A 91030-nucleotide genomic window follows, 5' to 3' on the forward strand; every position below is an offset into this window, starting at 1 on the left:
CCACTTGGCGGTCGAACGACGCGCCGACGGTGGCGAACGCCTCCTCCCAGGCGAGGACGTGCATGTCGTTGGTGTCGACCAGCGTACCGTCGATATCGAAGAGAATGGCTTTGATCTGCATAATGTTACCCCGGAACTGATCTCGTGCATACGCGCGTCAGAGCACTCACGTGCCGGCAAAACCGCCGTATTCCAGTGATACGCGCACTGTGCGATGGGGGCCAAACGGATCATCGTTCGGTTCGGCACCGTCGACGTGTGAGATTACGGTGTGATCGTCGATCAATCGACGCATATTCAGCGATTGGGGCATAGCCCGACGCAAGAACCCTAAGATCATGATCGCGGATTAGAGGTGACAACTCCATCCGATACAGTGTGTTTTTGCCTGAAACAGGGCGGCGCTCTTTGGAGATAGATTAACAGGCATCAATACAAAATATAAGCGCTCCGAGACCCTGCTTCCGTAGGAACGATGTTGTTCCCCGGATCGCTATGCTTCCACAAACGACGAAAGTTTAGGCTTAAGCAATTGTGCGGTATGATCGCGGCGAGAGGCTACACAGTGTCATCCGGCCGTGCCCGGTCCGTGACTTTCGCCCCCATCTGGTCCGGTCCGATAGAACGGATGGGTTGGGTATCTCGCCACATTTTTCAAAAGGACATACCGATGAGTGACAAGGTTCAGACCCCCGTACCCGGCAATCCCGCGAGCAAGGGCGCCCCGGACGGCGTATCGGACTCGCCGCGCGGCAACGGTGGCACCGAGATCCACGGTCGCAGCGAGGGAGGCGAAAGTGGCGGTGGCGCCTATCCCAACCCGCATGCCGGCAAGACCGAGACGAACACAGGCTTTATGGCGCACGGTGGCCAGACCAACATTGCCTATCACGGCGGTGGGCAGGCGGGCGAAGACAGTGGAAATGCCGGTAACGGCGTTGCAGGCTCGGGCGGCGGTGACGGCGCGACTATCGCTGCGGACCCGAATGCGGACCGCGTACCCCACAAAATCGCAGCCGAAGGTAGCAGGATCAACGTTGTCGAGACGTCAGGCATCGCCGAAGCCGAGGCTAGTGGGAAGGTCGGTACCGATGCCGATTACGAGGAGGAGCAGAAGCAGCCCGGGGCCGGCTGAGGTTGGCCAATCGCGCACTCCTTGATCAAGTTTTCAACCAAACGCCGCGCAGCCCGCTCGGTGAACCATAAGGACGTTCTCATGTCTGCACCCGAAGATCTCCAGGAAATCTACACCGACGAGCTGAAAGACCTGTGGTCCGCAAACGATCAGATGAAAAAGGTCTTGAAGAAGATCACGACGAAGGCGAGCGACGCGTCGCTGAAGGAGATGCTAACCAAGTCGCAGGCGGATATCGAGAAGCATACCGACATGCTCAAGGACCTGATCGCATCGAACGACGAGAAAGTCTCGAAGGAGCATTGCAAGGGCATGGAGGGCCTCGTCGCCGAAGCAACCAAGCATGTCCTCGAAGAGGGTCCTGAGAAGGGTCCGCTGCTCGATGTCATGATCATTGCGCAATATCAGCGGATGACGCATTACGGCATCGCTGGTTTCGGTACGGCCGCTGCCTATGCTAAGGCGCTTGGCCTCAAGGATGATACCAAGGCGCTGACCGCAGCCACCAAGGACATCTATGGTGGCGACGAATATATGACGAAGCTTGCCGAGACGACTGTAAATATTGACGCCGAAGACGAGTGATCGTGATTGCCCGCTGGCACATCGTCGGCGGGCAATGAATTCCGATCGCGTCTCGCGCCGTCAGCTTACTGAGATCTTACCTTATCGGCGAGTTCCGCCCGCATCGCGAAATGCGTTGATCTCTCATGCTCGTAAGCCTCTTCGAACCACTATGCGCGCCTTCCTGTGACGAAGTCTCGTTCCCTTCTGGATAGACCGTCATGACATCTGCATTGCCCGATCCCTACATCCTCATTCTCACCGGCTTTGGCCTGCTTACTGCGCTGGTTGTCTGGTTACCGCTGGCGCTTCGTAAGCTACCGCTGTCGTTGCCGATCGTCTGTATCGCGCTCGGCGCTGTGCTTTTTTCGTTACCTCAGGTGATGCTGAGGCCGCTGCCGCTTCTCTACCCGGAGATTACCGAACGCTTCACCGAGTTCGTCGTGATCATCGCGCTGATGGGGGCCGGCCTGAAGATCGACCGTGTGTTCGGATGGCGGGACTGGGCGGTTACCTGGCGGCTGTTGGCGATCACGATGCCGCTGGGCATTCTGGCCATCACGGCGGTGACGGCATGGGGAATGGGACTGCCATGGGCGATCACTTTGCTGCTTGCTGCCAGCCTGGCCCCCACGGATCCTGTCCTGGCAGCCGACATTCAGGTTGGGCCGCCCAAGAGCGAGGACGAAGACGAGGTACGGTTTGGACTGACGTCTGAAGCCGGCCTCAATGATGGCTTCGCATTTCCGTTCGTTCATCTTGCCATCATGCTGGCAGCCACGACCGCAGCCGGGAGCAGCAAGCCTTGGCTGGGTGAGTGGCTAACTTACCGGGTGTTATGGGAAATCGGTGCAGGGGTTGGTGCCGGCTGGCTGATCGGCCGCGCCTTTGGTTGGCTGACCTTTCACGTCCCCGCGCAAACCAAGCTTGCGCAGACCGGTGACGGCCTAATCGCGCTGGCTGCGACTTGCATCTCCTACGGCTTTACCGAGATCATCCACTGCTACGGCTTCCTTGCCGTGTTCGTGACCGCTTTGACGTTTCGAGGGACGCACCGAACGCACGACTTCCATCACGACATGCATGATGTCACCGAGCAGATCGAACGGCTCGCTATGATGGTCTTGCTCCTGCTGTTTGGCGGTGCGCTGGTCAGCGGGCTTCTAGCTTCGGTCTCGTTGACGGATGGGCTGATCGCCCTGGTGATCCTGCTGATCATCCGCCCGATTACTGGCCTGATCGGCTTGGCCGGCCACCGGGCTGACCGTTCGGAAAAGCTGACGCTGGCCTTCTTCGGCATCCGCGGCGTCGGATCGATCTATTACCTGGCCTATGGTCTCAACCACATCCACGTCGATGCGGCCGAACGTCTTTGGGGCCTTCTCGGACTGGTCGTGCTGTTTTCAATCGTCCTGCACGGCCTCACCGTGACGCCAATCATGCGTTTGCTCGACCAGCAACACGGGCGAGATCCAGACAAGGATGCGCCCCCCGCCGTGGGAGCTTGAGGCAACTCTTTATCAAGGTTCGTATCAAAATTGGCGTCTGGCGTGAAAACGACGTTCGCATTCGAGACGGAAGACACGCGTAAAGGGACGAGGCATGACCGAGACGAACAAGAGGGACGCGAGGGGGCACGACGCTCAAAGTCCTTGGGCGATCCCCGCAAAAGGCTGGAAGGACATTGCTCTGCGAGCCTGGAAGGAGGCCGGTCAGGATAATATCAGCTTGGTCGCCTCCGGCGTGGCTTTCTGCGGCGTACTCGCCATGGTGCCTATGCTGGGCGCCGTCGTGCTGAGCTATGGGCTCGTCGCCACGCCCGCTACGGTGATGAAGAACGTCCAGTCACTGACGTCAGTTATGCCGACGGATGCTGCCAAGCTGATCGGCGAGCAGTTGGCCAACGTCGTCACGACATCGGACGGCAAGAAGGGGTTCGGGCTGCTGCTCGCGCTCGGCATCGCCTTGTACGGCGCAATGAAAGGCGCAACCGCGCTCATCACCTCGCTGAACATCGCCTATGACGAAGAGGAAACGCGCGGCTTCGTCCGGCTAAACCTCATCGCGTTAGCCATCACCGCCGGGGCGGTGCTTATCGCCATCGTCGCTATCATCGCGATAGCCGCAATGGGCAGTCTGGATACACTGTTCCCCTCCGCCCCTGCCATCGTTCTCATGGCAGGGAAGATCGTTTCCTACATGGTCATGGCGGGTATGGGAGCTGCAGCAGCGGCAACGCTCTACCGCTACGCGCCCAATCGCGATGAGGCGAAATGGACGTGGTTGACGCCTGGATCGGTGCTGACGACGGTGTTGTGGCTGGTCGTTACCCTTGGCTTCGGGTTCTACGTGGCAAACTTCGGCAGCTACGACGCGACCTACGGCTCGTTGGGAGCCGCGATCGTATTGCTGACCTGGCTTTACTTATCCGCCTACATTCTACTGCTCGGTGCCGAGTTCAATTGCGAACTGGAGAGACAGACCACGCAAGACACGACCAGGGGGCCGACCAAATCACTCGGTGATCGCGGAGCGTACGCAGCCGACACGGTAGCTTCCGGACCGGAGATAGCGCCGCAGGCAGGACCAGGACCGCAGTCCTCAAATGGTGACAAGGATGTATCCCGAGCCGCACCGTATACGCCGTCACCTTTGCGTGAGTACGCTGCCGGCCGCATGGTCGTGCGTGCAGCACGCGTAACCGGCCTGGGTAAAGCCGGCATGGTACCTTCCATCATCGTCACCGGCGGGCTTGTTCTCCTCCGACGCCGTGACAAGGCGCTTATGGGGGCAGGGCTGCTTGCTATCGGGGGAGGGCTTAGTTGGCTATCCGGCCGACCCGTTGGCTCTCGTACGCCCGAACTCCCTGACTAACATTGCGCAGATAGCGCATCCCTACCGATCCAGGGTCCTAGCTCGATCGAAGGTGACCGGACCTATAGGTCCCCGCATCTGTTGGTACCCGTCACAACAAGGAAGCCGACATGAATCTCAATGACCTGCTGCCTGATGGTGGCATCGATGCACTCGCCGCCCAGCTAGGTATACCGCGTGACCAAGCCCAGCGCGGCGCAGAAGCGCTGCTGCCGTCGGTTCTGGGCGGCATGGGAAATAACACGACGCAGTTAGACGCCCATGTGAACACGCTTGGCGGCGTAGACCTTGCTTCGAACGTGTTGGGCAATGAGCCGACGCAGATCGATCGCGGTAATCAGATCCTCGGCGGTATCTTCGGGTCGAAGGACGGCAGTCGTGAGGTCGCCGACAACGCGGCGCAGAGCAGCGGCCTGGCGCCCGAGCTTCTGAAGCAGATGCTGCCGATCCTGGTCATGCTGGTGGCTGGCCATCTGACCGAGCGCTCAGGCGGGCAGCAAGGTGGCCTTGGCGGGATCCTTGGATCCATACTTGGCAGCCTGGGTGGCGCTGGAGCCGCAGGTGCTGCGCCCGGGGGCGGTCTTGGCGGCGGACTGGGGGGCATTCTTGGTTCGGTTTTTGGCGAACGGCGATAGAAAGGTCCGGTCTTAGTACTGCCCTGCTCGATCAAAATGAAGGACTTGAGGTCCACTAACATCCCGTCGCCACGGGTCTACGGCACGGCGATACCATCGACGGCATGACTAGGGAGCGCATGTGATGCGGAGACGAGGAAACCAGCAAGCTGGTCCTGTGGCAATTGTCATCTTCGTGCTGATCGTGGCGTTCGTCGTCACGATATGCTGGCTTGCCGCGCAAAGCTTTCAGAAGGAGCCGAATGGACCGCCGCGTGGTAGTCAGACGCTGCCAGCACAAGCGGCGCAGGGGGACCGTAACTGCGACGCCCCCGAACGCTTCTCCTGTCCGATAACGATGACGACGGCTAAGCTGGCGGTCTGAGGCCGGGGAGGACGGCGTAGGGTACCCCCCCCCCCGGATCGGCTGGTTTAGTTGCGCAGGCTGTCTGGAACGATACCGCCGTTATCGGCAAGCTTCTGCATCACTGCCTTATGAAGGGCGATGTTTTGCTCGGCCGAGCCGTCGGCTGCTGCATGGACATTCAGCTCGGCAGCAAGTTCCTTGCGAGCGGTCAGACTGGAATCCAGGTCCAGCAGCTTCAGAAGATCGACGATCGAGCTCTGATAGTTGCCGCCGCCATCCTTCATCGATGCCATCTCGCTGAGGACCGCACCGACATCGACGGACTGCTGAGCCGCTGCGGGGGCGGGCTGGGCGGTAGCGGTCGGGGCGGCCTGTGGCGCAGCTTGAGGCGCAACGGCAGGAGCCTGAGACGGCGCAGCGGCTGGCGCGGCTTTATGATGGAAAACCTTGTTCATGATCGTGCTGAAGATGCTCATAGCCGTGTCCCGATAAGGCCGGCAGCTGTGCCGGCAGACGGCTAGAACGAACTCGCTTCATGATCGGTCCGGAGTTCGTTGCTCGTGCGGAACGGTCCTCAGAAGGCACGCGTTGAGCAGGTAGCGGCAATATGCGAGCAGACGGAGAGTATGATGAACTTCAAGACCCTGGCACTGGTATCGGCAGCGGCCCTGTCATTGGCCGCATGCGGCAAGAAGGCCGACGATACGACGGCCGTCGATAACAGCGCCTACGCCAATACGTCCGTCACGGACGTGAACGCAGCCGGTGCCAACGACGCCATGGCAGCCCCCGCCTCAGGTGGGCAGGCCTTCGTCAACATGGCGGCTGCGAATGACTCGTTCGAGATCGAGACCTCGAAGCTGGCTGTAACCAACGGCGCGTCTGCTGCGGTGAAGAAGTTCGCTGGCCAAATGATCACCGCCCATGAGGGTTCGACTGCGAAGCTGAAGGCACTGACGGCAACGCTGTCACCAGCTTTGACGCCCAACCCGGCGCTGAGTGCTGAGCAGCAGCAGAAGCTTGCCAATCTGAAAACCAAGCAGGGCGCTGATTTCGACACCGCGTACGCAGCTGCCCAAGTCGCCGGGCATCAGCAAACGCTCGATACGCTCAGGGGATATGCTGCAACCGGCGACGTGACGCAGTTGAAGACGTTTGCGTCGGGATTGGCACCTACGGTTGCAGCACATCTGAACATGGCGAAATCGCTCAAGTCGTGAAATCTGGCCTTAGGCAATAATCTTTTTGATCCGAGAGGCGCACCGTTGCGTGCACCTCTCGGTTTGCGATCGGACAGTTTCAGTCGAACCAGAACACCACGTGATCTCGAGCTTGGTGGGTTTCAGTTTCCGAAATGTCGGTTGAAGGCTTTGTATGAACCTTTCTCAGACCGAGGCATACCGTAACGCTGCTGCCCAAGAACGTTCGGAAGCCCAGCGGTCCACCCTTCCCCTTGTTCGACAGCGTCATCTGCGATCGGCAGAGGCGTGGGATGCGATGGCCAGTCAGGGCGAAATGACTGAGCGTCTGGCGCAGGCGAATGCCGATAACCGGGTCAAACAACCCTATCAGCGACTGTCGTCGGCTGAGAGTACGTAGGCGAAGTTTGTCGTCTCGTCACGGGCGCAGCTCCCGCACGCGCAACGTCAAAATGTATAAGGAACAACCTCACAATCTGCGGCATGATTAGTAGTGCCGAGTCGCCCTATCGTCGTGTTACAGAATATTATGATACCTGAAATACTGGAGAGGAAATAAAGTCAGTATTCTATGCCATACTTGACTAATTGCTGTCAAAACCAACCATGTTCCATGCTGACGGTCTGTCGTGCAAATACAGGCGTGCTTTAATTCAGGCGCCCTCTAGGTTGTACTTAAAGTGGCCGAGCCCGAATGACGTCTGCGAGCGCAGAATGTGGGATCCGGTTGCTCACGGTCTGCGAGCAGGCGAGTAGGCCGTTGGGGCAGTAGCGGTCGTCGTCCCAGCCGGGATGGTCGAGGATCGGGTAGAGACATGTCCCCTCGACCGGCACGCCGAGCGATTGTGCGATCTTCACCTCGCGCAGGATCATGCGGAGCCACGCGGGGCGGGCGCTGCCCTCGATCCCGGTCTCGGCGATGAAGATCGGGCGGCCGTAGCGGGCGTAGGCGTCGGCGAGGATCGCGTGGAGGGGGCGGCTGAGTGGGTGGTCGTAGGCTAGTGGGGGACCGCCGTGGATCCATTGGTTGTTGTGGTAGAAATTGACGCCGACGATATCGAGCAATGCCGGGCGACCGCCGATCTGCGGCCACGCCTTGCCGGCGATCATGTCCCAGGCCTGGTATTGCGCGAGGCGGTGACCTTCGGCGGCGGGGGCGTCGTTGGGGCGGGCGGGGTCGGTGATGACGTTGATGACCGGGTCGGCGTGGACGAACCTTGCGGCGGGATCGATCGCGAGGATCGCCTCCATCGCGGCGATCGAGGCGCGGGCGAGTTGGACTTTGAGTTCGTAGCCGCGGTTGTGTGCGAACGGGTTGAGATAGGCTGCATCGCCGCCGCCCCAGGCGAAGAATGAGATCTCGTTGACCGGGGCATAGAAGCGGGTTTCGCCGGGCCCCGCGGCGCCGATATGACGCGCCGCGGCGGCCGCGAAGGCGGCGAAGCGGGTGACGAACGCGGGTGTCCAGATGTCGATGTCGTCGGGCAAGCCATAATGGAGCAGGTCCCAGATAACTTCGGTGCCTAACGCCTTGGCGGCGTCTAGCTGGCGGTCGAGGCTGGACCAGTCGTAGCGGCCGGGTTCGCGTTCGATCAGATGCCAGCGCAGGCCGTCGCGGACCGTCAGGATACCGAGCTTGGCGAGTTCGCTGTAATCATGCGCGGCGAGGATGTCGTGGTGGCTGGCGGCGATGACGTCGACGCGCTTGCGGTCGTGCGCGCGGCGGTGCGTGGAGGATTCGAAGCCGCCTTGCAGGAAGCTCCGGAATAGTCCGGTCGGGCGAGGTAGGGGCGGTCGGTCGGTAAGGACTTCGGCAAACAGGCTTTCCCAGCGGGGGACGACGGCGGCGACTGCGTAGTCGGAGTCGACTTTGGCGCGGAGGGCGGTGCCGAGGCGGGTCCGGAGTGTCGGGTCTTCGAGCAGTTTTGTGATCGCCGCGGCAACTGAGGGCGGGTCTTCGTGGGGGACGAACAGGCCGCTGACCCCATCGACGATCTGTTGTTCGGAACCGTTGTCGCGCGTTGCAATGACCGGAAGGCGTGCGGCGCCGGCTTCGGCGATGACGTGCGGCATGCCTTCGCCGCGCGAGAGCCAGACGAATATGTCGAGCGCGGCGAGCAAGTCGGGTACGTCGTCGCGGTCGCCGAGGAAGGCGAGGGCAGTGTCCAAACCGAGGGCGTGCGCGCGGTTGCGGAGTGCTGGGGCATATTCGGGAATGAAGGCGTCTGGTCCGCCGATGACAACGAAGCGGGCGCGGGGGTGGCTGGCGTGGACGAGCGCGGCGGCATCAATGAAGTCCTCGACGCGCTTTTTCGGGTCGAGCCGGCCTAGCCACCCAACCAGCGGTACGTCGTCGGCGATCCCTAGCGTCGCACGGACCGGCGCGCGGCGGGCGGGGTCGAAGGCGCGCGTGTCGACCATCGACGGGATTTCGACCGCGTGGTGTTCGCGGCCGGGCATGCGGCTTGCGGCGGCGTCGCGGATCGAGGCACAGACGCCGACGTAGCGCGCGGTGAAATGCTTGGGGCCGGCGAGTGCTTCGGAGACGAGGCCGCCATGTTCGATCAACGGCGGGCGGAGGTGCATGCGTTCGAGCGCGGGGTAGATGTCCGCGACATTCTGGCACGAGACGACCACGTCATACGCGGGCAGCTTGCTCGCGAGGTAGGCGACGGTCTCGTCGAAGCCGAGCGCGTAGGGCGTGCGGTCGACGGGGACGCCGATCGCTTCCAGTTGCGCGTGCGTCTGCTCGGACATGCCGTCCTTCCGGAAGCAGGCGACGACCTCGATCCGGTAGCGGGTGGGATCGAGCGCCTGGGCAAGCAGCCGCACTTCCGTCTCCTCGCCGCCGACGACGAGCCAGGCGAATACGAACAGGATGCGGATCGGTCGGGCGTCGGCGGTAAGTGCGGTGCTCAATCGCCGACCTTGAAAACGATCTGGAGGAATTCGGGCCGCTCGCCGACCAGCTTTGCGATGAACTTGGGGGCGTCGTCATAGGGCACGACGTGTGTGATGAGCTGCGCGCGGATCTCGGGGCCGCGGGCGAGAAGGAGCTTCACCGTCTCGTTGGCGAGGCGGCGGCGGTCCCATTGAAAGCCGAGCCCTCGGGGGACGCGGTTGATCTGGGCGCAGCGGAGGTTGAGGCCGTTGTGGTGGAATTCCTCGCCGAGCCGGAGCCGGTCCGCGCCGCCCTGGTAGAAAGCGAGGTCGATCACCGTGCCCTGCGGCCTTAGCGCGCGCATCGCGGCGTGGAGACTGGCGGCGTCGGCGCGGGTTTGAAACACGACGTCCGCACCGCGATCGTCGCCGCCGTGCAGCCAGCGTGCCTTGGCGTACGCCCAGGCCTGGTCCTCGGTCATCGCGGTGATGCCGAGACATTCGGCGCGCAGGCGGCGGAAGGGGGAGGGGTCGGCGATCACGACTTCGCTGGCGCCGGCGGCCTGTGCGAACAGGGCGGTGAGCATGCCGACGATGCCCGCACCGATCACCAGCGCGGGGCGGCCGCGGATGCCGTCGCCGAGGTTGACGACATTGGGGCCGAGCAGTTCAGCATCGGCGTGAAGGATGCCGTTGGCGGCGATCGGCCCCATCTGGCCGATATAGATGCCGAGGATCGGATCGAGCTCGAGCGGGAGCTTGGTCAGCAGGTCGTTGAACGGGTCAGCGGTGTGGCCGGTCTTGTGGCCGAAGACGGTGCCGACGACGTCGCCGTTCGCGAAATCGTCGACCCGGCTGTCGCTGACGCGCGCGCATTCCATGTAGCCGAGGAACGGCACGGGATAGTGCGCGCTCGGTTCGCCGGGGACGAACACGCCGCGCCCTGCGTCCCAGCGCGAGTGGAGATACGGGTTGCTGTTCTTGACGAAGGTGAGTTCGGTGCCGGCGGAGAAGCCGGTGTAGAGCAGGTCGAGGCGGACTTGGCCGTCACCCGGAGGCGCTTCGTCATAACCGAAGAAATAGGCCTGGCCGGGGCGTTCGACGCCGAGCGAGCGGACGTGGCGCCACTCAGACATGCGCCACCTCGCGCTCGCAGACGTCGATCGCGCGACCTTCGACGGCGGAGCGTTCGATCGCCAGCGCGAGGCGGAGTGTTTCGAGCGCGGCGGGGTAGGGGCAGCGGATACGGTTCTCGCTCCCACGGACCGCGTCGATGAAGTCGCGATCCTCCAGCACGACCGGGTCGCTGCCGGTGCCGCGGACCGGGCGACCGCGGCCGATGTCGATCATCACGTCTCGGTCGGTCAGTTCGATCGCCAAACCTTCGCCGAACAGGTGCAGGCCGACGCGGTGGTTCCAGTTGAGCAAGCAGGTCGAGGCGAAGTTGGCGATCGCGCCGCTCGCGAAGGTGAGCATCGCGGTGCTGGTTGTCGCGACGTCGAGGCCGGGGAAGGCGGCGCGGTCGATATGGCCCGACTGGCCGTAGACGCGGACGACGTCGCCAACGAGATAGCGCGCGAGATCGACCAAGTGCGTCGTCTGTTCGAGCATCTGGCCGCCCGATGCGTCCTTCTTCCACCACCAGCGCGGCGGCGGGGTTGAGTCGAGCCAATAGCCGGACAGGAGGCGCGCCGGCGTCGCGGAGAGCAGCGCCTTCACCTCGTCAACGGTGTCGAGATAGCGCCAGTGATAGCCGACCGCAGTGACGAGACCAAGCCGATCCACCGACGCCGCGACGTCCTCCGCGGTGCCGAGATCGAGCGCGACGGGCTTTTCGACGAAGAACGGCAGCTTGTGGTCGATCGCGAGGCGTTCGGGTTCGCCGTGCGCGAACGGCGGCACGCAGATGTAGAGCGCGTCGAGGTCTACCGCGGCCAGCATCGCGGAGGCATCGTCGAACGCGCGCGCGCCGAAGCGGGCGGCGGCCTCAGTCGCGCGGGCCATGTCAACGTCGGCCACCGCGACGATCGCGACGTCGTCGAACTGCTCGAAGACGCCGAAATGGCGATTGGCGATGCCGCCTGCGCCGATGAACCCGATCCGTGTCCGCTCCACGCCGTCTCCCTTTGTGTGTTTGGTCTGGTCTTGCACGGCGTCGTAGACCGCGCGCGTATCGGCGATCATGCGATCGGCCGAGAATAGGTCTTGCTGACGTTCGATCGACGCGCTGGCCAGCGCCTCGAGGCTATCGCGATCGGCTAGCAGGGTGATGACCGCATCGGCGAAACTCGCCGGGTCCGCGGCGGTCAGACGACCGGTGACGCCGTCCTCGATCGCTTCGGCATTGCCGGGTGCGACGGTGGCAACGACGGGAAGCCCGGCGGCCATTGCTTCGAGCGCGACCAGCGGCAGGCCCTCGAACGCGGAAGGCAGAACGAGCAGGTCGGAAAGCGTCATAAGGTCGGCGACGTCACTGCGGGTGCCGAGCATGCGGACCGTGCCGGCTAGGCCCTTGGCGGCGATGGCGCGCGCGGTCTGGGTGAGGAGGGGACCTTCGCCGGCGAGCAGTACGATCACATCCGGGTGCGCGGCGCGGATCGCCGGCAGCGCGTCAAGCAGGAGCGCGTGACCCTTTTGCTCGGCAAGGCGCGCGACCATCAGCAATACCGGCGCGTCACCGACACCCCATTCGCCGCGCAGCGCCGCTCTCGACCGTGACGGCCGGTGCGGGCCGACGCCGTTGTGGATCGTCTCGACCAGCGCAGGATCGACGCCGGCCGCGCGGTAGCTGTCGCCGACCGCATCGGAAACGCAGATCAGTCGTGCGAGCGCGGTCGAGGTCTTACGGTGCTCGTCGCACTGCGCCGCGTCGGTCAGCAGATAGGGAAGATGCTCGGTGCGGACGACGGGCACGCCCGCGGCCTGCGCGGCACGGACCGCGGCATGGCCTTCCCAACCGATCCCGGCATGGACGTGGACGATATCCGGTGCCGACCGCTGCATCCAGCGCGTCAACGCGGCGTCGTCGTCGAGCATCTTGACCGCAAAGCCCCTGGCGGCGGCGCGTTCGAGCAACCCGGTGGCAGGACGCCCTGCAAAGACGATCTCGTCGCCGGCAAGGCCTTCCGCGAGCATCATCATGTGCGCGCCGACGCCGGACGGGGCCAGGCTGTCGGTCAGCATGCAGATACGGGTCATTCTGCTGCCGATGATATAGGGGCCTGCGATGTGATCGATTGCGCAGCCATCTTGGCGGCCATGCGGCGATAGGTGGCGAGCGCTTGTCCCACGACCTGGTCCATATTGTAGTAGCGATAGGTCGCGAGCCGGCCGACGAAAGTAACGCCTTCCTCCGCATCGGCGAGCGCTTCGTAGCGTTTGAACAGCGCCTGATTTTCGGGGCGGGGGATCGGGTAATAGGGGTCACCCTCCGCGCTCGGGAACTCGTAGCTGATGCTGGTCTTCGCGTGGAGCTGGCCGGTCAGGTGTTTGTATTCGGTGATGCGGGTCTGGGGCACGGTCTCGTCGGGATAGTTGACGACCGCGACCGGCTGGAACTGGGCGACGTCGTGCGTCTCATGACGAAACTGGAGGCTGCGATAGGGCAGCTTGCCGAAACGGAAATCGAAATATTCGTCGATCGGGCCGGTGAAGACGATGTGGTCGACGTCGATGCGGTCGATCACGTCGCGGTATTCCACGCCGAGATCGAGCGTGATGCCGGGGTGGTCGAGCATCGCCTCGAACATCCGGGTGTAGCCGTTCGCCGGCATCGCCTGGAACTTATCGGTGAAATAGCGGTCGTCGGTCGAGGTGCGGGTCGGCACGCGGGCGGTGACGGCGCGGTCGAGTTCGGACGGATCGAGGCCCCATTGCTTGCGCGTATAGCCGCGGAAGAACGTCTCGTAGAGATCGCGGCCGACCGCGGCGACGACAACGTCTTCCGAGGTGCGTATGTCCTCGACCGACTCCGCTCGGCTGGCGAGGAAGGCCGCGGCTTCCGCGTCGTCCTCGAGCGACAGGCCGTAGAGTGCGTTGAGCGTGGTGCGGTTGATCGGCATCGGCACGAGCTTTTCGTCGACGCTGGCGAGGACGCGGTGTTCGTAGGGGCGCCACTCGGTGAAGCGTGACAGATAGTCGAACACGTCGGCGGAATTGGTGTGGAAGATGTGAGGGCCGTAGCGGTGGATCAGCACGCCCGCCGCGTCATGCTCGTCATACGCGTTGCCGCCGATGTGCGGGCGGCGGTCGACGACGAGGACGCGCTGGCCGCTGTCGCTCGCGAGCCGTTCCGCAAGGACCGCGCCGGCGAACCCCGCGCCGACGATCAACGTGTCGTAGCGTTCGCGTTCCCGGGCGGGGCGGAAAGTGCGTTTCGCGGTGAGGATGCGGTCGATCTCGGTTGCCATGGCGGTTTGGGTCCGGTCCCAAGATTGTGTGGCGAGCAGGCTGTCGGCTTCGTCGCGCCATGCGCCTTCGCGGGGGAGGGCGAGGGCGGCCTCGCAGGCGACGACGAACGCGGTTGCGTCGGAGGCGATCGCCACGGCGGCCGCATCTCCGTAGTGGCGGATCACGTCGACGATCGGCGTGGAGACGACGGGCAAGCCGCCGGCGAGATATTCGGGGGTCTTGGTCGGGCTGATGAAGCGGGTCGCGGCGTTGATCGCGAACGGCATCAGCGCGACGTCCCAGCCAGAGAGATAGGCGGGGAGCTCGTCGTACCCACGTCCGCCGAGCCAGTGGATATTGGCGCGGCGGGGCAGGTGCGCGGGGTCGATCTTCACGACCGGACCGATCATCACGAACGACCAGTCAGGACGTGCAGCGGCGACGGCGTCGATCAGTGAGAGGTCGATGCGTTCGTCGATGACGCCGAAGAAACCGAGCTTGGGGCCGGGGATGTGGCGCTGGTCTTCGGGTTCTACGTTGCCGGTACGCGCTTGGGCAAAATGTGCAACGTCGACCGCCGACGGGAAGGCGTGGACGTCGCCGTGGCGGTCGCGCTTGGCTTCGTACAGGCTGTAGCCGCCGGTGAAGACGAGATCGGCACGCGCGAGCAACCGCGCTTCGCGGTCGAGCAAAGCGGGGTCGGCGAAGCGGAACGCAGACAGTTCGTCCATGCAGTCGTAGACGACCGCAGCGGCGTCCATATGCTCTGCGAACGGGAGCATCATCGGCGTGTAGAACCAGAGCACCGGCTTGGCGCGAATGCTCGTGGCCACCAGCATGTCGAGCAGTTGCCGCAACCCCGCTTCGACCTGCTCGGCATTCCACCAATGCGGCAGGCGCGGACGTAGCGCGATCACGTTATCGGCAAGGAAAGGGTGGTATTCGAGGAACGGCAACGGATGGTCGCACGGGATATACTCTTCCCAAAAGAACACCGCCCGGGTTTGCGCGAATCGCCTCATTAGATGCTGTGGGCGCTGGGTGACGAAATCCCAGCGGAGGTGCGAGAAGCAAATCAGCGGGGCGGCATTTATGTCATCGGACTTTAAGAGGCTGGGGGTAGGTCCGATGCCGTGCACGCTCTTCCAATCCGCGGAACCGCGGTCATCCGCGTTGTCGCCCAAATCTAAAACCATGTTCCGACCAAGTCATCATGGCTCGTCGGGTTTTTGTTATTGCTTTGCATCATGTATTTGCTCGATAATTCGCGCCAGTCGTTTCACACTATGCGTCCATGTCCAACGTTCCAGAGCAGCCTCACGGGGCCGAAAATCATCGGCGGTTTCGCGCATTTTAAGGATCGCTTCGGCAAAGCCGTTCGCGGAAGCGGTCATGCCGGTCTCAGGTAGGATGAACTGCAGTCCGCAGCGCAGATCGGCATTGGCGAGCACGGGTAGCCCCGCGAGCATGTATTCGGTGAGGATAGCCGGCGCGCCGTCGTCGATGCCGCACACGACGCCGAACCTGGCGCGGTTCATCAGGTGATTGACCTCCTCGATCGGAACACCCGGTGGGCCGACGAACTCGATCGATAGGTTCTGGTCTCTGGCGCGCTGACGTAGCGCGTCGGCATCCTCCCCATAGCCAAACACGCAAAGCGCGCGCACGTCGCGCGGCAGGTTCGCGAGCGCGTCGAACAAGATATCGTGGCGTTTATACGGTTGCGCCGCGGCGACGTAGATCAGGTCGACATCCTTGGCCGTGCCGAGCGGGCGGAACTGGTGAGTCGCAGCGAATTCGGGACCGATTGGCAGGATCGCGGTACGCATGCCCGGGTGGCGGGCCTCGACTTCGTCCGACTGCCACTGCGCGCCGGTGATGACGAGATCGAAATGTCGGCTCACCTCGGCTGGCACGCGCAACGAGGGTGCGTCGATCGAGTTGTAGAGGATGATGCTGTTCGCACACAGCGCGAGCAACTCGGCCGCGACGCCCAGGCCCAGCACGACGAGGATGTGCGGCGCGCCGAACGCCTCGACGAACGCGATCATCTGCGACGAGGCAAAGGGAGCGTGCTCGTCGTCAATGCGGAATGCGCGACGCGTCATAACCGCGTTGTCCCTGCTGAACGGCGGCTCATCCGCGCCGCGCCAATGATGCCAGATTTCAGCCTGATCGACGATACCGGCGGCCACTAGCGCGAGCGGTAGCCGCTCCAGATAGCCGCCAGTCACGTCCGCGGCGACGAGGTCGCCGATCCAGGGCTGGCTCGCCGAACCGACCGCGTGCACAGGCAGCACGGCAGGTGACGGGCAGTCGTGCCCGGGATGCGGGCCATCTACCCAGTCGCTGATGACGACGACCGATCGCCGAGCCGTCAACGGTGCCGCCATCTGTGACTTCTCCCTCATCGGTATCTCTAACCGCCGGTTGCCCGATCCGCAGATGAGGCGATGCCAGGTCCCATTGGCGCCAGACATGCATCGAATGCCGCAAGACCGTCCGGCGATCCGCCAATCAGTCTTTGGCGCTGCCAGGCTTGGCCATCTTGCGATGCTGTTCGGCGAGCACAGAACCGGGGATGACGTTGGCAAGCACGCCCTGAACCTTCGTTTTCCACCCCGAGAAGATCGACGCCTTGCCGCCCATCAGCGCATCCCAGCCATCCTTGGCCACGTCGGCGGGATCACTCTTGTTGGGGTCGGTGCCGACGTCGGTGTCGTTCATGTCAGCGCGGTCGAAGAATTCGGTGTCCACCGGGCCCGGCATAAGCGTCGTCAGTGTGACGCCGTCCGCGTCCTTAATCTCGTTGCGCAGCGCTTCGGTAAAGCTGTCGATGAATGCCTTGGAGCCGTTGTAGACCGCCTGGAATGCACCGGGGATGTAGCCTGCGACCGACCCAGTCACGAGTACCTTGCCATCGTTGCGCGCGACCATCGCGGGCAGCACCTTCTGGACTAGGTAGAGCGTGCCGGTGATGTTGGTATCCACCACGTTGCGCCAGTCCTCGAGCTTCTGGTCAAGGAAGCCGTGGCCAAGACCATGGCCCGCGTTGGCGCACAGCACGTCGACCTTGCGTCCGTTGGTCGCGTTCAGCAGCGCATCGACGCCCTCGATCGTCGACAGGTCCGCCTCGGCCGCGGTCACGTCAGTGCCGAACTGCTTGAAGTCAGCGGCGGCGGATTGGATCAGCGCTTCGTTGGCAACGACGAGGATGTCGTAGCCATCCTTGGCGGCAAGCGTGGCAAGTTCGAAGCCGATGCCCGTCGAGGCGCCGGTGATGATTGCGAATTTATCGGCCATGTCGTCAAATCCTCTCAATTGAAGCCGGGCTTGAGCACGACCTTGGTTACTTCGTTCTGGTTGTTCTTGAACATGTCGTAGCCCTTGGGGGCGTCTTCCAAGTCCATGCGGTGCGAGATCAGGAAGGTGGTGTCGATCTTGCCCTCCATGATCGCGTTGAGCAGCGCGGGCATGTAATGCTGAACGTGCGTCTGGCCGGTCTTGAGCGTCAGCCCCTTCTCCATCAGTGCACCGAGCGGGAACTTGTCGATGAACCCCCCATAGACCGCCGGCATCGATACGCGCCCGCCCTTGCGACATGCGATGATCGCCTGGCGGATCGAATGCGCACGATCGGTACCGAGGAAGGTCGACGCCTTGATCTGGTCGAGTACGTTGTCGACGAAGAAGCCGTGTGCCTCCAGCCCGACGCTGTCGATCACCGCATCGGGACCGATCCCGCCGGTCATCACCATCAGAGCCTCGTAGACCGCGCTTTCCTCGTAATTTATCGTCTCGGCGCCAAACTTCTTCGCCAGTTCGAGGCGGTGCGGGAAGTGGTCGATCGCGATGACCCGTTCGGCGCCCATCAGGAACGCCGACTGGACCGCGAACAGCCCAACCGGGCCGCAGCCCCACACCGCGACGGTGTCGCCAGGCTCGATCTGCGCATTCTCCGCAGCCATCCAGCCGGTTGGTAGGATATCGGAGAGGAACAGGACCTTCTCGTCGTCGACGCCGTCGGGGATCACGATCGGGCCGACGTCGCTGAACGGTACGCGGACGTATTCCGCCTGGCCGCCCGCATAGCCCCCAGTCATGTGGCTGTAGCCGAAAAGGCCGGCCATCGGGTGGCCGTAGAGTTCCTGCGCGACGTCCTGATTGTCGGCGGGGAGGCCGTTGTCGCACGCCGAATACTGATGCTTGCCGCAGTGATAGCAGCTGCCGCACGCGATTGTGAACGGGACGACGACCTTCTGGCCCTTCTTCAGCGTCGACTTCGCGCCGACCTCGACGACCTCGCCCATGAACTCGTGGCCGAGGATGTCGCCCGCCTGCATCGTCGGGATATAGCCGTCATACAAATGCAGGTCGGAGCCGCAGATCGCGGTCGCGGTGACCTTGATGATGCAGTCGCGGGGATTGACGATCTCGGGGTCGTCGACGGTATCGACGCGGACGTCGTGCTTACCGTGCCATGCCAGAGCGCGCATCAGGCGAGTTCCTCTTCATGCTGCTTGCGGTTCATCGCCGCGGTTGCGATCTCGCCGGTTTCCATCAATTGCTTGAAGCGACGCAGGTCGCGCCGCGCCTGGATCGCAGGTTCGCGCTGGAACATCTTGGCGATCAGCTTGCCGACGATGCCCGCGGGCGGATCATAGGCGATCGTCGCGGTGACGACCGTGCCGCGCGCGCCAGCATCGCGAAACTCGACCTGCCCGCTGTTCGCCACGTCCGCGCCGGGCTCGGACGCCCAAGCGATAAGACGGTCGGATGCCTCTTCGATGACTACCGCGTCCCATTCGACCGTCTTGCCGGCGGGTGCCTTCACGACCCAGTGCGACCGCTTGTTATCCAGAATGTCGATCCGTTCGACATTTTCCATGAACGTCGGCAGGTTCGTGAAGTCGCGAAAATACGCGAACACTTCGCTGACTGGCCGGTTAATCGTGACGGCACGCGCGACGAGTGAGCCACCCTTGCCGTCGGGGATGCCCGACTCTGCAAAGGCATCGCGCTTTTTCCACGTCGATGGCGGCGCATCGTCACCGTGAGGCTTGGTATCATGCATGTCGGATCTCCTGTCAGTTGCGAGCACGCCGCGTCTGCGTTGCGACGCTGGCCGGTGTGCAGGTGCAGTCGCTGGTAATTGCACGGTGATCACATTGCGGAAAGTTCGCTGATGTGGCCCTGAACCACCGGCGCAACCGAACCTGCGACCGCCCTGAGCGGCGCCGCTGTTCCGGACTGCGCGTAGCTCTGGTGAAGCGTCAGCGCGCGCTGATGCGCGGCTTTCTGCTGTTCAACGTACAGTCGGTCGCGCGCGGTCCCGTTGGCTGCGCGCAGGGCGGCGACGTTCTTCGTACCCATAGCGTCGAGCTTTGGCGGCGCAGGATGCAGGCCTGCGCGCATCGCCGCAGCTTTTACGTCCGCGGTCGACTTGGTATGGTCGGTGACCATCATCGTTGCGAACGAACGCAGCTTGGCGTTTTTGGTCGAGATGAGCACCAGACGGCTGGACTGGATTTCATATTGATCGCCGCCCCCCGCCTTAATTACGTAGGTCGGGGCAGCCATCGGCGCCTGTGCAATAGCTGCGACGGCTGGCAGTGCGACCATGGCTGCAAGCGTAAGAAGCTTGGTCATGACATTCTCCCGAGAACACTGCGGTACGTACGACCCATAGCTGCAAACCAAACAGGCACGAGCGGGCAATGTTCCAGCCGCCTGGACTATCTCAATCTGGATCAATTCATTGGAGCACTCGACACTATGCCGTGCGAATATCGTGATCTGGTAATGCGGGCAGGGTTGGGGTATCGGATCTGAAGTCCGACCAAATTGCCGTGCTGCTCTGCTTCGCCTTGTCGTCCCAGAGTAGACGTGAGCAACGGGGGTCGTTGATCGGCAGAAACGATCTGCCCATTGCGAGAATTTCGCCAGAAGTCAGACGTACGGACCAACTGCTGCTATTCACTTCGAGCGTGCTAAGCCTGTCAGTTTTCACTAAGAGTGATCCATGCGTATTCGACGGGATAGTAATCTACGATCCTATTCGCAGCTCACACTTAGACAACCTTGACGAAGGCGTCGCGGTGGTCGCGTAGGAAGCTCGCGAAATCCTTTGGCGCTTAGCTCGTCAGGCGCTCGTCCGGCCTAGCACATGCGTTGTGTCAATGAGGGTATACCCTGTTTGAACACACTACATTGAACAGTCTTTCCGTTCAATCAGGGTCATTTGCATAGAGATTGAACACTCCGTTCAAGCAGTCTAGAACCTGACTGAACAGATGGAGCCCCAATGCCACTTTTTGGTTACGCGCGCGTATCGACCTTTGAGCAGGATCTTGCGATACAGGAAACCGCGCTGCGCGCCGCTGGCTGCCAGACCATCCGGTCGGAGAAAAAATCGGGGAGCGAGCGCATCGCACGGACCGAACTACAAGTCCTGCTCGACTTCCTTCGCAAAGGCGACACTTTGGTGGTGACCCGTATTGACCGGCTTGCACGGTCTATGAAAGATCTGCAGGATATTGTGCACGAGCTAAAGGGCAGGGGGATCGCTCTCAAGGCGACCGAGCAACCGATCGATACAAGCACGGCAGCGGGAAAAGCATTTCTCGATATGCTTGGCGTATTTGCAGAGTTCGAGACGAACCTCCGACGCGAACGGCAACTTGAAGGGATCGAGGCAGCGAAAGGACGGGGCGTCTACAAAGGCGGCAAGCCGCGTATTGATTCCGACGCGGTACGTAAGCTGATCGCCGACGGTATAAAGCCCGCACATATCGCTCGCCAACTCGGCATCTCCCGAGGCACCGTCTACAAGTTCGTCCCCAAGATCGATGCGGCAGTAGCCTCCGAAACGTAGGACCGCGTTTCCGTCTTTCTGGTGGATAGAAGCCTGTCCGCTATCGCGGCGAAGCCCTGGTCTAGGCGGACGTCCATTCATACGGCGGGGGGGGGGGGGCTAGAACACCTAGCCGTGGTGGTAACCGCCATGGCCGCTTTTAAGTGAGACGTTGGCATTGCCGTTCCGTTCATGTCGTGAGGAGGTCGAGTAGACGGTTGCTATACCTCCGCAACGCGAGCGCGAGCGCGATCCTCCTCCCGATCGCTATATCTATACGGCCTGAATCTTGCGGCGACTCTCACACCATCGTAGGGCCACAGCCATGTCTATCACAGCGACCTCAAAGCGGATTTGGTCCCTCTGCCACGTGCTTCGTGACGACGGCGTCGTATACCATAAGTACCTGTCCGAATTGACATATCTGCTGTTTTTGAAGGTGGCTGCTGAGACCGGCCGAGAGGATCTCCTCCCAGACGGTTGCCGCTGGAATGACCTCCTTGGCCGGTCCGGTCCTGGAATGCTGGGCTACTATCGCAAAATGCTGACGAGCTTGGGCGAGGATGCGCCAAATAAAGCGGTCCAAGAAATTTTCAGGTTTCCTACCACGGTTTTCAATCACGAAGAGAACCTTCGAAAGGTCGTGAAAGGTATAAACTTAATCGATTGGCACGAAGCCAAGATGGATGGGCTCGGCGCCATCTATGAAAGCCTGCTACAGCGTAGCGCGGCGGAAGCTAGGTCCGGCGCTGGCCAGTATTTCACACCAAGAGCGCTCGTTGACGCTATCGTAACAGTGATGCAGCCGACTGTCGGGGAGGTTGTTCAAGACCCGGCGGCGGGGACTGCTGGATTTCTGATATCTGCCCATGAGTTCATTTTACGGACTCACGGAATCTCAAGCTATAATGAGTCGAAGCCAAAGTTTCAAGCAGTTGAAATAGAGGGAGACACTTACCGGCTTTGTCTTATGAACATGTTTCTTCACGGAATGGATAGCGAAGTAATCCACGGCGACGCACTTACGAGTGACGTTGCTGGCCTAGCCCCAGCCAACCTTATCATTGCGAATCCACCTTTTGGAAGCAGTGCGGGTGGAGCGCGCGCCCGCCGCGAGGACCTCCCTTATCAAACATCGAACAAACAGCTACTTTTTCTGCAGCACATTGTACTCGCTTTAACGCCTGGGGGGCGCGCAGCTGTCATCGTGCCAGATAATGTCCTTTTTGAAGACAATGTGGGCCGAGAGGTCCGCACTTGGCTGATGAATGTTTGCCGCTTGCATACGATCCTCCGTTTGCCGACAGGTATTTTCTATGCGCAAGGCGTTCAAACCAATGTACTGTTTTTTACCAGAGCAGAAGATGGAGAGGTAAACGCCACTAAGGACGTGTGGGTTTACGATCTACGCTCGCGGATGCCACCCTTTGGCAGAAATCGCGCGATGACACTTGAAGACTTTCGGGATTTTATAACGGCGTTCGGAACAAGTGCATTTGGAGACGATAAACGTAATGATGAAGGGGAAGATGGCAGATTCCGCGTCTTTAACCGTAACGACATCTCTGAACGTAGCGATAACCTAGACATCAGCTGGGTGCGCGAGGACGAGAAGGGGCTTGACCTAGTTCTGCAAGACCCTGAGGCGATCGCCAGCGCAATCATTGATCATTTACGCGCCGCCCTTCTAGACGTAGAAGCGGTCGTTGAGGAACTTACTGAACGCGACGAGATACAGGCGTGATTATCAGTTTCATCATATATCGATACTGTGGCAATTTTTTAGAATCTAGCCTCTGTATCTCAGAAGATTTGGGCGACCGGAGTGCATATAACTGTCACGGGTATTCAACTCTGACACCGGGTAGTCATTTCGGAACACCGGCATGACGGATCTTCCAAGAGGTTGGGAGCCGACGAAAATTGGCGACGTTTGTAAGTTAATAAACGGGCGCGCTTTCAAACCTGCAGAGTGGGGGACGTCGGGCCTTCCAATTGTCCGTATTCAAAACCTAAACCGTTCATCATCGTCATATAACTTTTTTGCCGGTGAGGTCCGGGACCAGTTCGTAATTGAGGATGGTGAATTGCTGTTCGCTTGGTCTGGTACGCCTGGGACCTCGTTTGGCGCTCACATTTGGAACGGCGGCAGAGCTGTTCTCAATCAGCACATATTTAAGGTCGTATTCAATCGGGATTTGATCGATGTAACTTTTTTAAAGTACGCAATCAATCAGACCTTGGACGAGCAGATCGGCAACGCACGCGGCGGCGTTGGATTGCGGCACATAACAAAAGGAAAGTTTGAGAATACCGCGATTGCCCTTCCGCCTCTGTTGGAACAACGTAGGATCGTCGCAAGAATTACGGGTCTATCGGATCGGGCGGACCAAGCGCGGGAGAATCTGGAACTCGCCTTCGGCCTGATTACCGAATATAAGAACCGCCTTCTTGCGCTTGGGGTCGAAGGAGGTTTCACGCCGGGCCGCGGAAACATTGCCTGGAGTTCCACCACGATTGCGGACGTCGCCGAAGTGGTTTTTGACGGTCCGTTTGGCTCTAACCTTAAGTCCAACGACTACACTGACGAGGGTGTTAGGGTAGTTCGCCTAGAGAATATCGGAAGATTAAGGTTCATACGAGAGAAGAAAACATACATATCTGAAGAGAAGTTTACCTCTCTTCGGCGAAAGATATTACGTCCTAATGACGTTCTTGTGTCCTCATTTGTATCTGAGGATGTTCGCGTTTGCCTAATGCCGAGCGACCTTGACGGTCCTGCGATAAACAAGGCCGACTGTTTCTGCATAAGAGTTGATCAAACGGTGTGCCTGCCCAGGTATTTAATGTATCTATTGGCCAGCCCCACCTCTCTTCGGGCTATAAAGACCCTCGTACACGGGGCGACGCGACCGCGTATGTCGCTAACCAACCTCAAGCAATTCAGGCTTTCCCTCCCGTCGATCGAGGAACAAGCCGATATTGTCCGGCGCATTGAAAGCGCCCTCGCTAGGTTAGATCGCGTAGGCTTGGAACACACCGAAGCTTTTCGCCTCATCCCGAGGCTGAAAGCGAAAATACTCGAGAAGGCGTTCCGAGGTGAACTCGTTACACACGATCTTACCGACGAGCCTGCAACGTCCCTGCTCGAGAACATAGGGAAGGGGCGTATGGAGTCTGCCCGCAGCCAACGTGAATTGGGCGGCCCAGTCCTACTAAAGGAACAGAAGGCGATGCGTAAGAAACTCGAGGACGTCTTGGTCGAAGTGGGAAACTGGATTTCTGCGCAAGACGCATTCCAGCGTTGCGGCGTCGCCAATGGCTCTTCGACCGAAGAATTTGAGCACATCTACGCCGATTTACGAACGCTCGATCAAGAAGGTAGACTTGAGGTAAAACCCGTCTCGGATGAAGAGGGACGGAAGCTCTACGATCAAATTCGTTTAAAGGTAGCGTAAGTCATGCGACTTGACCGCATTACAATCGGGACCGCTAAGGATAGCGCGACCCACTCTTTCAAGAATTTGAAGAACGTTACAGTCGACTTTGACCAAGACCACTGGATTACGGTGCTAATTGGTTGGAATGGGACCGGTAAGTCTAACGTTATCGAAGCACTCGCAATCATATTCAGAGATCTAATACAAGGTGTGCGCCGGCCAAAGTTCGCTTATAATTTGAGCTACCGGATGGGTGTTGGACCGGACACGTTGCATATCAACATCGACGCGGATCCAGATAGAAAACGTGACGCAATTTCGATACACCTTGCAACCGAGGCTGAGGCCAGAGGCGATGGAACACTAGATTCACTGATAGATGGCGGGCCCGCCTTTTCAGCGCTTCGTGGAAAACGCCTAACCCTGAAGACGTTTTTTGAGGATAGTACAAAATACCTGCCCCACTATGTATTTGCATACTACTCGGGTGAAAGTGACCGCTTGTATGAGGTCTTCAAGCCATACCTGGAGGTGTATGATCGGCAGCTTCGCCAAGGTAAGGATCCCGGCCTAAAGCGCTTATTCTATGCGCTTCCCGTGCATAGCCAATTCGTTTTGCTGGCTTTTTTGATCCAGCAGTCAGAGGAAGTGCGGGATTTCTTAGGTCAACATCTTGGGATTGATCCAGATGAGGGTATCGAGTCCGTTCTTTTCGTTCTCCGACAGCCTCCATGGCAGTCTCTCGAAGGTGACCCTCGTTTCTGGAACGCCAAGGGCGTTGTAGCTGACTTCCTGGATCGACTTCAACGTATTGCGTTGGCTCCGGTCGAAACTACTAGGCGTGTTGATTTGTCTCTTTGGAGCAAAGAAACATTAACGTTCAAATACCTATACGTAAAAGATATCGCTTCCTTGAGAGACTTGGTGGGCGACCAGAGACCCGCTGAATTTTTTCGCGATATGGAGAGCACGCACGTCTCGCAGCTCATTGAGGAAGTACGAATTCGAGTTAGACTGAAGAAGAATGATGGTACTGTTACTTTCAGGGAGCTTAGTGAGGGTGAGCAGCAACTCCTTACGGTACTTGGTCTACTTAGATTCACCGCTGAGAAGGAAAGTCTGTTCCTACTTGATGAGCCTGATACGCATTTGAATCCCCGGTGGGCGGTCGATTATTTAAGCTATCTGCGGAATTTTGCCGGTCAAAATGATACAAATCGTGATGATAGCCACATATTAATCACTACTCATAATCCACTCGCGATTGCAGAACTCGTCAAGGAGCAGGTTCAGATACTCCACCGAACGCCACAGTCGGCTATCGTGTCTGAGAATCCTGTACTCGATCCAAAGGGTATGGGATTCGCCAATATCGTGACCAGCGATATGTTCGGACTTGGAACTAGTTTAGATAACAAGACAAATGATTCTTTGATAGAACTTCATAAACTGAGCGTCAAATCTACCCTTACCGACTCTGAGCGTAGCCAGATAAAAAACCTCCGTGAATCGCTCGAGAACCTCGATTTTAACTTTGCGACGAGAGATAGACTAGAACAAGAATTCTTGAGGGCGAGATTTGATCTCGCAGCACCTGAAGGGATTGATGGTGCTATAGTTACGCCTGAGAATAAGGTTAAAGCTATCCAAGCGCTGGTGACTGGGTTACTCTCGGAGGGTTCTGAGGGCGGCGTATGAAATTCATCACGGTTGCTCTTCCCCCTAATCTACCCAAAAGATGGACAAAGATCTATCAAGGCCGTGTAAGCGCGTTGTCTGGGAAGGTTACCTATAAGCTTCGCTCTAATTACTTAAGAAGAAATGCAAGCTGGAACTTGCTTAAGCCATGGCTTAGCAATTTGAGTCATGGCAAGTGTTGGTATTGTGAAGCGAAAAGCCCACGGTCTCCATTTGATGTCGATCATTTCCGACCTAAGCTCGCGGTAACTATCGATGGAAAGTCGCTCGGTCCGGAATTTGGTTATTACTGGCTGTCATATGAGTGGTGGAACTTCCGCTTGTCATGTCAGCGATGCAATCGACCGGAAAGGATTGATCAACAGACCCTTCGTGGCAAATGGAACGAGTTTCCAATCCAGTTTGAGGATTCACGGTCCGCTCCGGTAGATATGGCCGTTGAGCATGAAGCTCCTCGCTTCTTGGATCCCATGGTGGAAGCGGACTGTCAGTTGCTGGCCTATGGCATTGACGGCGAGGTTAAGCCCTCAGGTGATATTGGGACATGGGAATATCAGAGGGCAAAGTATACAATTGATCAGTTGGGTCTGAATGATTGGAATGTTCCTGAGGATAGAAGGAAGGAGTGGCAAGGTCTCGCCATTATCGTTAGCCTTTTCGGAGACCATCCCCCTAACCACATTAAAGATCATGTGAACCGCTACCTTCAGGATGATCAGGAATACTCTTGTTTTTTCAGATCCGCTATTGGCACTCATAGGGATAAACAGTGGATTGAAGCAATACTCTAGCACCTTTGGTGCAGGGAAGGGCATCCGGTACGCGCCAAGTTATAGTGTCTGCATACGCAGCAGCGTCCCCTCGTCGTCCAGCCCTTCCGGCCAATGTGTTCCTGAATAGCCCATTGCATTTGATCCGTTTCGACTTAGCTGACGGTCGAATGCACGAATGTTTGCCTGTAGGACATAGCAAGAACATCAAAGGACGAGAACGTCGCTAGACATAGTGCTAGCGATGATGTTGGTGGACGGCACCGATGCCAATCCGCCCCGAACATGTCTTCCTGTACCCGATCGATTGGCCCCAGCTATCGCATCTGGTCCGCTTCGTGCGCGCAGGCGGACGCTGCGAACATTGCGGGCGCCCACACGGGCAACGGGTCTTCCATATGGGCGACGGACGCTGGTGGGACAAAGGCCGGTTGTATTGGCGTAATGGCGACGGCAGACGTGTTCGCCGACCGACCGAGAACATCCTCGATTCAGGCAAATGGACACCGGTGGTGCTGGCCTGCGCGCATCTCAATCATGACCCCAGTGACAGCGCGCTTCACCAGCTGGCAGCGCTCTGCCAGCGCTGCCACATGATTTACGATGGCCCTGAACATCGTCGTCGACGTTGGATGAACGCACATTACCGGCGTGCGCTCGGCGATCTGTTCTACGGCCCATATCCGATGCGGGGGGCGGACTGGATCACCCCGACACCCATCAGCATGCTCGATGACAGCCGATCACTATACGCGAACGTCCGGTAGCTCGGAGCACCGGAAACGCTGTGCCGACTGCGTCCGGGCAAAAAAAGGGGCCGCCAAAAGCGACCCGGGAAGTTTTTAGGAGAGGATGCCTGAAAGGCGTCACCTTGGTATCCGGCAGGCCGAGCAATGGCGAATGCAAAACTGGCTAATCCGGATTGCATTTCATGCACTTGGCGGGATGTCGGAGCCAAACTCATCCCTTGGCTAGCTCGGCGATAAGGCACGGCTGACGAAGGTTCGATAGCGCGAGGAAACGGTCTGGATCCCGCACACTTGATCGCATGCCCGACGACAGTCGTTCGCATACGCGCAGGTCCGATAGGCCGCCTCCGCGACACATAGCCAAACGCGCTTCGCAGCGTTCGTAGCCGGAACCTTATCCACATGAGTCTCGAGTCTGACGCTTGACCAAACGTTCTTGGTAACGGAACATAAAGGGAACAGGTAGAGTCTAGACATCATGATCACCGCCTTCGAGTCCCTGCCGACAACCATCGCCCACCTGCGGACAATCGCAACGCCGGTGGTGGATCACCGCATCATGCCGTTCGGTATCCCTGCGCTCGACGATCGCCTCGCAAGCAGGGGCCTTCGCGCCGGAGCACTGCACGAGGTCGCCGCACAAAGCTGTTCGATGGTCGACGATGCCGCAGCAACGCTGTTCCTCGCAGGCATTGCCGCGCGAGAAGCGGCGCATGCAGGCGGACCGGTGCTATGGGTGAGCTGTCGCAACGATCTCTATGCGCCGGGCTTGGAGCAGGCGGGGCTATCATCTGCCGACTTGATTCACGCACAACCCCGTGACGATGCAGCCTTGCTGGCCGTCGTCGAAGACGCGGTGCGCGACGGAACGCCGTCGGCGGTGATCGCCGAGGTTAGCCGGATGTCGATGGTGGCGACCCGGCGCCTGCAACTGGTCGCGGCCGACGCCGACATTCCCGTTCTCATCCTGCGACGCAGACGTAATCGCGACCAGGATCCGCTCGCCGAGCCGTCTGCGGCCTGGACGCGCTGGCGGATCGCCAGTGCGTCGTCCGAGCGCCTGGGCGTCGCCGGCGTCGGCCGATCGCGGTGGCAGGTCGAGGTCGCACGGCAGCGTGGTGGCGAAGCATTTTCGATGATTTTGGAGGGCTGCGATGAGACGGGTTGTCTCGCTGTTCCTGCCGCACTTGGCCATCGAGCGGCTGAGACGGCTGGACCGGCACGCTACGCGGCCGCCTGAGCGGCCAGCCCTTCAGCTTCCCGTCGACGACGATCCCGGTGCGTGTTCGGTACCGCGGGGCGGCGGGTGGCGGCCGGGTGCGCGGTGGGCTCGTGCCGACATGCCAATCAGGCAGGATGTGGAAGGTGAGATCGCAGCGCTGCCCGCGCATGCGAAACCACCCATGCGTGAACTTGGCCGACGATCGGAGGCGGCGAACCATCCGTTTCATGGGTTTGCGCAAGCCGACAGTCACGACAGGGTCGCGGCGACCGTTGCCGCGTTTCATAGGGCGCCGCTCGCGCTGGTGGGCAAGGTCGGCCGGCGCGAAGAGGTGGTTGCCGCCTGCGATGGCGCTGCCGCGTTAGGGATCACGATCGGGATGGCCGCGACCCATGCGCGTGCGCTGGTGTCCGATCTCGACATCCGACCGTCCGAGATGGAAGCGGATGCCGCGATGCTGGATCAGCTCGCGCTACGCGCGGTGCGCCGCTGGTCGCCGATCGCCGCAGCCACACCGCCCGATGGACTGTGGCTCGACCTGACCGGCTGCGCCCATCTCCATGGCGGGGAAGAACGGTTCTGCCGGCGTCTGCGCGCGTTTTGCCAGCGTGCCGGGTTCACCGCCCGCGTGGCGGTTGCAGACACACCGGGCGCGGCACACGCTATTGCCCGGTTCGGGCCTGCCGACATCGCGATCGTGCCCACAGGGCGGACGGTCGACGCGCTCAGCGGCCTACCGGTCGCGGCCTTGCGCCTAGCAGGCACCGCGCTCGTTGCCGCCCGCAAGTTCGGCTTCGAACGCGTCGCCGATCTTCTGCCTGTCGCACGTGGGCCTTTGGCACGCCGGCTCGGGCTGGCGGCGATCACGCGGCTCGATCAGGCCCTCGGCGCGGTCGCCGAACCGATCACGCCGCGGACCGACGAGGTCATGCCGGTCGTCGAGCGCCGGCTGCTCGAACCGATCGTCACCGCAGACGCGATCGCTCAGGTTATGGAGGATCTACTGGGCGATATGGCCGAGCTGCTGCGCGCGAAAGGGCTCGGCGTCCGGTCGCTGCGGCTCGGCGGGCTACGCGTCGATGGCACCGAGCAGGTCGTGGCCGTCGGCACCTCACGCCCGACGCGCGAGGTGTCGCACCTGTTGCGGCTCATGAAGCTCAGGATCGAACTGATCGATCCGGGCTTGGGGCTGGAGCAATTCTATCTGGCAGCGCCGCACACCGAGCCGCTCGACGCGGTCGATCTCGGCGCGGTTCTCGCCGGTGAGGTTCTCGTGCGCGATCCGGCCCGTCTCGTCGACGTCGTGGCCGGCCGCATCGGTGCTGACGCCGTGTTCCGGATCGCGCCAGTCGAAAGCCACGTGCCCGAGCGCGCCGTTATGCGTGCCGACCCGGTGGTAGCGCCCGCGGGTTGGCCGAAATGGCGACGGCCGACGCGTCTGCTGGCCAGACCCGAACCGCTGTGGGGCGTCATCGCGCTGATGCCCGATCAGCCGCCTCGGCGGTTCGAGTGGCGCGGTCGGCCGCACAAGGTGGTCGCCGGCGACGGCCCCGAGCGGATCCACGGTGAGTGGTGGCGCCGTGACGCGGAAGTCTGGGCGGTGCGCGACTATTACCGGGTCGAGGACGAGACAGGTGGTCGTTACTGGGTGTTCCGGCGTGGCGACGGGTTCGTCGAGGACACCGGCGATCTGAGCTGGTGGATGCACGGCGTGTTCGCATGACCGACTATGTCGAGCTTCAGGTCCTCACCCACTTTTCGCTGCTCCGCGGCGCGTCGAGCCCCGAGGAACTGTTCGCGGCTGCGGCGCTGGTCGGCTATCCCTCGATCGGGGTAAGCGACATCGGCACCGTCGCGGGCGTGGTGCGGGCATGGGAAGCGCAGAAGGCGACGGGCGTTCGCTCGATCGCCGGCACGCGCGTCAATATGTCCTGCGGCCGGCAGTTGCTGCTGTACCCGACCAACCGCCCCGCCTGGTCGCGCCTGACGCGGCTGCTGACTGTCGGCAAGAAGCGGGCGGGGAAGGGCGGGTGTCTTCTTCACTGGCATGACCTCGAACCCTGGTCGGAGGGCATGATCGCCATCCTGCTGCCGCAGGAGGCGGACGAGGAGAACCTGGCGGCGCTCGCCGACCTGAAGACGGTCTATGGCCGTCGCGGGTACATGGCGCTGTTCCAGCGGCGCCGGCCGGACGATGCCGTGCGGATCGACGCGCTGGCGCGGCAGGCGGGCGGCGCTGGCGTTCGCGCGGTGGTGACGGGCGATGTCCTCTATCACGCGCCCGAAGCACGGCTGCTGCAGGACGTGGTGACGGCCGTGCGCGAGAAATGCACCGTCGACGAGCTCGGCTACCGGCGCGAGGTCAATGCCGACCGTGCGCTCAAATCCCCCGACGAGATGGTCCGGCGGTTCAAGGCGTATCCCGATGCGCTGCGCGCCAGCGTCGACATCGCCCGCCTATGCACCTTCGATCTGGGCGAACTGGCCTATCAATACCCGCACGAGCGGCTGATCGACGGGCTGACCGCGCAGGAGGCGCTGCAGAAGCTCGCAGAAGATGCCGTCGACGCCATGTTTGGCGGCGCGGTGCCGGCTGCCTATACCGAGCAGATCGCGCACGAGATGCGGCTGATCGGCGAGCTTGGCTATGCGCCGTACTTCCTGACCGTATACGCGATCGTCCGCGAAGCCCGTCGGCGCGGCATCCTGTGCCAGGGCCGCGGCTCGGCCGCCAATTCCTGCGTCTGCTTCGTACTGGGCGTTACGTCTATCGACCCGATCAAGCATGAGCTGCTGTTCGAGCGCTTCGTCAGCGGTGAGCGCCGCGAGCCGCCCGATATCGACGTCGACTTCGAGCATGAGCGTCGCGAAGAGATCATCCAGTGGATCTATGAAACCTATGGCCGCAACCACTCGGCATTGACTGCGGTCGTCACTCGCTACCGGGCGCGCGGCGCGGTGCGCGACGTCGGCAAGGCGCTTGGCCTGCCCGAGGACCTGACCTCGTCATTGGCCGGCCAGGTATGGGGCTGGTCGGCCGAAGGCGTCGGCGAAAAGCAGGTCAACGAATTGAACCTCGACATCGGCGATCGTCGCCTGCGCCTCACGCTCGAGCTAGCCCGCAAGCTCATCGGCGTGCCGCGCCATATGTCTCAGCATCCAGGCGGCTTCGTTCTCACCCATGACCGTCTCGACGATCTCGTCCCGATCGAACCCGCCGCGATGGAAGACCGCCAGATCATCGAGTGGGACAAGGATGACATCGATGCGCTGAAGTTCATGAAGGTCGACGTGCTGGGTCTCGGCATGCTCGGCTGCATGAATCGCGCCTTCAACATGCTCGAGGTGGACAAGGGGCTTCGGGTCGGTTTGGCCGATCTGCAGGACGATGATCCCGACGTCTATGCGATGATCTCGAAGGCCGACACGCTCGGCACCTTCCAGATCGAAAGCCGCGCGCAGATGAGCATGCTGCCGCGCATGAAACCGCGGCGCTTCTATGATCTCGTGATCCAGGTCGCGATCGTACGACCGGGACCGATCCAGGGCGACATGGTTCACCCGTATCTGCGTAGGCGTGAAGGGCTGGAGAAGCCGGAATACCCGCGGCCCGAATTGCGCGCCGTGCTGGAAAAGACGCTCGGCGTGCCGCTGTTCCAGGAGCAGGCGATGAAGGTCGCGATCGTCGGCGCGGGGTTCACGCCGGCCGAAGCCGACCAGCTCCGCCGTGCCATGGCGACGTTCAAGTTCACAGGGGGCGTGTCGCACTTCAGCGAAAAGCTCATCGGGGGCATGGTCGAGCGCGGCTACCCGCGTGAGTTCGCCGAACGCACCTTCCGTCAGCTCGAGGGCTTCGGGTCTTACGGCTTTCCCGAGAGCCACGCGGCCTCATTCGCCAAGATTTCCTACGCATCGTCGTGGATGAAGCATCATCACCCGGACGTGTTCTGCGCGAGCCTGATGAACGCGCAGCCGATGGGGTTCTATGCACCCGCCCAGATCGTTCGCGACGCGCGCGAGCATGGCGTCGTGGTTCGCCCCCCTTGCGTCAATGCCAGCCGCTGGGACTGCACGCTGGAGCCGTATGGCGGGCGGTACCTCGCCGTACGGCTGGGGCTGCGGCAAATCCGCGGGCTGTCCAACGCGGACGGCGCCAAGATCGTCGGCGCGCGCGAGCTGACCGCGTTCGAGAGCGTGGAAGACGTATGGCGGCGATCAGGTGTGCAGCGCGCCGCGATCGAGAGGTTAGCGGACGGCGACGCCTTTCATAGCTTCGGCGCCGATCGTCGGCAGGGCTTGTGGAAGGTGAGGGGGCTCGGCGAAGCGCCGCTGCCGCTGTTCGCCGCGGCCGACCGCGCGGACCAGGCCGTCAGCGCGGAAGGGATTGAGCCGGATGTCGAACTGCGTCCATTGACCGACGGTCGTGAGGTGATCGAGGACTACCGCGCGCTGCAGTTATCGCTGCGCGCGCATCCGCTGACCTTCGTCCGCGATGAGCTGGCCAGGCGTGGCGTTACCAAATGCGCGGACCTGGCCACCATCCGCGATGGACGCCATGTCGAGGTCGCGGGCATCATTCTCGTTCGCCAGAAGCCGGGTTCTGCCAAAGGCGTTCTGTTCATCACGATCGAAGACGAGACCGGCATCGCCAACGGCATCCTATGGCCCGATCGGTTCGAGCGGCAGCGCCGCACCGTCATGTCCGCGTCGATGATCGGCATGAAGGGCAGGGTGCAGAAGGAGGGCGAGGTTATCCACGTCATCTGCGACCGGATCATCGACCACGGCGATCTACTGCACCGGGTCGGCGAGATGTCGTTCCCGCACCGGACCGGTCGCGGCGATGGCGCGAAACATGCCGGCTCCCCCGACCGCGGTGACAAGGGCTGGAGCCCGAACCCGCGTAACTCTTACTGGCCGCCCCATGCGGACGGGATGGATCCGGAAGCCGTCATGAAGTTCAAATCTCACGACTTCCACTGATGGCCAAGCTCGTCCGTCATCAACGCGTTGTCATCGCGCTATCGGTGCATATCTTGCGGGGCGGCGTTGCGCGTTGCTCGGATGCTCGCGTCGATGTCGTCGAGATCCGGTTGGCGCTGCGCTGCCTGCTGCCGCACTGCCCGGAACGCTGGCCACTAGAACTCTACTGGGATGCCGCAGCCCAAGAGAACGAGATCGGCAGGGCACAGGGCGTGACCGCGGCGTTCAACGGGATTGTCCGGCAACTGAGGCGCGCTGGCTGTTATGAAGAGGTAACCGAACCGTGAGTATGCGACTACCGCGCGCAGCCATTGCCCGCGTTCCCGACGGCACGCGGATCGTCAGCGTCGAGCGTATGTCGCGGGCTTTTACCAAATACCATCTGCATGACGGACGCGCACTGCACCGGTTCAAGATGGAAGAGCCGCATGCGACCCCGCATGATCACCCCTGGAGCTTCGACACCGAGATCCTCGATGACGGCTATATCAAAAAGGTGCTCAATTGGGACCCAAACGGAGCGTGGCATAGCAAGCTCGTCCACCGCATCCCCAGTGGGCGCGCTCGGCGTATCAGAGTTTAAGGAGCTCGCTGAGCGCATCTGGCCCATTCGGTAACCTGCCATCGCCGCTGAGTACGGCGGTTCATTTTATGTAGGGAGGAAAGTCTGCCTTCTGCTTCTGGCCTTGCGTGTTCTAAGGATGCTTGGATGCTTGCCAGAACACCGTCGCGTCGGGCAGTCTCTCGCCCGACTGACGGCTTGGCGCTGTCCTGGCTCCCGGAGGGTTCACGTGAACGTTGATGATATTGATTTCGGGGCGGAAGATGCACGCAACCTACGTCTAAGAACAGATTTGCAAAAAAGTATCTTCCTTTCGAGCTACGTTCTTCCATCTAAGTTTAAACTAAAAGACTTTTTAGATGGATATAAGTATTTCGTCTTCGGGCCTAAAGGGGCGGGTAAGACCGCTTTGCTTCAGTATGTACGCATTAAAGCCGAATCTGAAATAGGAGCTATTTCAGAGTTTTTCTACTTTCAGAGTTCATTCTCAAAGGATGAGCTGAAAGCTTTCATCGAGCACAAAGCTAAAGATACAGGTCAGGTTGTCGACGATACGAAACTGAATGACCCCGATGAATCCGTAGTTTTTTGGAGACTCTTTTTACTTTCTCAAGCGGCCATGCTTATCAAAAAGGCAAATGTCTCAGAAGGACCGGCTGTTGAGTTTTTCAAACTCATTGAATCAGCAAAGCTAATTTCACAGGCAAAGAATGTCGGAAAGCGATATCCAAGCCTTCAAAAGTTTTCATTGACTCTTTCAAAGGACCCCAAGGTGCAGCTTGACGGCACCTTCGAGGAAGCCACAGTTAATGATTTGTCGACCTATTTACAGATGTCAGAAGACAAGCTGAAAGAGGTTTATTTAGAAGAGAGCCCGTTATTCATTTTTGTAGACGAGATGGAGGTCTATTTAAAGGGAGATGAAACCGACGCTTTACGCCTTTCGGCAATTGCTTCACTCGTGAGATCTGTCCGGGATTTTAACGAGCGTTTCTACGACAACCATATAAGGGCTATCGCGGCTATACGCGACGTCGTGGTTGACGCCGTTTCTTCTGTGCAAGGAGAAATCTACCGGATCATTCGCGACAACGGCGTTCAATTGGATTGGCCAGGCTCTGTAATTTCAGGACTCCATCCCTTGGAAAGGATGATCTTGGGTCGCATCGCAGTACAGGATCCCGAGATCGAAGTTTTGAATGCGCAAAATACTGACGACGTTCTCTATACTGCCATGAGTACGTACTTCCCCGGACCTAACTCATTGCGAAATGCTTTGAATCTGACATGGTATCGACCACGCGACGTCGCACTTTTATTTGAAGAAGCCTCAGCAATAGACAGAGGAAAATCGCAGTTTTCCGCTAAAACCTTATCAAACGGTGTCATCAAGGCGCTAGGTAGAAGGCTTTGGCAAGATGCAATTTCGGGATTGGCTGTAAAGTATAATAAAGCCGAGCTGGATGGTATTGACCGCATTCTTAGGGGTGGAAGTGAGGTATATACTCGCGCTGAGCTAATTAGTAGAATGGATGAATTAAGCCACATGTATGATGACGTTGCCATTTTAAGCGATAATAAGTGGATCGGAGTTATTGAGGACCTATACAAAGTAGGAGCATTGTACTCAATATCGGCCAAAAAGGGTTACAAAAACTTCTGCTTTAGAGGTGACGCCCTGCCTAGTTTAACTCATGACTTCAGAATCGGGGTGCATCAGGTTTTGCTCAAGGAACTTGCGGTCATATGAGTTAATTAGAGAGGGTCGCGGCGACGATCAAAGTGCCGAGTTCGGCGCGCGACCAGACCCACTCTAGGCCGTGAAGGTCGGTGCCGGGTTAACGCGCAGCCGCAGGCGAGTGACGGGCCGCACAATCGCGGCAATGTCGGATGCAAAGATTTGATCTGTGGTCAGCTGGCACGCGGTCGCCTTGTAGCGACGATAGAGCGCGATAGTGCGAAGCGCCAGCAATGCGCAGCGGGTTGGAACGTCATCTGCGACCGGACCATCGACCATGGCGATCTGCTGCACCGGGTCGGCGAGATGTCCTTCCCGCACCGGACCGGCCGCGGCGACGGTGCCAAGCATGCCGGCTCCCCCGATCGTGGCGACAAGGGTTGGAGCACTGCCCCTCGCAACTCTTACTGGCCGCCCCATGCGGACGGCATGGATCCGGAAGCTGTCATGAAGTTCAAATCTCACGACTTTCATTGATGGCCAAGCTCGTCCGTCATCAACGCGTTGTCATCGCGCTGTCGGTGCATATCTTGCGGGGCGGCGTTGCGCGCTGCTCGGATGCTCGTGTCGACGTCGTCGAGGTCCGGTTGGCGCTGCGCTGCCTGCTGCCGCACTGCCCGGAACGCTGGCCGCTCGAACTCTACTGGGATGCAGCAGCCCAAGAGAACGAGATCGGCAGGGCACAGGGTGTGACCGCGGCGTTCAACGGGATCGTCCGCCAGCTGCGGCGCGCCGGCTGTTATGAAGAGGTGCCCGAACCGTGAGTATGCGACTACCGCGAGCAGCAACTGCCCGCGTCCCCGACGGTACGCGGATCGTCAGCGTCGAGCGGATGTCGCGGGCCTTCACCAAATATCATTTGGATGACGGACGCGCACTGCACCGGTTCAGGATGGAAGAGCCACACGCGACGCCGCATGACCACCCCTGGAGTTTTGACACCGAGATCCTCGATGGCGGGTATGTCGAAGAGGTGTTCTATGTGGATCTAGGTGGCGGTTGGCACAGCGAACTGGTTCATCGCATCCCGGGCGAAACCTACCATGTCGATGCCGCGCACATTCACCGCATCGTCGAACTGCCGACGGGCGAATGCTGGACGCTCGTTCGTGCAGGTCCCCACACGCGGGAAACCCGGTTCTGGCGGTTCGGAGATGCGGTTCAGTCCCGGGCCTGGCATGAGCGACGGTGGATGCGCTTCGGATAAGGCGTTACGGCGAGAGCCAGTCCACTGCGACGTTCAAGACGGCGTTGGCCGGGGAAGGGCATCGAGCGCTGCGGATACCTGCAGGCGCAGATCGTCATCCCGGGTAATTTCCAGCATCGCGCTGAGGCTGCTGCGCGCGCCGGCTACATCGCCTGCGACCAGCTGAAGTCTGGCTCGCTCCCACCAACCATGGGCGTGCGTGGGCGCCACGATCGTCATGCGGTCGTACAGGACCAGCGCGCGCGCGGGATCCCCGGCCTGTTCGGCACGGGTCGCCTGGTTGAGCAGCAGGCGGACGAGCGCCGATCGGTTCGACAGGGGAAGCATCCCGTCGGAAAACCGGGCCTGGCCCGTCATCTGCTCCAACAAGGCTTCCACCTGTGCAGGGGCGACGATGCGACCATCGTTGAAGGGATCGATGATCAGCGCATCCGACGCGTCGCCAAGGCGCACCAGGACGTGACCGGGGGTATTGAGCGGCATTGCCGACCATCCGAGACGTCGTGCCATCGCCACATAGAGGATCGACAGACTGATCGGCAGACCGAGCCGGCGATCGACGACCGCGATCAGGTCCGCATTCTGCGGATCGTCATAGTGTACGCGGTCGCCGGAGAACCCGAACTCTTCAACCATCACGCTGCTCAGGGCTTGGGCCTGCGCGACGCTGCTCACTGCGTCGCCGTCAGCGGCGCGTAAGGCTATTTCTATATCCGTGAGCTCGTCGATATATTCATCGAGGTCGACGCCGGGGTGATCGAGCGCTGCGAGTTCGAGGGCGGCCAGATCGAGTTCGATTTCCCCGTCTTCCATGAGCCCGAGATGCAGAATGCTATTGGTCATGAGCCGTTAGATGGGAGGCTGCTTCGATCGTTTCTATGGCGACGCCAGGATACGGCGCGCCTGATCCATAACCGGTTTACGATACGGCAGCCCCGTTACGCGGCACAGCCGGTTCCGCCCCGTCTCTTGCCAGAAGGGAACCGGCGCCCCGGTAGCGATCAGGCTTTACCGCGCCCACCGTTGAGCTTGCCCGCGGCAGCATCGAGCTTCTCACGATCGTTGCCGACGTCGGCGATCAGGTCGCGCGCTTGCTGCGCGGTCAACCCGTGCTTCTCGGCGAAATACTCGACCTCATACGTCTCACTACCCGAGACACGGCTGCGATCACGCCCGTCGGTTTTGCTTTTGTCATCGGCCATTGTGGTTCTCCATCCAGTTGGACATGAACGCACCGCCCCGTGACCGTGTCCGTCCCAACGGCATGATGCCGATTAAGGTGTGCCACGTGGCACACCTTCCTAAATTGCTCCCATTCGAGCGGCTCACGAGCATGGCGTTCCTCCATACTCTCGCCGGCGACAGTAATCCGTTCAAAGCCAGCCGTGCGCGGGGGCTACGCTGGCGATCGGGGACTGCTGAGCCGCGATAGGTAGTCCTGCGGGGCGCGCTCTATCCCGGGACGTTGCAACCCACCGCATTGCCGGTTGGCTCATGCTCGGGCATCGTAGCGCGATGGGTGAGCCAAACAGTTTCGAACAGGCGGCACAGATCGTCGAGGCGTTCTCCGAAAGTGAGACCGACGAACGCATTCTCGAACTGCTGACGCAGATCGCGGCCGCGATCCGCGATCACGCAATAGACAACTAGGGCAGCGACCATGTGCAATCGCGCCCGCATGCTCGGTGAACCCGAAACCCATTGGGAGTCTGCTGCGAAGATCTTCAGCGAGCGACCGCGCGACAACCGGTTCGATCCGCGCGAGCTTCGCCCCAAGAGCCGAAATTATGTGGTGCGGGAACAGGACGGCGAGCGTGCTTGGGATGTGATGTCGTGGGACGTGCTGGGCGGAAAGGCTCCATGGCCGATGACCAACGTCCGTAACCTGGCCCTTCCACAGTGGCGCAAACTCGCGGAAAAGCCGGAAAACCGATGCCTCGTGCCGTTGACCGAATTCTGCGAATTCACGCCCGACAAGCATGACCTGGGTGACGGCAAACCGCCGCTCAAAGGCGAAATGTGGTTTAGTGTGGTCGATCAGCCCGTGTTCGCAGTCGCCGGGTTTTGGAAACATACTGCGGAAGGGAACGGGTTTACGATGGTCACGTGCGATCCCAACACGCTGGTGGCGCCGATCCACCCGAAAGCCATGATCACGATCCTTGATCCTGCCGACATCGATACCTGGCTGCGCGGAACCTACGACGATATCGTTGGTCTGCAGAAACCCTATGACCCTGCCAAGATGACCGTCCGGGGGCCTGTCTTCCCGACCCGCAGCAAGGAACGGTAGCAGTCGTCTTTCCTCGTCCTTCGAAGGCAACCGTGCCGAACGATCCATTGTGCTCGCTACGCGTTGTTCGACCGTAACAGGGAGCCAAGACGATGACGCAGGATGACGAACGCTGGATGCGCGAAGCGATCGCGATCGCCCGGTCGAAGGGATCCGATCCCTCGACCTCGCCGCTTGGGTGCGTGATCGTCCTCGATGGCAAGGTTATCGCGGGCGAGCGCAACCAGACGAAGGAATTGCCGGATGCGACCGCGCATGCCGAGATGATGGCGATCCGACGGGCGTGTGAAAGCACCGGGGAATTGGAACTGCGCGGTGCGACGCTATACTCCACGCTGCAGCCCTGCGGCATGTGCACGATGGCATCGGTCTGGTCGAAGGTCGGCCGCGTCGTTTACGGGGCGGGCCGTGATGATGTCCATGAGATGTATTTCGAAGCGCAGCACGTGGACACGCTCGCGTTCATCGGCGACGCCTACCGCGACGATATCGTCATTGAGGGAGGGTGCCTTCGCGACGACTGCGCCAAGCTCTATTATGGTCCGGACGCAGAGCTGCCAGTCGACGAGCAGGCAAATCTATAGCCAACTGCGGCTCCGCTAAACCGAACGAAACTTACCCTGGAGTCGGCGCGTTGCGGCGGTGCCGGAGCAGTTTGCTTCGCGGCTATCCGCTCAGCGAGGACACTATCATGGGCCTGTTTTCCAAAGACATCGTGACGTTCGACGACCTGTTCCTGCATCAGCTGCAGGACGTTTATTACGCGGAAAACCAGATCACCAAGGCGTTGCCGAAGATGGTCGACAAGGCAACCGCGCCAGCCCTGAAGCAGGGTTTCGAAACCCATCTGCGTGAGACGGAAGGGCAGATCACGCGCCTCGAGAGCATCTTCGACCTGCTCGGCGAGAAGGCAAAGGCAGTGACCTGCCCGGCGATCGACGGCATCATCAAGGAAGCCAACGAAGTCGCCGGCGAGATCGAGGACAAGGCGGTGCTCGACGCCGCGCTGATCGCGTCGGCACAGGCGGTCGAGCATTACGAGATCACGCGGTATGGTACGTTGATCGCCTGGGCGAACCAGCTCGGCCGCGCTGATATCGCGGCGATCCTGAAAGAGACGCTCGACGAGGAATATGCGACCGACGACAAGCTGACGGCGATGGCAACGTCGAGCGTGAACGCCAAGGCGGAAGCGGTCACCGCCTAAGCGTTACGATGTCGGGGGGCCGATGCCCCCCGACCTTTTCAGCTTTTCATGAAAGGCACATTCGATGGCCGATGATATCGCGTTCACGCTTCCCGAAGCCTTGCGTGCGCAAAAGCACATGCGCGATGCGCTGGGCCTGGGCGAGGAGCGGTTCCCGGTGCCCGCCTTCATCAACATGGTAAGCGACGAGATCGAGCAGTTGCGCGACGCCGGCAGGACCGATGGCGAAATCGCCGCGCTCGTCGAAGAATCGAGCGGTCATGCGCTCACCGAAGCGGATATCACGCGCTACTACACGCCAGCCGAAGACCGGCACTCCAACGAGCATTAATACCGCCTCTACCAGGTCAGCGGTTGCGCTCCTTGTCGGGGGCAGGGGGCACAGGTTTGCTATCCTGAGCGCGACTACCGACGCCCACGTCGAGCGTCGAACCGGTTCTGATACTGTCCGCGATACGCTGGCGCGCGGCTTCCCCTTGTGCGGTAACGCTGCGCGCGCTGTCGCCGCGGTCCCGCGCTAACCGCATTGCCGCATCGACGATCGTCTGTGCGGGTGCGAGGCGCGGATCGGCAAGATTCTTCTCAGGCGCGTTCTTCAAGAACAAAGCGGCCAGTCGCTCTTGTCCGGGGGAATGGCCCTGCGGCAGGATCGGTCGTTCGAGCGAGCGTACCGCGCGCTGCAGTTGCGAGGGCTGCTGAGCGTTGATCTGGACGCCTAGCGCAGCGCCGATCTCGCGGACACGCTCGAGCGGCGTCTGCTTGGGACCAATGACTGCATCGACCTGCCGTATCCCGAGATAGGTCAAAAGGTGCGACTGATACACGGGGCCTTTGGGATGCCGGACATAGGCGAGCTCCGTGCGCGCATGCGCTATCGCTGCCGATGGCGCCTCTTCCCTGACAAGCGCATGCAGGCGATCGGCTGCCTGCTGGCGCGCGACGGGCAGGTAGCGTTCCAACTCTTCGCGCGCCTTGCTGAGGGTAACGCGGTAGCGCTGCTCGGTGGGGGGCGCGCGCGTCGGCAGCATGGCGATACCGGCTGGCCCGATCCGCGCTTCGGGCGCTAGGTCACGGCGGATTGCGGCAGCGGCGAGAACCGCGGCCATTGCGCGGTGATCCCCTGTCAGGAAGCCGTGGCGCGACGCCTCCATCCATGCCGCCTTGTCGATCGAGGCGATCCGGATCGGGTGCCCCGCATCCCGCGCGATCTGTGCTGCGTGGTGCCGCATCGTCCGGCCGTTACCCTCTCGAAAAGGGTGGACGGCGTTGATCTCGTTGATGTGATTGCCCAGCCGGTCGAAAAACGTATCGCGGGTCAGTCCGCGAAAGTCAGTCTTCGCTGCCATGTCACGAAAGACGGCGTCGAGGCTGCTGGCGATATAGGGCGCGTGCGCAAAGCGTGCGCCACCCTTTGCGGTATCGACGCTGCGATCCTGGCCCGCCCAGTCGTAGACATCTTGGAACAGATGCTTGTGAAGCGCCCGATAGCCATCGGGTGTTGCCGGAAAGGTAAGACGTGCCACCTCGATCCCCCGCACCGCGGTGAAGCGCTGTTCGGCCTTTTTCAAAGCTGCGTCGTCGGTGATCCCCAGCGTGTTCCGGAGAATATCGGTGCCAGGATAGGTGTAGGGATCGTTCGCCAAAGGATCAGGCGGCGAGCTGATTTGCCCCCGGCTGGTAAAGGCCGTGGATCAGCGTTACCATCATCGCGGGTGACACGCCTTCGTCGAGCATCATCGCAAACATCGCGTCGTCCTCGGCGTCGAGGGCCATGTCCTCGATCGCAAGGTTCGCGCGCGATTCCGCAAAATCCTCGCGCCATAGCGCGACCTGCTCCGGCGTGCCGGGCTCGAAGTCCATCGAACGGATGCGCGCGCGCAGTGTATCGAGATCGATAGTAGCCATCATGTCATCCTTTCCTTGTGCGATCCTACGCTCTTGCGCGCGAATTCTCAACAAAATCGCTGTGCCATACATGCCGCTAACGAAAGCCCACCCCGCACATTCTCGGCGCGGGGCAGACGACACAGATCCTTCAATATTCGCTCGCCAGCATGATCGTCAGCACCCGCTTCGTAACCTGTGGATCCCACGGTGCCTCGCTGCCGAACATGAGGTCCATGTCGTAGCAATCGACCTTCCAGAACACGGTCTCTATTATGGTGCGCGCATCGCTCGGGCGGTCTTGGGTCCATACGCCTGAGGCAAGGCGATAGACCGCACCGAAATCGTGCTCGCCGTAAGGATCATTGTCGCCGTCGAATTTCGAGAACCGCACGATCACTGTTAGCGCGGCTAGGCGATCGGTTTCGGCAAGTGACTGAAATCCTGTGGTGATGTTGGCGATCAAAGCCAGTCCGGGGTGGTTTCGCGCTGCGTCGTTGAGGCGACGAATGGTGTCGAGATGTTCGAAAGTCTGCATGACTGTCTCCTGTCGGGCATGGGCCGCAAGGCCACTCGGCCTCACGGCCCTGCCTTCGTGGCGAACAGCCGGGGGCGAGGGGGCAGCGGGAATCGTCGGGGGTGGTGCGGGCGCAGGCAGGCGCAGCCGAACGAGCCACGGCCCGGACGATTGCCGTTGCGGGGAGAGGGGGCGGCGCGCCCCTTTCCCCGACATTCGCCGGGGATGTCATCGGCACCGCCGATGCCTGCTGGCGGGCGTCTACGCCCGCCACACGCGAGGATCGTGACCCGGATGGGCCGAGACACCGGCACGGTGGCTTGGTCGGCGCGCTTGCGCCGATAGAGCCGTGCCCGGCAGGGTCGCGCCCGACCGCCTACCGGCATGGATCGTCGTTTAAGGACTGGATTCCATGAGAGAGACGGGAATGCCGGTTACATTCCCGCCGACCAATTACGCCAGACGATAAGCCGCATAGCCGGAGCGTGATCGAGATCTACCCGTCGCAGGATCCCTTATACGCGCGTTGATCGCGCGCGCCTGGCCGTCGATCTTTGCGACGACGCTGGTGATCTAGAGGCGGTAGCCAAGCCATACGCCATGGCCCGTCGGGCATTCGCACGGATTGCATCGCGATAGGCAGGGTAAGGTCAGCGCCAGATCGCTTCTGTATCCCAGCCGGGCAGAAAACCGCCCTGGGCAGATGTTGCGAATGGCATGACGGGGAAGGTGAGCCAGTGCGCTTTCATCCGGTCGCTCCAACTGGTGCCCATATGAATTTGTTTGACGAGATAACTGGTTACAGCCGCTGCGCCATAGACGCGACTGCGACGTACGACCTCGGATCCGATATGAACCATTTGCGGTGCCTCGAACGACTTGGGCACCCGCGGCTGACTGACGATACCGGTATTCCACAGACGGGCATGATGGGCACTGATGTTGCGCACGAACGCGAGCGTCTTGATCCAGCTCACCAGCGTATCGGGCAGCAGGCCGTAACGTTTGGCAATGGCAAACCGATCGTTGGGGTGCGCCATTTCGAGCAGCCAGGACAGTGTTCCGAAATCCCAGGCTTCCACCGCCATCCAGATCGGCACAGGCGAGCTGTAGGTGCGGCGGAACGCGTTCACCCAGTCGTCCTTGACCCGGTCGACCGCCTCGTCGGCTTTAGAAAGCCAAATCTGGTGGCGGGTGGTTCCCTTGAAGGCTGCGTTCGCGCGGTTGGCGTCGAGAAAGGCGGACGATCGATGCGCCCACGGATCGCGCTTGCCGAGCGCATGCGCAAGATCGACGCGTAGCGCGACTTCGATCCGTTCGATCGCATCGAGGAAGAGGAGGCGAAGCCGCTTGTCGAAGAGGTAGAGATCGACGGCGTGACGAAACTCGGCGTTTGGCCGGAACAGGTCGCTGCGGATCGTGCGCGTTGCGTCGCCAGTGTCGGGGACGAACTGCTGAAAGGGCTGCCAGTAGGGCGTCAGTCGGCCATAGCCGATGCGCTGGAGATGCTCGGTCGCCTTGGCCGTATCACTGACGCCCAGACCGCGCTGCATAAGGAGAGCTAGCTGGTCTGCAAAGCTGAGATGAGGTTTGGTGTAGGGCGGAAGCATTCGGCCCTGATATGAAGAAGGCCGCCCCTTGATGCCAGCGGCAACAGCGGGGACGGCCATGTTGCAATCGATATATGCGCCTACGCATGAGGATTCAATGAAAAGCTGAAAAGGCCTGAACCTTGAGTTTCTGCCTCTTGGCCGCGATCCGGTGCAGGCGGATCCCGGCGCCGAAGGCGACGGCGCCGGTCACGTGAGAGACAGGCGTGCGGCCCGCCCGAAATGGACGGCAAATCCCATCAGAAGTGCGGTACCGGCTCTCGGTCTTGGGTCGACCGAAAGCCGGCAGGCGATTACGCGGCGTCGTCCAAGGCCTGCCCATTCTCGGCACCCATCCGGCTCAACAGCCAATCGGCTGCGGCCTGGGCTTGGGTGGCAGCGGTAAAGATGCAGCGCTTGTCGTTGCGAAGGGCCGATAACCAGCTTGCCAGATAAGCGGCATGGTCCTCACGGTCGTGAAGCTTGATACCGATCGCGCCGCTTACAAAGGCTGCCCCCAGTTCGGCTACCAGTTCCTCGCGGGCATAATCCTCGCGCTTTTTGAATATCAAAGTGGGACGGGCGAGCCGGTCGATATGGCCCGTTGCGTGGCAAAACTCGTGCGCCAGGGTCGAGTAATAATCGTCGCTGGTGTTGAAGTCGGTATAGTCCGGCATGACGACGTGATCGCTGCTCGGCTGATAATAGGGTTGCGAACCGTGATGCTTGAGCGTGACGGGGACGCGACCAAAGAGCGTGTCCAATTCGGCGTCCCGTTCGTCGGGATTGGTGGCGGTGATGATGGCCGCAGGCGCTGGATATTTCGTCTCGATGCCGTCGATCTGCTCGGCGTTGAAGACCGTGTAGCGCTTGAGGAACGCGACCTGCTTTTTACCGTCCTCGCCCTGCTCTCGCCCCTGATCGGCCTTCTCATCGCGAACCTCGATCTTGTTGGCATAGACCACGATTGAACCCTTCTCGCCCTTGCGGACGCAACCGCCGAGCGCGAGCGCTTGTTTAAAGGTCAGCCAATGCGGGGAGGCATAACCCTTCGTCATCGCTGCAACCCAAAGAGACAGGACGTTGATGCCGCGATAGGGAACGCCCGTCGAGCGCAGCGGGATATTCGGCGTGGGGGCACCGTTCCACGATTTAGACCAAGGCCGGGTACCAGCCTCGATCATGGTGATCATCTGATCGGTGATTTCCTGATAGATGTCGGCGCGGTTGTCAGTGATCCGTCCCATGGTATTTTTCCTTTCCTTTGAGGCAGTAAGCCGGTCGCAACAGCAACTGGCTCTGCCTTTCCGGCGAGGAACGGGATGGAGAGGGAGGGCGAGAATCTGACCACTGGCGCGGGCGAGCCGCCTTAGTGCGGCCGACGTCTACAAGGCGTCGGGTGCCGCGCTTGGCGGATTACTCGGGTGGTCTGATTGTCGTTCGGGAACGAAAGGGCAGCCGCCCTTGGTGTTCCCCCGGCGTCGATCGGCCTCCGGGGGAGGGCATCGGCGCCAACAGGTCCATGTCGCGCTCAGGGCGCGGCTGCAGGTGTGCCACGTGGCACACCCTCGATCCGTGTGTTCGCACACCGTAAGAACAAGGTCTGCCCGTGGGCAAAGTCATTCTCAGCCTAGTCGATCGTCACCCGCATGGGCGGAAAACCCCTGGGGGTTCCGCGGAGCGGCGCGTCAGCGGTGCGACGTAGAGCGCGTGCCGAAGGCAGGCCCGCTATTTCTTAATCGTCTCGACCGCACATCCATCTGGCACGCTCGCCCGCTCGATCGCGAGCTGCCGCATTCCTTCGTAATCGACGCCCCACAGACCAGCACGCTTGGCTGCGGCTTGTCTCATCAGGTCGACATAGGCACCGCCGGAAAATATTCGGTAGTCCACCGCATAGCCTTGCGCGACCATCGATGCTCCGACGCTGGCTTTGTTCGCGGGGAAACGGCACGACAGGTTTAATCGGCCATAGCTCTTTGGATCGGTCCGGCACTGGTTCTCATGCCGCAGCGCATAATCGAACATCGAGGCCGAGCAGTCCAACCCTCCGTCCCGCGCCGACAAACGCTGCAACGCATCGGCTGCAATTGCCCTGAGCTGTGGACGGTCATCATCCGGCGCATCGATACCGACAATCCGGACCCGCCCATTGGTAAACTCGACCGTATCGCCATCGACGATCCGCGGTGCAGGAGAGGTCAGACGGGTCCTGGTCGCTTCGGCAAGCTGCTCTTTGTTGTGTGATATCGAGTAGACCGCGACGATAACGAACGTCACGCCCATCATCCATTTCTGATGCCGGGGTACGCCGGGAAACAGCTTCATATCGCGCGTATCTCGCGCAGGAGGTCGTTCCAGTCGCCGGCATGGGGTGGCGGTTTGATAATGAGCTGGCGGCCATGAGCCGTCAGATGCGGGGTAGCCCGCTCGATAGCCCGTGCCGCCTCGCCACCATGCTGGCTGTAGATAACAACGGTATGGACGCTCTCGGGGATGGCAACAGCCTGATACCGTTCGATGCCCAGGACCGGCCATACGAATAGTCCGGCACCGAGCATGTTCATCACGCTCGCGGCATCCTCGACGCCTTCTGCGAGACGTAACACGCCGTCTGTCGGAACGCCGCCCCATCGGACCGCTCCGCTACCGGGGTTGCCGAGCATCCATTTGGGCTCTGACATCTCGGCTTTGCCTCGACCATCGGGACGCAGAAAGGTGCGGTGAATGGCAACGACGCCAGCGTCTTCCTCGATCGGCACGATCAGCGCGGGTGCGAACGCCTTCGCCGCGCCCGAACCGAACTGACAACGCGGATCGAAGCGAGCGTTGATACCGTCGGGTACGATCGCGCGGGAGCGCAAATAGCGATCGGCGAGCGAGCCGACATAGGGCTGGGCGTGCCGCCACACTGCGACCGCGACCTTGTTGTGGTCTGCCTTGCTCTCCTGACGCTGTCCCGGATTGTGGTCAGCGGGTGCAAGGATCTTACCCGAGCGCAGCGCCGTCATGATCGCGTCGGCGGTGCATCCAGCGAAGCAATGGAAGAGGACAGCTCGCTCGCCAACGCGAACCGAGAGGCTTGCGGTGCCGTCGGCATGAGCCGGGCAACGGCACATGGCGAAGTCGCCCTGCCATTTTCCGCCGAGCTGGCGGACGATACGGTCCGCTTGGTGCTCGACTGCCGGTGTGCGACGGTGGTCCATCTCTGGATACTCCCCTTCAGGCGGCTGTAAAGCTATCGCAGGGTGGGACCCGGTACCAGCGAAAACATAGTAAATCACTGTAACGGAAACGTAATGGAACTAGGGCTAATATTGGAGCGCGAACTGACCACGCTGCGCCCACCTGGTGGTACGATCACCGACGTTCATGTCTGCCAGCACGATACCGGTAAGTGGCATATCAATGTTCGCGTGAGTTGGCGTGGCACAACGCTGCATCATATCGGGCTTTACGACAAAAAGCGTATCCGCCTGTATAAGAAGGCTTCTTCCGCTATTCGTCATATCGTTATTGGATATGGCTATGAGGGCACGATTGCTGTCCACCCATGCGCTGGCGTGCGCGACGAAGCGTCCTTCTGACGGGCTAAAACGATAGATCCATAATGAACCTTTGTCGTTTTCGGTCTAGCGCATGAAGGTATTGTCATTTAGCTTTGCTCTATCGAGTGGAGTGAAAACATGGCAAATCGCTTATGTTCACCTCGAACCGCAGACGGTTGTCATGCGGTTCTAATCCCACCATTGGCGGTCGACGCGGCCAATGCGATCTGCACGAGCGCGGTGCGGTAATGTCGCTTCCCGCCGCTGTCGTTATGGGTCTCGCGGCGCAATGTGCGCCAAGTGTGGCACCTGCAACGATCGCGGCGATTGTCCGTACGGAAAGCCAGGGCAACGAACTGGCGATCAACGTTAACGGGCTTGGTCCCAAGGTCGCACAGCCGGCGAGCGTTGCGCAGGCGATCGACATTGCGCGCTTCTACGTCGCGAAAGGCTACTCGGTCGATCTCGGCCTCGGCCAGATCAACTCGCGCAACATGAAAGCGCTCGGGTTGACCTGGGACACGGTGTTCGAGCCCTGTACCAACATCGCTGCGGCCGGGGCAGTAATCTCCGGCAATTATCGGAGCGTCAGCGCGGGGCTGCATCCCCAGCGCGCACTTCGTATTGCACTTTCCATGTACAACACCGGGTCGCAGTCGCGTGGCTTTTCCAACGGCTATGTCGGCCGGGTCGTCGGCAATGCCGGCTTCTCCGACAGTATCCAGCCCATGTCGGTCCGGATCGCTGCGCCAACGCTACCCGATACCGACGGCCCTGCGAGCGCGTCAGCGCAGCTCGCGGCGCTGGTGACTGAAAACACGTCCGCTGAGGGGCAGTCCAAGGCTGCGCCACCCCCACCGCCGCCATCGTGGGACGTGTTCGCGACGGCAGCATACGCGCGGGCTAGCGCGGGAGGAGAAGACCGATGAACCTCGTATCGCTCGGCGGGCCGGCACTTGCCCTTCGCTCGCATGTCACCGCCCGCTTCGCAGCGATGACGCCGCGACAGCGCAAGGCACGCCACTTCCTGACGCTGTGCGGCCTGGTGGCGCTAGCGTCGCTAATCTCGGCAGAGCCTGCGTTCGCGCAAAGCAACCTCGAAGGGTTCGGCACGAAGGTGCTGGGCCTGCTGAGCAACGGTTTGCTGCGTACGATCGCGATCATCGCGCTCATCGCGGCCGGGCTCGGGTGGCTGACAGGTCGCGTCAACACGGGCGCGCTCGTCACCGTCGTCATCGGCATCGCGATCATCTTCTCGGCACCGTGGATCGTGGACCAGATCGCCGGCTGACATTGCCGGGGGCGGGCCGCACTGCGCGGTCCGCCTTCGAGTGTATCGAGTGGAGTAGTAGGCGTGGAAGAGGACCGGGAGTTGATGGCACGCAATCCGCTGTTCCTGGCGGTGACGCGGCCTGCGCTGTTCGCCGGCGTGCCGATCGAGGCGGCGGTGGTCGTGCTGCTCGCCTCGGTCATCACGCTGATCGGAACGTCCAATCCCGTCTATGGCGCGGTCGTCGCCGCGGTGATGTTCGGCCTGTCGCGCCTCATCGTGCGCCACGACGTCAACGCCTTCCGGCTGATCTTCCTGTGGGGCCGCACCAAGGCGGCCAACCGCAACCGCGTGTTCTGGGGCGGGTCGAGCTACACCCCGCTCCCCCTCAAGGGCATCAAGCGCAAGGGGTTCGGCCGCAATGGCTAAGGCAAACCGCCTTTCCGATCAGGTGCCGATGAAAATCGCGCTGAAGGAAGTGCTGCCGACCAAGTTCCTGCCATACGCACGCCACGTGACCGACGAGGTGGTGGCACTCGATTCCGGGGCGATCATGCTGACGTTCGAGCTGCAGGGCCGTGCCTTTGAGACGGCCGACGTGCGCGACCTGAACGACTGGCACGCGAAGCTCAACGTGATGCTGCGCAACCTCCACGACGATCGCCTGTCGATCTGGACGCATCTCGTTCGGTCGAGGGTCGAGCAATATCCGGGCGGCAACTTCCGTTCGCGCTTCGCCCGCGACCTCGATGCCGCCTACTTCGCGCGGATGAACAAGGAGCGGATGTTCATCAACCGCTTCTTCGTGACGCTGGTGCTGCGCCCGTCGATCCACGGCGCGGACAAGCTCGTCCAGCTCTTCAAGAACAAGACGAGGGCGAACACAGAAGCGGACTCGATCGACGCCGACCTGCTGGAGGCACTGGAGGACAAGGCCCGCGATTTCGAGCGGCTGATGGATCGCTGCTCGCCGCGTCGACTGGCGATCTACGGTCACAACGGCCTCAAGTTTTCCGAGACGATGGAAGTGGCGGAGATGGTGATGACGGGCCGGCATCGCCGCGTTCCCGTCATCCGCGGCCACCTGGGGAGCGCGCTGTACCGCCAGCGGGTGATCTTCGGTGGTGAGACGGTCGAGGTCCGTGACGCCGATCGCAGCGCCTTCGGGGGCATATTTGGCATCCGCGAGTATCCGGCGTTCACAACCCCGCGCCAGTTCGAGTCCTTGCTGGCGGTCGATTTCAGCTTCGTGCTGACGCAATCCTTCACCTTCCTCGGTCGCGCCGCGGCGTCCGAGCGGTTTCGGCTGCGTCAGAAGCAGATGGAGAATGCTGAGGATCGGGCCGTCAGCCAGATGCTCGATCTCGTCGACGCAGCGGACGATCTCATGTCCAACCGCTTTGTCCTGGGCGACCACCATTTCACGCTCGCGGTCTATGCGGAGTCGCTCAAAGGCCTGCGCGATAATATGTCGATCGCGCGCGCCGCGCTTGCCGATACCGGTATGGTCGCGGCCCGCGAGGGGGCAGCGTTGGAGGCCGCCTATTGGAGCCAGCTCGTCGGCAATTTCGCGTGGCGCGCGCGACCGGCGCCGATCACGTCGCTCAACTTTGCGGCCTTCTCGCCCTTCCACACCTATCCGGCCGGGCTCGCGACCGGGAATCATTGGGGCGATGCGATCGCGCTGATGAAGACGAGCGCGCGCAGCCCCTATTTCTTCAGCTTCCACAAGCGGGACATCGGACACACGCTGATCGTCGGCCCGACCGGAGGCGGCAAGACGGTCATCGTCAACTTCCTGATGGCGCAGGCCGAGAAGACCGGGGCGCGACAAATCTTCATCGACAAGGATCGCGGCGCGCAGATCTTCGTGCTGGCGTCGGGCGGCACGTACCTGACGCTCGCAAACGGTGTCCCGACGGGCTTTGCGCCCCTCAAGGCGCTGGAGAACACCGCGGAAGATCGATCCTGGCTCGCGCTGTTCGTGCGGCAGCTCGTCAGGGCGGAAGGTCGCCCGATCACGGTCCAGGACGAGCGCCTGATCGACGAAGGGATCGCGTCCGTCATGCGGCTTCCCCGCGAGGATCGATCGTTCGACGCGCTCCGCACGATGCTCGGCATGGCGGATGCCGGCGGAGTCGGAGCGCGGCTCGAGAAATGGACGACGCGCGGTTCGATGGGCTGGGTCTTCGACAACCCGTCGGACGAGCTGACGCTGGATGCGCGGTTCATCGGCTTCGACATGACGGACTTCCTCGACAATGCCGAGGTCCGGGCGCCGCTCATGCTCTACCTGTTCCACAGGATCGACAAGCTGCTGACCGGCGAGCGCACGATCATCGCGATCGACGAGTTCTGGAAGGCACTCCAGGACGAGGCATTCCGCGGCTTCGCGCAGGACGGTCTCAAGACATTCCGCAAGCGCAACGCGATGATGGTGTTCGCCACGCAATCGCCTGCGGATGCGCTCAAGAGCGATATCGCGCATTCGATCCTCGAACAGGTCGCGACGCAGGTCATGCTGCCGAACCCAAAGGGATCGCGGCGCGATTACGTCGAGGGCTTCTCCCTGACCGACGCCGAATATCAGCTCATCCGCGAGGAGCTGTCGCCGGAGTCCCGCAAGTTCCTGGTGAAGCAGGGTCATGACAGCGTCGTGGTCGAATTGAACCTGACCGGCCTCGATGACGAGCTGGCGGTATTGTCCGGCCGTGCCGAGACGACACCGATCGCCGTCGAGACCGCCGCGGAGTTCGGCCCCGATCCGGCGGCCTGGCTACCGATCTTCCACCAACGTCGACGCCCAAGCTGAAGGATGAGAAGGAACATGCGTAGCGCGAGAATGACCGCCCGCCTGTTAGTCGGGATCGCCCTGTTGAGCACGAGTGCCGCGCACGCGCAGCTCGGCGGGATCGTGTTCGATCCACGGGCTTTCGCTCAACAGTTGCAGCAGCTCGATCAGGCGCGGCAGCAGGTTCTAGCCGCCAAGACGCAGGTCGATCAGGGCCTACAACAGATCGCGCAGGCGAAGCAGCTTTATCAGAGCGTCAACGATGCGACCAACATCAGCAGCATTGCCAATAAACTAAAAACGGACGCGCTGCGGACCAGCAACGTATCGTCCCCGAACCTCGACGGCTTCACGAGCGGGAACCTCGATGTCGTGGGCGGCCTGCGCGGCAAGGCTAACGATGTCTATAAAGACCTAATGGGTCGCGTCCCGGCAGATGCGAGCGATGCGAGCCGATCGGCCGCGGAGCAGGGTGCACGCGAGGCGGCCGTGACGACCGGTCTGGCCGGTAACGTCGGCGATTCCGTCACCAATAGGCGGCAGGGTCTGGAGGAACTGCGTAGCCGCTTGGCGACCGCCACCACGGCATCCGAGCGGGCCGATATGTCGGCTAGGCTCCAGCTCGAGCAGGCCCAGATGATGAACGATCAGATGGCGTTGCAGGCGGTGGATATCCAGCGCCGGGCGAAAGCCGAGGCGGATTACCAACGGTATATCGCCATGCAGAAGTCGGATCGCGCGAGCTACAGGGCTGGGATGGGCCTGAACTAATGCCCCGCCCGTATCCGATCACGGCCGGAATTATCGCCGGGTTTGCCCTCCTTGCAGGTTGCTCGAAGTCGGAGCAGCAGCAGACTGGGAATGGACTGCGCTCTGACATGCAGCTTCACGACACGGCGTACTACGTCGCCAACGAGGCCGCACGGGTCGAGATGCAGGGTGTCTGCGACAAGTGGAAGGCTTCGCAGCGCTCGCCGTTCAGCTGGCCGTCGGTCGTAGTCGAGACATGCAACAACGTCGCCAGCGCCAACGAAGCAATCCGTCGCACAAAGGATCGCGACGATTTCAAGAAAGGCATGGGCATTTGATCTCCTGTCGGTGATCGACCCTTGGGGTAGGTGGAATGGCAAATCTATTCGCGACGATGTTCACCTACCTGAACAATGCTCTAGCTGCGATTATTGCAGCGTATGCGGGTGTCGTAAGCTGGATTTCAGGACCGCTTCGTGTTGGTGTGACAATTTACATCATTCTGTTGGGTATCGCGATACTCAGGGGTGCTGTCGAATATCCATTCCGAGAGTTCGTCTATCGTGGAATGAAACTCGCCGTTCTCGTATTTGCGGTCACAACTCTCTACGGTGCCTCGACCGGCTTGTTCACGATGGACGGGCTACCGCGTGATATCTCAACCGCGGTCGGCGGTCCCAACGTCAATGGGCTTGGCGATTTCTTCGACCAGATCGTCAAGGGTGCTGCGCAGACGATCGACAAGATTACCGAGATTCAGGACGCGCGTACTGCGGCTGCCGGCAAAAACCTGATTGGCATGCCGAACAACATCATCGAGATTTTCTTCACCGGCATTTACTGCCTGGTACTGATGGTGATGGCGCTTCTATCAGCGGCATTAGGATTTACGATCTGCGCGTTTGCGCTGTTTTCTCTGGCACTCCTCGCGGTAGTCGGCCCGCTCTTCGTCGCGGCGCTACTTTTCGACTCGACCCGCTCATTCTTCTTTTCCTGGCTCGGGTCGGTCATCAACTACCTTCTGCTGGTGGCGTTCGCGTTGCTGCTGACGATCTTTATCCGAAATACGGGTGAGGACTTCATGAGCCAAGCATTCGCCGGAGATACCAACATCCCCGTCATCGCGATCCGCGCGATTGCCTTCTACGTCTTGGGGTTCTTCTTCTTTCTTCAAATCCCCGGCCTTGCTGCGGGCCTAGGTGGCGGCGGTGCTTCACTCGCGACTCAATTCGCCAATGCAGCAACCGGCAACTTCGCCCCTAGCGCTGGTCGAGCGCTTTCGAGCGCGCCGGGACGATTAGCCGGCCTGCCGATCGCACGAGCGCGAGATGCCCGCCAAATGCGCTTGATGGGGGGCGCTAGCGGCAGCGGATCTCGCGGCGGGTCGCTCACCCGGACCAATTACTAGGAGCATCGGCATGAAGTTCGCACCCTTCCTGGCCATCGTTGCCATCGCCGCGATGACCCCGACCCTTCCAGTGGCTGCAGCGAAGGAGAACAAGCTCCCGCGTTGCACCGGCAAGCATCTGCGACCGGCAAACCTCTATGGAACGGTCCTCCCGACCATTCCTGATAGGGGGCTGACCCCTGCGGCGTCTGCGAGCAGGGGGGATGTGCCACGTGGCACACCTGACCCGCAGGGAGCGGCACCAGCCTCCCCGGCACCCTCACCCACCACCAATCTCTTCCCGCCCGCCAGCGCGACGCCGAGCCTACAAGGGCCGACGTCCAGCAACGAGCGGGTGCCGGCGATCGGAGCGTCGCCGAGCGCAAGCGCGGCCCTCCCGACCTCTTATGCGAGCTGCTGACAATGGCGATCGGCGTCAAAGACAACGACGAAGACCTCAAAAGCTATTTCGCGGAAGCGGAAGGCTGGGATCGTGACAGGTTCGTCACCGCTGCGCGCTCGCGGCGCGTCGCCTGGATCGTCGCGTCCGTGGCGATCGCGTTTGCGGCGATATGCGCTGCCGCGGTGTTGGCGCTCACGCCGTTGAAGACGGTCGTACCCTACGTCGTCACCGTCGATCGATCGACGGGTGCTACCGACGTCGCTCAAGAGCTGCGCGGCGATAAGTCGATTACCTATGACGAGGCGATCCGGAAATACTTCCTGGCCGATTACGTCCGAGCGCGGGAGGGGTGGATTCCGCAGGCACGCGAAGAGTTCTTCCGCAAGGTGCTGGCGCTCTCAACGCGAGAGGAACAGGCGCGTTGGACGGCTTTCTACAAGAAGGACAACCCGGACTCTCCGCAAAATCAGCTCACCGCGAACGACGCGGTTTTTGTCGCGATCCGATCGGTCGCCTTCATATCACCGAACGTCGCGCAGGTTCGCTTCGTGAAGCGCCTCGAACGCGATCAACAGGTGATCGAGACGCCGGCCATCGCGACCATCACTTTCGATGTGCTGTCCAAGCCGGAAACGGAATCTGGACGCTACGCCAACCCGCTCGGTTTCCAAGTGAAGTCCTACCGAGCCGATGCGGAGGTGCCGACACGATGAAGAGCATCCTGCTTATGGCCGCATCGCTGGGAGCGCTCGTGCCCGCGTCGGCATTTGCCGAGCAGACGCCGCGCCAGCTCGGACCGGATCAGCGCATCCGCGAGGTCAACTATACCGACGGTAATGTCATCAAAATCCGCAGCGGCTTTCGTACCGCGACGCAGATCGAGTTCGCCCCTGGCGAGGTCATTAAATTCGTCGCGATGGGCGACACGCTGTCATGGGAGGTCGCACCGGCAGACAATTCGCTGTTCGTGAAGCCCCGCGAACGGGCCGGGGTGACGAACCTCATCGTCGTGACGGAGTTTCAGGGCACGAAGCGCAACTACACCTTCGAGCTGACAGCCGTCGCCGGTGCGCGTGCGACGGGGACGTTCTTCAAGGTCCGGCTACGCTATCCCGAGTATGAGGCGCAGCAAGCGGTTCTTGCCACGCAACAAGCGCAGCTCGCGGCTGCGCTGGCGGCGCAGAACGGCGCGGTCAAGGTGGCGCTCGACCTCGGTGTTCTCGAAGGCAAGCGCAACCTGAATTATAAAGTCGAGGGCTCCTCCGACATTCAACCTTCGGAGATCAGCGACAACGGTCAGTTCACCGTTTTGCGCTTCCCGAACCAGCGCGAAATCCCCGCGATCTTCACCGTAAATCCCGACGGAAGCGAGGCGACGGCCGCGTTCGATGTGCGTGATGAGTTCGTGGTCGTCCACGGCATCTACAAGCAAATGCGCCTCCGCAGGGGCAAGGTCGTCCTCTGCATCTACAACGAAAGCCCGAGCTTCTACGGCCGTGATCCCAAGACGGACACCGCATCCGAAGTCGTCGAGCGCACGACGGAGAAGTGACGTGAGCGATAAACGATTCGACGTCGACGCGACGCCCGAAGCAGGCGAGATCGACCGCTCCCCCGCTGCCGACCGCCCGAACCGAATCCCATCACTCAATGCGGCTCAATGGGACAACAAGAAGGTGCTAGTCGGCGCGGCGCTTGCTGGCGGAATCGTCTTCGCGGCCCTGACAGTCGTCACCGGAACCGGGAGTAACAAGGCACTGGAGGTGAAGAAGGCGCCTCCTGCGGTCGAGGCGCCTTACGATCCCAAGTCGGTGATCGCACCGACGCTCGCCACGGCACCTCGCGACCCGAACGCCCCGGTGCAGCTCACCGGAACGCAGGTTCCAGCGATCGGTCCCGACGGGCAGCCGATCACTCCGTATCCATCGACCGGAACGTCAGACCAGCAAACCCGCGCGCAGTCTGAAGCCGAGCGGCGCGCGAATGAGGCCCGCCAACTCAGCGACAATGCCCGACGATCGACGCTGATCGCCTACAACGGCAACCAGAGCGGTCCGAATGGCGGTCGCACGCTCGGCGACAACACCGGGGACAGCGGCGACGCGGCACCGCAGGGCGGTAGCGCCACGTCGGCCACCCGGACCAACCTCGATACGCTCAAGCAAACGTCGGTGATCGGCACCGCCACGGCCCGCATGATCGGCAACCGCAACTATCTCGTCACCGCGGGCGCGATTATCCCCTGCGTCCTGCAAACGGCGATGGACAGCACCGTGCCGGGCTACACCACCTGCATCATCCCTCGGGATATCTACTCGGACAACGGTCGCGTCGTGCTTCTCGAGAAAGGCACGCGCGTTTTCGGCGAGTACCAGGATGGTTTGCAACGCGGCCAGGGTCGGCTCTTCGCGATGTGGACACGCGCGGTCACGCCGCGCGGTGTCGCGATCGATATAGGTTCCCCAGCGTCCGACTCCCTCGGCCGCGCAGGCGTCACCGGCAAAATCGATCGGTTCTTCTGGCAGCGGTTCGGGGCCGCCCTTCTGTTCAGCGTCCTCGATACGGGTGGACAGATCGCCGGCCAGGCCGTCAGCCCGGCCGGGTCGACCGTCTTCCGCACCCCCGGCGACACCACCTCGTCGGTCCTACAGGACACGCAGACGATCCGCCCCGTCGTGCGGGTCAACCAAGGATCCGAGCTGGCGATCACCGTCGCCAAGGATTTCGATTTTTCCCAGGTTTACGGGCTGGGTCTGAAGTGACCGCACCGGGCTTCCGCAACACGGCGATCCTCGATCATGCCGTGCGCCCGCTTCGCCGCTATCTCGACGAAGACGACGTGACGGAAGTTGTCATCAACGAACCTTCGATCATCGGCGTAGAGCGGCATGGCGGGTGGACCTGGGAAAATGAGCCCGACCTTACCCTCGAAGCTCTCAACGGGCTGGCCCGCGCTGCGGCCGCGTTCACGTCGCAGGACGTGACGCGCGAGACGCCGATCTGCTCGACAGTCTTCCCGACCGGCGAACGGGTCCAACTCGTCCTTCCCCCCGTAGTCCCCGACGGCACCGTATCGATCACGGTGCGCAAACCGTCGACGAAGACGATGACGATGGCGGATTTCGAGGCGAGCGGCCTATTCGCGGAAACCAAGATCGCCACCAAAAGGGTCAGTCCGATCGAGGAACGGCTACTGGGCCTGCTTAACACCGGTAAGCACGTCGAGTTCTTCGACCTAGCCGTGCGAAGCCGGCTCAACATCCTGATCTCGGGCGCGACAGGCTCGGGGAAGACGACGTTTTCCAAGGGGCTCATCAAGCTCATTCCAGAGAATGAGCGGCTGCTGACGATCGAGGACACGCGCGAGCTTGTCGTGCCGCACAGGAACGTCGTCCACATGATCTATAGCAAGGATGGCACCGGCACCGCCAAGGTGACGGCCAAAGAGCTGCTGGAAAGCGCACTGCGCATGAGGCCCGATCGCATCTTGCTTCAGGAGCTGCGCGACGGAACCGCCTTTTTCTACCTTCGCAACGTAAACAGCGGTCATCCGGGCTCGATAACCACCATACACGCGGACTCGGCCGAGTTAGCGTTCGAGCAACTGACGCTGCTGGTGAAAGAGAGCGAAGGCGGTGCGGACCTGGCCCGCGACGACATCCGCTCGCTCCTAAAAATCCTCGTCGACGTCGTGGTCCAGATGAAGAAGGTCGACGGCAAGTTCCGGATGACGGAGATCTACTACGATCCGGCAGGGCGTCATGCAGCCTAACCGGCGCGCACTCTTCGCCTTCGGCATTCCGGTTGCTCTCGTCGTCGCGTTCCTGATCGCCTCTGTCATCGCCTGGATATATCTCGGGCTTCCCAGCGCCAAGTTCGACCCGCTCAAGATGCCGGCGTTCTTCTGGTACTACCGGCACGACCCAGTCGTGCTGAAGGCTTTCGGCGCCGGTATGGGGATCGGGCTCTTCCTGGCGGCGATCACGATCTGGTGGTTCACCAAACTCAAACCGCCCCTGCATGGCGCGGCGCGTTTCGCTCGGGAGAGCGAGATCCGTCGCGCCGGCTTCCGTGCTGCGAACGGCATCGTCTTGGGTAAGAAAGGCGGAAAATTCCTCACGTTCGGGGGGAGCGAACATTGCATCGTCGAGGCCCCTACCCGTTCCGGCAAGGGCGTCGGCATCGTCATTCCCAACCTGCTGTCATGGCAGGAATCCGTCGTCATCCTCGACGTGAAGCGCGAAAATTGGGACGCAACGGCCGGCTTTCGCGAGAAGCACGGCCAAGCCGTCTACCTGTTCAACCCGACCGAACCGGACGGCCGAACCGCCCGCTACAATCCGCTCGGCTACATCGACCGCATTGATCCCGACGAGGTAATCATCGAGCTGCAGAAGATCGCGACGATGCTGTTCGTCGCGCCCGAACGCGGCGAGCCGTTCTGGACGGACTCGGCACGGACCGCCTTCGTCGGGGTGGGCGCCTATCTCGCGGTTTCCGATCGGCCGTTCACCATCGGCTCGATCTACCGCTTGATGACGACGGGCGACACGCGCGGGTTCTTCCGCAGCGTTCTCGAGGAGCGGCACGATTTGTCGCAAGGCTGCCGCAACGCCCTCGCCGACTTCACGTCCGGCGCCGACAATACGTTCGCAGGCATCGTGCAGACCGTCACCTCCAAGCTGAGCCTATGGCTCAATCCACGGGTCGACGCGGCGACCGAGACGAGCGATTTCGATCTACGCGAGCTGCGCACCACCCCCATGTCGGTCTATCTCGGTGTATCGCCCGACGAGTTGGACCGTGTTGCGCCGCTCTACAATCTGCTGTTTCAACAGTTGATCGACCTCAACGTACGCGAGCTGCCAAGTACGCAGACGCCGCTACAGGTTCTCGTCATCCTCGACGAGTTTGCACGCATCGGCCGCGCGCAGACGATCGCCAGTGCCTTCTCCTACGTTGCTGGCTACGGCATCCGCCTTTTGCCGGTGATCCAGTCCAGGTCTCAGCTCCGCGCGGTTTATGGCGAGCATGTCGCCAACGAGATCGTCGCCAATTGCGGGGTAGAAGTCGCCTTCACGCCCAAGGAGCTACGGGTCGCGAACGAGCTATCCGAGCGGATCGGATATGTCGGTCAAGAATCCGTCACGAAGTCGCTGACCATCCACGGCATCCTCGCCAACCGCTCCAAGTCCATGTCCGATCAGCGCCGCGCCCTCCTGCTGCCGCAAGAGCTGATGCAATTCCCCGATACCGAACTGCTTCTGCTGAGGGGCGGCATCCCTCCCATTCACGGCGACAAAATTCGATATTTCGGAGATGCCCTATTCCGTAGCCGGCTCGCGCAGGCCCCGGTGGTGGCTCCGATCCCGCAGCGGATCGATGACGCTGAGGAGCTGCCGGCTTGCGTTGAGCCGACGTTCGACCAGCTCACTGACCCCGATCCGATGTCATTCGCGATGGATAGCGTCGTAATCCAAGATTTCCCCGACATGCTCATTGACGTCTCGACCGAGCAACGGGGCGACGAACTTGTAGGTATGATCGAACAGGAGCGGTGACATGGATCAAAAGACCGACACTGCCGGCGTTGAGGCCGATCGGCGTCGTCGAACGATGGAAGTGCCGTCCGATCTGGAATCGAGGTTCCTGCGGGTCGGCGACAAGCTCTATCGGAGCCCACACGACAAAGAGCCGATGGCGACGATCACCCCCGATCGCATAAAGGCCAAGGATAAGGAGTCGCTGCCCGATCTGATCCGTCTCGCCAAAGAGAATGGGTGGACATCGCTTCGGATCGACGGCGACGAAGAATTTAAGCGGGCAGCGTATCTCGCGGCTACGGCGCAGGGGCTCAAGATCGACGGGTATCAGCCGGACGCCAAGACGAAGGCTGCAGCCGAACGTGAACAGGCTCGCCAACCTGGCGCGGTGCCCACAAAGGCGCAGACCGCTCGCACTGCGAACCAGGTTCGCGACGCTAAGGAGCAGCCCGAACCCGGACGTGATCTAGCCGAACGATTTCGCCGACAGACGGATGTGCAAAATGCCAAAGACCCCGAGCTGCGTAAGGCGCAAAGCCACGTCGCACTGGCGATGGTCGTGGCGGCCGATCGCTTCCCGGGTGAGCACACCAAGCAACGTGAGTTCGTCGCAGAGCGCAAGGAGGAAGTCGCTGCACGGATCGATCGGGGCGAACGGGTCGCCGGCGTCGAGGTCAAGCAGAAGCAGGATCAACAGGTCCGCGATATGAACCAGGAAGTGATCTACGAGAAGTCGCGCTCGATCGGGGGCCGGTGATAGCGGGTGTGCCACGTGGCACACATTCCCGTTTACCCGGCTCTAAATGGCAGTTTTAAAAAAGCGAAACCAGAAACAGGTCTTTCGAAAGCGGAACCTGCGGGCGAACGCCAGTGCGATCGGAAGGGGCAGCCTCCGGCTACAGGTTCATTTTGGGGAAGGCAGGAGTAACCGCTTGCGACCAGATGTCGCCGTCCGCCGGCTCTGGCGGCAACGTCTCGCTTTGACAGGAGCGGTCGTCCGCGTTGCGAAGCTGTCGGTCGGGCACCGGCGCTATATCGGTCTTTTTTTATCGTGCCTAGCGCGGCATGTACCCGAAGCCTCAAATTTACGACTGCCGTTACCCACTTTTCGGATTGATGTGCGTTGGTGATTCTGTCGAAATGAAAAACAGGGTGAGCATGGAGCACGAGGGCACTCTCAACCCTGATCAATCTCACGAGCAACGTGGCGTGCTGCTGCAGTTAAGCGACCGGCTCCGCGCGCTGCAAAGCCCAGAAGAAATTATCGCAACCGTTTCCGAGACACTGGGCCGCGCGCTCCGCGCCGGCCAGGTGGGTTACGCCGAAGTTGATCACAGTGGCGAATATGTGCGGATCGAGCGGGAATGGAACGACGGTTCGATCCCGAGCAACGCGCGCGATCACCGTCTGGATGAGTTCGGTCCAGAGTTCATTTCTGACCTGAGAAGAGGCGATACGATCGTCATCGACGACGTTCGCGGAGATCCCCGAACCTCCTCGTCCGAGGCACTCGCGACATTTGAGAAGGCGTCGATCCGGGGTTTTCTCAATGTGCCTCTCGTGAAGGAAGGCCGGCTCTCGGCCGTTCTGGCAGTCCACTGCCGCACGCCGGTGAAATGGACGCTCGAGGACGTCAGGTTCGCGGAGGATGTGGCCGAGCGCACTTGGACGGAACTGTTTCGCGTTCGCGCCGAACTGGCGCTCCGGGACAGCGAAGCGAAGTATCGGGAATTGTATCTCGCGGCGGAGCGCAAGGCGGCTGAGCTCGAAGCGGTCCTCGAAAGCATGTCGGACGGCGTGTATATCGGATCGTCCGAAGGGATCACTCTCGCCAACCAGGTCGCGCTGGATCAACTCGGCTTCTCAAGCAGGGAGGAGTTAAACCGCAATGTCGCCGTCCTGGCGGAGGAAGTCGAGACGCGGGACGCCGAGACCGGTATTGTTATCCCGGCGGATGAGCAGGCGTTCACCCGTGCGTTCCATGGGCAGAAGGTCGTGCAGGACGTCGCTGTCAGGCATCGGCTCACTGGCGAGCAGCGCATCGTCCGTTGCTCAGCGGCGCCGGTAGTCATTGACGGTGAGGTCATCGCCGCCGTCGCCGTCAACACCGATGTTACCGACGCTCGGCACACCGAGCAGGCGCTGCGCGATCTGAATGCGACCCTGGAGCACCGGGTGGCGGAGCGGAACCGCCTGTTCGAGATGACGCACGACCTCTTCGGCGTGGCGACCTTCGAGGGGTATCTGCAGACGATTAATCCTGCGTGGGCCTCCGTGCTCGGTCGATCGCATGAGGAACTGATTAGCCGCCCATTCGCCGATATCATCCATTCTGACGATCTTCCCACCACGGCAGACGTTATTGAGCGCCTCATGAGGGGCGAGCCCGTTCATCAGTTTCTGGTTCGCCTGCTCAAGGCGGACGGCGCCCCAATATCGTTCGCCTGGTCTGCGGTGCCCGACACCGTTCCCGAAAGCGGTATTTTCTATACGGTCGGACGCGACGTCACCGAGGAGCAGCAGATTGAGGAGATGCTGCGGCAAAGTCAGAAGATGGAGGCCGTCGGCCAGCTGACCGGTGGCCTGGCGCACGACTTCAACAACCTGTTGACTGGAATGATGGGCAATCTGGAACTACTCCAGATGCGTGTCTCGCGCGGACGCACGGACGACCTCGAACGCTTCGTCTCGGCAGCACAAGGTGCGGGCCGACGGGCAGCTTCCCTGACCCAGCGGCTGCTCGCATTCTCCCGCCGCCAGACCCTCGATCCAAGACCAACGGATGTCTCCCGTCTGATAGGGGATATGAAGGAACTGCTGCGGCGTACCGTCGGACCTGAGACATCTATCGAGGTCGTCGAAGCGCCTGATTTGTGGCCCGCGCTGATTGACGGAACGCAGTTGGAAAGCGCGCTCCTGAACCTGTGCATCAACGCGCGAGACGCGATGCCGGAAGGAGGGCGCATTACCATTGAGGCGGCCAACAAGCGCGTGGATGATCGTGCTGCGCTTCAATACGACATTGACCCGGGTGAATATCTTCAGGTCTGCGTGACCGACGCGGGAACCGGGATGGATGCGCAGGTGATCGCGCGCGCCTTCGAGCCCTTCTACACCACCAAGCCGATCGGGCAGGGCACGGGGCTTGGCCTCTCAATGGTTTATGGCTTCGCACGTCAGTCAGGCGGGCAGGTGCGGATTGACTCCGAAGTGGGGCTTGGCACGACGATCTGCATCTATCTGCCGCGATGCGATGGCGACGCCGATGTGGTGGCTGGAGGTGACGAGGCTTCCACGCCGATCGCGGGCGGAAGCGAGACCATCCTCGTCGTCGACGACGAAGCGACGATCCGCCATCTAATCGATGAAGTTCTGGACGAGCGGGGCTACACGGTCATCGGAGTCGGCGACGGCGCTGCAGGTATTAAGGTTCTGCAATCAGGTGCGCGGATCGACCTTCTCATCACCGACGTCGGCCTGCCCAACGGAATGAACGGTCGGCAGGTCGCGGATGCGGCAAGAGTGATGCGCCCCGGTCTCAAAGTCCTCTTCATCACCGGCTACGCTGAGAATGTGGCGGTCGGTAACGGCCACCTGGAGCCCGGGATGGAATTGCTGACCAAACCTTTTACGATTGAAGCACTGTCCCTGAAGGTCGCCGAGATCCTCAGGGCGCGGCCAGCAAAGATGTAATCGGTTTCTCGGTAACGATCGCGCGGTACTAGTGATGATGCGCAGCGTCACGCGATCTGCTTGTGCCGCGTCCTAAGCGACTCCACCCACGCGCCGAGCTCCCGCACGTGTTTAAGCAGATCATCCGGCGGCGGCATTGCGGCATTGCGGCCGCGGGCCGGATCATGCGCGTCGGTAATGTCGCAGCAGACTTTGAAACCCCGTTCCCACGTCGTGACATCGGCGGTCTCCAAGCTGACGACCTTTTTGAGGTCCTTCGCATTGATATAGTCTCGGTGCCGCTGCACGACGTTGCAGAACGCGACGTCTTCGAGCGCGCGCTCCCATGTCGATCGCAGGTGATTGTAGAACTTAGCCGCGGCCTCGTCATAGGCCGCCTCATCCTGCGCCTCGAAAAACTGTTTCGCGGCCCGCGCGTCTTTCTCCAGCTTGTCCAAACGTTGGGCGATCTTTTGTCCCGCCCACGGCAATCCGTCGCTGACGATACCGGCACCGCTTCCCGACACACTGAGCGATACATCGACTTGGGCTACCCCGGCTCTGGCCGCCAGGACCTGGAGGTCGTTGAGGAACACCATGTCGTGGGTGAAGACGATGATCTGGCGGGTTGCGGCTTCCTCGACTAGCCGCTCAGCGACCTTCTGCCGCCAACGATGATCTAGCGACGACACTGGATCGTCGAACACCAGCGTCGATGCAAAAGATGCGGTTGCGAGCTCGGTCAAAAACATAGCCAGGGCGACGCAGGTCTGTTCGCCTTCGCTAAGCACATTATGCACCTTCGCCTTCGGGTTAGCGAACAGGCGCACCTGATATTGGGGCGAACCGAATCTGCCGCCCGAGCGTGTGATGTCGACGCGAACCCTCCCAGCCGCGAGCTTTTGAATTTCCTGCTGAAAGCGGTCTCGGACGCGCGGCGTGATCACCTCATCCGCAATGGAATTGCCCAATTTGGTGATAGCGGCGGTATTCGTCTCGCCGATGCACAGCGCGATCCTGGCGAGGTCGACAAGCCGGCGGACTTCGGCTTCCGCTTTCGGGAGAAGCACATCGAGCGCGGCGCGATCGCGCAGTTCGAGACGCTCGGCTTCCAAGACCGCGCGCCCGGCCGCGTCGGCAGCCGCGGCAAGCTCGTTGGCGTAACGCTCAGCTGCGCGCGCCAGAGTCTTGAGGTCCCCGACCGGTGAACGCGGGAGCGAGGGCAGCGCGCTCGCTAGTCCGCTGCTTGCTGCGCGCAGCACCAATGCACGGCGCAGTCTTGCCGTTGCGAGGCTTCTGAGCACGGCGCGTGCCGCTGTCGGAGCGGTCACGTTCAGCTGCCGTAGCTGCGGAAACGCGGCGATACGGACGCGCCGTTCTGCAAGTCCGTTGATCAGCTGCCGCGCGGTCGCCTCTGCGGCCTGGGCGCGACGCTCCGTTTCATCCGTCACGAACGCTTCAAAGCCTGACAGGCGCCGCACCGATGCAGCATCGAGCGGCTGCTGACATAAGACGCACGGCTCGCCTTCGGCGACCGGCGGAAACGCCTGCTCGGGCAATGCATCCTGCGTCGCGTACGCCCGCGCCGCGTCCCACAGCGCTCGCCAGGTTTCGCAGCCGACTCCCGGCAGGACCGCCTCGTTGAACGCCGTCTTAGCGGCGAGGTCGGCCGCCGCGCGAGCGGTCTCGGCATTGTCTGCCGCGGTCGATACCGCCGACAGCGTTTCATCGGAAACCGTGTTGAGCAAAGACTCGAGCGCGGCGGCGACGCGGTCGAGCGAAGTAGACCACGCGCGTTGCTCGGCCGAGGCTTTTTGCGGATCGCGCGCAAGGTCTTCGGTCAGGCGTCGAAGCCGCTCGCGCTCTCCTTCCGTGAGCTCGGCTAGTTGACGCAGTTCGGCGAGATCGGTGCTGGCGGTTAGCGCGTTGAGCACCTTGCCGACAGCGCAGTTGGCCGCATAGGTCGGCTGAGAAAACAGCCCATCGCGTGCGGCATTGAGCCGGGTCTGTTCGGCGGTGAGCGCGTCTTTGACGCCGGTGCACGCTGCAGCCAAATCATCCGGAATATCCAATCCGAAGGGTCGAAACGCGACTTCATTCTGCTCGCGAACATGGACCGCACCGGACTCGCGATCGAAGACGCTGATCGCCGAGAGGATATGGTTGGGCGTGTCGCTGTCGTTCCATGCGACCGGCGGACAATCGCGGCCCTCATCGGCATAGGCGATGGTCGCCGCAGCGCCTCTGGTCGATGTTGTGTCGAGCTCGTTCGGGAGCACCGCGGTGCTGAAGCGCGCGCGGCACGATCGTTTCAGAATGCGCGCATAACCGGATTTGCCCGTCCCGTTGTCGCCATACACGACGGTCATTCCGGTGCGCGCGAACGTCAGCTTCTGCCCCGCGGCCAGCCGATTGGCGTTGGTGACATCGGCGATCGACAGGAGCGTGATCTTCCCGCCTGCGGTCGTACGGACGTAGCGGTCGTCCGCGGTCAACGCGATTGGGTCCAGCTCAATCCCTGTCGTGCCCTGGCCCTTGAGGCACAGCAAGGTTAGCTCGGCGATATCGTCCTTTTCCAACGGACCCTTGGCCACTACGCGGCGCAGCGCGTCCTGCAGCCAGGACGGTCGAGAAGGCGCCCATTCCAAGATCATCTCATAGGCTGTTTTCGGTGCAGCACTCATCGTCACAATCCCTCCCGGACGTAATGATGAATTGCCGCCGAGCGATGTCCAGCGGCTTTCTCTCAAGCGGTGACGCGGTCGGGCCTGTTTTCCGTTCGGGGACTCGATCGGCTGCATCCGGAATGATTGTTGTGCGTCTCCTCATATCCGGAGCTTCGCCGATGATCCGATTGGTGCTGAAAAGAAGTCAGACTGATAGCCGCCCACCTCTCTCTCGTTCTAAAATGCTGGTTCAGCAAACGTCGAGCATCGGCTTCTGATAAGAGCTGCCCCTCCATATGCCACAGGCGAACGGCAGAAATGTCCCCACTTGTTGTCATTCAAGAGCGATGACACTTCCCAAAACACTATCCGAGTCGGGCAATTCTGTGCCTAGCGCCGCCTGGGTGGTGGTGGTGTGCCACGTGGCACATCCCGATCCGGTTGCGGCTCGTTTCGCGGACGATCCCGTGCGTCTCGGACCCGATTCTCGGCATCGCGAAGCATCATGTCCGGCACCGTCTCAATCCGCGCGCGCTCCTGGATGAACTTCCTCACATGGCCGGCGAGCTGTCGGTCTTCGTGGTTGCCAGTGCGATCGAGGCGGTCGGCCGCAGCCTCGTAGCGACGTTTGGTGTCCTGCCAGCGTGCCCGCGTCTTGATCGCTAGCGCTGGCTGCTGGGCCTTGCCGAGCGCGATTTGCATTGCCTCGCGCGCTTGCCGCAGATCGGCATCGGTAGGTTGGCGGGACGCACCGTTGCGTATGCGGGCGCGCAACTGCGTCAGCGCCATGCTGGTGCCCGCCCTCCCCTGTCCGCGTGTATAGCGCGGCGTCGCCTCTGCCTCGACACCGCGGCTGCGCAGCGCTTCGGCGAACGCCTCGCGAAATCGAAACAGATCCTCGCGCCTAGGATCGAAGCGCTTCCGGTCCATTCCTTCGGCTTGAACCGTCAGATGGACGTGCGGCCTGGGTGTGTCGGTGTGAAGAGCGAGGACATAGTCGTGATTGTCACCAATCAAGCGGTCGGCCGCTTCCCTGACGGACTCCCTTACCTTGTCAGGGTTGGTGCCTGCCGGCATCGAGAACACCATCGCAACGGCCGAAACCGATGTCCCCTGCCGCCAATAGAGCGGGTCGGACCATTCGTCCGCGATCTGATGCGCATCATCCTTCGACGTGATCCGCTCGCCGTCCCGTGTCTCGATCGCGATGTCGCCGTGGCGACCGATATAATCGAGATGGGCGGCCAAGTGCTTCGCGCCCTTCTTCCGCCCTGTCACCTTGACCAGCACCTCCGGCGTGCGGTGAACGACCCGCGCGAGAGTGTCCCGAACGGCTGAGGCTGTCGGTGCGACATTGTGTCGGGGCGCGAATGCCCCTGTGCCGTTGACGATGCTCTTGGCGTAACGCGCGTTCGGATCGCCCACGATGCGCGGCTTGAACCGCGGTTTCATCGCCTCCCACAGCTCATCCTCGCGCTCGCCGAAGGGCATTAGTCGGCGACCTCCCAATAGGCGGAGTCGCCACGAAGCGCGCCTCCGAGCGCGTCGACCTGTTCGGTGATCTCTTCGCGCATGTCTGCGATACGACGCAACTCCCGCTCGATCTGCAATCCGCTATCCGCCATTAGCGAGGCGTTGCCGGCCTTCATCGCCTGGTTGAGGTTTCGGCCGATGCGTTGAAGCTGCATGCGGATCGGCGCGAGAGCATCGCGCAAGCCGTCATCGACGTTGCCCTTCAATCCGAGATGGCGTCGCGCCAGTGCTTTGATCCAACGCGAACGGTCGACACCGCGATCGGCCGCTCGCCGATCGAGCAGCGCCAACTCAGCATCGGTGAAGCTGAGCGTCACACGGTTACCGGCGCCGTTAGCGCGTGGCGCGATCCGAGGCGCGTCGATCACCTGCTTCAATGACTGCTGAAGCACGGTTCGGAGAAGCGCGCTGCGCCCTCCCCTTCCCTCTGCAACGGCATCGAACGCGGCCAACAGGTCCCGATCAATGCGCGCCGTCAGCATCGCGGTCGGCTTGGTTGGGGATGCAGATTGCGAGGCTGCGGTCATGCTCCGAAGGAGTAATGTAATACAGCAAACACCACAACACCTATCCTGCCATTAAACCTCCCCAACCATAATCCTTCTCGCAAGTGTGCCACGTGGCACACTTAATTAGTCTTGAATGAAGCGATTTCGCGGAAGGAAAGAAGGTGTGCGAATGCGCGCGAAGATCACCATCGGCGCTCTCCGTTCAACGGCCGGCGATCAGCGCCAGCTGACGATCCGGGGCGTGTCTTCGCCGTCGAAGTGGAGCAGCGCTTCCACGACGATCGCACGCTGACCCTCCACCTCGATTGTCGGCCGCTCGATCTTCTGCTTGCCACCCTTCGCCTTTGAAGACCGGGGGGCAGGGGCACTGGTGCTAGAAACCAGCGCCGACGGGACCGGTGTCGCGTCCTGAGCGCGCTCGGCAAGCTCGTCCCTGATCTCGTCGGTTGATGGGGCGGGAGGATCGACCAGGGTCTCGTCGCTGGCTTTCTCGGGTTCGCCATCCGCGCCCGGTTGCACGACAGGCGGGGGGGCAGGAGAATCGGTCGGCGCGCTGGTCTTCTTCGCTCCCACGTCGCGTGCCAGCCGTTCGCACGCCAATACCGTCATATCCTCGGTCGCCGTATTCGCGATAAACTTCCGGGTCGCTGCATCGTCCACCTTGGCTGCCTGGGTAAGGGCAACGGCGCTCCGCATCGAGATATCGGCAAGTAGCGCAGAGATGTAGTCGGGAGCACTTGCGAGGCCATGATACCGGGTCAGGAGCGTGCGGTTCCGGCCTGTCTGCCGCGCTAGATCTGTGAGCGTGCGGCCGGACGCAACCTCCTTGGCGACGAAGGCCACCACGTCGGCTGTCGACAGGTTTTCGCGCTGATCGTTCTCGATGAATTGGTCGATGCGGACCTGCGCGGGATCATCCGCCTTGGCGACGATCGCGCGAACCTTGATCCCGAGTTGCTTGCACGCGCGCCAGCGACGTTCGCCGAACTGGATGCGATAGCGCCCTTCCTCATCCTTCGGAGCGACCGTCACCGGTTGAAGCTGTCCTCGTGCTTCGATCGTCCCGGCCATATCGTTAATCGTTGCCGGATCGATGTCGCGCCGGACGTTCTCGGGATCGGGATAGAGCTGATCCGGATCGAGGAGCAGAACGCGATCCGCGTCTGCGACCTCGGCCTTGTCACTGAAGACGTCGAAGTTGTCGAAGTCCATTATCCGTTGCTCCCGATCCGGGTCATGGCTTCCTCGAGAAAGGCGCGCATCGCCGGCAGCGATCCTCGCACGTCCTTGTTCAAGCGCCATACCGGCACGCGCTCTTGAAGCGCCTGGCTGTAGTGTGCGCGATCGGGGAGGTAGCTGGTGAACAGGTTTTTCCCGACCTTCTCCCGGATCGCCGCGAGCATTTCCATTTGCGCGCGATCGTTGGCCTTCACGCGGTTGGCGACCAGGCCGGCGACATGGATCGGTTTTGTTCGGCCTCGCTGGTTTACCGTGGCGATCGAGTCCGACACCTGCTTGGTCGACGCCGGACCGAACGGCCCCAGTTCGACGGGAATTATCAGCGAGTCCGCTACCATCAGCGCCGCGAAATTGATCCAGGACCAGGAAGGAGGCGTGTCGATGACGCAGAAATCGAACGCAGGACCAAGCTGCGGGAAGTTGGCCCGGATATTTCCAAGCGCCTTCGTGTAATCCGCGTCATATTCGCCGCCCATACGGTTCGAGTAGATCGACAGGCGAGGCGCGGAAGCGGGCAGCGAGTAGCGGGGCTCGAATAGAGGCTTGCACGTGCCAAGGCTCTCGAACTCTGCCAGCGCCGCGGTCGCGTTGCACTGGCGATCGAGATCGAGAAACAGAACGCGATGGCCAGCGTCGGCTAGAATCCATGCCAAATGGCAGGCGATCGTGGTCTTGCCCGCGCCGCCCTTTTCTACGTTGATGGCGATAGTCTTCACGTCCTACCAGCCACGATCCGACGAGATGTTCCAATGGTCGTAGCCGCGGTAGTTGGAATCGGAGCGCGTATTGCGCCCCGCCTCCTCGTCAGCCGTGTCGCCGCTCCAGACGCGCGGGTTCTCGCTGCGGCCCATGCCCGACAGCAACCCCCAGCCGAGGAATACGAGAAACCCGATCGTTAGTAGGTGGTCCAACATGGCCTCAGCCTCCGTCGCCTTGATGAAAGGCCGATCCTGTAATAAGTGGTATCTAAATCCTCGTCAATATGAGATACCAACAATTCCATGACGACGAATGACTCTAGCAAGCTCGGCTCGGTCGGTCGCCCGCGAATTAACGCAGAGCAGACGATGGCCCGATTTCCGCCGGGGACATTGGCCCGGATCAAGGCATTGCTGCGCCCGGGAGAAACGGTTGCCGATTTCATGCGCGAGTCCGTCGAGATGGAAATGCGGAGGCGGGAAGGGCCGCCGGTAGGCGGCCCCGACCGTACCTAGTCGCGGTCCTCCGAACCCTTGGCGAGGATCGCGAAGCCGTCGGCGATCAGCTCGACCGTATAGCGCTTGCCATCGGCCACGTCGTAGGAGTTCTGCCGAACCCGGCCGGTGATATGAACGAGATCACCCTTCTGCGATTTGGCGGCGCGCTCGATTAGCTTGCCGAACACCGTCACCTCGTTCCAGTGCGTGTCCGTCACCCACTCGTCGTTCTCCTGCCGGTTGTAGTTGGCGGCGACGCTGACCTTCGTCACCTTGTCATGCTCGGTGATCTTGCCAACCCGCCCGATGATCCGAAACTCCGCGATGTTCTGCATGGTCCTGTCCTCCGATCGATCAGGCTAATTCCTGATGGGAATTGAAGGGAGTGCGGGCGCCGCGATCAAGCGAAAAAACGGAGGGTCTGCGCAGCGAAAACCGTTGGCGAAGCCGGTTATTCGCTTGATCGTAGAAGGCGGCGAGCGCCCATTTTCCCATCACCCAGGAATAGCCGGGCGAGGGGCTCGACCTGGGCCATCGCGATCGGTGTGGGGTTTGGCTAGTGCTAGGATCTCGGTATGTGGCGACGATGGGCGCAGCTCGGTTCGGCCCGCGGGGAAACCGAGTGTCGACAACGTGGAAAGGGAATGATGCCGGTGATTACCACGCCGCCCTTGCTAGGAACTAGGTGCTACGGCCGCGATCATGCCCGAAAAACGGCTCGACCAAGCACCAGCTCAACCATCTGGGCGCAACAGAAGACGCATGCTCCGCTCGGGAGCACCGCGCCGTAGGCGCGTCCATCGGTTCGGCCTGGGGAAAGTGGTTCTTTGGAGTGTCCTGCTTGGGTTCAGCGCGTCTTTGCCGTCAGGCATTAGAGCGTTGGCCGCCTAGGCCAACTCCATTTGAATATAGAATAGATGAATCTAGGAGCGGTTGACCATTTTTTTGAGACTCTCGTTCCTCAATGCCGATTGCGAGACGCATCATGATGCTGCGGAGGTCGGCGTCGTCAATGTCCTCTGCCACAACCTGACGGGGCGAGCGCCATAGACGCATCGCCTCGATCTCTTCGATACGATCAGCATCCCGCTGCACCACATCGTCGGGCAGGGGAGAGGGGCGAAAGCATCGCGGAAGGAAGCCGACCAGACGGTTCGGGAACCGCATCCGATAGACGTTGGACGTCTGCTCAAAGCGCGCTTTCGGGCGATCGCGGGTTGGTTCGACCGGGACGCATCGCCGCTGCTTGTCGAGCAACCCCATTCTAGCAAGGATCGACAGGCCGCGCCCGACGCTCGCACGCGACAATCCGGCGTGCGTCTCGATCCACTCCCATGTCGGGAAGACCTTGCCGCCGCAGGTGCGAGCGAGCTGCGTTAGCTGCTCGAACACCCGCACTGCTGCAGGCGTAATCAGCGTAACGAGGCGTTCGGCCTCAGTGAGCTGGCGCCCCTCGGTACGGGCAAGGCGCCTGATGGCGTTCTTGCGTTTCAGCAGCTCCACGGCGTTGCGATACAGCCGGTCCGTCTCGCCCTTGGCGTAGCTGTAGAAAAAGTCGTCCTCGAACGTGCCAGCCTTACGGCTGTGAGGATGCACGTGCGCGCGCGTCGGGTTCGGTGCCCCCGATCGCGACCTGGCGCGCTCGTTTGTCGCTCGTTCGAGCGCCATGAAGCTCGCGCGCGCAATCGTAATAGCTCCCATCGTCCGTCCCCTCTTCGGAGGCCGGGACCAGGCAAAACAAGAGCGTGGCGCGAAGCGCGCTCCCTTGAACCGAGGCTCGAGAACGGATATGAGAAGGGTGCGTATTGTCCCCAATGGGGTCCCGATCGATGCCGCCAAGCATCGCTCATCACGTTCCAGGGTGCCCGGCCTTCGTGCCGGGCATTCGTTTATGTGGTCACAGCCGATCCCTTTGATGCCCGTCGAATAATGCCGACAACGCAACGGGATTTTGGCGCAAGCTGCGCTTGAACGAAATAGAAACAGTTCGTGCTTTCGCGGACTTATGCCAACAAAAGTTCGTGCTTTCACGGACCTAGGCTAGTCCTTTTCGTGCTTTCGCGGACCGGAGTTCGTGCTTTCGCGGACGCTGCTTCGTGTTTTCTCGGACCGTTGCCGTCTCGAGATCGAATCAGTTGAACGCCATTCGTTACGCGGAAAGTAGGCTCGCCTTCGGTGTGATAGTCACAGTCGTCGAAGCTGTTGTTCGGCGTTTACCAGCTGCTGTCTCAACCGATGCTCCGTCATCCATGACGATGTGATAATCGGGCACGGCGTCCGCATCCGATATTCCCTTCATCACATGCCGGAAGTGCTTCAGCGAGTTTTGGTAGCCGAGCTGCAGCCGCAAGTCGTCGAGGCCGACTTGGACCGATCCGTCTTTGCAGGTCGATCGAGCGACTTCGTAGAGTCGACGCTCGACCGGGCCGAGCTGGAAATAAAGCGGTGAGTAGTCCAGCACACGCCGATCGCGCAGGATCGCGCGATATAACCAATCGCACAGCCGTACCTTCACGCCCTTCAACCGCTTATCGCCACTTTTGGTCTTCGTATAATGAAGCTGCGCCTCCGACAGCCATGAGAAAAAGCCCGACTGCCCCTCTCCACCAGCCTCAATGTTTGTCTTGATCTGCGTGCCCTGCAGCCGCTCCAGAGCATCGGACAACCGCGTATAGGATCGCGCCGATCCACTTACCCCAGTGACGCGAAAAAGATCGTGGGCGGTAAAGTAGAAGTCCTGGGCCACTGCCTCACCGGCGTCGAGCTTTGCGACGAGCAAGCTGGCGATATAGAGTAAGACTTCCTTGTCGTAGATCGTGGCAACGCCGCGCGGACCAGGACCGATCTCGATCGATACCGTGTCGGTCTTGTAGATTAGCGACCGCTTCCACGCCGTCTTGGTCAGCGCGAAGAACGGGTAAGCCATCAAAGACTGCTCGCCGCGGACCTCGGTCAGCAGCGGGCTATCAAGCACGAACAGGTTGCCTTGTGAAGATGCTCCCTCCGTCATGCCGCAACCTGTAGGGGCACCGCAAAAGACGGGGTCCGCGAAAGCACGAACGCTCGATCGCCCGGGTCCGCGAAAACACGAATGGCAGCGTCGTTTTCCTCGTGAACAGGGCCGTTGCCGACCCGATCGCCATCAATTTTCGTGTTTTCGCGGACCAACCTGTGCGCGGTATCGCCGGCGTCGCCTCGTCTCGCAAACGATCGTTTTTGATGCGCCATCATGTGAGAACCGTAGCAGTTGACGCCAGCGTCTCAAAACACTTTCGCGATTGGCCCTCGACATGATAGACGTCAGACATGAGTTTTGAGAATGCTTCATGCTGATCGGCTATGCCCGAGTGTCGACCCCGGAACAGGATCTGACCCCGCAGCTCGAAGCGTTGCGTAGTGCGGGTTGCGAACGAACCTTCTCGGATAAGGCCAGCGGAGCAAAAGCCGACCGCGCAGGGTTAGCCGACGCGCTTTCCCATGCGCGAACCGGCGACATTCTCGTAGTATGGAAGCTCGACCGGCTCGGCCGTACCATGAAAGGACTGATCGACCTCTCGTCCGATCTAGCGACGAGGGGAATCGGGCTGAAATCGATTACAGACGGGATCGATACCGCAGGCACAGCAGGGAAACTCGTTTTCCATATCATGGCAGCGATGGCCGAGATGGAGCGTGACTTGGTTCGTGAGCGCACGACGGCTGCGTTGATCGTCGCCCGACGTGAGGGCAGGGTAGGTGGCCGGAAGACAGTAATGACACCCAAACGCCTCGAGGCCGCGCGGAAGCTTTTATCGTCTGGAATGACTGCCCGCGAAATAGCCCCAACCATCGGCGTCTCGATCGCGACGCTATACCGCCATTTGCCAGCACCAGAACAAGAGGCAATTAGCGCGGGAGAGAATGTCGCTTAGAAGCATGCAGCTGATCTACATGCACGATAAATGGCTGGCTCCCCGTTTCCTAGGAAGCCAGCCTCTATATTATTCCGCTGCTGCTTCTTCGGTCTTGCGCTTGCGCGGAGCCGAAGCGGGCTTGGCGTCTGCCTTGGCTACATTCGTCTGGCCAGGCTTGCGACCGAGCCCAATGCTCTTGGCCATCGTGCGACGTGCTTCCGAATAGGTAGGAGCGACCATGGGGTAATCAGCCTTCAGGCCATAACGCTCGCGATACTCCACTGGCGTCATGCCGTTAGTCGCGAGGTGACGGCGCAGCGTCTTGTACGGCTTACCATCGATCATGCTGATGATGTGATCGGGGCTGGCAAGCGACTTACGAGCAGTGACTGCCGGGGTGTACTCTTGAGCAGATGCTTCGGGCTCAGCAGCCGTCGAGTTTCCGCCGACCAGCACCGAAACAGTTTCGTACATCTTGTTCAGGAAGGCTGGAACGTCGTCAGCGTTGGTACGCGTGTTGGGATTGGCCAACCAAGCGATTGTCAATTCCGTGGCGAGTTCGACGGGGTTCAGGTCGAGGGTAGTGTCGGACATAGAAGTCTCCATTTCTGGAGGCGCATCTAGGTACTTGATTGGTCGCTGGCAATCTCTGGTCGCGCTAGACCATCCATTAGAGCTCAATACATAAAAATGAAACCGAGAATACGCGTTCTTAATTACCGTCCAAGACGTTGGCAAATTTGCTCCTTCGCTGACGCCGACGCCAGCGACCGTTTGAATCTTGCCGGGTGTGCTCCAAACTTCTGATCGAATATGATTGATCAAGCTCTCATGCGGGGAGCGATCACCGCTCTAACCGTATCCGTCGCTGGGCCTAAGCACCGGCAAGGCCGCGCAGGAAACGCAAAACACCCGTTTGTCCCACAGTCGTATTTGCGACCGGGTTTTCCACACATCTCACCGCTGAACGGCAATAATTGGTGGTTAGGCGACAGGCAGCTTTCGGGACCGCGGCCGTTGAAAGCTGCCTTCGAGCCAGTGTCACAACCGTTCGGTTGTGACACCGCCATAGATAGCGCTCCGTCAGGCATGACCCTCTTATACCGATCGATCGTGTACCGCTCGCCGTAGCACGCGCGACATGGCCTCTACCGAATAGGGTTTCTGCAGAAGGTCGAACCCTTGATGCCCATTTTCGGCAAGGACATGGCTATATCCGCTGGTAAGCACGACTGGTAGGCCAGGATAGCGACGACGGACCTCCTCGCCGAGTTCGATACCCGTCATCCCCGGCATGATTACATCGGTGAACACTACATCGAACTTGAGCTCGTCTTGAGCGAGCAGATCGAGCGCGGCATTGGCGTCCGCCGCCCAAGTGGTCCGATACCCAAGGTCCTGGAGCATGGCCGTGGCAAACTCACCGACATCGGAATTGTCTTCGACTACGAGAACGTTGGCGTTCGGGGCGTGTGCGGGTTGTTTGGCATCCGCCGGCTCACTCGGTTTGACGCCCTTCGCGGACACCAGCTTGAGATAGATCGTGAATGTCGTTCCGGTGCCTGCTTCGCTTTCCACCAGCACGTCGCCGCCGGATTGCTTGGCGAAGCCGAACACCTGGCTCAGACCCAGACCGGTGCCTTTGCCGACGTCTTTGGTTGTGAAGAATGGCTCGAATATGCGCGACAGGTTTTCTGGGGTTATCCCGCCCCCGGTGTCGGTGACGCTGACCGCCACATAGGAGCCCGGCCGTTCGGCATGATGGCGCATCGCTGGAATAGAGGAAGCGGGCTGGACGCGAAGCGTCAGTCGCCCTTCGCCGTTCATGGCATCGCGTGCATTTACCGCCAAGTTCAGGATGGCGGTATCGAACTGCGCCACATCGGCCTCTGCGTGGAACGCTTCCGGGGGCTGTTCGACCTCCAGGGCGACGCGACTGCCGAGCAGTGAGCGCACCATCTCAGCAACGCCGGCGACCTTATCGCCAACGTCAAACACTTCTGGCCTGAGCGGTTGACGACGCGCGAAGGCGAGGAGCTGCCCTGTCAGCTTGGCCCCACGATCGGCAGTGTCGGAAATCGCGTCAATGTAGCGCCGGCGTTTCTCGTCCGTAATGTCCGCGCGGCGGAGAAAGTCCGCGGCGGAACGAATTACCGTAAGCAGGTTGTTGAAGTCGTGCGCGACACCGCCTGTGAGTTGCCCGACCGCATCCATCTTCTGCGCTTGACTCAACGCTTCATTGGCAACCTTTTCGCCCGTAATATCGCGGGCCACGGCATGGATAAGGCCGTGCTCGGGAACAGCGGACCAGGACAGCCAGCGATAACCCCCATCCCGGTGACGATAGCGGTTTTCGAACCGTAGAGTTGTCATGCCGTCTGTCAGCCGGTTTGTTTCCGATCCGGTCGCGGGCTGATCATCGGGATGCACGAAGTCGAGATATGGCCGACCGATCAGCTCGTCACGTTCCCAGCCCAACAAGGTGGTCCAAGCCGGGTTGACCGACACGATTGTCGCGTCGAATTGCGCAACTAGCATCAGGTCGGTGGTTAGCCGCCACATGCGGTCACGCTCAGCAGTGCTGTCCGCGACCCGCTGTTCCAATGTCGTGTTAAGTTCGCGAAGTCGGTCTTCCGTCGCTTTACGCAGGGTGATGTCGATAGCGGTGCCGATTGCCCGAATGCAGCGTCCCTTGTCGTCGAAGATGCCGCGGCCCTTGGCAGCGACCCAGCGGATAATGCCGTCTTCCTTGCCGACCGTCCGATATTCCACGTCGTAGGTAGCGCGACGCTCCGGATCGAGGGCGCTAGCAAAAGCTTCCCCAGTCACGTCGCGATCGTCAGGGTGTAGCCCAGCGTAAAAGTCATCCATGCTGCACGGGATATCCGGCGAGATGCCGAACATCGCCTTGGTACGTGGCGGCCAGTTGAGCACGTTGGTGGTGAGGTCTAGGTCCCAGGTGCCGATCTCGGCCGCGTCCACCGAAAGCTTGAGCGTGACTTCGTTGAGGGCGAGCCGTTGTTCGGCTAGGGCGCGCTCTGAGCTAAGCACGGCGTTCGCCGCCTGTAATCCGGCGAGCTGGTCGCGTTCCATTGTGACGTCGAGCTGGCTGGCGAAGAAATAGGTGAGCTTGCCCGCTTCGTCGCGGACAGGTGCCAGCAGCAATCGATTCCAAAAAGGAACACCGTCGCGACGATGATTGCGAATGTCGATCTCGATCGACCGTTCCTCGCGAATGGCATCGCGGATCGCTTGTACATCCTCGGGTCCAGTTTCTGGACCCTGTAGAAAACGGCAGTTTTGTCCTACAATCTCGTCGCGCGCATAGCCCGTCAAGCGACAGAACGAGTCGTTGACGAAAACGATCGGGTTATCGGGCAACCGAGGGTTGGTGACCACCATCGGCATTCGCGTTGCCCGCACGGCAGAGGCGAAGGGATCGTGCGAAGGCCGGTTTCCGATGAACTCCGCCTCGATGCGGTCCGCGTCTTCACCAGTGCCTGAGCCGGGGTGATCATGTTCATTCAAAACGTGCATTCACATCCTCGCCCGCACCTTTTCCCTATGTTTAGCGCTAGCTGAGCATTTTACGAGTGCTGAGCGGCAGGTGCGTTCAACGGCGGTTGGCTGCCGTGCCACAGCTTCGGCGTCAAAACCGACAGTTTTGACACCGCAAAGGTTCACTGGCGCCGTGACACCTTCCGGATGGCGCGTGACAGCGTGTCAATCGAGTAGGGCTTATGCACCAGTTCGAATCCGTGCGTGCCACTCTGCGCCAAAACCTCGCTATATCCGCTGGTCAACACGACCGGCAGCTTCGGATAAAGACGGGTAATCTCCTGACCCAGTTCGATGCCGGACATGCCCGGCATCATCACGTCGGAGAAGACAACGTCAAACCTGCCTGCGTCGGCCGCCAGTTCAGCGAGCGCCTTGGAGGCGTCCATCGCCCAAACCGTATGATAGCCCAACTCTGCCAGCGCCTCGGTAGCGAACATGCCGACCTCGGCATTGTCCTCCACCACCAGCACGCAGGCGCCTTCGCCGAACGGCAGGGAATTATCGCCCTCCTCGGCCACTCCGCCCTCCAGCCCCTCAACCCGGGGCAGGTACATGGTGAAGGTCGCGCCTTCGCCTTCCGAGCTCGTGACGATGACGCCCCCGCCAGACTGCTTCGTGAAGCCGAAAACCTGGCTGAGGCCGAGGCCCGTGCCTTCGCCCACGCCTTTGGTGGTGAAGAACGGTTCGAAGATCCGTTCTATGTTATCGGCTGAAATGCCGGGACCGCTGTCGGTCAACGAAACCGTTACGAACTCGCCCGGCGTGGCCGGATGGGACCGTATGGCGGGCATGCCGGAGGCTGCCGCCACCACGATGGACAGCTCGCCCGCGCCGTTCATGGCGTCGCGTGCATTCACCGCCATGTTGACGATCGCGGTGTCGAACTGGCTGCGGTCCGCGTCGATGTAGCAAGGCTCCGTCGGCAGCCGATGGGATACCTTAATGCGTGCGCCCGTCAGCGTCCGCACCATGTCGCTGACCGTCCGCACGCTTTCCGAGACATCGAAGACTTCGGGTTTGAGCGACTGGCGGCGCGCGAATGCGAGCAGCTGGTTGGTCAGTTTGGTCGCGCGTTCGGCGGTGTCGGAGATCGCGTCGATATAGCGCTGCCGGCGTTCGTCGGAGAGACCGGGCCGGCGCAATAGGTCGATGGAACCCCGGATGACGGTCAGCAGATTGTTGAAGTCGTGCGCCACCCCACCGGTGAGTTGCCCGATCGCCTCCACCTTCTGCGATTGGCGCAACGCGTCCTCGGCCTGGCCAAGGTCGGCGGTTCGCTCCGCGACGCGCTGCTCCAGCGTCTCGGCGAGCGCGCGCAGATCGGCGACAGCACGGTCGCGCTCCGCTGCGATGCTCCGCCGTTCCTCGACGTCGATCAGGACGCCGGGAAAGCTCAGCGGCGTTCCGTCGGGTGCATGGTCAACCCGACCGTTCGCCTCGATCCAATAATATCGACCGTCAGCACGACGGACCCGGTATTGATGCGCATAGGACCCACTGCGGGCGATTACCGTGTTGATCGCCTCCGTCAGCCCTGCCTGATCGTCGGGATGTACCGTTGCTGTAATCTGCGCGAGCGGGATGCCGGATCGACCGAGCGCCGGATCAAGGCCGAAGGCACGCGCGAATGCCTCGTCTACGGTGAACTGATCGCTTGGCAGGTCCCAGTGCCAGGTGCCGATGATGGCGCCGGCCTCCAGCGCGAGTTTCACCCGCTCGACGTTCTGACGCGCGACGGATTCACTGACACGCAGGCGTTCCTCCGCTTCTCGGCGTGCGGTCACGTCGTTGAAAATAATTGCGATCTGTCGATCTGCGGGATCGCCAACCCTTACTGCCCGTACGTCGAACCAGCGTTGGAATGCTTCGGCATAATTCTCGAAATTGGTCGGTTCGCCGGTCTTGGCGACATGCCCGTACGTGTCGAACCAGAACTGCTCCAGATCGGGCGCGAACTCGGTAACCCACTTGCCCCGCAGGTTGACCCCCGACTGGCGCTCAAAAGCCGGATTGGCCTCGACGAACCGATAATCGACAGGGTTGTCGTTTTCGTCGAACTTCACCTCGACGATGGCGAAAGCTGCTTCGACCGTGTCGAAAATCGTCTGGAAGCGCTGCTGCGCCTGCTGGAGCGCTTCGCCGGCAAGATGTTCCTCGGTACGATCACGCAGAACCTTGACGTAGCCGGTATGGCGGCCCGCCGGATCGCGGAGCAGCGACAACTCGCCACTGGCCCAGAATAGCTCGCCCTCTTTGCGTACATGCCAACGCTCATCTTTGGCACGCCCTTCCTCGCGGGCGCCTGACATCTCCTGTGCCGGCACCTCGGTCGCGCGATCTTTATCGGTAAAGAACAGGGAAACGCTTCGGCCGATTACCTCGTCTTCCGACCAGCCCAGAATCCGTTCTGCGCCGTAGCTCCATTCGATGATCCGGCCGTCCAGATCGCAGGCGACGATGGCGAAGTCTTGTGCACTATCGACGATCGCGCGCTGCCGCGCCTCGGCGGCGATCAGTCGTCCCGTTGCGACGCGCTGCTCGAACTGCACCATGACCTGTCGCGCCATGACGCGGATCGCCTGCTTCTGCACATCGGTGAGATCACGGGGGCGATGATCGAGCACGCAGAGCGTGCCGATCGGAAAGCCATCAGGCGACTTCAACAGCGCGCCGGCATAGAAGCGCAGATGCGGCTCACCCGTGACTAGAGGATTGCAATCGAAGCGTGGGTCCTTCGTCGCGTCCGGAACGAGCAGGAATTCATTCTCGAGAATCGCCTGCCCACAGAATGATGTGTCCAACGGCGTCTCACGAACGCCGAGGCCGACCTCCGCCTTGAAGAACTGCCTACCGTCACCGATCAGGTTCACGACTGCGATGGGCGTGTCGCAGATCGCCGCGACCAGCTCGACGATCTCATCGAACGCCGCCTCACGCGGCGTGTCCATCAGACCATATTGAGCGAGCGCAGCCAGCCGCTGCTTCGCGTACGTGGGCAGATCAGTCATCTTATTCCATAGGCTCAGCGGTTTATTGAGCTGTAGCATCGTCGTTGGTAAGCTCAAACGGCTGGCAATTCTTAGGTGTCAAACCGGTCGGTTTTGACGCTGCAGCTGGACCCGAGCTTTTCTGCGGGTCGCAGGGTATCAGAACTCCGGTTAAAAATGTCCGCTTTAAAGAGCGGCCACTTTTTCTGGCTATGACGAATCTTGGGCGGGAGCGGCATGGCAGCTTCTGAGCGCCGCGCCCCGTCGGAAACTCACGATTGTCGCCGATCGGCGTTAGCGACGGCGTTTTGCGACGATCGAGATGATACCGTCCGAAATCACCCGTTTGTCGCTCATCGGATAAAGCGACAGGGTTTCCCGACACCTCGGCTGCGAACCCACGCCTTTCGGGACAAAGGCGGCGTTCCCCACGCGCTCCGTAAGTGATCGCTTTAAACGAGAACGGACGTTCCGGGTTGCTGCGGACGATAGCGTTTCCTGGAGACGAACACACCGCCGCGACGTTGATCAGCGACCTCCTTTTCCCGGGCCGTGACATGAATGCGCGCGTTCGGGAAATCCTCGATCCCGCCAGCATGATCGAAGTCGAGATGCGTCACGCCGACGTGACGGACGTCCGCCGGTGCAAAGCCCAAGCGGCGTATCTGCGCGACCGCGATCTCTTCCGTCCGAAGCTGCGGTCGGTTGAGCGCCAGAAATAAGTCGGACAGCCTTTCTCTGGGTCGGGTGATGTCCTGGCTGCCATACCCAGTATCAATCAGGACAAGTCCGTCGTTCGTCTCGATGAGCAGGCAGTGGCACACGAGATGCGCTGACAGACCGCGGCTGTACCCGTCGAACAGCCGCCCACCCACCGGGCAGCAAGTGCCACAATTTAAATGGTGTATCCTCATTATATGTCTGCCCTCGTAGTCAGAGTCGTGTCAATTGATCAGGTCGGAACGTCGGTCCCTTGTATGGGCAAGGGGGGATCCAACTGATCTTCCTACAATACCCCGATTTAACGGCGTCCAACGATGCGCAACGATCATCGTTTTCAACGAATTGACCTCGATCAATGCGTTTATGAACTCCACTTAGATGGTGGAGAGCGAGTATCAAAAATAGATTGGTTAATCGAAGTTAAGTAGTCCTGTTTCCATGGATCATCGTGGATTAAAGTGCGTTCTGCCTTTGTTGTTCAATCACGATTTAGAACACATCGGAGTCGAACATGTATTATCATGACAAGAGACTACAGTACCCGGTCCAGGTGACGAAACCCGATCCTGCTTTTGCTCGAATGTTGCAGCAGGCGATTGGTGGCGTTGAAGGCGAGATACGCGTATGCATGCAGTATTTCTTCCAGGCTTGGGGCAACCGCGCGCCGACAACGAAATATCGTGACATGCTGCTGCACACGGCGACCGAAGAGATCGGCCACATCGAAATGCTGGCGACCGCAGTCGCGCTGAACCTCGACAAGGCGCCGACGCACCTCCAGGAAGAGGGCGTCAAAGACAGCATCGTCGGCGCTGTCATGGGCGGTGAAAACCCTCGTCAGAGCATCGAAGGAATCATCCACAAGAACCTGTTGTCAGGCGGCATGGCAGCGATGCCGATGGATTCCGACGGCGTGCCGTTCAACATGAGCCACATCTACGCGAGCGGGAACGTCGCGGCCGATATGTACTGCAACGTTGCCGCAGAAAGCACCGGTCGCGTTCTCGCGGTACGGCTCTTCAACGCGACCCATGACGAGGGCATGAAGAAGATGCTCCATTACATGATCGCGCGCGACACGATGCACCAGCAGCAGTGGCTGGCCGTCATCGAGGAACTGGGGGCAGAAGCCATGAACCTGCCGATCCCCAACAGCTTCCCGCAAGACATGGAAGATCAGCAGAACAACTATAACTTCTACGCGACCTCGGTCGACGGGACGTTTCCGGAAGGTCGCTGGACGTCGGGTCCCTCGATGGACGGCAAGGGCGAGTTTACCGTCTTCCGCAACGAACCGCTCGGTGAAGAACCGGTGATGGGGCCGGCCCGCCCCAATAGCGGCGCCCAGAACCAGCAGATCGGCTGAGAACGCGTTGCGGGGCGTGCATCTGCGCGCCCCGCTTCGATCGTGTCCCATTGAGCAGTATCGGAGAAGCCACTTGGCACTTGAAAGCATCGTGAACGCCGCGAAATCTGCCGTTCGTGACGTCGTCTCACCGCAGTCGAGTGACCCGGTCTCCGATCGTAACGACGTTCTGCAGGATCTGCACCTAGCCGAGAAGGCATGGGCGACCGATGGTGTTCGCTCAGGCACCTGGTTTGTCCGTGACGGCGAGCATGTAGCTTTTACGCCCACCGCGCGGAATGGGGCCACGTTGACCATCGGCGGTCAGACGACGAACTTCATCCCCGCAGATCGCTTCACCGATTACCTTGTCAACATGCGATCGGCCATCGAAGCAGGCGAATTCGATCGCGAGATCGCAGGTGCACTTCACGGTTCGGCCAATGTTGGAGGAACTGCCGAAGTCGCCATTCCCGCCGCGAGAGAAGGTAGTCCGGAAGACGTGCGCCAAGCACAACAGGATGCAGCATTCGCTCGCGAGGGTCGTAACCCCGACGGATCGTTAGCTGCCGTCGTCAGAGACGGTTCGTAAAAGCTACTGTGAACTGGCCTTATCGACGCAAATTTCAGAAGAAACTATCAGGAGAGAACCAATGAATATCAAACACATCGGTATGTTGCTCGCAGCGACGGTCGGCACAGCATCGTTTGCACAGACGCCGCCACCGCCACCGCCGCCCGAGGCGAAAACAGCTGCGATGCCCTATGTCGTGGCTGCCGGAATGAGCGATCTGTACGAGATCAACTCAAGTCAGGTCGCGCTGCAAAAGTCGCAGACGCCTGCGATCCGCAAGTTTGCGACCATGTTGATCAAGCACCATCAAAAGACAACAGCCGCCACCATGAAGGCGGCGGCCAAGGCGGGTTTGACGCCAACGCCGCCCGTGCTCGATGCCGGCGCGACGGCATCGATCAATGAATTGCAGACCGCATCTGCAGCGGATTTCGACCGCCTCTACATCGGTCAGCAGATTCCGGCGCATCAGGCCGCACTGGACCTTCACCAAAGCTATTCGAGCGGCGGGGATCAGGCGCCCCTGCGCATGTCGGCCAAGGCTGCGGTACCGATTGTGAAACAGCATCTCGATGCTGCAATGAAAATGCAGGCGGGTAAGCCGATGAAGAACATGTCGGGTATGTAAAACGGCGGAGCGCCGTTATCGGCGCTCCGTTTCCGGCGATGTCCCTACATATCGAAATTCGTATGTTTCTCTGGAGTGAGACAATGTCAGCAGACCCCTTACCGCCCCCGGAAACCGACGATAATCCGGCGCTTCGCGGAAACGATGACGGTACCGTCGGGCATTACTCGGGCGAAGAGTATGACAGCTATAAGAAGGATCAGCCGCGCAACGTCGAGGTCGGCGTAAGTCGGGACAATCGGGAAGCGAATGTTAAGATGCCGAACAAGGCGCCGGGCGAAGACATTCCGCCTGACGCCGGCCGACGCGCCTATATCGATGAGAAGACCGGCGAAGTGCATGGTAGCGGTTCCGGGGCGGGCGGAGGAAACGCCACTGAGGACTATGATGCCGACACGCCTGGCGGAGGCGGCGGGGTCCGCCAGACTCAGCAGTCTAAGTAACTCGCCGTAGGTTCTTTTTAATGAGGTACGACAAAGGGCTTGGACAGCACATATGCAGGTGAGCAAGTTGTTTGATCGGAATTCGTTCAGTACTCAATGTCTAGGAAAGCTTATGCTTAAACTAATGCTTCTCGCAGCGGTAGCTCTCACTAGTCCCGCTATCGCAGCGCGTCGCGATGCTCCTGACGTACAGTTGCAGAAAATGCTTGTCGGGCTCGTTGCGGGTAAACCCGTCAACTGCATCAGCCTGTCGGGCTCGAACTCATCTGAAATCATAGACGGCAAAGCCATCGTTTACCGGGTTGGGAGCCGGCTCTACGTCAACGAACCGCGATCCGGGGCGCAGTCGCTGCATCGCGATGACATACTCGTCACGCGTACCATTGGGTCGCAGCTCTGCAGCATCGACACGGTTCGGCTGATTGATCGTAGCTCGCGATTTCCGCGCGGCTTTGTCTCACTCGGTCAGTTCGTGCCGTACAGCAAAATCAAAGCCCGCTAAGACGGCAGCCTATTGGGGAAGAAGCCGAGGGAACTCGGCGGGAACCTCTCGTGCAAGGAAGCCGATTGGTCCACTTGTAGTTGCGACGCGTCGTCCACTTTGTCCGTGCAGCCAGACACCCCAACCGGCTGCAATGATCGGTGAAGCGCCGCGGGACAGCAAGCCCCCGATCGCACCGGCCAGGACATCTCCCGATCCGCCTGTCGCAAGTCCGGTGCCTCCACCACCATAATGCAGTGTCGTTCCATCGGGTGCCGCGATGACAGTATCGCTGCCTTTGAGGACCACAACAGCCCCATACTGGACAGCGATATCGCGCGCGACTTTTTCTGGTGACTTCGCGATCGTGTCTTCTTCCAGGCCCGTCAGCATGGCCATCTCGCCGTGATGCGGTGTGAAAACCATGCGACCGTTGAACGCCGCAAGCGCTTCGCGCACATTCCGTGCGGATCCGATAGCCAAGGCGTCGACGACCAGGGTTACCTCGTCGCAGGGCTGCGTCAGGATGAGTCGCATGAGAGCCTCGGCAGCGGCGGTGGACCCTATACCTGGTCCAATGACCAGCGTATCGCACCCTTTCAACGACTTTTCGAGTAACGGGCCCGCGGCTCCCGCGATCTCTCCATCGGCGTCTTGCGGCAGCGCGAGAACACCCGCTTCTGGTACGACCAGGCCGAGTCCGATCGCTGCCGATGCGATCGTCGCCATCTGAAGCTTGCCCGCGCCAACTCGAAGTGCCGCTTCTCCCGTGAGCCGAAGCGCGCCGGGTACCATAGCCGAACCGCCGATCGCCAACACACGACCCCGGCTGTTCTTAGTCGTTCCACTGCCATGAACGGGAGGCGGGTTGGCAGCGATCCAGTTGCTATCGAGGGGAATGGTATCGGTCATCCTCGTACTCCCGTGGTACGGTCCGGCTCGGCGGTGACGGGAGCGGACCCTTCGTGGTCGACTACATCGTTGTAGCGAACGAGCTTGAGTGCTCCACTCTGCGTTCCTTCGGGATCGAACCGATACTCGGTGACCGAGCAGTTCGCGACATCGCCTTGGTGATCGATTGCCAGGATCTCCTCCTCGGTCAGGTTCTCGATGACATAGCGCAGGCACAGGACGACGACCTGATGCGCGACGATCATCACGCGGCGTCCGGCATAGTGCAATGCGATCGTGTCCATCAGCGACCGCAGGCGGAAGATAACGTCGCACCAGCTCTCCCCGCCTGGCGGCCGATGATAGAATTTGCCGAGAATGCGCCTGAACTCAGCTTGGTCCGGGTATACCGAGGCGACACCACTGGTGGTCAGCCCGTCCAGGATGCCGAACTCCTTTTCGCGGAGGCGTTCGTCGATACCGACCGGATCGTCGCCGGTCGCGCCGCCCTGCGCTCGAAAAAGGTCGAGGGTCTGGCGCGCACGGATATAGGGAGAGACCAACAGAGCGTCGGGGCGGTCGTCCGGAACCGCGCTGGCGAACCATCTGCCGAGCGCACGGGCTTGGTCTTCGCCGAGCTGGGAAAGCGGAATATCGACGTCGCGATGCGACAGTTCGATCCGTTCAGCTCCAGCCGCATGGGCAGCGTCGCGCGCCACATTTCCCGCACTTTCGCCATGGCGGACAATCCAGAGACGAGACGGCCAACGTGCAGAAGTCATAGCTTTGTCCGTAGTGTTGCTTCGGCCGAATTAACGCCGATCGGCCGGCGATGGCTCCATGATTTCCCGATCATGCATCGCTACCGCCGCGATCGGCGAATGCTGCGTTGACGAGGGAACCTCAAGCAGCCTCTCACGTATTTTAAGTAACCAATACGTCGCAGAAGGAGGCGAGGAGTCGATGGCTGAGACAGCAAAAATCGCTTATCACCGCGAACGGGCGGAGCAAGAACGGAGGCGGGCCAATCAGGCAATCGATGGCCGCATTAAAAATGTTCATATTGAACTCGCGCTAGCGCATGGAAGAGCGGCCGTGCTTGGCGGCCATCGTCTCAATGCAGTTCATGACCGGTAATACCTGTCAGCGCTTTTGCGAAAAGCATCAGATAGAATGCTGGAACTACCGCTGACGGTTTGCTGATGGGATTGCGCTGCTGGCAAGGCTGAGAAGCACGCTTTCCTAATATGGCTACAATAGCAGAGATGGAGCGCTCTCGTACGTAAACGACTGCAGCACTGCATGTTGTGCGTCGCGCGGGCAAGGTCGTTGGTCGTGAAACCCTGATTACGCCAAACGATGCCCGACGGCGTGACTACTTTTGGCTTTAGGCATAATGGCGGGTAAGGTCGCACCGAAGATCGGCTATCGACTGCCACGCCATATCGACAACGTCCGACACCAGAGTAGCAAGCCATCGGCGCAGAAGTGGGAAGCGCGCACAGCGTAATGCCTCACGGACGTTTAAACCGCCAAGTGACGTGCTAGCGGTCAAGTTTTATGACGTTGAAACCTGGAACCCCGATCAACATCGCCTCCGTATGCACACCTTTTACCGCCAGCATGCCGGCACGGTAGCCGGCCGACCAACGCTGTTCGACCGTAGGCGGCGAAAAGTCGAGCGCCTTACCTGCTACTTCCTCGTCCTGCTCATTGTAGGCCAGCCGAACCAGCGACAGCGTAATGCCCTCGCGCCCGGTATAGGCGGCCTTCCATCGAGCTATCGATCGGCGGGACTGAGCGGCGAAGATCAGATCCTGCATGCGGCTGGCGGCTTCGCCTAGGGTCGCCGGCTTGGGGCCGTGTAGTGGCAACAGGTCGACCGCGATGCATAACGTCGCCCGTGGCGGTGGGGCACTGAGAACGGGATCTAGCGGTAGGTTCGCAGACAGGCCTCCATCGACGAGCCAGCGGCCGTCGATCCCGACAGGTGGAAACGCGACCGGTAGAGCCGCGCTTGCCCGAATGTGATCAGGCTTGATCCGGGTTGCGGTACTGTCGAACACGACGTCGTCGCCCGTCTCAAGATCGACCGCAGTTGCGGTGTAACGGCAAGGACCGGCATTAAGGCGCTCGAAATCGATGAGGGCTTCCAGCGTGATCGTGAGCTGATTGGTTTCGAAGATCGATGGCTGATCGTCCGTCCAAGGGGTAAACGCCGATAATAGCGGGCCGAAAATACCGGGACGGCCCGCGGTTGCCGACCATCCAACCGCAGTCGTCCGCCGACTGGTTTCAAATATACTGGCCCAGCGAAGCGTCAGTGCTCCCGGCGATAAAGCAGGTCGCCAGAACGCCCGCAGGGCTTCGATCCGACGATCGGGAGCGGAGCCCGCAATTAGCGCCGCATTGATAGCACCAATCGACGCGCCGATCACCCAATCCGGTTGGAGGTCGTGCTCGTGCAGCGCTTCGTACACGCCTGCTTCGAATGCTCCCAAGGCATTGCCGCCGCTCAGGACCAACACGACGTCAAAGTTGCGTACTGCACTAGCTTCTTCGCCGCGTACGGTCACGCGCGATCGCGCTTTTTCCGGCTGACGGCGACGGCAATGCCCGCGCTGACTATGCCCAGCAACAAGAAACCTGGATGAAGCTTCTGAACCTGCAAAACGGTGCTCGAAGCGCGGGCGTGGACATCCTGACTTCCGCGCAATGCATCAACGCGCGGCTCATAAAGGTTGTCGCGGCGGGTCGGGTTGCCGGGATCTTCCGGCTTTTGCTGTGCAACGGTGCCGACCAGTTCCATGATCTTGTCGCTCAACCGTGGCGCAGCATTCGACAGGAGCGCGGACAACAGGCCCCCGCCGCCTGCATACAGCGTGCGCCGGGGGGTCTCGCACGCGAACAGCACCGCGTCGGCGACGACCGACGGTGCGTAGAGCGGTGGTGGCAGGCGTGGTGGCTGGTCCATGAAGTTGCGCGCATGCTCGGGGAACGGCGTGTCGATCGCGCCCGGCTTGATCAGGGTGACCGAGATGCCGGCTCCCTCCTTTTCCAGCTCCATCCGCAGCGTATCGGTCAGCGCCTGCACTGCATGCTTGGTTGCGCAATACGGCCCTTGCTGGACGATCGCGCGGTCGCTCAGGATCGAGCCGACGTTAACGATGGCACCGCCGCGTCCGCGCAGATGGTGTGCCGCGACCAGGGATCCATGCAACACGCCGAAGTAATTGACGTCGAACACGCGGCGGTGATCGGCGATCGGCACCTGTTCAAGCGTACCGTACGTGCCCGTGCCGGCATTATTGACCCAGCTGTCGAACCCGCCAAATGCCTCAATCGCGACGCCGGCGACACGCTCGACCGCCGCCATGTCGCTGACGTCCGCGACGGAGATCGCGATGCGTCCGCCGTCGGCCGACAGGCGATCGCGGAGCGCCTCTAGTGCTGCCTCGTTACGCGCGGTCGCGACGACGGCCGCGCCGCGCCGCACGGCGTCCTCGACGGTCGCAAGGCCGTTGCCGCTGGTGGCGCCGGTGACGACGATGACCTGATCGCGCAGGGATTTCAATGTGATGGCCATGTCGATCAGCGTCCCAGTGGTGAGGTTGCGTAGTCGGCGAGCAAGGCCGCCACGTCGTCGTAGATCGCGATCGCGCCTGCCGACTGAAGTTGCTCGTCCTTGAACTTGCCCGATCGGACCGCGACCGCGGCGATCCCGCACTTGGCCGCAGCCTCGATGTCATAGGGCGTATCGCCGATGACAATCACCTCGCCGGGATCGATTCCCGGCAGCTTCTTGAGCGCGGTCGCGAAGATGTCGGGTGCGGGCTTGGTCTTCTCGACGTCGTCGCTGCTCGTCGTCGCGGTGATCAGGGCGCGGGCGTCGAGCAGGTCTATGTAATGGTCGAGTTCTGCCTCGGAGGCGGAAGAGGCCAGTACGACCTGCTGCCCGAGACCATGTGCGTGGGCCAGCAGGTCGTGCGCTTGCGCGAACGGCTTGGCGGTCTCCAGGTAGTTCGCCTTGAAGATCGCGCCGTGTGTGTCGCCGAGCTTTTCCTGCTGATCCTCGTCCGCGTCGGGCAGCAGCGTCGGCACGAGCATGTCGGTCCCCTTGCCGATCTGGTCGTGAACCACTTGGCGGTCGAACGACGCGCCGACGGTGGCGAACGCCTCCTCCCAGGCGAGGACGTGCATGTCGTTGGTGTCGACCAGCGTACCGTCGATATCGAAGAGAATGGCTTTGATCTGCATAATGTT

Annotated in this window: 88 protein-coding genes; 49 read left to right on the plus strand and 39 right to left on the minus strand. The window is 61.1% G+C overall.

The features are described 5' to 3' along the window. Positions 1-121 (minus strand): HAD family hydrolase (locus SPHN_RS18615; protein WP_432715109.1); only part of this gene is annotated, 121 nt, incomplete at its 3' end. Between the two features lie 549 nt (positions 122-670). Here SPHN_RS18615 and SPHN_RS16175 point away from each other — a divergent pair. From SPHN_RS16175 to SPHN_RS16200, 6 genes are all read left to right on the plus strand, one after another. After that, the gene (locus SPHN_RS16175; RefSeq protein ID WP_248524758.1) at positions 671-1135 is read left to right on the plus strand and encodes a hypothetical protein; all 465 of its coding nucleotides are present in this window, start codon (positions 671-673) and stop codon (positions 1133-1135) included. Positions 1136-1216: 81 nt separating this feature from the next. After that, positions 1217-1720 (plus strand): ferritin-like domain-containing protein, encoded by a 504-nt coding sequence (locus SPHN_RS16180; RefSeq protein ID WP_248524760.1) that lies wholly within the window; start codon positions 1217-1219, stop codon positions 1718-1720. 200 nt (positions 1721-1920) lie between these two features. Then, positions 1921-3207, plus strand: coding sequence for a cation:proton antiporter (locus SPHN_RS16185; protein WP_248524762.1), 1287 nt, complete (start codon positions 1921-1923; stop codon positions 3205-3207). Between the two features lie 94 nt (positions 3208-3301). Beyond that, complete coding sequence (locus SPHN_RS16190) at positions 3302-4573, plus strand: YihY/virulence factor BrkB family protein (protein ID WP_151989660.1); 1272 nt, start codon at positions 3302-3304, stop codon at positions 4571-4573. A gap of 110 nt (positions 4574-4683) precedes the next feature. Then, the gene (locus tag SPHN_RS16195; protein ID WP_151989661.1) at positions 4684-5208 is read left to right on the plus strand and encodes a DUF937 domain-containing protein; all 525 of its coding nucleotides are present in this window, start codon (positions 4684-4686) and stop codon (positions 5206-5208) included. A gap of 157 nt (positions 5209-5365) precedes the next feature. Next, entirely contained in the window at positions 5366-5572 is a 207-nt protein-coding gene (locus tag SPHN_RS16200; protein WP_151989662.1) for a hypothetical protein, read from the plus strand. A gap of 47 nt (positions 5573-5619) precedes the next feature. Here SPHN_RS16200 and SPHN_RS16205 read toward each other — a convergent pair whose 3' ends face one another. After that, positions 5620-6030: a DUF3597 family protein gene (locus tag SPHN_RS16205; RefSeq protein WP_248524764.1), complete on the minus strand. Its 411-nt coding sequence runs from the start codon at positions 6028-6030 to the stop codon at positions 5620-5622. 153 nt (positions 6031-6183) lie between these two features. Between SPHN_RS16205 and SPHN_RS16210 the strand changes: the two genes are divergently transcribed. Then, positions 6184-6774: a DUF4142 domain-containing protein gene (locus tag SPHN_RS16210; RefSeq protein WP_248524765.1), complete on the plus strand. Its 591-nt coding sequence runs from the start codon at positions 6184-6186 to the stop codon at positions 6772-6774. Positions 6775-7428: 654 nt separating this feature from the next. On the opposite strand, the gene SPHN_RS16215 is transcribed toward SPHN_RS16210, so the two are convergent. From SPHN_RS16215 to SPHN_RS16255, 9 genes are all read right to left on the minus strand, one after another. Then, a complete protein-coding gene (locus tag SPHN_RS16215) occupies positions 7429-9672 on the minus strand; it encodes a glycosyltransferase family 4 protein (RefSeq protein WP_248524767.1) in 2244 nt (747 codons plus the stop codon). Then, positions 9669-10769, minus strand: a complete 1101-nt coding sequence (locus SPHN_RS16220; RefSeq protein WP_248524769.1) for a zinc-dependent alcohol dehydrogenase — start codon at positions 10767-10769, stop codon at positions 9669-9671. The genes SPHN_RS16215 and SPHN_RS16220 overlap by 4 nt, the downstream gene beginning before the upstream one ends. Next, a complete protein-coding gene (locus SPHN_RS16225; RefSeq protein WP_248524771.1) occupies positions 10762-12831 on the minus strand; it encodes a glycosyltransferase in 2070 nt (689 codons plus the stop codon). Before SPHN_RS16225 ends, SPHN_RS16220 begins: the two co-directional genes overlap by 8 nt. Next, positions 12828-15044: a UDP-galactopyranose mutase gene (gene glf / locus SPHN_RS16230; RefSeq protein ID WP_248524773.1), complete on the minus strand. Its 2217-nt coding sequence runs from the start codon at positions 15042-15044 to the stop codon at positions 12828-12830. The genes SPHN_RS16225 and glf overlap by 4 nt, the downstream gene beginning before the upstream one ends. Positions 15045-15254: 210 nt before the next feature. Next, a complete protein-coding gene (locus tag SPHN_RS16235) occupies positions 15255-16433 on the minus strand; it encodes a glycosyltransferase family 4 protein (RefSeq protein ID WP_248524775.1) in 1179 nt (392 codons plus the stop codon). A gap of 106 nt (positions 16434-16539) precedes the next feature. After that, on the minus strand, positions 16540-17325 hold the full coding sequence (locus SPHN_RS16240) for an SDR family NAD(P)-dependent oxidoreductase (RefSeq protein ID WP_248524777.1): 786 nt from the start codon (positions 17323-17325) through the stop codon (positions 16540-16542). A gap of 14 nt (positions 17326-17339) precedes the next feature. Further along, entirely contained in the window at positions 17340-18518 is a 1179-nt protein-coding gene (locus tag SPHN_RS16245) for a zinc-dependent alcohol dehydrogenase (RefSeq protein WP_248524778.1), read from the minus strand. Further along, positions 18518-19096: an SRPBCC family protein gene (locus SPHN_RS16250; RefSeq protein WP_248524779.1), complete on the minus strand. Its 579-nt coding sequence runs from the start codon at positions 19094-19096 to the stop codon at positions 18518-18520. The genes SPHN_RS16245 and SPHN_RS16250 overlap by 1 nt, the downstream gene beginning before the upstream one ends. Positions 19097-19185: 89 nt before the next feature. Continuing rightward, positions 19186-19671 carry a DUF4142 domain-containing protein gene (locus SPHN_RS16255; RefSeq protein WP_248524780.1) on the minus strand — a complete coding sequence of 162 codons (486 nt, stop codon included), beginning with the start codon at positions 19669-19671 and terminating at the stop codon, positions 19186-19188. 655 nt (positions 19672-20326) lie between these two features. Here SPHN_RS16255 and SPHN_RS16260 point away from each other — a divergent pair. From SPHN_RS16260 to SPHN_RS16315, 12 genes are all read left to right on the plus strand, one after another. Next, positions 20327-20896 carry a recombinase family protein gene (locus SPHN_RS16260; protein ID WP_248524781.1) on the plus strand — a complete coding sequence of 190 codons (570 nt, stop codon included), beginning with the start codon at positions 20327-20329 and terminating at the stop codon, positions 20894-20896. Between the two features lie 304 nt (positions 20897-21200). Further along, positions 21201-22619, plus strand: coding sequence for an N-6 DNA methylase (locus SPHN_RS16265; protein ID WP_248524782.1), 1419 nt, complete (start codon positions 21201-21203; stop codon positions 22617-22619). 142 nt (positions 22620-22761) lie between these two features. After that, on the plus strand, positions 22762-24333 hold the full coding sequence (locus SPHN_RS16270) for a restriction endonuclease subunit S (RefSeq protein ID WP_248524783.1): 1572 nt from the start codon (positions 22762-22764) through the stop codon (positions 24331-24333). Positions 24334-24336: 3 nt separating this feature from the next. After that, positions 24337-26013 (plus strand): AAA family ATPase, encoded by a 1677-nt coding sequence (locus SPHN_RS16275; protein ID WP_248524785.1) that lies wholly within the window; start codon positions 24337-24339, stop codon positions 26011-26013. After that, a complete protein-coding gene (locus tag SPHN_RS16280; RefSeq protein WP_248524787.1) occupies positions 26010-26804 on the plus strand; it encodes a hypothetical protein in 795 nt (264 codons plus the stop codon). The genes SPHN_RS16275 and SPHN_RS16280 overlap by 4 nt, the downstream gene beginning before the upstream one ends. A gap of 245 nt (positions 26805-27049) precedes the next feature. Next, a complete protein-coding gene (locus SPHN_RS16285; RefSeq protein ID WP_248524789.1) occupies positions 27050-27550 on the plus strand; it encodes a hypothetical protein in 501 nt (166 codons plus the stop codon). A gap of 460 nt (positions 27551-28010) precedes the next feature. Next, the gene (locus SPHN_RS16290; protein WP_248524790.1) at positions 28011-28772 is read left to right on the plus strand and encodes an ImuA family protein; all 762 of its coding nucleotides are present in this window, start codon (positions 28011-28013) and stop codon (positions 28770-28772) included. A gap of 163 nt (positions 28773-28935) precedes the next feature. After that, complete coding sequence (locus tag SPHN_RS16295; RefSeq protein WP_248524791.1) at positions 28936-30477, plus strand: Y-family DNA polymerase; 1542 nt, start codon at positions 28936-28938, stop codon at positions 30475-30477. Beyond that, positions 30474-33737, plus strand: a complete 3264-nt coding sequence (locus tag SPHN_RS16300) for an error-prone DNA polymerase (protein ID WP_248524792.1) — start codon at positions 30474-30476, stop codon at positions 33735-33737. Before SPHN_RS16295 ends, SPHN_RS16300 begins: the two co-directional genes overlap by 4 nt. Continuing rightward, positions 33737-34024 (plus strand): hypothetical protein, encoded by a 288-nt coding sequence (locus SPHN_RS16305; RefSeq protein WP_056056312.1) that lies wholly within the window; start codon positions 33737-33739, stop codon positions 34022-34024. Before SPHN_RS16300 ends, SPHN_RS16305 begins: the two co-directional genes overlap by 1 nt. Next, the gene (locus SPHN_RS16310; RefSeq protein WP_248524793.1) at positions 34021-34320 is read left to right on the plus strand and encodes a hypothetical protein; all 300 of its coding nucleotides are present in this window, start codon (positions 34021-34023) and stop codon (positions 34318-34320) included. The genes SPHN_RS16305 and SPHN_RS16310 overlap by 4 nt, the downstream gene beginning before the upstream one ends. A gap of 208 nt (positions 34321-34528) precedes the next feature. Next, the gene (locus SPHN_RS16315) at positions 34529-36049 is read left to right on the plus strand and encodes a P-loop ATPase, Sll1717 family (RefSeq protein WP_248524794.1); all 1521 of its coding nucleotides are present in this window, start codon (positions 34529-34531) and stop codon (positions 36047-36049) included. 63 nt (positions 36050-36112) lie between these two features. Here the strand turns inward: SPHN_RS16315 and SPHN_RS16320 are convergent, their stop codons facing one another. Then, complete coding sequence (locus SPHN_RS16320; protein WP_248524795.1) at positions 36113-36388, minus strand: hypothetical protein; 276 nt, start codon at positions 36386-36388, stop codon at positions 36113-36115. Between the two features lie 125 nt (positions 36389-36513). Here SPHN_RS16320 and SPHN_RS16325 point away from each other — a divergent pair, with 125 nt between their 5' ends. Together SPHN_RS16325 and SPHN_RS16330 are read left to right on the plus strand one after the other, a co-directional pair. Next, positions 36514-36801: a hypothetical protein gene (locus SPHN_RS16325; RefSeq protein WP_248524797.1), complete on the plus strand. Its 288-nt coding sequence runs from the start codon at positions 36514-36516 to the stop codon at positions 36799-36801. Then, positions 36798-37244 (plus strand): hypothetical protein, encoded by a 447-nt coding sequence (locus SPHN_RS16330; RefSeq protein WP_248524798.1) that lies wholly within the window; start codon positions 36798-36800, stop codon positions 37242-37244. The genes SPHN_RS16325 and SPHN_RS16330 overlap by 4 nt, the downstream gene beginning before the upstream one ends. A gap of 33 nt (positions 37245-37277) precedes the next feature. Here SPHN_RS16330 and SPHN_RS16335 read toward each other — a convergent pair whose 3' ends face one another. Together SPHN_RS16335 and SPHN_RS16340 are read right to left on the minus strand one after the other, a co-directional pair. Continuing rightward, on the minus strand, positions 37278-38087 hold the full coding sequence (locus SPHN_RS16335) for a SirB1 family protein (RefSeq protein ID WP_248524799.1): 810 nt from the start codon (positions 38085-38087) through the stop codon (positions 37278-37280). A gap of 158 nt (positions 38088-38245) precedes the next feature. Then, positions 38246-38446 carry a DUF3606 domain-containing protein gene (locus tag SPHN_RS16340; protein WP_248524800.1) on the minus strand — a complete coding sequence of 67 codons (201 nt, stop codon included), beginning with the start codon at positions 38444-38446 and terminating at the stop codon, positions 38246-38248. Between the two features lie 292 nt (positions 38447-38738). On the opposite strand from SPHN_RS16340, the gene SPHN_RS16345 reads away from it, so the two are divergent. The 5 genes from SPHN_RS16345 to SPHN_RS16365 all read left to right on the plus strand — a co-directional run bounded on the left by SPHN_RS16345 (position 38739) and on the right by SPHN_RS16365 (position 41075). Beyond that, positions 38739-38894: a hypothetical protein gene (locus tag SPHN_RS16345; RefSeq protein ID WP_248524801.1), complete on the plus strand. Its 156-nt coding sequence runs from the start codon at positions 38739-38741 to the stop codon at positions 38892-38894. A 10-nt stretch (positions 38895-38904) separates the two neighbouring features. Beyond that, positions 38905-39537 (plus strand): SOS response-associated peptidase family protein, encoded by a 633-nt coding sequence (locus SPHN_RS16350; RefSeq protein WP_248524802.1) that lies wholly within the window; start codon positions 38905-38907, stop codon positions 39535-39537. A gap of 92 nt (positions 39538-39629) precedes the next feature. Next, positions 39630-40121: a nucleoside deaminase gene (locus SPHN_RS16355; RefSeq protein ID WP_248524803.1), complete on the plus strand. Its 492-nt coding sequence runs from the start codon at positions 39630-39632 to the stop codon at positions 40119-40121. Positions 40122-40228: 107 nt separating this feature from the next. Continuing rightward, positions 40229-40744, plus strand: coding sequence for a ferritin-like domain-containing protein (locus SPHN_RS16360; protein ID WP_056415662.1), 516 nt, complete (start codon positions 40229-40231; stop codon positions 40742-40744). A gap of 64 nt (positions 40745-40808) precedes the next feature. Beyond that, positions 40809-41075 (plus strand): hypothetical protein, encoded by a 267-nt coding sequence (locus SPHN_RS16365; protein ID WP_248524804.1) that lies wholly within the window; start codon positions 40809-40811, stop codon positions 41073-41075. A gap of 16 nt (positions 41076-41091) precedes the next feature. On the opposite strand, the gene SPHN_RS16370 is transcribed toward SPHN_RS16365, so the two are convergent. The 7 genes from SPHN_RS16370 to SPHN_RS16400 all read right to left on the minus strand — a co-directional run bounded on the left by SPHN_RS16370 (position 41092) and on the right by SPHN_RS16400 (position 47940). Continuing rightward, positions 41092-42387: a Fic/DOC family protein gene (locus SPHN_RS16370; RefSeq protein ID WP_248524805.1), complete on the minus strand. Its 1296-nt coding sequence runs from the start codon at positions 42385-42387 to the stop codon at positions 41092-41094. 4 nt (positions 42388-42391) lie between these two features. Next, positions 42392-42649, minus strand: coding sequence for a hypothetical protein (locus SPHN_RS16375; RefSeq protein ID WP_248524806.1), 258 nt, complete (start codon positions 42647-42649; stop codon positions 42392-42394). 130 nt (positions 42650-42779) lie between these two features. Continuing rightward, positions 42780-43166 (minus strand): DUF3768 domain-containing protein, encoded by a 387-nt coding sequence (locus tag SPHN_RS16380; protein ID WP_248524807.1) that lies wholly within the window; start codon positions 43164-43166, stop codon positions 42780-42782. 629 nt (positions 43167-43795) lie between these two features. Then, the gene (locus tag SPHN_RS16385) at positions 43796-44815 is read right to left on the minus strand and encodes an Abi family protein (RefSeq protein ID WP_248524808.1); all 1020 of its coding nucleotides are present in this window, start codon (positions 44813-44815) and stop codon (positions 43796-43798) included. A gap of 233 nt (positions 44816-45048) precedes the next feature. Beyond that, complete coding sequence (locus tag SPHN_RS16390; protein ID WP_248524810.1) at positions 45049-45981, minus strand: ArdC family protein; 933 nt, start codon at positions 45979-45981, stop codon at positions 45049-45051. A 481-nt stretch (positions 45982-46462) separates the two neighbouring features. Continuing rightward, positions 46463-47062: a thermonuclease family protein gene (locus SPHN_RS16395; RefSeq protein WP_248524812.1), complete on the minus strand. Its 600-nt coding sequence runs from the start codon at positions 47060-47062 to the stop codon at positions 46463-46465. Further along, positions 47059-47940 (minus strand): DUF7146 domain-containing protein, encoded by an 882-nt coding sequence (locus tag SPHN_RS16400; RefSeq protein ID WP_248524814.1) that lies wholly within the window; start codon positions 47938-47940, stop codon positions 47059-47061. Before SPHN_RS16400 ends, SPHN_RS16395 begins: the two co-directional genes overlap by 4 nt. Positions 47941-48033: 93 nt before the next feature. Here SPHN_RS16400 and SPHN_RS16405 point away from each other — a divergent pair, with 93 nt between their 5' ends. The 15 genes from SPHN_RS16405 to SPHN_RS16475 all read left to right on the plus strand — a co-directional run bounded on the left by SPHN_RS16405 (position 48034) and on the right by SPHN_RS16475 (position 64119). After that, a complete protein-coding gene (locus tag SPHN_RS16405; protein WP_248524816.1) occupies positions 48034-48321 on the plus strand; it encodes a hypothetical protein in 288 nt (95 codons plus the stop codon). A 233-nt stretch (positions 48322-48554) separates the two neighbouring features. Then, entirely contained in the window at positions 48555-49211 is a 657-nt protein-coding gene (locus SPHN_RS16410) for a lytic transglycosylase domain-containing protein (protein WP_282580618.1), read from the plus strand. Beyond that, a complete protein-coding gene (locus tag SPHN_RS16415) occupies positions 49208-49573 on the plus strand; it encodes a TrbC/VirB2 family protein (protein ID WP_248524820.1) in 366 nt (121 codons plus the stop codon). Before SPHN_RS16410 ends, SPHN_RS16415 begins: the two co-directional genes overlap by 4 nt. Positions 49574-49657: 84 nt before the next feature. Beyond that, positions 49658-49981 (plus strand): type IV secretion system protein VirB3, encoded by a 324-nt coding sequence (locus SPHN_RS16420; RefSeq protein ID WP_128456002.1) that lies wholly within the window; start codon positions 49658-49660, stop codon positions 49979-49981. Continuing rightward, positions 49974-52364 carry a VirB4 family type IV secretion/conjugal transfer ATPase gene (locus tag SPHN_RS16425; RefSeq protein ID WP_248524821.1) on the plus strand — a complete coding sequence of 797 codons (2391 nt, stop codon included), beginning with the start codon at positions 49974-49976 and terminating at the stop codon, positions 52362-52364. Before SPHN_RS16420 ends, SPHN_RS16425 begins: the two co-directional genes overlap by 8 nt. Positions 52365-52394: 30 nt before the next feature. Continuing rightward, entirely contained in the window at positions 52395-53114 is a 720-nt protein-coding gene (locus tag SPHN_RS16430) for a type IV secretion system protein (protein ID WP_248524822.1), read from the plus strand. Then, positions 53114-53431, plus strand: a complete 318-nt coding sequence (locus SPHN_RS16435) for a hypothetical protein (protein WP_248524823.1) — start codon at positions 53114-53116, stop codon at positions 53429-53431. Before SPHN_RS16430 ends, SPHN_RS16435 begins: the two co-directional genes overlap by 1 nt. Before the next feature lie 35 nt (positions 53432-53466). Continuing rightward, positions 53467-54501, plus strand: a complete 1035-nt coding sequence (locus SPHN_RS16440) for a type IV secretion system protein (RefSeq protein WP_248524824.1) — start codon at positions 53467-53469, stop codon at positions 54499-54501. A 402-nt stretch (positions 54502-54903) separates the two neighbouring features. Beyond that, on the plus strand, positions 54904-55596 hold the full coding sequence (locus tag SPHN_RS16445; RefSeq protein ID WP_248524825.1) for a virB8 family protein: 693 nt from the start codon (positions 54904-54906) through the stop codon (positions 55594-55596). Further along, positions 55593-56435, plus strand: a complete 843-nt coding sequence (locus tag SPHN_RS16450) for a TrbG/VirB9 family P-type conjugative transfer protein (RefSeq protein WP_248524826.1) — start codon at positions 55593-55595, stop codon at positions 56433-56435. The genes SPHN_RS16445 and SPHN_RS16450 overlap by 4 nt, the downstream gene beginning before the upstream one ends. Before the next feature lies 1 nt (position 56436). Continuing rightward, complete coding sequence (virB10, locus tag SPHN_RS18535; RefSeq protein ID WP_248524827.1) at positions 56437-57645, plus strand: type IV secretion system protein VirB10; 1209 nt, start codon at positions 56437-56439, stop codon at positions 57643-57645. Further along, positions 57642-58655, plus strand: coding sequence for a P-type DNA transfer ATPase VirB11 (virB11, locus tag SPHN_RS16460; protein WP_248524829.1), 1014 nt, complete (start codon positions 57642-57644; stop codon positions 58653-58655). Before virB10 ends, virB11 begins: the two co-directional genes overlap by 4 nt. After that, entirely contained in the window at positions 58645-60444 is a 1800-nt protein-coding gene (locus tag SPHN_RS16465; RefSeq protein ID WP_248524831.1) for a type IV secretory system conjugative DNA transfer family protein, read from the plus strand. Before virB11 ends, SPHN_RS16465 begins: the two co-directional genes overlap by 11 nt. Positions 60445-60499: 55 nt before the next feature. Beyond that, positions 60500-61183 (plus strand): LPD7 domain-containing protein, encoded by a 684-nt coding sequence (locus SPHN_RS16470; protein WP_248524832.1) that lies wholly within the window; start codon positions 60500-60502, stop codon positions 61181-61183. A 401-nt stretch (positions 61184-61584) separates the two neighbouring features. Beyond that, on the plus strand, positions 61585-64119 hold the full coding sequence (locus tag SPHN_RS16475; protein ID WP_248524833.1) for a PAS domain S-box protein: 2535 nt from the start codon (positions 61585-61587) through the stop codon (positions 64117-64119). A 47-nt stretch (positions 64120-64166) separates the two neighbouring features. Here SPHN_RS16475 and SPHN_RS16480 read toward each other — a convergent pair whose 3' ends face one another. The 6 genes from SPHN_RS16480 to SPHN_RS16505 form a co-directional block, all read right to left on the minus strand. Beyond that, on the minus strand, positions 64167-66782 hold the full coding sequence (locus tag SPHN_RS16480) for an AAA family ATPase (protein WP_248524834.1): 2616 nt from the start codon (positions 66780-66782) through the stop codon (positions 64167-64169). A gap of 372 nt (positions 66783-67154) precedes the next feature. Next, positions 67155-68255 carry a relaxase/mobilization nuclease domain-containing protein gene (locus tag SPHN_RS16485; protein ID WP_248524835.1) on the minus strand — a complete coding sequence of 367 codons (1101 nt, stop codon included), beginning with the start codon at positions 68253-68255 and terminating at the stop codon, positions 67155-67157. After that, entirely contained in the window at positions 68255-68779 is a 525-nt protein-coding gene (locus tag SPHN_RS16490; RefSeq protein ID WP_248524836.1) for a hypothetical protein, read from the minus strand. The genes SPHN_RS16485 and SPHN_RS16490 overlap by 1 nt, the downstream gene beginning before the upstream one ends. A 243-nt stretch (positions 68780-69022) precedes the next feature. Beyond that, positions 69023-70018, minus strand: coding sequence for a ParB/RepB/Spo0J family partition protein (locus SPHN_RS16495; RefSeq protein WP_248524837.1), 996 nt, complete (start codon positions 70016-70018; stop codon positions 69023-69025). Further along, positions 70018-70761 (minus strand): ParA family protein, encoded by a 744-nt coding sequence (locus SPHN_RS16500; RefSeq protein WP_248524838.1) that lies wholly within the window; start codon positions 70759-70761, stop codon positions 70018-70020. Before SPHN_RS16500 ends, SPHN_RS16495 begins: the two co-directional genes overlap by 1 nt. A gap of 3 nt (positions 70762-70764) precedes the next feature. Further along, the gene (locus tag SPHN_RS16505) at positions 70765-70959 is read right to left on the minus strand and encodes a hypothetical protein (protein ID WP_248524839.1); all 195 of its coding nucleotides are present in this window, start codon (positions 70957-70959) and stop codon (positions 70765-70767) included. Between the two features lie 153 nt (positions 70960-71112). On the opposite strand from SPHN_RS16505, the gene SPHN_RS18620 reads away from it, so the two are divergent. Continuing rightward, positions 71113-71259 (plus strand): YlcI/YnfO family protein, encoded by a 147-nt coding sequence (locus tag SPHN_RS18620; protein WP_353461234.1) that lies wholly within the window; start codon positions 71113-71115, stop codon positions 71257-71259. On the opposite strand, the gene SPHN_RS16510 is transcribed toward SPHN_RS18620, so the two are convergent. The 3 genes from SPHN_RS16510 to SPHN_RS16520 all read right to left on the minus strand — a co-directional run bounded on the left by SPHN_RS16510 (position 71256) and on the right by SPHN_RS16520 (position 74251). After that, a complete protein-coding gene (locus SPHN_RS16510; RefSeq protein ID WP_248524841.1) occupies positions 71256-71576 on the minus strand; it encodes a single-stranded DNA-binding protein in 321 nt (106 codons plus the stop codon). The two genes, SPHN_RS18620 and SPHN_RS16510, sit on opposite strands and share 4 nt — an antisense overlap. 529 nt (positions 71577-72105) lie before the next feature. Continuing rightward, positions 72106-72909 carry an RNA replicase gene (locus SPHN_RS16515; RefSeq protein WP_248524843.1) on the minus strand — a complete coding sequence of 268 codons (804 nt, stop codon included), beginning with the start codon at positions 72907-72909 and terminating at the stop codon, positions 72106-72108. A 481-nt stretch (positions 72910-73390) separates the two neighbouring features. Next, positions 73391-74251: a replication initiator protein A gene (locus SPHN_RS16520; RefSeq protein ID WP_248524845.1), complete on the minus strand. Its 861-nt coding sequence runs from the start codon at positions 74249-74251 to the stop codon at positions 73391-73393. A 316-nt stretch (positions 74252-74567) separates the two neighbouring features. On the opposite strand from SPHN_RS16520, the gene SPHN_RS16525 reads away from it, so the two are divergent. After that, positions 74568-75152 (plus strand): recombinase family protein, encoded by a 585-nt coding sequence (locus SPHN_RS16525; protein ID WP_248524847.1) that lies wholly within the window; start codon positions 74568-74570, stop codon positions 75150-75152. Between the two features lie 69 nt (positions 75153-75221). Here SPHN_RS16525 and SPHN_RS16530 read toward each other — a convergent pair whose 3' ends face one another. From SPHN_RS16530 to SPHN_RS16545, 4 genes are all read right to left on the minus strand, one after another. Continuing rightward, entirely contained in the window at positions 75222-75728 is a 507-nt protein-coding gene (locus tag SPHN_RS16530; RefSeq protein ID WP_248524849.1) for a MucR family transcriptional regulator, read from the minus strand. 504 nt (positions 75729-76232) lie between these two features. Further along, positions 76233-78671: a PAS domain-containing protein gene (locus SPHN_RS16535; protein WP_248524850.1), complete on the minus strand. Its 2439-nt coding sequence runs from the start codon at positions 78669-78671 to the stop codon at positions 76233-76235. Positions 78672-78814: 143 nt separating this feature from the next. Next, complete coding sequence (locus SPHN_RS16540) at positions 78815-81703, minus strand: PAS domain S-box protein (RefSeq protein WP_248524852.1); 2889 nt, start codon at positions 81701-81703, stop codon at positions 78815-78817. Between the two features lie 431 nt (positions 81704-82134). Continuing rightward, entirely contained in the window at positions 82135-82557 is a 423-nt protein-coding gene (locus SPHN_RS16545; protein ID WP_248524854.1) for an MBL fold metallo-hydrolase, read from the minus strand. Between the two features lie 359 nt (positions 82558-82916). On the opposite strand from SPHN_RS16545, the gene SPHN_RS16550 reads away from it, so the two are divergent. The 5 genes from SPHN_RS16550 (at position 82917) to SPHN_RS16570 (ending at position 85897) form a co-directional block, all read left to right on the plus strand. Continuing rightward, positions 82917-83771: a manganese catalase family protein gene (locus SPHN_RS16550; protein ID WP_248524856.1), complete on the plus strand. Its 855-nt coding sequence runs from the start codon at positions 82917-82919 to the stop codon at positions 83769-83771. Between the two features lie 73 nt (positions 83772-83844). Then, positions 83845-84342, plus strand: coding sequence for a hypothetical protein (locus SPHN_RS16555; protein WP_248524858.1), 498 nt, complete (start codon positions 83845-83847; stop codon positions 84340-84342). A 61-nt stretch (positions 84343-84403) separates the two neighbouring features. Continuing rightward, positions 84404-84952, plus strand: coding sequence for a DUF4142 domain-containing protein (locus tag SPHN_RS16560; protein ID WP_248524860.1), 549 nt, complete (start codon positions 84404-84406; stop codon positions 84950-84952). Between the two features lie 83 nt (positions 84953-85035). Next, positions 85036-85395 (plus strand): hypothetical protein, encoded by a 360-nt coding sequence (locus SPHN_RS16565; RefSeq protein WP_248524862.1) that lies wholly within the window; start codon positions 85036-85038, stop codon positions 85393-85395. A 112-nt stretch (positions 85396-85507) separates the two neighbouring features. Further along, complete coding sequence (locus SPHN_RS16570) at positions 85508-85897, plus strand: hypothetical protein (protein WP_248524864.1); 390 nt, start codon at positions 85508-85510, stop codon at positions 85895-85897. A 9-nt stretch (positions 85898-85906) separates the two neighbouring features. Here SPHN_RS16570 and SPHN_RS16575 read toward each other — a convergent pair whose 3' ends face one another. Beyond that, on the minus strand, positions 85907-86788 hold the full coding sequence (locus SPHN_RS16575) for an NAD(P)H-hydrate dehydratase (RefSeq protein WP_151989653.1): 882 nt from the start codon (positions 86786-86788) through the stop codon (positions 85907-85909). Continuing rightward, entirely contained in the window at positions 86785-87549 is a 765-nt protein-coding gene (locus tag SPHN_RS16580) for a histidine phosphatase family protein (protein ID WP_151989654.1), read from the minus strand. The genes SPHN_RS16575 and SPHN_RS16580 overlap by 4 nt, the downstream gene beginning before the upstream one ends. Before the next feature lie 181 nt (positions 87550-87730). Between SPHN_RS16580 and SPHN_RS16585 the strand changes: the two genes are divergently transcribed. After that, positions 87731-87904: a hypothetical protein gene (locus tag SPHN_RS16585; RefSeq protein WP_248524866.1), complete on the plus strand. Its 174-nt coding sequence runs from the start codon at positions 87731-87733 to the stop codon at positions 87902-87904. 407 nt (positions 87905-88311) lie between these two features. On the opposite strand, the gene SPHN_RS16590 is transcribed toward SPHN_RS16585, so the two are convergent. From SPHN_RS16590 to SPHN_RS16600, 3 genes are all read right to left on the minus strand, one after another. Next, entirely contained in the window at positions 88312-89343 is a 1032-nt protein-coding gene (locus tag SPHN_RS16590; RefSeq protein WP_248524867.1) for a patatin-like phospholipase family protein, read from the minus strand. After that, the gene (locus SPHN_RS16595) at positions 89340-90353 is read right to left on the minus strand and encodes an SDR family oxidoreductase (RefSeq protein WP_248524869.1); all 1014 of its coding nucleotides are present in this window, start codon (positions 90351-90353) and stop codon (positions 89340-89342) included. The genes SPHN_RS16590 and SPHN_RS16595 overlap by 4 nt, the downstream gene beginning before the upstream one ends. A 5-nt stretch (positions 90354-90358) precedes the next feature. Next, the coding region (locus tag SPHN_RS16600) for an HAD family hydrolase (RefSeq protein ID WP_248524871.1) at positions 90359-91030 on the minus strand (672 nt) is incomplete at its 5' end.

The organism is Sphingomonas faeni (assembly GCF_023195535.1).
GTDB lineage: Bacteria > Pseudomonadota > Alphaproteobacteria > Sphingomonadales > Sphingomonadaceae > Sphingomonas > Sphingomonas faeni_B.

Coding starts and splice junctions, on each gene's coding strand:
- SPHN_RS16175 (WP_248524758.1), top strand. CDS start 671: ATGAGTGACAAGGTTCAGACCCCCGTACCCGGCAATCCCGCGAGCAAG.
- SPHN_RS16180 (WP_248524760.1), top strand. CDS start 1,217: ATGTCTGCACCCGAAGATCTCCAGGAAATCTACACCGACGAGCTGAAA.
- SPHN_RS16185 (WP_248524762.1), top strand. CDS start 1,921: ATGACATCTGCATTGCCCGATCCCTACATCCTCATTCTCACCGGCTTT.
- SPHN_RS16190 (WP_151989660.1), top strand. CDS start 3,302: ATGACCGAGACGAACAAGAGGGACGCGAGGGGGCACGACGCTCAAAGT.
- SPHN_RS16195 (WP_151989661.1), top strand. CDS start 4,684: ATGAATCTCAATGACCTGCTGCCTGATGGTGGCATCGATGCACTCGCC.
- SPHN_RS16205 (WP_248524764.1), bottom strand. CDS start 6,030: ATGAGCATCTTCAGCACGATCATGAACAAGGTTTTCCATCATAAAGCC.
- SPHN_RS16210 (WP_248524765.1), top strand. CDS start 6,184: ATGAACTTCAAGACCCTGGCACTGGTATCGGCAGCGGCCCTGTCATTG.
- SPHN_RS16220 (WP_248524769.1), bottom strand. CDS start 10,769: ATGTCTGAGTGGCGCCACGTCCGCTCGCTCGGCGTCGAACGCCCCGGC.
- SPHN_RS16225 (WP_248524771.1), bottom strand. CDS start 12,831: ATGACCCGTATCTGCATGCTGACCGACAGCCTGGCCCCGTCCGGCGTC.
- glf (WP_248524773.1), bottom strand. CDS start 15,044: ATGAGGCGATTCGCGCAAACCCGGGCGGTGTTCTTTTGGGAAGAGTAT.
- SPHN_RS16235 (WP_248524775.1), bottom strand. CDS start 16,433: ATGAGGGAGAAGTCACAGATGGCGGCACCGTTGACGGCTCGGCGATCG.
- SPHN_RS16240 (WP_248524777.1), bottom strand. CDS start 17,325: ATGGCCGATAAATTCGCAATCATCACCGGCGCCTCGACGGGCATCGGC.
- SPHN_RS16245 (WP_248524778.1), bottom strand. CDS start 18,518: ATGCGCGCTCTGGCATGGCACGGTAAGCACGACGTCCGCGTCGATACC.
- SPHN_RS16250 (WP_248524779.1), bottom strand. CDS start 19,096: ATGCATGATACCAAGCCTCACGGTGACGATGCGCCGCCATCGACGTGG.
- SPHN_RS16255 (WP_248524780.1), bottom strand. CDS start 19,671: ATGACCAAGCTTCTTACGCTTGCAGCCATGGTCGCACTGCCAGCCGTC.
- SPHN_RS16260 (WP_248524781.1), top strand. CDS start 20,327: ATGCCACTTTTTGGTTACGCGCGCGTATCGACCTTTGAGCAGGATCTT.
- SPHN_RS16265 (WP_248524782.1), top strand. CDS start 21,201: ATGTCTATCACAGCGACCTCAAAGCGGATTTGGTCCCTCTGCCACGTG.
- SPHN_RS16270 (WP_248524783.1), top strand. CDS start 22,762: ATGACGGATCTTCCAAGAGGTTGGGAGCCGACGAAAATTGGCGACGTT.
- SPHN_RS16275 (WP_248524785.1), top strand. CDS start 24,337: ATGCGACTTGACCGCATTACAATCGGGACCGCTAAGGATAGCGCGACC.
- SPHN_RS16280 (WP_248524787.1), top strand. CDS start 26,010: ATGAAATTCATCACGGTTGCTCTTCCCCCTAATCTACCCAAAAGATGG.
- SPHN_RS16285 (WP_248524789.1), top strand. CDS start 27,050: ATGCCAATCCGCCCCGAACATGTCTTCCTGTACCCGATCGATTGGCCC.
- SPHN_RS16290 (WP_248524790.1), top strand. CDS start 28,011: ATGATCACCGCCTTCGAGTCCCTGCCGACAACCATCGCCCACCTGCGG.
- SPHN_RS16295 (WP_248524791.1), top strand. CDS start 28,936: ATGCGTGAACTTGGCCGACGATCGGAGGCGGCGAACCATCCGTTTCAT.
- SPHN_RS16300 (WP_248524792.1), top strand. CDS start 30,474: ATGACCGACTATGTCGAGCTTCAGGTCCTCACCCACTTTTCGCTGCTC.
- SPHN_RS16305 (WP_056056312.1), top strand. CDS start 33,737: ATGGCCAAGCTCGTCCGTCATCAACGCGTTGTCATCGCGCTATCGGTG.
- SPHN_RS16320 (WP_248524795.1), bottom strand. CDS start 36,388: ATGCTTGGCACCGTCGCCGCGGCCGGTCCGGTGCGGGAAGGACATCTC.
- SPHN_RS16325 (WP_248524797.1), top strand. CDS start 36,514: ATGGCCAAGCTCGTCCGTCATCAACGCGTTGTCATCGCGCTGTCGGTG.
- SPHN_RS16335 (WP_248524799.1), bottom strand. CDS start 38,087: ATGACCAATAGCATTCTGCATCTCGGGCTCATGGAAGACGGGGAAATC.
- SPHN_RS16340 (WP_248524800.1), bottom strand. CDS start 38,446: ATGGCCGATGACAAAAGCAAAACCGACGGGCGTGATCGCAGCCGTGTC.
- SPHN_RS16345 (WP_248524801.1), top strand. CDS start 38,739: ATGCTCGGGCATCGTAGCGCGATGGGTGAGCCAAACAGTTTCGAACAG.
- SPHN_RS16350 (WP_248524802.1), top strand. CDS start 38,905: ATGTGCAATCGCGCCCGCATGCTCGGTGAACCCGAAACCCATTGGGAG.
- SPHN_RS16355 (WP_248524803.1), top strand. CDS start 39,630: ATGACGCAGGATGACGAACGCTGGATGCGCGAAGCGATCGCGATCGCC.
- SPHN_RS16360 (WP_056415662.1), top strand. CDS start 40,229: ATGGGCCTGTTTTCCAAAGACATCGTGACGTTCGACGACCTGTTCCTG.
- SPHN_RS16365 (WP_248524804.1), top strand. CDS start 40,809: ATGGCCGATGATATCGCGTTCACGCTTCCCGAAGCCTTGCGTGCGCAA.
- SPHN_RS16375 (WP_248524806.1), bottom strand. CDS start 42,649: ATGGCTACTATCGATCTCGATACACTGCGCGCGCGCATCCGTTCGATG.
- SPHN_RS16380 (WP_248524807.1), bottom strand. CDS start 43,166: ATGCAGACTTTCGAACATCTCGACACCATTCGTCGCCTCAACGACGCA.
- SPHN_RS16385 (WP_248524808.1), bottom strand. CDS start 44,815: ATGGCCGTCCCCGCTGTTGCCGCTGGCATCAAGGGGCGGCCTTCTTCA.
- SPHN_RS16390 (WP_248524810.1), bottom strand. CDS start 45,981: ATGGGACGGATCACTGACAACCGCGCCGACATCTATCAGGAAATCACC.
- SPHN_RS16395 (WP_248524812.1), bottom strand. CDS start 47,062: ATGAAGCTGTTTCCCGGCGTACCCCGGCATCAGAAATGGATGATGGGC.
- SPHN_RS16400 (WP_248524814.1), bottom strand. CDS start 47,940: ATGGACCACCGTCGCACACCGGCAGTCGAGCACCAAGCGGACCGTATC.
- SPHN_RS16405 (WP_248524816.1), top strand. CDS start 48,034: ATGGAACTAGGGCTAATATTGGAGCGCGAACTGACCACGCTGCGCCCA.
- SPHN_RS16410 (WP_282580618.1), top strand. CDS start 48,555: ATGGGTCTCGCGGCGCAATGTGCGCCAAGTGTGGCACCTGCAACGATC.
- SPHN_RS16415 (WP_248524820.1), top strand. CDS start 49,208: ATGAACCTCGTATCGCTCGGCGGGCCGGCACTTGCCCTTCGCTCGCAT.
- SPHN_RS16420 (WP_128456002.1), top strand. CDS start 49,658: ATGGCACGCAATCCGCTGTTCCTGGCGGTGACGCGGCCTGCGCTGTTC.
- SPHN_RS16425 (WP_248524821.1), top strand. CDS start 49,974: ATGGCTAAGGCAAACCGCCTTTCCGATCAGGTGCCGATGAAAATCGCG.
- SPHN_RS16430 (WP_248524822.1), top strand. CDS start 52,395: ATGACCGCCCGCCTGTTAGTCGGGATCGCCCTGTTGAGCACGAGTGCC.
- SPHN_RS16435 (WP_248524823.1), top strand. CDS start 53,114: ATGCCCCGCCCGTATCCGATCACGGCCGGAATTATCGCCGGGTTTGCC.
- SPHN_RS16440 (WP_248524824.1), top strand. CDS start 53,467: ATGGCAAATCTATTCGCGACGATGTTCACCTACCTGAACAATGCTCTA.
- SPHN_RS16445 (WP_248524825.1), top strand. CDS start 54,904: ATGGCGATCGGCGTCAAAGACAACGACGAAGACCTCAAAAGCTATTTC.
- SPHN_RS16450 (WP_248524826.1), top strand. CDS start 55,593: ATGAAGAGCATCCTGCTTATGGCCGCATCGCTGGGAGCGCTCGTGCCC.
- SPHN_RS16465 (WP_248524831.1), top strand. CDS start 58,645: ATGCAGCCTAACCGGCGCGCACTCTTCGCCTTCGGCATTCCGGTTGCT.
- SPHN_RS16470 (WP_248524832.1), top strand. CDS start 60,500: ATGGAAGTGCCGTCCGATCTGGAATCGAGGTTCCTGCGGGTCGGCGAC.
- SPHN_RS16475 (WP_248524833.1), top strand. CDS start 61,585: ATGGAGCACGAGGGCACTCTCAACCCTGATCAATCTCACGAGCAACGT.
- SPHN_RS16480 (WP_248524834.1), bottom strand. CDS start 66,782: ATGAGTGCTGCACCGAAAACAGCCTATGAGATGATCTTGGAATGGGCG.
- SPHN_RS16485 (WP_248524835.1), bottom strand. CDS start 68,255: ATGCCCTTCGGCGAGCGCGAGGATGAGCTGTGGGAGGCGATGAAACCG.
- SPHN_RS16490 (WP_248524836.1), bottom strand. CDS start 68,779: ATGCTGACGGCGCGCATTGATCGGGACCTGTTGGCCGCGTTCGATGCC.
- SPHN_RS16495 (WP_248524837.1), bottom strand. CDS start 70,018: ATGGACTTCGACAACTTCGACGTCTTCAGTGACAAGGCCGAGGTCGCA.
- SPHN_RS16505 (WP_248524839.1), bottom strand. CDS start 70,959: ATGTTGGACCACCTACTAACGATCGGGTTTCTCGTATTCCTCGGCTGG.
- SPHN_RS18620 (WP_353461234.1), top strand. CDS start 71,113: ATGGCCCGATTTCCGCCGGGGACATTGGCCCGGATCAAGGCATTGCTG.
- SPHN_RS16510 (WP_248524841.1), bottom strand. CDS start 71,576: ATGCAGAACATCGCGGAGTTTCGGATCATCGGGCGGGTTGGCAAGATC.
- SPHN_RS16515 (WP_248524843.1), bottom strand. CDS start 72,909: ATGGCGCTCGAACGAGCGACAAACGAGCGCGCCAGGTCGCGATCGGGG.
- SPHN_RS16520 (WP_248524845.1), bottom strand. CDS start 74,251: ATGACGGAGGGAGCATCTTCACAAGGCAACCTGTTCGTGCTTGATAGC.
- SPHN_RS16525 (WP_248524847.1), top strand. CDS start 74,568: ATGCTGATCGGCTATGCCCGAGTGTCGACCCCGGAACAGGATCTGACC.
- SPHN_RS16530 (WP_248524849.1), bottom strand. CDS start 75,728: ATGTCCGACACTACCCTCGACCTGAACCCCGTCGAACTCGCCACGGAA.
- SPHN_RS16535 (WP_248524850.1), bottom strand. CDS start 78,671: ATGCACGTTTTGAATGAACATGATCACCCCGGCTCAGGCACTGGTGAA.
- SPHN_RS16540 (WP_248524852.1), bottom strand. CDS start 81,703: ATGACTGATCTGCCCACGTACGCGAAGCAGCGGCTGGCTGCGCTCGCT.
- SPHN_RS16550 (WP_248524856.1), top strand. CDS start 82,917: ATGTATTATCATGACAAGAGACTACAGTACCCGGTCCAGGTGACGAAA.
- SPHN_RS16560 (WP_248524860.1), top strand. CDS start 84,404: ATGAATATCAAACACATCGGTATGTTGCTCGCAGCGACGGTCGGCACA.
- SPHN_RS16565 (WP_248524862.1), top strand. CDS start 85,036: ATGTCAGCAGACCCCTTACCGCCCCCGGAAACCGACGATAATCCGGCG.
- SPHN_RS16570 (WP_248524864.1), top strand. CDS start 85,508: ATGCTTAAACTAATGCTTCTCGCAGCGGTAGCTCTCACTAGTCCCGCT.
- SPHN_RS16575 (WP_151989653.1), bottom strand. CDS start 86,788: ATGACCGATACCATTCCCCTCGATAGCAACTGGATCGCTGCCAACCCG.
- SPHN_RS16580 (WP_151989654.1), bottom strand. CDS start 87,549: ATGACTTCTGCACGTTGGCCGTCTCGTCTCTGGATTGTCCGCCATGGC.
- SPHN_RS16585 (WP_248524866.1), top strand. CDS start 87,731: ATGGCTGAGACAGCAAAAATCGCTTATCACCGCGAACGGGCGGAGCAA.
- SPHN_RS16595 (WP_248524869.1), bottom strand. CDS start 90,353: ATGGCCATCACATTGAAATCCCTGCGCGATCAGGTCATCGTCGTCACC.